Raw genomic sequence first — 115,343 nt, forward strand, 5'->3', positions numbered from 1 at the left:
GTCGTATGCAGCGCTTGGGCGGCGGCACCCGCCCGCTGGTGGTGGTCGATTACGCCCACACCCCGGACGCGCTGGAAAAAGTGCTCGACGCCCTGCGCCCACACGCGAAAGGCGAACTGACCTGCCTGTTCGGCTGCGGCGGTGACCGTGATCGCGGCAAGCGTCCGCTGATGGCCGAAATGGTCGAGCGTCTGGCCGACAAGGTGCTGGTCACCGACGACAACCCGCGCACCGAAGACCCAGCCCGCATTTTCGACGACATCCGCGCCGGTTTCAGCGCGGTGGACACGGTCGAATTCGTGGCCGGTCGTGGTCAGGCCATCGCACAAATCATCGCCCAGGCCGACGCCGCCGACGTCATCGTGCTGGCGGGCAAGGGCCACGAGGATTACCAGGAAATCGATGACCAGCGTCATCCGTTTTCCGATCTTGAAGAAGCCGCCAAGGCACTGGACGCATGGGGGGCTGCACATGCTTAAGCCACTTTCGTTCAGCGAACTGCTCCTGCCGCTCGACGCCCGACGTGTCGGCGACGACGTGAGCTTCAACGGCGTGAGCATCGACAGCCGTGCCATCGAGCCGGGCCAACTGTTCGTTGCGCTGACCGGTCCGCGCTTCGATGGCCATGATTATCTCGATCAGGTCGCCGCCAAAGGCGCAGTCGGCGCGTTGGTCGAACATGAAATTCCAGGCAGTGCGTTGCCGCAACTGATCGTCCGCGACACCCGTCAGGCGCTGGCGCAGTTGGGGGCGATGAATCGCAACGCTTTTGTCGACAAGCCAGTGGCCGCGATCACCGGCTCCAGTGGCAAGACCACGGTCAAGGAAATGCTCTCAAGCATCCTGCGCACGCGTGGCCCGGTGCTGGCGACCAAGGGCAACCTGAACAATGAATTGGGTGTACCGCTGACGTTGCTGGCACTGGCGCCAGAGTTCGACGCCGCCGTGATCGAGCTGGGCGCGAATCATGTGGGCGAAATCGCGCTGACTGTCAGCCTGACCAAACCGCATGTCTCGGTGTTGACCAACGCCGGGACTGCTCACGTTGGTGAGTTCGGCGGCCCTGACAAGATCGTCGAAGCCAAAGGCGAGATCATCGAAGGGCTGAACAGTCGCGGCACCGCCGTGCTGAACCGGGATGACAAAGCCTTCGGCATCTGGGTCGCCCGTGCGGGTGAGCGCCAGGTGTTGAGCTTCTCGATACACAACCGCGACGCTGATTTCTATGCCAGCGACCTCGGCATCGACGCCCGTGGCTGCCCGACCTTCACTTTGCACAGCCCAAGCGGCTCGGCACAGGTACAGCTGAATCTGCTCGGCGCGCACAACGTGGCCAACGCGCTGGCAGCGGCGGCAGCGGCGCATGCCTTGGGCGTTTCGCTGCCTGGCATCGTCACCGGTCTCAATAACGTCCAGCCGGTCAAGGGCCGCACCGTCGCGCAACTGGCGACCAACGGTATGCGCGTGATCGACGACACCTACAACGCCAATCCGACCTCGGTTGCAGCGGCCACCGACATCCTCACCACGTTCCCGGGCCGCAAGGTGCTGGTGCTGGGTGACATCGGTGAGCTGGGCGACTGGGCGGAGCAGGGCCACCGTGACGTCGGCGCTTACGCGGCCGGCAAGGTCGACGCGCTGTATGCCGTCGGTCCGCTGATGGCCCATGCCGTGAAGGCTTTCGGGCAGGATGCCCGCCATTTTGCAAGTCAGGCTGACCTGATCGCGGCGCTGGGCGCCGAGCAAGACACGAACACCACCCTTTTGATCAAAGGTTCCCGCAGTGCCGCGATGGAAAACGTCGTCGCCGCGCTGTGTGGCAACAGTCTGGAGAAACATTAATGCTGCTGCTGCTGGCCGAGTATCTGCAACAGTTCTACAAAGGCTTCGCGGTCTTCCAGTACCTGACCCTGCGCGGGATTCTTGGCGTGCTCACTGCACTGTCACTTTCGCTGTGCCTCGGTCCATGGATGATCCGTGCCCTGCAGAACAAACAGATCGGTCAATCCGTCCGCAACGACGGTCCCCAATCTCACCTCTCCAAGTCTGGCACCCCGACCATGGGTGGCGCGCTGATTCTGTCCGCCATCGGCATCGCGACGCTGCTGTGGGCCGATCTGACCAACCGCTACGTGTGGGTGGTGTTGATCGTGACGCTGCTGTTCGGCGGCATCGGCTGGGTCGATGACTACCGCAAGGTGATCGAGAAGAACTCGAAAGGCCTGCCAAGCCGCTGGAAATACTTCTGGCAATCCGTGTTTGGCCTCGGCGCGGCGATCTTCCTTTATATGACTGCGCAATCGCCGGTCGAAACCACGCTGCTGATCCCGATGCTGAAGGACTTCAGCATTCCGCTGGGCATCGGCTTCGTGGTCCTGACCTACTTTGTGATCGTCGGCTCCAGCAACGCGGTCAACCTGACCGACGGCCTCGACGGTCTGGCCATCATGCCAACGGTCATGGTCGGCGGCGCGCTGGGCATCTTCTGCTACTTGTCGGGTAACGTGAAATTCGCGGAATACCTGCTGATCCCTTATGTGCCGGGCGCGGGCGAGCTGATCGTGTTCTGCGGCGCGCTGATCGGTGCGGGCTTGGGTTTCCTCTGGTTCAACACCTACCCGGCACAAGTCTTCATGGGCGACGTCGGCGCGCTGGCGCTGGGCGCGGCCCTGGGCACCATCGCTGTGATCGTTCGTCAGGAAATCGTGCTGTTCATCATGGGCGGTGTGTTCGTGATGGAAACCCTGTCAGTGGTCATTCAGGTCGCATCCTTTAAATTGACCGGCCGCCGCGTTTTCCGCATGGCGCCCATCCATCACCACTTTGAACTCAAGGGCTGGCCCGAGCCGCGCGTGATCGTCCGTTTCTGGATCATCACCGTGATTCTCGTGTTGATCGGCCTTGCCACGTTGAAACTGAGGTAAGCAGAGTGTCACTGATCGCTTCTTCTCACTTCCGCATTGTTGTCGGTCTCGGCAAGAGCGGCATGTCCCTGGTTCGCTTCCTGGCGAACCGGGGCGTGGCGTTTGCCGTCGCCGATACGCGGGAGAATCCTCCGGAGCTGGCGACCCTGCGTCGCGACTATCCGCAGGTTGAAGTGCGCTGTGGCGAGTTGGATGTCGAATTCCTCTGCCGCGCCGACGAGTTGTACGTGAGCCCCGGGCTGGCGCTGGCGACCCCTGCGTTGCAGCAGGCGGCAGCCCGTGGCGTGAAACTGTCCGGTGACATCGAACTGTTCGCGCGTAACGCGAAAGCCCCCATCGTCGCCATCAGCGGCTCCAACGCGAAAAGCACCGTGACCACGCTGGTCGGTGAAATGGCGGCGGCGGCAGGCAAGCGTGTGGCGGTCGGCGGCAACCTCGGCACACCCGCGCTGGACCTGCTCAGCGACGACGTCGAGTTGTACGTTCTTGAGCTGTCGAGTTTCCAGCTGGAAACCACCGATCACCTCGGCGCCGAAGTCGCCACCGTGCTGAACATCAGCGAAGACCACATGGACCGTTACAGCGGCCTGCCTGCCTACCACTTGGCCAAGCACCGGATTTTCCGGGGCGCGCGGCAAGTCGTGGTGAACCGTCAGGACGCGCTCTCGCGACCATTGATCGGCGAAGGGGTGCCGTGCTGGACCTTTGGTCTGAACAAACCTGACATCAATGGCTTCGGTCTGCGAGAAGAGAACGGCGAAAAGTACCTGACTTTCCAGTTCGAGAACCTGATGCCGGTCAGCGAGCTGAAAATCCGCGGTGCGCACAATCAGGCGAACGCGCTGTCGGCTCTGGCCCTCGGCCATGCCGCTGGTTTGCCATTCGAGCCAATGCTTCAGGCCCTGCGCAGTTTCGGTGGCCTGGTGCACCGTTGTCAGTGGCTGCGTGAACGTCAGGGCGTCAGCTATTACGACGACTCCAAAGCCACCAACGTCGGCGCCGCTCTGGCCGCCATCGAAGGATTGGGCGAAGACATTCCCGGCAAGCTGATCTTGATCGCAGGCGGCGAAGGGAAGGGGGCGGACTTCTCCGGACTGAAAGCCCCGGTGGCCGCTCATTGCCGCGCCGTTGTCCTGATTGGACGCGACGCTGAACTGATCGCCTCCGCGCTGGGCGACTCGGTGCCTCTGCTACGCATTAAAACTTTGGAAGAAGCTGTGCAACGTGCTGCCGAATGGGCTCAGGAAGGGGACGCCGTGCTGCTGGCCCCTGCCTGCGCAAGCTTTGACATGTTCAAGAACTTTGAAGTCCGCGGACAGATGTTCGCCCAGGCCGTGAGGGACTTGTCATGATCTTTGGCGTGATCAAGCCTTACCCGTCGCCGATCATCAGCGGTCGTGGTGTAGACGTCGATTTCCCGATGCTCGCTGGCTGCCTTGCGCTGCTGGGCCTGGGCCTGGTGATGATCACTTCCGCGTCGTCGGAAGTGGCCGCCGTGCAGTCGGGCAACGCGTTGTACATGATGACCCGTCACCTGATTTATCTGGTGCTGGGCCTCGGCGCCTGCGTCGCCACCATGATGATTCCGGTCGCGACCTGGCAACGCCTTGGCTGGCTCATGCTGATCGGCGCCTTCGGCCTGCTGATCATGGTGATCGTGCCCGGGATTGGGCGTGAGGTGAACGGTTCGATGCGTTGGATCGGTTTCGGCATGTTCAACGTGCAGCCGTCGGAAATCGCCAAAGTGTTCGTGGTGATTTTCCTCGCCGGTTACCTAATTCGTCGTCAGACAGAAGTGCGCGAAAGCTGGATGGGCTTCTTCAAGCCGTTCATCGTGTTGCTGCCGATGGCGGGCCTGCTGCTGATGGAGCCTGACTTCGGTGCCACCGTCGTGATGATGGGGGCGGCAGCGGCGATGCTGTTCTTGGGCGGCGTCGGCCTGTTCCGTTTCAGTCTGATGGTGGCGTTGGCCGTTGGCGCGGTGTTCGTGCTGGTGCAAGCGCAGCCTTATCGGATGGCGCGTCTGATCACCTTTACCGACCCGTGGTCGGATCAATTCGGTTCCGGCTACCAACTGACTCAGGCGCTCATCGCCTTCGGTCGCGGCGAGTGGTTTGGCGTTGGTCTGGGCAACAGCGTGCAGAAGCAGTTTTATCTGCCGGAAGCGCACACCGACTTCGTGTTCTCGGTGTTGGCCGAAGAGCTGGGCGTCGTGGGGTCGCTGGCCACCGTGGCGCTGTTTATGTTCGTGAGCATTCGTGCGATGTACATCGGCATGTGGGCCGAGCGCGCCAAGCAGTTCTTCGCCGCTTACACCGCCTACGGCCTGGCGTTCCTGTGGATTGGTCAGTTCCTGATCAACATCGGCGTGAACGTCGGCCTGCTGCCGACCAAGGGGCTGACCCTGCCATTCCTCAGTTACGGCGGCAGCTCGTTGATCATCTGCTGCGCGAGTCTGGGCCTGTTGCTGCGCATCGAGTGGGAATCGCGCAACAACATGGGCAGCGAAGAAGCCGAATTCAGTGAGAGCGATTTCGCCGAGGAGCCAAACCATGGCCGTCGGTAATGTCTTGATCATGGCAGGTGGCACCGGCGGGCACGTGTTCCCGGCGCTGGCCTGCGCACGCGAATTCCAGGCTCGTGGCTACACCGTGCACTGGCTCGGTACGCCGCGCGGCATCGAAAACGAACTGGTGCCTGCGGCCGGTCTCCAACTGCACCTGATCAATGTCACCGGTTTGCGGGGCAAGGGCCGTCTGTCGTTGCTCAAGGCGCCGTTCATGCTGATCAAGGCGTTGTTGCAGGCGCGCAAAGTGGTGCGTGAATTGAAGCCTGTTTGCGTCGTCGGTTTCGGGGGTTACGTGACGGGCCCCGGTGGTCTCGCCGCGAAACTCGCGGGTGTGCCGTTGATCATTCACGAGCAAAACGCCGTGGCCGGAACCGCCAACCGCAGCCTGGCCTCGTTCGCCGCTCGCGTGTGTGAAGCGTTCCCGCAGACGTTCGCAGCCTCGGCCAAGCGTCGCACCACCGGCAACCCGGTGCGTGCCGAGCTGTTTTTCGAAACACCGCGTCAGGCGCTGGCCGGACGCAAACCCCGGTTGCTGGTGCTGGGCGGAAGCCTCGGCGCCGAGCCACTGAACAAGCTGTTGCCAGAAGCGCTGGCTCAAGTGCCAGCGGAACTGCGGCCTGAAGTGTTCCATCAGGCGGGCAAGAAACACGATGAAATCACCGCCGAGCGTTATCGCGCAGCGGGTGTCGAGGCGCAGGTCGCCCCGTTCATTAAAGACATGGCTCAAGCCTATGGCTGGGCGGATCTGGTGGTTTGCCGCGCGGGTGCGCTGACCATCAGTGAACTGGCGGCCGCTGGCCTGCCGTCGTTGCTGGTGCCGCTGCCCCATGCGATCGACGACCACCAGTCGCGTAACGCCGACTATCTGGCCCGTGAAGGCGCTGCCTTCGTGATGCCACAAAGAACAACTGGCGCGGCCGAGATGGCCGCTCGCCTGACAGAGGTTTTGATGCAACCCGAACAATTGAAGCGCATGGCTACCACGGCTCGCCAACTGGCCAAGCCGGATGCCACCAACACTGTCGTCGATGTCTGCCTGGAGGTGGCCCATGGTTGAGAACCAACGCGCCATGCCACAACCGGAAATGCGCCGCATCCGTCGCATCCATTTCGTCGGCATCGGCGGTGTGGGCATGTGCGGGATCGCCGAGGTGTTGCTGAACCTGGGTTACGAAGTCTCTGGTTCCGACCTCAAGGCCTCCCCGGTGACCGAGCGCCTCGAATCGTTCGGCGCGCACATCTTTATTGGCCACCGCGCTGAAAACTCGGCAGCGGCAGACGTGCTGGTCGTGTCCAGTGCCGTCAACACCTCCAACCCGGAAGTGGCGACAGCCCTTGAGCGACGTATCCCTGTGGTGCCTCGCGCGGAAATGCTGGCTGAGCTGATGCGCTATCGCCACGGCATCGCGGTCGCCGGCACCCACGGCAAAACCACCACCACCAGCCTGATCGCTTCGGTGTTCGCGGCCGGTGGTCTCGACCCGACTTTCGTGATCGGTGGCCGACTGAACGCAGCGGGCACCAACGCCCAGCTCGGCACCAGCCGCTACCTGATCGCCGAGGCCGACGAGAGCGACGCCAGCTTCCTGCACCTGCAGCCGCTGGTGGCCGTGGTCACCAACATCGACGCCGACCACATGGCGACCTACGAGGGCGACTTCAACAAACTGAAGAAAACCTTCGTCGAGTTCCTGCACAACCTGCCGTTCTACGGCCTGGCTGTGGTCTGCACCGATGACCCCGTCGTGCGCGACATCCTGCCGGCGGTGAAGCGCCCGGTCATGACCTATGGCTTCAACGAAGAAGCTGACGTGCGCGCGATCAACGTGCGTCAGGAAGGCATGCGCACCCACTTCACCGTTCTGCGCCGCGACCGCGAGCCGCTGGACGTGTCGGTGAACATGCCGGGCAACCACAACGTTCTCAACTCGCTGGCGACCATCGCCATCGCGACGGACGAAGGCATCACTGACGAAGCCATCGTTCAGGGCCTGTCTGGCTTCCAGGGCGTGGGCCGTCGCTTCCAGGTCTACGGCGAACTGCCCGTGGAAGGTGGCAACGTGATGCTGGTGGACGACTATGGTCACCACCCGCGTGAAGTCGCTGCCGTCATCAATGCCGTGCGCGGTGGCTGGCCGGATCGTCGTCTGGTCATGGTTTACCAGCCGCACCGTTACAGCCGTACTCGCGATCTGTACGACGATTTCGTGCAGGTGCTCAATGACGCCAACGTCCTGCTGCTGATGGAAGTCTACCCGGCGGGCGAAGAGCCGATTCCGGGCGCGGACAGCCGTCAACTGGCCCACAGCATTCGTCAGCGTGGCCAGTTGGACCCGATCTACATCGAGCGGGGCGTTGAGCTGGCCCCGCTGGTCAAGCCGCTGCTGCGCGCGGGCGACATCCTGCTGTGCCAGGGCGCCGGTGACATTGGCGGACTCGCACCGCAATTGCTCAAGAGCCCGCTGTTTGCGGGCGCCATCGTGGCCTCAACCGAAGGTAAGCTGAAATGACAGCCGCCGCGCCCGTCTCCCTGCTCTCGACCCTTGAGCCAAAAAGCTTCGGCCGCGTTGCCGTGCTTTTTGGCGGCAAGAGTGCGGAGCGGGAGGTTTCCCTCAAATCCGGCAACGCAGTGCTTGAAGCGCTGCTGAGTGCGGGCGTCGATGCCTTCGGGATCGATGTGGGCGACGATTTCCTTCAGCGACTGGCCAGCGAGACCATCGACCGCGCGTTCATCGTGCTGCACGGTCGCGGCGGCGAAGACGGCACCATGCAGGGCCTGCTCGAATGCCTGGAGATCCCGTACACCGGCAGCGGCGTGCTGGCGTCTGCACTGGCGATGGATAAGCTGCGCACTAAGCAGGTCTGGCAGAGCCTGGGCCTGCCGACCCCGCGTCACGCGGTGCTGGCGAGCGAATCCGGCTGTATTTCTGCGGCGACGGAACTGGGCTTTCCTTTGATCGTCAAACCCGCTCATGAAGGCTCCAGTATCGGTATGGCCAAGGTGACCCGCGTCGACGAATTGATCGCCGCCTGGAATGCCGCCAGTACCTACGATTCAAACGTGTTGGTCGAACAATGGATTCAAGGTCCAGAGTTCACTGTCGCGACGCTGCGTGGGCAAGTCTTGCCCCCGATCGGCCTGGGCACTCCCCACACTTTTTACGACTACGACGCCAAGTACCTGGCTTCCGATACCCAGTACCGGATTCCGTGCGGCCTCGATGCAAACAAAGAACAGGAACTCAAGGCGCTGACCGCACGTGCCTGCGAAGCCGTGGGTGTTGCCGGATGGGCACGCACCGACGTCATGCAGGACGCCAATGGCGAGTTCTGGCTGCTGGAAGTCAACACCGTGCCCGGCATGACCGATCACAGCCTGGTCCCCATGGCAGCGAATGCCGCAGGGCTCGATTTTAAACAGTTGGTGTTGGCGATTCTGGCCGACAGTGTCCAGGTGCGGGGGTAAGTCATGCTCGGCGCAACGGTACGTCATCAGCAATCCACTCCTGGCCGCAAGCCGGTGCCTCGCGGTGCCAGCCGGATGGTGGCCAAGGAGCCTCTGTCGGCGCGCATGCCGAAACCGAATTTCGGTTTCCTGCGCGGCCTGATGTGGCCCGTCCTGCTGGTGGTGCTGGGTTTTGGCACTTACGAAGCCGCGCAGCGTCTATTGCCGTACGCCGACCGGCCGATCTCGCGGATCAACGTTCAGGGCGACCTGAGCTACATCAGCCAGCAAGCCGTTCAGCAGCGCATCGCGCCTTACGTGGCCACCAGTTTTTTCAACATCGACCTGGCCGGGATGCGTACCGAGCTGGAACAGATGCCCTGGATCGCCCACGCCGAAGTGCGTCGTGTGTGGCCGGATCAGGTGGTGATTCGCCTCGAAGAACAATTGCCGGTTGCGCGCTGGGGCGATTCGGCCCTGCTGAACAACCAGGGCCAGGCGTTCACCCCGCGTGAGCTGGCCAATTATGAACACCTTCCGCAGTTGTTCGGGCCTCAACGGGCTCAACAGCAGGTGATGCAGCAGTACCAGGTGCTGAGCCAGATGTTGCGCCCGCTGGGCTTCTCCATCGCTCGCCTGGAATTGCGCGAACGAGGCAGTTGGTTCCTGACCACCGGCGCAGGCAATGCAGGTCCCGGCCTGGAACTGCTGCTGGGACGAGGCAACCTGGTTGAGAAGATGCGCCGCTTTATCGCCATCTACGAAAAAACGCTGAAAGAACAGATCACGAACATTGCGCGAGTAGACCTGCGTTACAACAACGGCCTGGCCGTTGGGTGGCGTGAGCAGGCGCCAGCGCCAACGACGGACAAACCCGCCGTCGCGAAGAATTGATAAGAGGCAGGACCCATGGCAAACGTGCAAAGCGGCAAAATGATCGTCGGATTGGATATCGGCACCTCCAAGGTGGTGGCGCTGGTAGGCGAAGTCGCGGCTGATGGCACGCTGGAAATCGTCGGTATCGGCACCCACCCTTCACGCGGCCTGAAGAAGGGCGTGGTGGTGAACATCGAGTCGACCGTGCAGTCGATTCAGCGCGCGGTGGAAGAAGCGCAGCTGATGGCGGGCTGCCGCATTCACTCGGCGTTCGTCGGTGTCGCGGGCAACCACATTCGCAGCCTGAATTCCCACGGTATCGTGGCGATTCGCGACCGCGAAGTGAGTTCGGCTGACCTGGAGCGCGTCCTTGACGCCGCTCAGGCGGTGGCGATCCCGGCGGACCAGCGCGTCCTGCACACCCTGCCGCAGGATTACGTGATCGATAACCAGGAAGGCGTTCGTGAGCCGCTGGGCATGTCGGGCGTACGTCTGGAAGCCAAAGTGCACGTCGTGACCTGCGCCGTGAACGCCGCTCAGAACATTGAGAAGTGCGTGCGTCGTTGCGGCCTGGAAGTCGACGACATCATCCTTGAGCAGTTGGCCTCGGCGTACTCGGTGCTGACCGACGACGAGAAAGAGCTGGGCGTGTGCCTGGTGGACATCGGTGGCGGCACCACCGACATCGCGATCTTCACCGAAGGCGCGATCCGTCACACTGCTGTGATCCCGATTGCGGGCGATCAAGTCACCAACGACATCGCCATGGCCCTGCGCACCCCGACGCAGTACGCCGAAGAGATCAAGATCCGTTACGCCTGCGCCCTGGCCAAACTGGCCGGCGCTGGTGAAACCATCAAAGTGCCGAGCGTGGGCGACCGTCCACCTCGCGAACTCTCCCGTCAGGCGCTGGCCGAAGTGGTCGAGCCTCGCTACGACGAGCTGTTCACCCTGATTCAGGCCGAACTGCGCCGCAGTGGCTACGAAGACCTGATTCCGGCCGGCATCGTGCTGACCGGTGGTACCTCGAAAATGGAAGGCGCGGTCGAACTGGCCGAGGAAATCTTCCACATGCCGGTGCGCCTCGGCGTGCCGCACAGCATCAAGGGTCTGGCGGACGTCGTTCGCAACCCGATTTACTCCACCGGTGTTGGCTTGCTGCTGTACGGACTGCAAAAGCAGTCCGACGGGATCTCGCTGTCAGGCCTTTCCAATTCCGGTAGCAGTTATAGCGATGAACCTAAGGCACCCGTGTTTGAGCGTCTCAAGCGCTGGGTCCAGGGGAATTTCTAAGATTTAAAAAGTGGTAGGCAGGCAACAGGCGACATAAAACTAGAGAACTGAAGGAGAGGGAACATGTTCGAGCTCGTAGACAACATCCCACAAAGCCCGGTAATTAAAGTTATCGGCGTTGGTGGCGGCGGCGGCAACGCGGTCAATCACATGGTCAAGAGCAACATCGAAGGCGTCGAGTTCATCTGCGCCAACACCGATGCTCAAGCACTGAAGAACATTGGCGCACGTACCATTCTGCAACTGGGTACCGGTGTGACCAAGGGCCTGGGTGCAGGTGCCAATCCTGAAGTCGGTCGTCAGGCGGCACTGGAAGATCGTGAGCGCATTGCGGAAGTTCTGCAGGGCACCAACATGGTCTTCATCACCACCGGCATGGGTGGCGGTACCGGTACCGGTGCAGCCCCGATCATCGCCGAAGTGGCCAAGGAAATGGGCATTCTGACCGTTGCGGTCGTGACCCGTCCGTTCCCGTTCGAAGGCCGCAAGCGCATGCAGATCGCCGATGAAGGCATCCGCGCGCTGTCCGAAAGCGTCGACTCGTTGATCACCATTCCCAACGAGAAGCTGCTGACCATCCTGGGTAAAGACGCAAGCCTGCTGTCGGCTTTCGCCAAGGCAGACGATGTACTGGCCGGTGCCGTTCGCGGTATCTCCGACATCATCAAGCGTCCAGGCATGATCAACGTCGACTTCGCCGACGTACGCACCGTGATGTCCGAAATGGGCATGGCGATGATGGGCACTGGCGCTGCCAGCGGTCCGAACCGTGCGCGTGAAGCCACCGAAGCCGCAATCCGCAACCCGCTGCTCGAAGACGTGAACCTGCAGGGTGCCCGCGGCATTCTGGTCAACATCACCGCCGGTCCTGACCTGTCTCTGGGTGAGTACTCCGACGTGGGTAGCATCATCGAAGCGTTCGCCTCCGAGCACGCCATGGTCAAGGTCGGTACCGTTATCGATCCGGACATGCGCGACGAGCTGCACGTGACCGTGGTTGCCACAGGCCTGGGTGCAAAAATCGAGAAGCCTGTGAAGGTCATCGACAACACCATGCAGACCGCTCAAGCCGCACCTGTGCAGCAACAAGCCGTCCGCCAGGAGCAGCCGTCGGTGAATTACCGCGATCTGGACCGTCCTACCGTGATGCGCAATCAGGCTCACGCAGGCGCCACTGCTGCGGCAAAAATGAATCCGCAAGACGATCTGGATTACCTGGACATTCCAGCGTTCCTGCGTCGTCAGGCTGATTGATGAGTTCTATCAGGGGTATAAGGGTGATTGGTGTTCAGCAAAGGCGAGGTCTGCTATCATCGCCAGCCTTTGTTGATACTAATTCGCGATATGCGCTGAAGCGGCCAATGCCATGATTAAACAACGCACCCTGAAGAATATTATCCGTGCCACAGGTATCGGCCTGCACTCGGGGGAAAAGGTTTACCTGACCCTCAAACCTGCACCTGTGAACGCTGGCATTGTGTTTTTCCGTACCGACCTCGAGCCGGTTGTCCAGATCAACGCACACGCGCTGAATGTGGGCGACACCACGCTTTCCACAACGCTGTTCAATGGCGACGTGAAGGTCGATACGGTTGAGCACTTGCTGTCGGCCATGGCCGGCCTCGGCATCGATAACGCCTACGTTGAACTCTCTGCCTCCGAAGTTCCAATCATGGACGGCAGCGCAGGTCCCTTCGTATTCCTGATCCAGTCAGCTGGCCTGGAAGAACAGGACGCACCGAAGAAATTCATACGCATTCTGAAAGAAGTCTGCGTAGAGGAAGACGGCAAATACGCCAAGTTCGTGCCGTTCGAAGGTTTCAAGGTGAGCTTCGAAATCGATTTCGATCACCCGTACCTGAAGAACCGGACACAGACGGCGAGCGTCGACTTTTCCAGCACTTCGTTCGTAAAAGAAGTGAGCCGTGCGCGTACCTTCGGTTTCATGAAAGACATCGAGTACCTGCGCAAACACAACCTTGCACTGGGCGGGAGCGTTGAAAACGCGATCGTCGTGGACAAGGACGGCGTGTTGAACGAAGACGGCCTGCGGTATGAGGACGAGTTCGTCAAACACAAGATCCTGGATGCCATCGGTGACCTGTATCTGCTGGGCAACAGTTTGATCGGCGAGTACCAGGGCTTCAAATCTGGCCACGGTCTGAACAATCGTCTGCTGCGTGCGTTGATCGCACAGGAAGACGCTTGGGAAGTGGTGACCTTTGCTGATGCCAGTACCGCACCGATCTCGTACATGCGCCCTGTAGCGGCGGTGTAACAGTCTCTTCTTCTCAGTTTTAATATTTAAGGCCACCTGATCAGGTGGCCTTTTTTTATGGCTTTTTTGGGACCGTCAGGTCCGGGGCCATCAAACCGAATCTTTAGGTCGGGCATGCGCCGCCAATCGTTCGAGCGCCGCTTTCAGTTTCGGATCGCTGATTCCCTCAGCCGTTTCATTGATCGCATCGGCGGCGGCCACCGACAAATCCCGTGAAGGCCCGACCGGTGCCCGATGGATCGTCGCGGGCTGCACTTTCAACTGCAATCGCGTGAGGTTGGCGAATTCCTTGAAGACCACCAATTGCCGTTGCAGCCGCTTCTGTTGATACCGCAACCGCGTCGCCCAGTGGCCGTCGGTGACCACCAGCAGCAGTGTTCCTTCTCGCCACGACGCCACATGACAATGCTCGCGCGCAGCGGGTTGCAACTGGCTTTCCAGCAAACGCTGCAAATGGGCCAATCGCTGGGCATGATTGAAAATGGCTTTGAGCGGCCTGGCTTCGCGCAAAAGCACAGCCGGAGCGCGAGCCTGCAAGGGACGAAAGGCCATGAAAGTCGCCTGTGGTTACAAGTCCGTGATGTTATCAGAAAGCAGTCGCTGGCCCTGTAAGTGCCGATCACACCCTTATTCTATTGGCCGATTCGTGAAGAAACATTAATCAAACTTCTGCCCCGCACGGGTTGAAGTCCGAAGAAATGCCCCTATTGTACTTCTGCCCCGTAACATTGCTGTGCCAGCATCGTGGAATAACGCCACTTTCCTCACCACCATTTCCGGGTAGAATGCTCGTTCGCATGCGGCCATGAGGGCTGCACGGGCGACTCACGGGGCCGCCCTCCATCCCTATGTGTGGAAGATCCTGTCGATATGTTTGCACCTTTGTTAAAAAAACTTTTCGGAAGCAAAAACGAGCGCGAAGTGAAGCGCCTGCTCAAGACGGTCCAGTCCGTTAACAGCTTCGAAGAGCAAATGGTGGCCCTTTCGGACGAGCAACTGCGCGCCAAGACCGAAGAATTCAAGGCCCGCTTCGCCAAAGGTGAGACCCTCGATAAGCTCCTGCCTGAAGCCTTCGCGGTCTGCCGCGAAGCCGGTAAACGCGTCATGGGGATGCGTCACTTCGACGTTCAATTGCTCGGCGGCATGACGCTGCACGAAGGCATGATCGCCGAGATGCGTACCGGTGAAGGTAAAACCCTGGTGGCGACACTGGCGGTGTACCTCAATGCGCTGTCCAGCAAGGGCGTGCACGTTGTCACCGTCAACGACTACCTGGCCCGTCGGGACGCCAACTGGATGCGTCCGTTGTACGAATTCCTCGGTCTGACCGTAGGTGTCGTGACGCCTTTCCAGCCGCCTGAAGAAAAGCGTGCTGCGTATGGCTCCGATATCACCTACGGCACCAACAACGAATTCGGCTTCGACTACCTGCGCGACAACATGGCGTTCAGCCTGGAAGACAAATTCCAGCGCGAGCTGAATTTCGCCGTGATCGACGAAGTGGACTCGATCCTCATCGACGAAGCCCGTACCCCGCTGATCATCTCCGGCCAGGCCGAAGACAGCTCCAAGCTCTACACCGAAATCAACAAGCTGATCCCTAAACTCGAACAACACATCGAGGAAGTGGAAGGCGTGGTGACCAAGCAGGGCCACTACACCATCGACGAGAAATCCCGTCAGGTGGAGTTGAACGAGTCCGGTCACCAGTTCATCGAAGAAATGCTCACCGAAGTCGGCCTGCTGGCTGAAGGCGAGAGCCTGTACTCGGCGCACAACCTGGGCCTGCTGACCCACGTTTACGCCGGTCTGCGTGCGCACAAACTGTTCCATCGCAACGTCGAATACATCGTTCAGGACGGCGGCATTCTGCTGGTCGACGAACACACCGGTCGTACCATGCCGGGTCGTCGTCTGTCGGAAGGTCTGCACCAGGCCATCGAAGCCAAAGAACACCTGAACATTCAGGCCGAAAGCCAGACCCTGGCCTCGACCACGTTCCAGAACTACTTCCGTCTGTACAACAAACTGTCCGGCATGACCGGTACAGCCGACACCGAAGCGTTCGAATTCCACCAGATCTACGCCCTGGCCGTGATGGTCATTCCGCCGAACAAGCCGTTGGCGCGTAAAGACTTCAATGACCTGGTGTATCTGACCGCCGAGGAGAAATACCAGGCGATCATCACCGACATCAAGGCCTGTCTGGCCGAACAGCGTCCGGTGCTGGTAGGTACAGCGACCATCGAAACTTCTGAGCACATGTCCAACCTGCTCAAGAAAGAAGGCATCGATCACAAGGTTCTGAACGCCAAGTTCCACGAAAAAGAAGCAGAAATTATCGCGCAGGCCGGTCGTCCGGGTGCCCTGACCATCGCCACCAACATGGCCGGCCGTGGTACCGACATCCTGTTGGGCGGTAACTGGGAAGTTGAAGTCGCCAGCCTGGAAGACCCGACCCCTGAGCAAGTCGCGCAGATCAAGGCCGACTGGCAGAAGCGCCATCAGCAAGTGATTCAGGCGGGCGGTCTGCACGTGATCGCGTCCGAGCGTCATGAATCCCGTCGTATCGATAACCAGCTACGCGGTCGCGCCGGTCGTCAGGGTGACACCGGTTCGAGCCGTTTCTACCTGTCGCTGGAAGACAGCCTGATGCGCATCTTCGCCTCTGACCGGGTGAAGAACTTCATGAAGGCGCTGGGCATGCAGTCCGGTGAGGCGATCGAGCACCGCATGGTGACTAACGCCATCGAGAAGGCCCAACGCAAGGTCGAAGGCCGTAACTTCGACATTCGTAAGCAACTGCTCGAATTCGACGACGTTTCCAACGAACAACGTAAAGTGATCTACCACATGCGCAACAGCCTGCTGGCTGCGGTGAACATTGGTGACACCATTGCCGAGTTCCGCGAAGAAGTCCTCGACGCCACCATCAGCGCACACATTCCGCCGCAATCCCTGCCAGAGCAGTGGGACGTCGCCGGTCTGGAAGCCGCGCTGAACAGCGATTTCGGCGTGAAACTGCCGATTCAGCAGTGGCTGGACGAAGACGATCACCTGCACGAAGAAAACCTGCGTCCGAAACTGCTGGAAGCCATCATGTCGGCTTACACCGAGAAGGAAGACCAGGCGAGCGCCGAAGCCCTGCGCACCTTCGAGAAGCAGATTCTGCTGCGCGTACTGGACGATCTGTGGAAAGACCACCTGTCGACCATGGACCACCTGCGTCATGGTATCCACCTGCGCGGCTACGCTCAGAAGAACCCGAAACAGGAATACAAGCGCGAGTCCTTCACTCTGTTCCAGGAACTGCTCGATTCGATCAAGCGCGACACCATTCGTGTGCTGTCTCACGTCCAGGTTCGCCGCGAAGACCCGGCCGAGGAGGAGGCGCGCCTGCGTCGCGAAGCCGAAGAACTGGCTCAGCGCATGCAATTCCAGCACGCCGAAGCACCGGGTCTGGATCAGCCAATCGCACTGGTGGGCGAAGAGGGTGACGACGTCGCTGTCGCCGCTGCCGCGCTGTCGCCGGTTCGCAATGACCAGAAATTGGGTCGCAACGAGCTGTGCTGGTGCGGTTCAGGCAAGAAATTCAAGCATTGCCATGGCCAGATCAATTAACGGCTGACGCTTGCTTTGACGCAACACCACGCCGCGACCGGCTCAGCCGTCGCGGCGTTTTTCAATCGATTGCGCCGCGCCGGAACACCGGGGGCGGCATGACTACTTTTCAAGGAGCGCATTTCATGGCTGTTGGTCTTGGTCCTCTGCCGACGTTGCACCCGGTTCCCGGTTTCGAACTGGGCATTTCCTCTGCCGGTATCAAGCGCCCGGGGCGCAAAGACATCGTGGTCATGCGCTGCGCCGAAGGCTCCAGCGTGGCAGGCGTCTTCACCCTGAACGCGTTTTGCGCCGCGCCGGTGATTCTGTCCAAGCAACGTGTGGGCGGCGCCGTGCGCTACCTGCTGACCAACACCGGCAACGCCAATGCGGGCACCGGTGAGCCGGGCCTGCGCGCTGCCGAGCGCACCACCGCCAAGCTGGCCGAGATCAGTGGCGTCGATGCCAGCGCCGTGCTGCCGTTCTCGACCGGCGTGATCGGTGAGCCGCTGCCTGTTGAGAAAATCGAAGGCGCACTGCAAGCCGCGCTGGATGACCTGTCTGTGGATAACTGGGCGGCTGCGGCCACCGGCATCATGACCACCGACACCCTGCCAAAAGGCGCCAGCCGCCAGTTCCAGATCGACGGCGTGACCGTCACCGTGACCGGCATCAGCAAGGGCGCGGGCATGATTCGTCCGAACATGGCGACCATGCTGGGTTACATCGCCACCGACGCCAAAGTGTCGCAAAGCGTGCTGCAGGACCTGGTCCGTGACGGCGCGAACAAGTCCTTCAACCGCATCACCATTGACGGCGACACCTCGACCAACGACTGCTGCATGCTGATCGCCACCGGTCAGGCCAACCTGCCCGAAGTCACCGAAGCCAAAGGCCCGCTGTTCGAAGCCCTGAAAAAGGCCGTGTTCGACGTCTGCATGGACGTCGCTCAGGCGATCGTGCGTGACGGCGAAGGCGCGACCAAGTTCGTGACTGTCGAAGTCAATGGCGGCGGCAACCATCAAGAGTGCCTGGACGTCGGCTACACCGTCGCCCACTCGCCGTTGATTAAGACCGCGCTGTTCGCCTCCGACCCGAACTGGGGCCGCATCCTGGCCGCCGTGGGCCGTGCGGGTGTGCCGAATCTGGACGTTAGCAAGATTGACGTGTACCTCAGCGGCGTGTGCATCGCCAGCCAGGGCGCTCGTGCCACGACCTACACCGAAGAGCAGGGCTCGGCGGTGATGGCCGAGGAGGAAATCACCATCCGCATCGAGCTGGGCCGTGGTGATTGCAGCGAAACCATCTGGACCACTGACCTGTCCCACGAATACGTGAAGATCAACGCGGAATACCGCACCTGATTGAGTGAATCGCGTCGTACGCAGTTTTTCTGTACGACGCTGTTCTCACCCTGTGGGAGCGAATTCATTCGCGAATGATGTATCAGGCGCCAGAGATGTATCGGTTGTTAAGGCGTTTCGCGAATGAATTCGCTCCCACAGTGATTCGTGTGCGCATTTGGCAGAAGTGCCCGGCTCACGTCCGCACCGTCAGGTTTTAGAGGAAGCTTTAACGTGAAACGCATCCATGTAGCCGCCGCGGTCATTCGCGGCACCGACGGCAAGATTCTCATTGCCCGGCGCGCTGACAAGCAGCATCAGGGCGGCTTATGGGAGTTTCCCGGTGGCAAGGTCGAGCCTGACGAAACCGTCGAAGCGGCTTTGTCTCGTGAGTTGAAAGAAGAACTGGGCATCGTGGTCGCCAAGGCGCGGCCACTGATCAAGATCAAACACGACTACCCGGACAAACAGGTGTTGCTGGATGTCTGGGAAGTCTCGTCGTTCACGGGCGAGCCCCACGGCGCCGAAGGCCAGCCATTGGCCTGGGTGTCGAATCGGGAGCTGGCCAGTTACGAATTCCCTGCCGCGAATCAGCCGATCGTCGCTGCCGCCCGGTTGCCAGGCGAATACCTGATCACGCCGGACGCACTGGAAACGCCCCAACTGCTGAAAGGCATGCAAAAGGCGATTGCAGACGGCATCAAGCTGATTCAACTGCGCGCCCCGAACGGTTACGACCCCAAATACCGCGATGTCGCGGTGGACGCGGTCGGGCTGTGCGCGGGCAAGGCGCAGTTGATGCTCAAAGGCCCGCTAGAGTGGCTGGGCGACTTTCCAGCCGCAGGTTGGCATCTGACCAGCGAACAACTGCGTAAATACGCCAGCAAGGGCCGCCCGTTCCCGGAAGAGCGCTGGTTGGCGGCGTCGTGCCACAACGCTGAAGAGCTGTCCCTGGCCGAACAGATGGGCGTGGATTTCGTCACCCTGTCGCCTGTGCAGCCCACGCAAACCCACCCCGATGCCCAGCCTTTGGGTTGGGAACAGGCGCGGGCCTTGATCGAGGGGTTCAGCAAACCGGTTTATCTGCTGGGCGGCGTTGGCCCTGCGGAGCGTCAGCAGGCGTGGGAAAACGGCGCGCAGGGCGTGGCGGGGATTCGCGCGTTTTGGCCGAAAGGGTTTGAGTGAGCCTAATCGTTGGACTGCGTAAACATCCCAGCCTGACCCGTTCCTTGTAGGAGCCGGCTTGCTGGCGAATGGGGTGTGTCAGTCAACGTATCTGTCACTGACCTGACGCCTTCGCCAGCAAGCCGGCTCCTACAGAGGATCGCGTTCATCCGGGCGAAGGTAACTCAGTCGGGCTTTTTGGCCGGCTGCCACAAAATCTCCGCCACCCCCTGACGTTTCGCGATGATCCGTGCCGCGACGAAGAGCAAATCCGACAACCGATTGATGTACGCCAATCCCACCCCGGCCAGCGGTTCGACAGCGTTCAAGTGCTGACAACGGCGCTCGGCACTGCGGGCCAGGCTTCTGCACACATGGGCCTGAGCGATCAACGCGGAACCGCCCGGCAGAATGAAATTTTCCAGCGGCCCCACTTCCTCGTTCCACTGATCGATCGCTGTTTCCAGCCGCTCGACCTCCGCCGCATTCAACGCCTGGTATTCCGGCATCGCTAGCTCGCCCCCAAGGTCAAACAAACGGTGCTGACACGGGGCCAATACGTCGATGATGCCCTGCATCTCAGGTACCGCAGGGACGACACCTTCAAGGCTCGCCAGCAACAGGCCGAGTTGGCTGTTCAACGTGTCGACCTCGCCAATGGCTTCAACGCGCGGGTGATCCTTTGGCACCCGACGGCCGTCGCCCAGGCCGGTTTCGCCCTTGTCGCCGGTGCGTGTGTAAATCTTCGACAAGCGAAATCCCATGGTCTTACTCCCGGTCGTTCTGACCAATGATCTGTGGGGCGGGCACGTTCATCGGGTTGCCCACCAGCGGCAGGCGCAGCGTGAAACAGGTGCCCTGGCCGAGCGTGGAGTGCACCTCCATCTGGCCCTTGTGATTGTTGGTAATGATGAAGTACGACACCGAGAGGCCCAGCCCTGTGCCCTGACCGACTTCCTTCGTGGTGAAGAACGGCTCGAAGATGCGCTTGCGCACGCTCTCCGGCATGCCGACGCCATTGTCTTCCACCTGAATCTCCGCCCACGGCGGGTTCAGGCGGGTGCGCAAAATGATGCGGCCGGGCTCGGTTTCGTGTTCACGCTGATGGATGGCCTGCGCGGCGTTCTTCAGCAGGTTAAGCAGCACCTGTTCCAGCTCGTTGGCAGTGCCCGGAACGGGGCCGAGGTTGGTGTCGAACTGACGCAGAATGTTCTGGCCCTTGAAGTCGAAACCGATGGTCAGGTCGAAGTCGTTGCTGGCGATTTCCACGGCCTGATCGATCAGCGCAGGCAGGTCGCACGGCGCCATTTGCCTATTGCTGCGACGGCTGAAGCTCAGCATGTGGCTGACGATCTTGGCCGCCCGGGCCCCGGCCTGCTGAATCCCGTCCAGCAACTGCGGTACTTCCCGCGCGCTGAGGTACTGATTCACCGTGGCCAGTTCGATGCCTTCCTGCTCGGCCTGTTGCAGATTCTTCGGCAGCTCGGGGGAGAGGCGCCGGCGAATGTTCTGCACGTTGTGCATGATCGCGCCGAGGGGGTTGTTGATCTCATGGGCCATGCCTGCGGCCAGACCGCCCACCGAGAGCATTTTCTCGGACTGCACCATCATGTCTTCCAGCGACAGACGCTGGGTGATGTCGTCGATCCGGATCACCGCGCCGCGCCCGGCGCCCCCGGTCAGCGGGTAGAACGTCAGCGCGAAGTGCCGGGTGAGATCACCTTTGACCCACGTGACGCGCTCGATCTTGGTCACGGTGTGGCGCTCGACGGTCTGTTTGATCTGCGGCAAAAACGCTTTCATCGGGGGGAAAGCGAGAAAAATCGGCTGGTTGAGGGCCTCATCCAACGGCGTGCCGGAGAGGGCGCCCGCTTCCTGATTCCATTGCGTGACGTAGAGCTGTTCGTCCAGTGCAATGAGCGCTGACGGCATAGAGTCGATAATGCTGTTCAGGTAATTCTGAAAGCCGGTGAGCTTTTTCTCGATTTTGCTGCGAACCTGGACTTCCAGTTCCAGCTTGCGGTTGGTGTGGCGGGTTTCTTCGGCCAGCCCTTGCGCTTGATCGTAGGCTTCCTGAGAGTCATCGCGCGCGCGCTTGAGCTGCTGTTCCCGAGCCTCCATGCGCGACAGCATGGTGTTGAACGCTTCAGCCAGCGAGCCAATTTCATCCTGATTGCCGGGCCCGGCGCGCAAGGCGTAGTTCTCTTCGCGGGTGACGCGGCGCGAGAGTTCTTCGAGTTGATAGATCGGCTCGGTGATGAAACGGCGAATCTGCCGCGCCACGCCCGCCCACAGCAAGATGCTGAAAATTAGAATGCCCAGGCTGGCCGTCAAGGTGCCGGTGTAGAACGCGGTCGGCAGCTCGCTGCTCGCCACCAGTAGCAAATGACCCGGCGACTGGCCCTGTTTGGGGATCGGGATCACCTGGGTGTTGCGAAACTCGGTGATGCGCCAGCTTTCGAGGTTGCGGTAGTGGTCAGGTAGACGCAGTTTGTCGCCCTGTTGCACTTGCGAGAGGCGGGTGCCCGAGCTGTCGTACACCGCTGCAGCGCGCAACGGGCCGTAGTTTTTCAGCTCCTTGAGCAACGCCTGAGCGTTGTAGGGGGAGGAGAGCGCCTGTTCCGACAGGCTGGGGTTGCTGATCAATCGACCAATCGTCTGAAGGGCCTGGGGTGCCATCGCCTCTTGAGAGATGTAATAGGCCGCACTGATGAACGTCAGGTTGGCGACCAGCAGAACGGTGGTCAGCAAGACCAGCAGGGCCGCCAGGAGCTTCTGGCCGACCGGCAGGTTTTCGAGGCGCTGGCGCAATGGCATGGGGCAGGGTCACTGACAGATGAGGAACAGGCAGGTTAGCGCTGTTCAGGGCAGGAGCAAACCCGCAGCGCAAACTATGGACGAACCTGTGGGAGCGAATTCATTCGCGAAGGGGAGGTACAGGCGATACCTCTCAGGTGCCTGACAGATTTTCGCGAATGAATTCGCTCCCACAGGTCGGGCTCAGTCGCCGGGCAGACCTCTGGACGCCAAATGCCGTACCAGTCGCTGGCGAAGGGCGTTCAACCGGGGAGCGTCTATGCCGTGCTGCATCGCAGCGTTGAACGCGTATCCCAGCAAATAACTGATCTCAGTCCGCCGACCCTGCGCGACATCCTGATACATCGACGAATAATTGGCCGCGGTGGCGGTAATCACGCGATTCACTTCGTCATGCAGTCCCACGGCCGCTTGCGACTGACCGCAGCGCTGCAACACCACGACCATCTCGTCACACAGCCCCTTCACCTCGTCGGCGTGATGCTGCAACTCACCGTTCCGGCAGTCATACAAAACGGTCAACGGATTGATGGCGCAATTGAGCGCCAACTTGCGCCACAGCCGCGGGAGGATATCCGGGGTCCATTCGCCCGGAATCCCGGCGTGCGCGAGTGTTGCCAGCCAGTCAGGCGCGCCACTTGAGCGACCATCGCCGAGCCAGTTGAAACCTTGCCCGGCGAATACCACGCTGAAGTCTTCATCACAAAAGGCACCTTCGGTGCTGGAGATGAAGATGCAGCGCGCATTCGGCAGCAGATCGGCCACTGCTTGCTGACTGCCCAGACCGTTTTGCAGCAACAGCACGTCGGCGCCAGGCGCGAGTCGGGCGGCAATACTGGCCACTGCGCGTTCGGCATCGTAGGCCTTGCACGCCACCAACAGACGGTGAATGGGCTCCGGGTCGCTCAGTGTTTGCGCGGGCACCTCAAACCGCTGGCGCTGGCCGTGTTCGCTCAGTGTCAGGCCACCTTTGGCCTGATAGGCCTCCAGACGCGCTGCATCCCGAAGGATCACACGCACCGGCTGCCCAGCGCGAAACAGTCGGGAGGCCCACAAGCTGCCGAGGCTGCCTGCGCCGAGGATGTGCCAGGGGATCGAATTCACAGCACTCTCATCGGGCATAAGCGACCGCTTGGGGTGAACGTTGAGCGAAACCTTGTGGGCGCGAATTCATTCGCGAATGGCCGGTACATCCGATGGGTAGGTGTCGGATGTGACGCCGTCTCGCGAATGAATTCGCTCCTACAGGAGGATTGTGTTTGGCCTGTGACGGAGTGGTGCACCCGCGACGGGTCTCTGCTGGACGAAGCTTCACATCGCGGGCGCGGCAATGTCGAAGAGGGAAAAACCGAAACGACATCGCAAGCTCGCATGAAGGTGGGAAAAGTCTCGTTATAATGACCGGGCTTTCATACCGTCAAGTCAGGCGTGCTCCTTCAACATGTCGAGCCGCGCCGTATCAATTGGAGAATCTACATGCCCTCGTTCGACGTAGTGTCCGAACTGGATAAGCACGAAGTCACGAATGCCGTCGATGGCGCGATCAAGGAATTGGATCGTCGTTTCGACCTCAAAGGCAAAGGCAGTTTCGAGTTCAAGGAAAAGGAACTCACCGTGAACCTGACCGCCGAGGCCGAGTTTCAACTGGAGGCGATGATCCAGATCCTCAAACTGTCCCTCGTCAAGCGCAAGATCGACGTGCAGTGCCTGGAAGTGAAGGATGCCTACGCGTCCGGCAAGCTGATGAAACAGGAAGCCACCCTCAAGGAAGGCATCGACAAAGAGTTGGCGAAGAAAATCGTCGCTCACATCAAGGACGCCAAACTCAAGGTGCAAGCCGCCATTCAGGGCGAGCAGGTGCGTGTGACCGGCAAGAAACGAGACGATCTGCAGGAAGCCATTGCGGCCCTGCGCGGTCACGAATTCGGCATGCCGCTGCAATTCAACAACTTCCGCGACTGATCCTCTCCCACTGCATTTTCGGACGACGCAGGAACCTGAAAGGGTTGTGCGCGTCCGATTGCAGGTCACGTGAAGCGACGGTGCGACTAGGTGTCGTCGTTTCAGTCTTTCGTTTCACGCCCACAAGGAGCAATCAATGGATCTGGATTTGAACGGCCAGGTGGATCATCTGGTCAAGGCTTCCCAAGCCTGGATTCCCATGGTCATGCAGTACGGCAGCCGTGTGCTGCTGGCCGTCGTCGTGTTGCTGGTGGGGTGGTGGCTGATCAACAGGCTCACCTCCAAGGTCGGCGCGCTGCTGGCGCTGCGTCATGTGGACCTGGCGTTGCAGGGCTTCATCAGCAGCCTGGGCAACATCATTCTGAAGGTCCTGCTGATCGTCAGCGTCGCCTCGATGATCGGGGTCGAAACCACCTCGTTCGTGGCCGCTATCGGTGCCGCCGGTCTGGCCATCGGCCTGGCGCTACAAGGCAGCCTGGCGAATTTCGCGGGCGGGGTGCTGATTCTGCTGTTCCGTCCGTTCCGCATCGGCGACTGGATCGAAGCGCAGGGTGTCGCGGGTACGGTGGACAGCATTCAGATCTTCCACACGATCATTCGCACCGGCGATAACAAGACGGTGATCCTGCCCAACGGCAACCTGTCCAACGGCATCATCACCAACACCAACCGTCAGCCGACCCGCAAGATCACTTTCGACGTGGGCATCGACTACGAAGCCGACCTCAAGCAGGCGCTGGGTGTGTTGATGGAAATGGCCGACGACCCTCGCGTGTTGCAAGACCCGGCACCCCAGGCGGTCGTCGCCGCATTGGGTGACAGCTCGATCACGGTGTCGCTGCGGGTCTGGACCAAGACCGGCGACTTCGGTGAAGTGTCGAACCGCTTCAACGCCGAGATTCGCGACCGTCTGCGTGCGGCCAACATCGACATCCCGTTCCCGCAGCGGGTGATTCGTGTGGTGCAAGACCAGCAGCAGGAAGCGACCGTTCAGCGTTGATACCCAGCGCTGAAAGACAAAAGCCCCGACGCGTGAGCGATCGGGGCTTTTTGTTGGGTGGCAGACACCGATGATCCCTGTAGGAGCCGGCTTGCTGGCGAATGCGGCGGGTCAGTCACCCAGGATGTTTCTGAACTGACGCATTCGCCAGCATGCCGGCTCCTACAGGTCCGCGTCAGGACCCTTTGGTCATGGCCGTTCGGGCGCTGGCACTTCGGCAGGCTTGTCGTCTTCCGCCGACTTTTCCTTGCGCAGCTCCTGCGCCCAATGCAGGGCAATCATGAACAGGGTCGGGACGCCCATCACCGCGGTGGCGAGGAAGAAATTGTGATAGCCCAGCTTCTCGACCATCACCCCGGAATAGCCGCCGATCAAACGCGGCAACAAGAGCATGATCGAGCTAAGCAGGGCGTACTGGGTGGCCGAGAACTTGAGGTTGGTCAGGCTCGACAAGTACGCCACGAATGCAGAGGTCGCCAGGCCCGAGCTGAAGTTGTCCAGCGAGATCGTGACGATCAGCATCTTCAGGTTCGGGCCCATGTCGGCCAGCATCAGGAACAGCAGGTTGGTCGCCGCTGACGTCGCACCGCCGATGAACAGGATCGGCAAGATGCCGAAGCGCACGATGGCCAGACCGCCAAACGCCGCGCCCACCAGCGTCATCACCAGACCGAAAATCTTGCTGACGCTGGCAATCTGATCCTTGGTGAAGCCTTGGTCGATGTAGAACACGTTGGCCATGACGCCCATCACCGTGTCGGACATGCGATAGGTGGCGATCAGGCCAAGCAGCAGGAAGGCCTGCCAGCGATAACGCAGGATGAAGTCGTTGATCGGCGTGAGCACCGGCGCCAGGCCGCGACGGCCCATCGACGACAGGCACGCGACAGTGAGCAGGGTGTAGAGGATGGCGCGCAGGAACGCGCGGTCTTCCATCAACAGGCTCTTCCACGTGGCGTCCTTGAACAGCACGCTGGCGAAATCGGTGTTGTACAGCTGGGTGAACATCGCCGGGACGGACACCAGCAGGATGATCAGCACGAACACCGAGGCCAGTTGATGCGCAAAGCCGTAGCGAGCCGCTGACAGCTGCGTGCGCAGCGGAACGGCGGGTTCGCGCATGATCAGCGAGGTGATGAGCGCAGGCAGCATCAGCAGGCCAAACAGCACGTAAGTGCCGGTCCAGGCCGAATGTTTGTACGCAAAGCCGGTGGAGCCGAAACCTTCCGCGAAATACAGCGCACCCGCAGTCGCCAGCAGAGCAGCGACGCGATAGCCCGCCATGTAACTGGCGGCCAGCGTGGCTTGCTGGCTTTCGGAGGCGATTTCGAGACGATAGGCGTCAATGGCGATGTCCTGGGTCGCGGACGAAAACGCCACGAGCACGGCAATCGCGATCAGCCAGGAGAGATGCTGCTGCGGGTCACAGAAACCCATGCCGATCAGGCCCAGGGTCACCAGCGTCTGAGAGAGCACCAGCCAGGAGCGTCGGCGGCCCAGTTTGCCCAGTAATGGCAGGCGCCATTGATCGAGCAGCGGCGACCACACCCATTTAAAGGCATACGCCAGGCCAATCAGGCTCGCGTAGCCAATGGTTTCACGGGCGACACCGGCTTCACGCAGCCAGACCGAGAGGGTGGAGAACACCAGCATGTAGGGCATGCCCGCTGCGAAGCCGAGCAACAACAGCACGAATGTCGAGGGACTGGCATAGACGGCGAGCGCGGCGCGCCAGGTTTTGCGGGGCATGGGCTGGAATCTGCCTCAGTTTACGTAAACAAAGCGCGCACTCTAACCGTTGTGCTCTGTCGGACGCCAGCCATGACGCTCCATATCCACACGATTGTTACGGATGGTCACGCCTTCCGCCCGCAAACGCGCCCGCTGCTCTTCGCCGGACACCGTTCCCGCCATCAAACTGAGCTTTCCGCCTGCGCCGACAACGCGATGCCAGGGCAGGGTGCTGCCGTCTGGTAGCTGGCTCAAGGTTCGCCCCACGAAACGTGCCGCTCGTCCTAAACCCGCCAGATCGCCCAACTGGCCGTAACTCACAACCTTGCCTTCCGGTACTTGATGCAAGGTGAGGTAGAGCGCCGTCCGCCGGGCCTCTAAAGAAGTCATGCCGGTGGGGTCTGCCGAGAGGGAGGAGTGTTCGTTCACGTATTCGTTCCTGTTTAAAGGGCCAGTGGGAATTTTCGTAAAGGAACTCAGGAAATTTCCTACGGTCAGTGATACCTGTGCCGGCGGTCCACGGATTGCCTCGATGTTGTCCCGAGGGATAATGCCCGATTTTCCGCCAACCAGAGCCCTGTCGTTGCTTATGTTGTCCAGAACCCTGTTGTGCCTAGCCATTACCAGCGCTTCCACCCCTTTGCTCGCCGATACCGTCTGGTTGAAGAACGGTGACAAGCTGACCGGGACCATCAAGGTCTTCGACGGCGGGAAGCTGCTGCTCAATACCAAATATGCAGGCGATATTCCGCTGGACTGGAAAGAAGTCAAGACGCTGGAAAGCGATCAGCATCTGCTGGTGAAGCAGGACGCGTATACCGGCGAGATTTCCAAGTCGCTGCATGCCGCCGACGATGGCAAGGTCACGTTGGCCAACGGCGATGCGCCGAAGACCGTGGACCTCGCGAGCATCCAGCAGATCATGAAGCCCAAGCCGGTGGTGACGGATCTGGTGTGGAAGGGCAACATTGATGCGGCCCTCGACTTCCAGCGCGCGGACAAGGACACCGACGACTACAACATCGACTTCAAGACCACCGCGAGTCATGGCCGCTGGCGTCATAACGCCAAAGGCGAGTACAACCGCGAAACCCAGGACGAACTCACCACGACCAACAACTGGAGTGCCGAGTACTCCCTCGACCGCTTTATCACAGACAAATGGTTCTGGGACGGTCGTGTGACCTACAAACACGACGGCATCGAGGATTTGCGCAGTCAGCGCACCGTCGGTACAGGTCCGGGTTACCAGTTCTGGGATGACGAACTCGGTGCGTTCAAGGTCGGCACGCTGCTTAACCGCACGGATTACGAATATTCAAACGGCGAGAAAGACAATTTCTACTCGATCTCCGGGACGTGGGACTACAACCGCTACCTGATCGGCAAGAAAGTCGAGTTCTTCACCAACGGCGAAGTCGGCAAACCCATCAGCGGCGTTGCGGACTACAGCCTCGATACCGAAGTGGGCCTGCGCTACAAGGTCACCGAGTGGGCGTCGCTCAACGTCAAGGCCGAGAAGAACATCATCAGCGGCTCCGACGATGGTGACCTGGACAAGACCCGGTATACCGCCGGTTTCGGTGTGGCCTGGTAACCGCTTCTTTATATAGCTGACCATTCCGGATTGTTGCCGGGCTCGATTTCTGTGGGAGCGAATTCATTCGCGAAAATTATTCAGGCGATAAAGGTACGTCGTCTGTACCGCCCTATCGCGAATGAATTCGCTCCCACAGAGCATGTTCCACCCGTCATGCCTGAAAAATTTACGCAAAAACCCCGCAAAATCGTCACGTCTCCTCAATCTGGCACCCTTCAGCGATAACGATTATCGTGTGGCTCATCCGCTGCGCATCCTTGCGCGCCCTCTGTGTTTTGATTTCAGGAGCCCCACCATGAGCACCAAAGCCAACCGGCAAGCCCGAGCATTGTTGCTGAAGGAATATCGCGGCGTGCTCTCGACACATTCCAAGTCGATGCCCGGTTACCCGTTTGGCTCCGTGGTGCCGTACTGCCTGGACGACCAGGGTCGCCCGCTGATCCTGATCAGTCGCATCGCTCAGCACACCCACAACCTGCAACTCGATCCCAAGTGCTCGATGATCGTGGGCGAGCGCGAAGCCGAAGACGTGCAGTCCGTGGGCCGCGTGACAGTCATGGCCGAAGGGCAGAAACTCACCGACGAAGCCGCCATCGACGCCGCCGCCCAGCGCTATTACCGCTATTTTCCCGAGTCGGAAAGCTACCACCGCGCCCACGATTTCGATTTCTGGGTGCTGAACCCTGTGCGCTATCGCTACATCGGCGGCTTTGGCGCGATTCACTGGCTGGACGACGTCGCGCTGGCCAACCCGTTCGCAGGTGCGGCAGAAACCAGCATGGTCGAACACATGAACGACGACCACACCAAGGCCATCGCCCATTACGTCGAGCTGGCCGGGTTGCCCCAAACCGAACCGGCAGTTCTGGTGGGCATCGACAGCGAAGGCATGCACCTGCGCATCGGGCAGAGCCTGTACTGGTTGCCGTTCGCTGAACCTTGTAATACGCCGACACAAGTCCGCCAAGCCTTGGTTCAGCTGGCTCACGCTGAAAAATGGCCGACCGTTGAAGCCGTAGGAGCTTGAATTAACGACTTTGCGACTTCACCTAGTGTCTACTGGAAGCCTACTTCCGTTGAGGAAACTATTTGATGCGCGCTTTTCTACTGCTTTTATTGCTTTTTCCGGTGCTTGAGCTGTTCGTGCTGGTGAAAGTCGGGATGTCGATCGGCTTTTTGTCGACCTTCCTGCTGGTGGTTGCCGGGTCCATGCTCGGGATTTTCGTGGTACGGGTCGCGGGCTTCGCGACGGCCATGAGGGCTCGTGAAAGTCTGGCGCGGGGCGAATTGCCCGCGCAGCAGATGATGGACGGTCTGATGATGACGGTCGGCGGCGGCCTGCTGGTTCTGCCCGGTTTTATCAGTGACGTGCTGGGGCTTATCTGCCTGATGCCGTTTACCCGTCGGCTGCTGGTGAGCAAGGTGCGCCAGCGTGCCGAAGCTTCGGCCAGCCGTCAGCGTGCGTTCGCCGACGATTTGCGTTCAGCGGGTTCGACGCACCCGGGCGCTGGCCGTCCGGGCGCCCGACAACCTGAGGTGATCGAAGGAGAGGTCATCGAAGGCGAGTACGAGCCCGTCGATAAAAAGTGATTTCGTTCTACACCGCCACGGCACCTTCGGGTGCCGTTTGCGTTTTCGTGACCGCGTTCGGCTTAAAAAATTTCTCGAGTGAGCCTTGTAATCAGCTTGCTCGCCCTTATGTATGGGTCACCGCAAGGTTTCTGGCGCATTTCGTCAGACCGTATTCTGCGGTTCGCCTGCGAACCGCAACCGGCAAGCCCGGATGCTTTAACCACCCGGTGCCAACATCGGGCGTTCAAAAACCATAATTAGGAGATCGACAATGAAGCTTCGTCCTCTGCATGACCGCGTCGTAATCCGTCGCAGCGAAGAAGAAACCAAGACTGCTGGCGGTATCGTTCTGCCGGGTTCGGCTGCCGAGAAACCAAACCGTGGCGAAATCATCGCCGTCGGTGCTGGCCGCGTCCTGGACAACGGTGAAGTACGTGCGCTGGCCGTGAAAGTGGGTGACAAAGTGGTGTTCGGCCCTTACTCCGGCAGCAACACTGTGAAAGTAGACGGCGAAGACCTGCTGGTGATGAGCGAGAACGAAATTCTCGCGGTCGTCGAAGGCTGAGTTGATACCCCGCATTTCCCGTTACTACAAAGTATTTAAGGAATAACGATCATGGCTGCTAAAGAAGTTAAATTCGGCGACGCTGGCCGTAAAAAGATGCTGGCTGGTGTAAACGTCCTGGCCGACGCCGTCAAAGCGACCCTGGGCCCGAAAGGCCGTAACGTCATTATCGAGAAAAGCTTCGGCGCTCCGCTGATCACCAAAGACGGTGTATCGGTCGCCAAAGAAATCGAACTGAAAGACCGTTTCGAAAACATGGGCGCGCAGCTGGTCAAAGACGTTGCCTCCCGTGCGAACGACGACGCTGGCGACGGCACCACCACCGCAACCGTTCTGGCTCAAGCCATCGTCAACGAAGGCCTGAAAGCCGTCGCTGCCGGCATGAACCCGATGGACCTGAAGCGCGGCATCGACAAGGCGACCATCGCCATCGTTGCTGAGCTGAAGAAACTGTCCAAGCCTTGCACCGACACCAAAGCCATCGCTCAGGTCGGCACTATCTCGGCCAACTCCGACAACTCCATCGGCGACATCATTGCCGAAGCCATGGAAAAAGTGACCAAAGACGGCGTTATCACCGTTGAAGAAGGCACAGGTCTGGAAAACGAGCTGTCCGTCGTCGAAGGTATGCAGTTCGACCGCGGCTACCTGTCCCCGTACTTCATCAACAAGCCGGACACCATGGTGGCCGAGCTGGACAGCCCGCTGTTGCTGCTGGTCGACAAAAAGATCTCCAACATCCGCGAAATGCTGCCAGTCCTGGAAGCCGTTGCAAAAGCTGGCCGTCCACTGCTGATCGTTGCCGAAGACGTTGAAGGCGAAGCCCTGGCGACGCTGGTTGTGAACAACATGCGTGGCATCGTCAAAGTCGCTGCCGTCAAGGCACCAGGCTTCGGCGACCGTCGCAAGGCCATGCTGCAGGACATCGCTGTCCTGACTGGCGGCACCGTGATTTCCGAAGAAATCGGCCTGAGCCTGGAAACCACTACCCTGGAACACCTGGGTAATGCCAAGCGCGTCGTGTTGAACAAAGAAAACACCACCATCATCGACGGTGCTGGCGTTCGTACCGACATCGACGGCCGTATCGCTCAGATCCGCCAGCAGATCGGCGACACTTCTTCGGACTACGACAAAGAGAAACTGCAAGAGCGTCTGGCCAAGCTGTCGGGCGGCGTTGCAGTGATCAAGGTCGGCGCTGGTTCCGAAGTTGAAATGAAAGAGAAGAAAGCCCGCGTTGAAGACGCCCTGCACGCAACCCGCGCAGCCGTCGAAGAAGGCGTGGTGCCTGGCGGTGGTGTTGCGCTGGTTCGTTCGCTGCAAGCGATCTCCGAGCTGCGCGGCGACAACGCTGATCAGAACGTCGGTATCGCGCTGCTGCGTCGCGCTGTTGAAGCGCCACTGCGTCAGATCGTTGCCAACTCCGGCGACGAGCCAAGCGTTGTGGTCGACAAGGTCAAGCAGGGTTCGGGTAACTTCGGTTACAACGCTGCTTCCGGCGAATATGGCGACATGATCGAAATGGGTATCCTGGACCCGGCCAAAGTGACTCGCTCTGCTCTGCAAGCGGCGTCCTCGATTGCCAGTCTGATGATCACCACCGAAGCGATGATCGCTGACGTGGCAGAAGACAAACCAGCTGGCGGCGGCATGCCAGACATGGGCGGCATGGGTGGCATGGGCGGCATGATGTAAGCCAGCCTTACCCGGATGCACAAAAACCCCGCTTCGGCGGGGTTTTTTATGAGCGGGTTTCGGGGATTGGGAGTTGGCTCAGCTAACCCGACATCTACCCAGAAACCGTCGCCCCTTCGACCACTTTCTCTTTCTTGCCCATCGGTCGGTACAACACCGCGTAATAGGCCCCCAGGCAAATCAACCAGCAGAACACTGCCGTCCAGATGTTATGGGAAAAGAAGTGGGCGCCCTGCAGCATCCGCCCCACTGAGAACACCGTTCCCAATCCAAAGGCGAAGATCAAACCCGCCTTGGCCAGACGCGGCTTGCGATCACGGAAAACGAAGAACAGCGCGAACAGCGTGAAGCCTGTCGCAGCGTGACCACCGGGCCAGCAACGGCCTGGCTTATCGGTAGGAGGGCGAGGGCTGAGCAGCTCGCTGTAAGTTTCCTGACCACCGAACTCCGTCAGGCTCCATGGGCATTGCACTGAGGTCACCACCTTGACGGGGGTGACGAAGCTGGTCGACAACGCCATCGACAGCACCATGCAGCCCAGCTCCCGTTTCCAGGGCTTCAGCCGTCCCACGAAGAACGACGCGATAAACCCCACGAACGACAGCACCCCCAGCGCGATCACCACTTGCTTGGCGCGGTCATGCAGGACGTTTTCCAGAAAATAGCTGTGCTTGCCAATGAACCCGCCCGTGGCCGGGTCGTACGCCAGCTTGGCAATGTCCATGTCCAGGGATGTCAGCTCCAGCAACAGCAAGGCAATGGCGGTCACCGCCGGAATGCCGAGATAAACCCACAGGTTGATCGGGCGCGAGGCGGGCCGTTCGAAGACTTCAGACATGGTGAATCCCGTGTGATGGCAAGGAATAAACGAGGGTGGACCGAAAGCGTTTGGGAGTCTGTGCGCTGGCCTGTCGCCGAGCTGTGAATCGGGAGTGAAAAAAACGTTATGTGCAGTGGCGCTGGCCCTTGAGCGAACTTGGCCTTAAGCTGCCGCCAACTCTGACCCATTACTCAAATATTTCGATACCGTCCGGGTCATGCCGACAACCGCATATGGAGACATGCACCCATGAGAATTCTGCTGGTTGAAGACAACCGCGACATCCTCGCCAACCTGGCGGACTATCTGGGCCTGAAGGGCTACACCGTCGATTGCGCGCAAGACGGGCTGTCCGGGCTGCACCTCGCTGCAACCGAGCACTACGACCTGATTGTGCTGGACATCATGCTGCCGGGCATCGACGGCTATACCCTATGCAAACGCCTGCGCGAGGATGCCCGCCGCGACACACCGGTGATCATGCTCACGGCCCGCGATCAGCTCGACGACCGTCTTCAGGGCTTCCGCTCCGGCGCCGACGATTACCTGCTCAAGCCGTTCGCGCTCTCGGAACTGGCTGCACGCATCGAAGCCGTATTGCGCCGGGCGCAGGGCGGTGGTCGCCGGACCTTGCAGGTCGCTGACCTGATCTACGACCTCGACACCCTTGAAGTGACCCGCGAAGGCCGGATGCTCAAACTCAACCCGGTCGGGCTGAAATTGCTGGCCGTGCTGATGCAGAAAAGCCCTCACGTGCTGCGACGCGAAGTCCTTGAAGAAGCGTTGTGGGGCGATGATTGCCCGGACAGCGACAGTTTGCGCAGCCACGTTCACCAATTGCGCCAAGTGATCGACAAACCGTTCGACAAGCCGCTGCTGCAAACGGTGCATGGCGTCGGTTATCGCTTGGCCGAGGGCCGCGATGGAGTTTAAGCAGAGCCTTGCCCAGCGGATCATCATCGCCTTTGCGCTGATGAGCGCGCTGGTGGCCGGCTCGTTCGCCATGGGCATTGTCGCGACGGTGCACCTGGTTGAAGAAAAGCTGATTTCGGCAGGCTTGGGCGGTGACCTGACGCGCCTGTTGTTGATGGACAGCGTCGAGGACTGGAGCCACCGGCCCGAGCCCGATCAGCTGTTCTATTTCAGCGGCGGTCCGGGAGATTTCGAGCTGCCCAAGGACCTGCGCCACCTGGAGCCCGGTTTTCACGAGGTGTTCCGAGGTCCGCTGTCGTATCACGCGATGGTCGAAGTGGTCGACGGCCGCCATTACGTACTGCTGCAAGACCAAAGCGACTTCGAAGAGCGCGAGCGCGTGCTGTTCGCCGTGGTGCTGGTGGGCTTCGTACTGGCACTGGCGTTAGCGATTTTCCTCGGCTGGGTATTGGCGCGTCGGGTGATGGCGCCGGTCGTGAGGTTGGCGCGTCAGGTGCGTCATCGCGATCAACTGCTGGGCCTTGCCCCGCCGCTGGCCCCCGATTACGCCGCCGACGAAGTCGGTGAACTGGCCGTGGCCTTCGACGCGACATTGGGGCGTCTGCGCGATGCCTTGACCCGCGAGCGGATGTTCACCAGCGACGTCAGCCATGAATTGCGCACGCCGCTGATGGTGCTCGCCAGTTCCTGCGAACTGCTGCTTGAAAATCCGGCCCTCGATCAACGCGCCCGTGCGCAGGTCGAGCGGGTGGGGCGCGCGTGCGAAGAAATGCGCGACCTGGTCCAGACCTTCCTCATGCTGGCCCGCACACAGCGCGACGACGCTGGCATGAATCCCCAGCTGTCGCTGCAGGGTGCCGCGCAACAACTGCTGACGCTATGGCGTGAGCCGATTGAGGCGAAGGGGTTGCTGCTGGAGTATCACCCCGAGGCCGCCTCGCAGACGCCTCATAACGCGACGTTTCTGTATGCGGTCATGGGTAACCTCCTGCGCAACGCATTGCATTACACCGACCATGGGTTCATTCGTCTGACGTTGTTGCCCAACGGCTTCACGGTAGAGGATTCCGGCGTCGGTATTCCCGAGGAAAAACGCGAGGCCATGTTCCAGCCGTTCGTGCGCGGAAGCGAAAAGCGCGGTGAAGGGCTGGGGCTCGGTTTGTCACTGGTGCAGCGCATCTGCGAGAACCAGGGCTGGACCGTCAGCCTCGATACGATGGAGCCGAACGGCTGCCGTTTCAGCGTCGATTTCGGCAAGGCGAAAGGCTGATCGCGTGAGATGAATAATTGCTAAGCAATGTATAGACAATGTAAATGTTGCTGCGATTTGGCGAGTTATGGCCCTATGCTAGCCCATCTTCTGGAAAAACCTCGTAACATTTGCGCACAGAAAGGCACGTTTTTTTCACATCATGGTGACCTGACGATGACGTAAATCCACTTAATTTTGGCTGCATCACCTTACGGAGATACAGCCATGAGCAAGCGGATCGAGTTAGATTTCTCGCGCAAATACGACGACGCACACGCCAGAAAATATTTGCACAAACATCGGGACGGATTAGCGCGGCGGTTGTCAGATCGTCGCGACAAGCAGCTGGCAAGGCATGCGCTGGCCCTCGCGGGCGAACCGGGTCTTGTGCTGGACCTTCCCTGTGGCGCCGGTCGTTTCTGGCCCGTGCTGGCTGAAAAAGCCAATCGCGTGATCATCGGCGCCGACAATTCGGCCTCGATGGTGAAGACGGCATGCGAGTCGCAACCGGCCGACGTGGTGAAACGGGTACGACCCTTGCAGACATCTGCATTCGCCATCGACATGCCAGATAACGCCGTCGACAGCATTTTTTGCATGCGTCTGATGCATCACATCGGCAAGGCCGAAGACAGAGCGGTGTTGTTGAAAGAGTTTCACCGCGTGACCCGCGACAGCGTGATCATTTCACTCTGGGTGGACGGCAATTTCAAAGCCTGGAAGCGCAAGCGTGCAGAAAGTACCCGCCAGCAGGAGGGCTACCAGAACCGCTTCGTGTTACCGGCAGCCACAGTGGAAGCCGAATTCGAGAAGGCAGGATTTCGCGTTCAGGAACGCTTGGATTTCCTGCCGTTGTACGCCATGTGGCGTGTGTATCTATTACGTAAGAGGTAACAGGATGGCCGTGGATTTTGCAGCAGAGTTGACCCTTCCCGCCAAGGACCGTTTCGCCTATTTCTGGAATACCAAAGGTGACTGGGTGGAAGAACCCAATGTCCGCCGTGGTGGTGAAAGTGGCGTGCAACGCGTCGTTTCGGAGAACGGTCGGCTGCTGTACGTCAAACGGCAAGTCGGTCACATCTACCGCAGTTGGCTGCATCCGTTCGGTCGTCCGACGGTGTTGCGCGAGCGGGACGCGCTGGAAGGGCTGCGACAATTGAACGTCAGCGTTCCGCGCATGGTGTTCTGTGGCGCCGAACGTGACGAGAACAACGAATGGCGTGCGCTGTTGGTGACGGCGTCGCTGGACGGGTTCGACGAGTTCGAGAACTGGCTCAAGGCCGGTGGGCGCGAGCAGTACGGCGAGGCTGTTTACGAGCAGATGCTCAAGGAACTGGCCGTCAATCTGGCGCGCATGCATAAAGGGCGCTGGCAACACAGCTGCATCTATATCAAGCACGTTTTCGTGCGTGTGGTGGGCGAGGGCGCCAATGCCAGACCCGAAGTCGCGCTGATCGATCTGGAGAAGTGCCGTCAGCGTCTAACCGCCTACGGCGCCGCACAACACGACATGAAACAACTGCGTCGCCATTCGTCGTTTGCATCAGCGGATTGGAGCAAGCTCGTCTACTTTTACGAGACGGCGTTTGGCAGCCCCATCAAAGGTTTAGATCGATGAAGTTAGAACTGGCGCGAGGTTTGTTTTTGGTCGGGGCGTTGGGCATCACGTCCATCGCCATGGCTGCCTGGGAGCAACCCAAGGCCCAGATTCTGAGCGCGGTACACGGTGAGGGGCGCTGCCCTTTGCCGCGGGTGGCGAAGGCCGCTTTGCCCGTACGCCCGGATCACGATCTGCTGTTGCTGATGTTCGGTTTGGCACAAGGGACGGGGCCGCAGCATTGAAATCACCCTCTGACTGAAAAGCCCCGATCATTCGGGGCTTTTTTTCTGCTTTGGCTGTTTACGCGGGTGCCTTCGCGTCCTCCTTCCCCGCCAGCACCGTATAGACACACGGCAGCACAAACAGGGTGAACAACGTTCCCACCGACATCCCCGTCGCGATGACCAGGCCGATGTCAAAACGGCTCACCGCACCGGCACCGGTTGCGAGGATCAGCGGCACCATGCCGAACACCATCGCCGCGGTCGTCATCAACACCGGACGCAAACGAATCGCCGCTGCCTCCTCTACGGCCTCGCGCGCGTTTAACCCCTTGTCACGCCGCAATTGGTTGGCGAATTCCACGATCAGAATCCCGTGTTTGCTGATCAAACCGATCAGCGTCACCAGCCCGACCTGCGTATAGATGTTCAGTGTCGAGATCCCGAGGAACAACGGAATCAGCGCCCCACAGATCGACAGCGGCACCGTCACCAGAATCACCAGCGGGTCGCGGAAGCTCTCGAACTGCGCCGCCAGCACCAGGAAGATGATCGCCAGTGCCAGCCCGAACGTCACCCACAGCGCGTTGCCTTCCTGCACGAACTGCCGCGATGCCCCGGCGTAGTCATAGGCAAAACCGGCCGGGGCTTCTTCGCTGGCGATCTGCCGGACCGTCTCGATGGCTTCCCCCATGCTCACCAGCGGGAAACCCGAGATGATCGCTGAGTTGAGCTGCTGGAACTGGTTGAGCTGACGCGGTCGTGCGCGGTCGCTGACGGTGATCAACGTCGACAGCGGCAGCATCGTCCCTTCGGCGTTTTTCACATAGTAGTTGGACAGCCATTGCGGGTTGTCGCGATAGGCCCGCTCTACTTGAGCGATAACCTTGTAGCTACGGCCATCGATAGTGAAACGGTTGATTTCCGCCTCGCCCAGCAACGTCGCCAGGCTGCCGCCCAAATCCTGCATCGACACGCCCATCTGCGCGGCCTTGGCGCGGTCGATGTCGACCACCACTTCCGGCTTGTCGAAGGCCAGATCAAGGTCCAGAAACGCGAACTTGCCGGACTCGGTCGCCCGTTTCTTGATCCGGTTCACGACCTCAAGCAAGGCGGCGTAATCGTTGGGCGTGTTGATCACGAACTGAAACGGCAGCCCCTCACCGGTGCCCGGCAGCGATGGCAGGTTGAAGCCGAAAATCTGCAACCCGGTGATGCCTTCGAGCTTCGCCTGCACTTCGGGCAACAGCTGCATTTGCGTGCGGCTGCGTTCGTCCCACGGCTTGAGCAGAAAACCGCCGACGCCGGTTTGCACGCCATTGAAACCGTTGATCTGGAACGACGAGTAATACTCCGGGAACGCCTTGAAGATGCTGATGAACTGGTCGGTGTACTTGTTCATGTAATCAAGGTTGGTCGGCTGGGGCGACGTCGCCATCATGAAAATGATGCCCTGATCTTCGTCCGGCGCCAGTTGCGACTGGCTGAACTTGAGGAAGACCGGGATCAGGCACAGCACCAGCACCGCGAAGACGATCACCACTGGCCGGGTGTTCAACGTGCCGTGCAGCACCCGCTGATAACGCACTTTCAGGCCGTCGAAAATCTGATCGAGCTTGTGGGCGAGGCCGCTGGGGTTTTCGTCGTGGCGCAACAGCACGGCGCACATCATCGGCGAGAGCGTCAGCGCGACCACGCCGGAAATCACCACCGCGCCCGCGAGGGTCAGCGCGAACTCCTTGAACAGCGCCCCGGTCAGCCCCTCCAGAAAGCCGATCGGCGCGTACACCGCCGCCAGGGTGATGGTCATCGAGACCACCGGCATGGCGATTTCTCTAGCGCCTTCGAGCGCAGCGTTGAGCGGCGTTTTGCCTTCTTCGATGTGGCGATGGATGTTCTCCACCACCACGATGGCGTCGTCCACCACCAAGCCAATCGCCAGCACCATGGCCAGCAACGTCAGCAGGTTGATCGAGTAACCCATCATCTGCATGAAGAACAGCACGCCGATCATTGACAGCGGAATCGTCACCACCGGGATCAGCACCGAACGCAAAGCCCCGAGGAACAGGAACACCACGACGATGACGATCAAGACCGCTTCGATCAGGGTTTTCACCACCTCATGGATCGAGGCCTGAATGAACAGCGTGGCGTCGTAGGCAATGGAGGCTTTCAGGCTCGGCGGCAGCTGGCTTTCCAGTTCCGGCATGATCCGCCGGACTTCCTTGATCACGTCCAGCGGGTTGGAGCTGGGCGTGCCCTTGATGCCGATATAGACCGACGGTGTGCCGTCGAACGAGCTGACGGTGTCGTAGTTTTCCGCACCCATTTCCACCCGGGCCACGTCACCCAGCAGCACGCGGCTGTCGCCCACGGTCTTGAGCGGGATGGCCGCGAAGGTTTCCGGGGATTTCAGGTCGGTGGTGGCGTTGACGCTGGTGACCACGTATTCGCCTTTCACTTCGCCCGCCGCCGAGAGGAAGTTGTATTTGCGCACGGCGTCGGTGACGTCGTTGGCTGTGAGGCCGAAGCCCGCGAGCTTGACGGGGTCCAGCCACAAGCGCATGGCGAACACCTGATTGCCGAGGATCTCTGCCTGCGCCATGCCCGGCAGGGTCGCGAGCTTCGGCTGGATGACCCGCGACAGGTAATCCGTGATCTGCGGGTTGTTCAGCTCCGCGCTGTAGAAACTGATGTACATCAGCGCCGAGGCGTCGGCCGCCTCCTTGGTCAGCACCGGGTCTTCGGCGTCCTGGGGCAGCTTGTTTTTCACCTCGTTGGCCTTGGCGAGCAGCTCGGTGTAGAGGCGGTCGCTGTTGGAGCCGATGCGCGCGTAGATGGAAATCACCGAGAAGTTCTGACGACTGACCGAGGTCATGTAGTCGATGCCTTCCGCGCTCGCCAGACTTTGCTGCAGCGGTTGTGTGATGTAGCCCTGAATGGTTTCGGCGTTGGCACCGGGGTAAGCCGTGGTCACGGTGATCAAGGCGTTTTCCATCTGCGGGTACTGGCGGATGGTCAGTTTGCTGAACGCCTGGAACCCCAGCAGCACGATCAGCAGGCTGATCACGCTGGCGAGGACGGGGCGACGGATGAACGGGTCTGTAAATGCCATGCAAGCTCCTTCGACGATCAACCAGGGTCAGTCAACCTTGGGTTGGCCGCTCTGTTCGACGGGGGCTGCCGGATCGGCACTGATGGCGACGCTCGCGCCGTTGTCCAGTTTCAGCTGGCCACCGGTCACCACTTGCTCGCCCGTTTTCAAACCCTTGCGGATGATTACCAGGCCACCGCGCCGCTCGCCGGTTTCGACGAAGCGCCGCTCCACGGCCAGTTGCTGCTCGCCTTTGGTGGTCTTCTCCGGTTGCCCGTCGGCGTTCTTTTTCGGGACGATGACGAACACCGAGTTGCCGTACAGCGTGTAAGTGATGGTGCTTTCCGGCACGACCAACTCCCGGGTGTCCTGGCCGAGCATCACTTGCAGATTGGCGAACATGCCGGGCAGCAGTTTGCTGTCAGGGTTGGGCAGGGTCGCGCGGACCTGCACATTGCGCGTGGCGTCTTCCACTTTGGGGTTGATGGCGCTGAGGCTGGCGTTGAACGTGCTGCCGGGATAGGCCCCGACGCTGACCTGCACCTGCTGTCCGAGGGCCAGTTTTGGCAGGACCTGCTCGGGCACGAAGAAATCGACGTAGAGGCTGCTCAAGTCCTGCAACGTGGCAATGACGGTGCCGCTGGCGAGGTAGTCGCCGACGTCCACCTGGCGAATGCCGATGGTGCCGCTGAACGGCGCGAGAATGCGTTTCTTGGCCAGCGACGCGTTGAGCTGCGCAACGGTGGCGGCGGCTTTTTTCTGGGTGGCGGCGAGCTTGTCGAAATCGCCTTTGGAGATCGCCGCATCGCCCACCAGCTTGCTGCCGCGCCCGTAATCTAACTGGGCCAGCCCGAGGTCGGCTTCGGCGGTGCCCAGCAGAGCTTTTTCCACGTCGCTGTCGAGTTGCAGCAACGGTTGACCGGCCTTGACCTTTTGCCCGGATTCGAACTGCAACGCCTTGACCGTGCCCGCCACTTCGAGGCTAAGGTTCACGCCCTGCAAGGCTTTGAGGCTGCCGATGGCGGGCAGGCGATTCTGCCACGCCTGCTCGGTCACGACGGCGACCGCCACGTTGATCGGAGGTTTTGGGGCGGTAAATTGCTGGATCTGTTTGTAGACCGAAAACGCCTTGTACCCGCCCAGGGCCAGGACCACGATCAACACCATTCCCAGCATGATCAACATGCGGCGACGCAACATATTCCACTTCCTTGGAAAAACAGATGAAACAGGCGAGCACGTTAGTCGTGTCTCGGTTTTGTTGCCAGGGTGGTTGGCTTGAGACTCTTACTTTGATGCCCTTCGGGCCTATTCGCCACCAAGGCGGCTCCTACATTTGCTGCAACGTGCCATGGCCTGACAGTTCCCATTGTTCGCCTGTGTGCCCGCCTTGATATCGCGTCGAACACCCGAGGCGGACAATGGGATCTTCCAGACTGTGGCACGTTGCAAAAAATGTAGGACCCGCCTTGGTGGCGAAAAAGCCCGGAGGGCGTCCATGTAGGGCCCTCAAGTCAACCCAGCCCAACGCCCCCATCACACCAAATGCAAATGGTTGTCCCACAGCCCCGCTGGCAGCTCCAACGGCTGGGGCACCAGTGTGCTCTGACGGCAATCATAGAACCGGCAACGCCCTTGGCCGGACGTGACGACAAACCCGTCCTTCACCGCCCCGACCCCAGCGCAATCGGGAAGCGGTGCATCGAGCTTCACGGTGCCGTTGTCCAGGTCCCATATGAAGAAACGATTGCCACGCGGCGCCGTTAAGGCTACGAGACGCAAATCGTTGTGGATTGCCACGCTGGCCGTGTAATGCGCCATGGCTTGCAGCTGTTGATCAGCCACCGGAAACGCCTGAAACGGCTGCCCCGGTCGTTTGATTGCCAGCAGTTCTGCGGATTCGTGAGAGGGCCCCATGAACTGTTGACCCGCCACAATCGTGCCGTCGGTGGCAATCGCCATGTGCCGCACGCTGTTCATCTGCTGCGACAAGGTTTCCTTGCTCAAGAGCGTGCCGTCCCGTTTCATCAGCACAAGGCTCGGCTCCATGGCATCAAGGTTCATCTCGACGCGGCTTTCCGCTTCGGTGCGAATCCCGCCGTTGGCGACCGCCAGCGTTTCGCCGTCGGGCATCCATGAGACCTGATGCGGCCCGATGCCGTGGGTGGCGATTTCGCCCGCGTGTTCCAGACGCTCGCCAACGAACCGATAGACCCCCAACACACCGCGCCCCGGATCGGTGGTGTCGTTTTCGGTGGCGTACAGCCAGTCGCCGCTTTTGTGGACGACGGCGTGGCCGTAGAAGTGTCGGTTCGGTCGGGACGTGAGGGTCTGCAACAGACGTCCGTCGCGCAGGTCGATCAAATAACTTTCGGTGCCGGGACGTCGGGCAACGAACAGCGCGATGGGCAGCTCAGGGTGATTGATGATGTCGTGGCAACGCTGGGCGACGTGGGTGGCGAACACCTGCGTGCCGTCCACGCGATAGCCCACGGCATAGTGCTGGCCGTTTGCATCGTCACGGGCAGAAAGCAGCAGCGGGCTTTCCCCCTTTTTCTTGAACAGCGTCCAGCCGCCCAGCGTGCAGGCGCTGAGCACAAGGCTGCCGAGGGCAAGGGCCTGTCGTCGCAACATATCAGTCACCATCGTTGGCGTTGAAACCCAGTTGAATGCCCAACGCCTTGGCCAGCTCGCCTTCGTGCAGGCGATGAACCACGTTGAGACTGTCGTAGAACGCGTTCAACTGCTGACGGCCTTGCTCGGAGGCCAGTAGGTCTGCAAGCGGCGGCTTCAGGGCGGCCAGCTGTTTGCGGCTCTCGGCATATGCCGCATCGATCTTGTCGGCCAATGGCTTTTGATCGGCAGTCAGCAGGCCACGCAGGCCTTTGTTGTCCACGCCCGCCCACACGGTTTCGGCGCTCGCCAGGCTCGCTTGCAGGCTGCTCAGCGACGCCTTGCTGCGCCAGGCCTCGGCCTGGAACGGCTGTGGCACACCCTTGGATTGACGACCCAGCGGCGTGCCGAGTTTCTTCTTCAAGGTGTCAAGGGCCGTGACCTGCACGCGCAGTAATTCGGCAATGGCTTCATGAGAGTCGGCGTAGCGCTGATTCGGAAACTTGCTCAACTGCGCGAGCATGCCGTCGGTGCTGTTCCAGCTGTTGAGGATGTCTTCGGCCAGCGACTTCTGGCGTTCGCCAATGGCAGTGAGCAGCGGGCAGTAACGGGCTTTCTGTTCGGCGGTCGCCATGTCGATCTCAGCGTCGAACAAAATGTATTCGTAGGCCGAAAGGCCTTGAACCACGACGCTGGATTTGGACAGGGCGTCGGCACTGATCTGCGGCTGCGCGGTGACCAGTTGCTCGACCTGACGCCCGACCAGGTTCTTCTTGTCTGGCCAGAACTGGACTTGCCACGAACGGTTACCTTCGGCGAGCGGCCCGATCAGTAGTGGCTGCAATTCAGCCCAGGCTTTTTGCGCGTGAAGGAAGTCGGCGCGGGCGGTGTCCAGGTCGGATTTGCCTTCGCAGAACGCCAGCGCGCTCACGGCCAGTTGCCGGTCGGCATCGACCCAACGGCTGTAGGTCGGCAGGATCACTTGCTTGGCGATGGCGGCGGACGTCACGGCCTGTGGGTCCGATGGCGTGCAGGCACCCAGCGCGAGCGCGGCGAGGCTGGTGAACAACAGCTTGGGACGGAACATGTCCGGCTCCTTATCGTTTGAAAATTGCGTTTATAAAGAATTCAGGAACGCCAGCAGCGCAGCGCGCTGTTCGGCGTCGAAGGCCAGCACGTGACGCTGCGCGGGTAAGGCTTCGCCGCCATGCCACAGCACTGCTTCCATCAGATCGCGGGCGCGCCCGTCGTGGAGAAATTGCGTATGGCCGCTGACGGTCTGAGTCAGACCGATGCCCCACAGGGGCGGCGTTCGCCACTGCTGGCCGGTGGCCTGAAATTCACTGAGGTTGTCGGCCAGTCCTTCGCCCATGTCGTGCAGCAAGAGGTCGGTGTAGGGGCGAATCACTTGATTGGCCAGCTCGGGTTCGGCCGCATCGGCAGCGGTGGTGAACTGCGGCGTGTGGCATTGCTGACACCCGGCCTTGAAGAACAGGTTCTTGCCTTGCAACACCTGCGCATCGCCGACGTCGCGACGGGCCGGGACTCCCAGGTTGCGGGCGTAGAAGGTGATCAGCCGCAAAATGTTGTCGCTGACTTCCGGTTCGCCGTTCGGGCCTTCACCACTCGGAGCTTCCCGGCAGGCGGTTTGCGAAGGGGTGCAGTCGTCAGCAGGTTTCAGGTGGGACGTCAGGCCCATGTCCCCGGCCAGCGCGTGGGCGTTCTGTTGATTGACGGTGGGCTGTGCGGCCTTCCAGCCGAAACGCCCCAATACGGGCTTTTGCTGCGCGTCGTCCCACACCCAGTTGGGCGTGCCGGTAATGCCGGTCCCGTGTTTGTCATCGGGGTTGGCGTTGGCCAGGATCGCCGCGTCGGGAATGGCTTCGAGCAGACCCAGTCCGATCATCGGCGGCGCGATGCGTGCGGACGCGCGGGTTTGAGGGTGCATCGGCCCGTAACCGAGTTGGGTGATTCGCAGCGTCGGGCGACGCAGGTGAGCGGGGGTGCCGTCGCGAAAATGCACGGTCATCGAGTCGTATTCGACGCGCACCTTGGCCTCGGGGGTGACGCCGGGTATCGCCATGTCTTGCAGTTGTGTGCCGTAGACCGGCTCGGGCGTCAGGCCCAGCCGTTTGATGTGTTCGGCATAGGCGGGCGCGTCGGGAATCGACAGGCGCACCAGCATCGACACGGCGTTATCAGCGCCCGGCTCGGGCGGATGACCGCGGCCGTCCTTGATGTGGCAGTTCTGGCAGGCGTTGGTGTTGAACAGCGGCCCGAGGCCGTCCCGCGCGGTGGTTGTCGCTGGCGCGATGACCCACGGGTTGCGAAAGAAACTGTTACCGACGCTGAAATCCAGGCGTCGGCTGGGGGAGAGATTGGCGGAAGGCAGCGAAAACGCGTTGCGGTCGCTCTTGTTGACGGTGGTCGCGCCACCGGACAACGCTTCACCGGGTTCCGCAGACGTGAAACGCGGGGCGTCATCGCACCCGCCAAGGGCCCAGGCCATCAGCAGGAAAAACGAAAAACGGAACCGCGCAGTCATACAGATCCTGCAAAAGGGGTGGAAATCGGGGCGAGCAAGCTTACCAGCCCCGTCTGTGAGGAATAAGAGGGATTAGCGTTTGTAAGCGCCTCTCGAAACGTGTTGTAACCAATTTGCTGGCAGAGCGGGTGTCTGACCAGACGGCCTCGTCAGAAGCCTGAAATATCCAGTGAAGGGTTCTCCACCAGAAGCTGCATCATGCGTTTTTCACCTTCGATCACTTTGAAACATCGGTAGTCGCCGATGCTGTCGAGTTGGCGTTCTCGTTCGCGAATCGCCAGCTCCTTGGCACGTTCATACCCGTAGTGTTCGACCCTGAACGACTTGGTCACGCTGCTGCCGTTGCGCAAGGTGGTGCGGGCGACCCAATAGGCGATCCCGGTGTAGCAGCGGTAATGCACACCGGGATAGCCGCTGGTGTTGGTGGCGATGATGCGTTGGCGGATGTCGCGGCTGAGCTTGGGCAGGTACGTGAGCAGCAATTCGTCCCGACAGGCGTCAGCCGCCTTGCGGGCCTCTTCACGGCCGCCATAGCGTGAGAATGAGAAAAGTCGGTTGAGGGTCTTGCCATCGCGATAGATCGTCACTTTCCAGGCACGGGGCCCTTTGATGCCGACCAGCAAATGGATTCCGTAGTTGTTGGTTTTGAGCTTGCTGACGCGGCGCCTTTTATTGTTTCTCTTGGGCACTGTCTGTCTCCTCCTGGATGGGATGGGGTCAAGGAAGTGCGCATGATCGGTGGCGAATTCGGGGTGTTCAATCCGACAATTAATGAACAGGAAAAGACCTACAAAACTTACAGATCGGTCCTCAGAAGCCCTTTATTTGCTGGGGTTTTACGCTTTTTATGACGCACAAAAAAAGGCCAATCCGAGGGAGGATTGGCCTTCATTTGACGTTCATGCAGACGCGCTCCGAAGAGCGCTTCTTTTGCGTCGATCAGAACTCGTGATCGGCGTTGTCAGGGTTCAGATCGGTGATGCCCAGCTTGCCTGCGGCCTGTTCGATGGCGCCGGTCTGCTTGACCAGTGCCGCGATGGCATCACGCACGACCTGATTGCCCGCAGTATTGCCTGCGGCGATCAACTGATCGAAATGCTCGCCCTTGTTGGCGTGGTCGACGATCACTTGCAGCTTGGCCTGGGTGTCGTCCAGATCGGCGCGCAGCGTGGTGTCGGTTGCAGCATCGGCTTTTCCGACCAGCGACGACAGGCTAGGACCGCTGACCTTGCTGCCGTCCACGCGGGTGTATTCGCCCAGATAAACATTGCGAATACCCAGGCCGTTGTAGAAGTGCGAGTGGTGGGTGTTGTCGCTGAAGCAGTCGTGCTCGTCTTCGCTGGAGTTGGCTTCCAGTGCGACCTTCATGCGCTCACCTGCCAGCTCGCCCAAGGACAGGCTGCCCATGCCGAACAGCATCTTGCGCAGCCCGCTTTCGCCCGATTCGGCTTCCAGCGTGGCGCGGTAGTTGTCGGCGACGCTTGGCTTCCAGTTGCCGACCATCTCTTCCAGATCGCTCACCAGCAGGTCGGTGGCGGCCTTCAGGTAGGCGCGACGACGGTCGTTATGACCGCCCGTGCCGCCGTTGCCTTCGATGTAATCGCTGGCGGGACGCTCACCGGCGCCAGGGCCGTTGCCGTGCAGGTCCTGGCCCCAGAGCAGGAATTCAATGGCGTGATAACCCGTGGCAACGTTGGCCTCGGCGCCGCCCAGTTCGTTCAGGCTGGCCAGTTTTTCAGGTGTGATTTCAGTGACGTCGACTTTGTCCTCGCCAACCTGAATCGAGGTATTGGCGATGATATTCGCCGTCGCGCCAGGGTTGCCCAAGGCATGCTGGTAGTCCTTGGCAACGTAGTCGATCAGGCCTTCGTCCAGCGGCCAGGCGTTCACCTGACCTTCCCAGTCGTCGATGATGGTGTTGCCGAAGCGGAACACTTCGGTCTGCATGTAAGGCACACGCGCTGCAAGCCACGCGTCGCGAGCGGCTTTCAGGGTCTGGTCGTTCGGGGAGGCAAGGAAGGCGTCGACGGCAGTGCTCAGTTTCTTCGCAGTGGATTCGGCGTCGCTGAACGCGGCAAATACGATGTTCGCGTAGTTGGCCACCACGGCCTTGGCCGCGGCATCGCTGGTCTGCGCGGGCGCAGCAGCCGGTTGGGCAGCAGGCGCTGGGGCGGCAGCGGCGGGTGCGGGAGTCGGAGCGGCGGCAGCGGGCTTGTCCTTGCCTTGGTCACAACCAGCCAAAGCGATAGCGATGGCCAGCAGACTGGCGGTTGCCAGGGGCGTACGAATCATGACGGAATCCTGCGTCGAGAGGTGTGTGAACGGTGGCGAGCGCCAGAAAATCCGCGCAATGATGCGAAAGATTTGCATTCGGTGTAAAGGCAAAATGCCCAGAGCCGACGGAGGAGATATTTCAAGCTGTTACAGAATTTGAGCCCAACGCTGTAGCCGCATGGATTGCCAGCGGCGACGATCTTGAGGGGCTCACCGCCGGCAAGCCTGACTCAGACAGCGTGTGGGTGGTTAGAGCACGCCCATATGGGTGCGATGCGCTTGCTTCAGATACGACAGCAACTCACGGGCAGGCAACGGCTTGCTGTAGAAATAGCCCTGACCTTCGTGGCAGCCCTCGGAAATGATGTAAGCCTCTTGCTCGGTGGTTTCCACGCCTTCGGCGATGACCTGCATGCCGAGGCTTTTGCCGAGCTGGATAATGGCGCGCACGATGGTCGCGTCGTCATCGTCGTCGATCAGGTCCTGAACGAAGCTCTTGTCGATCTTGATCTTGTCCAGCGGCAAGCTCTTGAGGTAACTCAGGGACGAATAGCCGGTGCCGAAGTCATCAATGGCGATCAGCGCGCCAGAGCGGCGGAGGCTGAGCAGGTGTTGGGCAGCGGTGCTGATGTCTTCCATCAGGCCGGTTTCGGTGACTTCCAGCTCAAGACTGCGCGGCGGCAGGCGGTAGATCTGTAGCAGATTGTTGACCACGCGCGGCAGTTCGGAGTGATGCAGTTGAACGGTGGACAGGTTGACCGCCATGCGCAGGTCGGTGAAGCCTTGATCGTGCCATTCGCGCAGTTGTTTACAGGCTTGGTCCAGCACCCATTCGCCGATGGCAATGATGGTGCCGTTCTGCTCGGCCAGCGGGATGAACTGGTCGGGCGGCACGAAGCCATGCTCGGGATGCGTCCAGCGAATCAGTGCTTCCACGCCCACCACCCGTTGATCGCGGTAGCTGATCTGCGGCTGGTAGACAAGGTGAAACTGATTGCGGACCAAGGCTTCGCGCAGGTCTTTTTCCAGTTCGCGGCGGCGACGCATTTCGCTGTCGACGCTGGCGATGTAGAACTGGTAACGGTTGCGCGATCGGGTCTTGGCCAGGGTCATGGTCTGTTCGGCTTTCTGCAGCAGCTTCTCGGTGCTGTCGCCATCTTCCGGGAACAGGGTGATGCCGATGGTGGCGCGCAGGCGGATTTCTTCCCCGTCCACGGAAAACGGCGCCTCCAGGTCATCGAGGATGTTCTGTGCCAGTTCGGCGGCTTCGTAGGGCTGCTCGATGTCGGCTTGAACCAGCGCGAACTGGTCGCCCCCCAGCCGTGCCAGCGCGCCAAGGCGGCCGCTGTGGCTGCGCAGACGGTCCGCCAGTGCCAGCAGCAGTTGGTCGCCGGCCTGATAGCTGAATTGTTCGTTGATGCCTTTGAAATCGTCCAGACCGACACACAGCACGGCGACACGATGCTGCACCTTCCCGGCGTCGATCAGGATTTTGTCCAGCTGCTGCTGCAATTGCTGGCGATTGGGGAGGCCGGTCAGAAAATCGTATTGCGCCATGCGCAGCAGGCTGGATTCCGCTTCGTGACGCAGATGGGTATTGCGTTCAATGGAGGCCAGCAACTCGTTGGCGGTATTGACCCAAATCCCCAGCTCGTTTTTCTCGTGGCCCTTGAGCAGCGGCAACTGGTGCTCACTGGGGCGATCGGGATTGATGCTGGTCAGGTGTTCGATGATGCGCGACAGCGGTTTGGTCAGCAGCCAGTGATAGACGAGATACAGCACGAGGCCCATGGCCAGCGCTCGCAGCACGCCAGAGATGAAAATGATCATCGAATTGATCAGAAAGCCTTCGCCGTAAGTCGCGGTGTCCAGCGTGATACGCAGGTCGCCGTAGTATTCGCTGTACGGGCTGCGGCCGACCAATTGGGTGGTGAAGCTGCGTTCCTGGCCGAGAATCGGGTCGGTCAGCCAGCGCGTGGGAGAGGGTTTGAGGTCGCGGGTTTTTTCCGCGAGCAGCGTCTCGTTGGGATGACCAATGGACGCCATGCGCACGGCCTTGTCCTGGAACAGGCCTTCAATGACCTGCATGCCCATTTCCCGGTCCAGGCTATAGACAGCCTGAGTCGACGGGTCCCGGAACATGTCGAGAATCCGCTCGGCGTCAGTGGCAACCGCCTGACGCGTTTTGTAGGCGTCGTACACGATCTGCGCGCAGCTGAGCACAACGCCCACGACCAGCGCCGACAACAACACCACACGCAGCAGCTTCACCGACAAGCTGTTTTTGAGTTCCAGCTTCAAATGGGCATTCCTTCATCCATGCTGGGCGACTGCTTGCAAGCATTGGCAATGCAGACCTTCGGGTCAAGGTCTTGATACACCTCTGACCTGTTTCATTTGGATAACGATTCACATGCAGGCAAGTAAGGCTATCAACACTGTGTCGGTAAACAGGAGGCGGAACTTGAGCCTCGCTTCGTCGATTTCCGGCGGAAACTGATATTAGTCCGCTATCGTTTTCTGACAATACATAAAGGATGAACAGAAGGCGAAAAAAAACCCGGACAGGCCGGGTTTTTCTTCAAAGCAGCGTTCGATGCCGTAATCAGGCAGTGAAAGCCTTGCCTTCGAACTGCTCAGCGACGAACTTCCAGTTCACCAGGTTCCAGAACGCCTCGACGTATTTTGGACGCAGGTTACGGTAGTCGATGTAGTAAGCGTGTTCCCACACGTCGCAGGTCAGCAGCGGGGTGTCGCCGCTGGTCAGCGGGTTACCGGCGCCGATGGTGCTGGCCAGTGCCAGGGAACCGTCAGCCTTCTTCACCAGCCAGCCCCAGCCGGAGCCGAAGGTGCCAATGGAGGTCTTGCTGAATTCTTCTTTGAACTTGTCGAACGAGCCGAACGCAGCGTTGATGGCATCAGCCAGCGCGCCGGTCGGTTGGCCGCCAGCGTTAGGCGCCAGGCAGTTCCAGTAGAAGGTGTGGTTCCAGACTTGGGCTGCGTTGTTGAAGATGCCGCCCGAAGAAGATTTGACGATTTCTTCCAGCGTCTTGCCTTCGAACTCGGTGCCTGGGACCAGGTTGTTCAGGTTCACGACATAGGTGTTGTGGTGTTTGTCGTGGTGATATTCCAGCGTTTCCTTGGAGATGTGCGGTGCCAGAGCATCGTGTGCGTACGGCAGCGGCGGCAATTCGAAAGCCATGGTAATTCTCCTAATCAGGTCAGGTTGCGGTTAGCGCAAGGCCGATCACGGACGGCCAGACAAAATACGCCGGCGAGTTTTTACTCTTTGCGGCGTAGGGGCTGGATCATAGCACCGGCCCCGGCCCATAACCACGCAACAACTGTGTGGGATAGAGGTTCCCATGGAATCGGCTGGAAGCGGATCTGTGGCAAGGTTCGCGTCTTGATGCTGGCCGAAGGCCGTGGGAGTTGGCTTGCCTACGATCTGTTGCGAAGCAACAGCAACATCCGACAGCTCGGTTGTGTCAGGCACACCGCATGTACAGATTCTGCTGCCGCTTCGCGCCAGATCGTAGGCAAGCCAACTCCCACGGCCGTTGGCCAGAATCAGCGGCTGCAGGCGGCTATGGGGCGGTATCACGCGGTTCTGATTAACTGCACCGCCACGCTGAACATCATCACCGCAACCATCAAGTCAAGCAGTCGCCAGGTGGCAGGCCGGGCCAGCCAGGGGGCGAGCCAGGCGGCGCCGATGGCGAGGGTCGAGAACCACAGCAGCGACGCGCTGGCGGCGCCGGCCACGTAGGCGCTCGGTTCGGTCTGTTGCGCGCCGAGGGAGCCGATCAGCAACACGGTGTCGAGGTAGACGTGGGGATTGAGCAGCGTCACCGCGAGCGCTGTCAGCAATACGGCGCGACGTGAGCGCTGACCGTTGGCGTCGCCTTCCTTCAAGCTCTGGGGCGACAGCGCGCGACGCAAGGCCTTGGCGCCATACCACAGCAGAAACACCACGCCGCCCCAGCGCGCCACGGCCAGCAACGTCGGGTTATGAGCCAGCACGTTCGCAAGCCCGAAGACCCCGGCCGCCACCAGCACCACATCACACACGATGCACAGCACGGCCACGGACAGGTGATGCTCGCGACGCAGACTCTGCGCCAGCACATACGCATTCTGGGTGCCGATCGCCATGATCAGGCCGAACGCGACCAGCAGTCCGTTGAGGTAGCTTTGCCACATGATGAGGTGCTCCGAGATGGCGGTGATGCGAAGAAGATGTGGCGATTGTCGGCGCTGAGGCTGTATAAGAAAAACCAATAATCCTGATCACTCATTAGGAAAAGTGATGTTCGATTACAAGTTGCTTTCCGCGTTGGCGGCCGTCGTCGAGCAGGCCGGGTTCGAAAGGGCGGCGCAGGTATTGGGGTTGTCGCAATCGGCGGTCTCCCAGCGGATCAAACTCCTGGAGGCGCGTGTGGGGCAGCCAGTGTTGGTGCGGGCCACGCCCCCGACACCCACCGAAATCGGTCGGCGCTTGCTCAACCATGTGCAGCAGGTGCGCTTGCTGGAGCGCGACTTGCAGACCTTGGTCCCGGCACTGGACGAAGGCGGCGCCCCCGAACGTCTGCGCATCGCGCTCAATGCTGACAGCTTGGCAACCTGGTGGGCGCAGGCCGTGGGGGATTTTTGCAGCGAGCATCATCTGCTGACTGAACTGGTGGTTGAAGATCAGGAAGTGGGCCTCAAACGCATGCGCGCCGGGGAAGTGGCAGCGTGTCTGTGCGGCAGCGAGCGGCCGGTGGCCGGGGCACGCAGCTTGCTGTTGGGCGCCATGCGCTATCGTGCGTTGGCCAGCCCCGCGTTCATTGCCCGGCATTTTCCGAACGGCGTGACCCCGCAGGGGGTGGCGCAGACCCCGGCGCTGGTGTTCGGGCCAGACGATTTCCTGCAACACCGGTATCTGGAATCGCTGGGCGTCGAGGGCGGTTTTCAGCACCACCTTTGCCCGTCGTCAGAGGGTTTCATGCGCATGACCGAGGCCGGAATGGGCTGGGGGCTGGTGCCGGAATTGCAGGTGCGTGAGCAACTTGCCAGCGGAAAACTGGTGGAATTGTTGAGGGATCGCTGCATCGATGTGCCGTTGTACTGGCATCATTGGCGCAATGGCGGGCAATTGCTGACGCAGCTGACCGATCACCTCGCAAAAAAAGCCGGGCAATGGTTAGTGCCGCTGGCAGCGGACTGAGCGTCACTGCCGGTGTTGAATAAGCGGGACCTACAATTGACCGTCCGACGCCATCACGGCGGCGCTCGGTGCGAAATGTATAGATGAGATGGAGCGGTAAATGAAGATTCTGGTCACCGGCGCGAGCGGCTTCATCGGCGGACGCTTTGCGCGTTTTGCGCTGGAGCAGGGGTTGAGCGTTCGGGTCAACGGCCGTCGTGCGCAAGGCGTCGAGCACCTGGTACGTCGGGGTGCCGAGTTCATTCAGGGCGACCTGAACGACCCGGAGCTGGTGCAGGCTTTGTGTGACGACGTCGAAGCCGTGGTGCATTGCGCCGGAGCGGTGGGCAACTGGGGGCGTCGTCAGGACTTCCATCAGGGCAACGTGCAAGTCACTGAAAACGTGGTCGAGGCCTGCCTCAAACAGCACGTGCGGCGTCTGGTGCACCTGTCATCGCCTTCTATCTATTTCGACGGCCATTCGCACCTGAACATCCGCGAGGAGCAGGTGCCCAAGCGTTTCCACAATCATTACGCGGCCACCAAATACTTGGCCGAGCAGAAAGTATTCGGCGCCGAAGAGTTCGGCCTCGAAGTGATCGCGCTGCGGCCCCGTTTCGTCACGGGGGCGGGCGACACCAGCATCTTCCCGCGCCTGATGCAGATGCAGCGCAAGAAGCGCCTGTCGATCATCGGCAACGGGCTGAACAAGGTCGACTTCACCAGCATCCAGAACCTCAACGAAGCCCTGCTCAGCAGTCTGCTGGCGACGGGGTCGGCGCTGGGCAAGGCCTACAACATCAGTAATGGCACGCCGATTCCGATCTGGGACGTGGTCAATTACGTGATGCGCCAGATGGAGTTGCCGCCTGTCACCCGCTATCGCTCGTACGGCCTGGCGTACAGCGCCGCTGCGATCAACGAGGCTGCGTGTCTGCTCTGGCCCGGCCGACCTGAACCGACGCTGTCGAGAATCGGAATGCAGGTGATGAGTCGAGATTTCACGCTTGATATCAGCCGCGCCCAGTATTATCTGGATTACCAGCCCAAGGTCAGCGTCTGGACCGCGCTGGACGAGTTCTGTGGCTGGTGGAAGGCCCAACACGGCGCCGAGCTGTAAAACACCCGGCGATTCGGGTGGTCCTAACGTTCGGCGGAGCGAATCCGCCCTTCAAGATTCAACGGATTTCAAAGGGAAACGCATGCGCAAAGATCCGTATGACGACGTCGATGACGTCCCAAGCCTCAGCGCCAAAGATGATGACGACGATTTTATTCCGACCACGGCGGGCGCTCGCGAGCGCACCACGGTGTATTCGCGCACCACGCCGGTGGTGAAGGTGAAAGCGCCGGGTACAGGCGCGTTGTGGGCGTTGATCGGCGCGCTGTTCATCGCGTTCTGCGGCCTGGGCTGGTGGAGTTTTCAGCAGGTCTCGTTGATGGAACAGCAACTGGTCGCCACGCAAGAAAGCTTCGCGCGGATCAGTGAGGAAGCGGCGGGGCGTCTGCAGGACATTTCCGGCAAGGTTGTAGCCACTGAATCGGTTGCCAACAGCGGCGGTGAAGCGCTGAAAGCTGAAATCAAGGCGCTGCAGGATCAACTCGCCGAGCAGAGCAAACAGCAGCAGGGCGCGGCCGGGGTGCAGGGCGGTCTGGACAAGCGTCTGGAAACCATCGCCACGCAAGCGACGCAGCAGCAGGCCACGAACCAGCAATTGCAGGATCAGCTCAAGGCCGTGATCACGGAGTTGGCGGCACTAAAAGCCGCGATGCCGGATGGCAAGTCGGCGCAGGCCGATCAGGATCGTCTGGATTCGCAGCTCAAAAGCTTGAGCGCGGACGTGGCAAATCTGAAGAAGAGCAACAACAGTCAGACCATCGAGCGTCTGGAGCAGGACATGATTGTGCTCAAGAGCGAGCAGGACAACCGTCCGGCGCAGGCGGCGTCTTCAGGGGCGAGCACCCAGGAATTCGATGCGTTCCGTGGGCAGATGACCCGCAACCTGAACACGTTGCAAAGCCAGATTCAGACGTTGTCGCAGCAGATCAATTCGCGGGCTCAGTAGCGTGTTGGCTTGGGACCGTCACGCTGATGCCCTTCGGGCCTATTCGCCACCAAGGCGGCTCCCACATGTGTTGCAACGTGCCACGGCCTGAAAGTTCTCATTGTCCGCCTTGGGATCGTGTCGGATATACAAGGCGTACAACGGGGTCCTTCAGAATGCGGCACGTTGCAACCGATGTGGGAGCCGCCTTGGTGGCGAATAAGCCCGCAGGGCATCAGAGTATCGATCCAAAGCCCTAAGACCCTGAAGCCTTACAACGCCGGATAGTCGATATAACCCACCGGCCCTTTGGCGTAGAACGTCTCTGGATGCGGCTCGTTCAGCGGCGCATCCGTCGCCAGGCGCGCAGGCAGGTCAGGGTTGGCGATGAACGGCACGCCGAATGCGACAGCGTCGGCCTTGCCACTTTCCAGCCATTCGTTGGCGCTGTCTTTGGTGAATTTCTCGTTGGCGATGAACACCCCGCCAAACGCTTGTTTCAGGCGCGGCGACAGGCTGTCGTCGAGTTCGCGTTCGCGGGCACACAGGAAGGCGATCCCGCGTTTGCCGAGCTCCGTCGCGACGTAGGTGAAGGTCTCGGTCAGGTTGTCGTCGCCCATGTCGTGCAGGTCGGCGCGTGGCGAGAGGTGCATGCCTACGCGGCCAGCGCCCCAGACTTCCACGACGGCGTCAGTCACTTCCAGCATCAGGCGTGCACGATTTTCTACGGAACCGCCATAAATGTCGGTGCGCTGATTAGTGCTGGTCTGCAGGAACTGGTCGAGCAGGTAACCGTTGGCGCCGTGGATTTCCACGCCGTCAAAACCGGCAGCCTTGGCGTTCTCTGCGCCCACGCGGTAGGCCTCGACGACGTCTTCGATCTCAGCCAGTTCCAGCGCACGTGGCGTCGGGTAGTCGGCCAGTGGGCGAACCAGGCTGACGTGGCCTTTCTGTTGAACGGCGCTCGGTGCGACCGGCGCTTCACCGTTCAGGTAGATCGGGTGGGAAACACGGCCCACGTGCCACAGTTGCAACACGATCTTGCCGCCCGCCGCGTGAACGGCCTTGGTGATGTTGCTCCAGCCACGGACCTGATCGTTGGACCAGATGCCCGGTGTGTCGGGGTAACCGACGCCCATTGCGGTGACCGAGGTGGCTTCGGTGATGATCAGACCAGCCGAGGCGCGCTGCACGTAATACTCGGCCATCATCGCGTTGGGCACGCGGCCTTCGTCGGCGCGGCAGCGGGTCAGCGGGGCCATGACGATGCGGTTGTTCAGATCGAGTTCGCCGATCTTGATCGGGTCAAAAATCGTGGTCATCGGAAGGTATCCTCAGTGAAGTCTGTAAAGGTTGAATCCGCAGTCTTTTAACGCATGTCGCTGAAGCGCTGACTCTAGAGGCTCAGTTCGCCACAGCAGCCAGCTCGGCATCGCCGCGCTGACGGAAATTGATCAGAGTCACCACCAGGGCCAGCACCGCCAGGGCGCCAGCGGCCAAGGGCACGCTGGTGAGGCCAAAACCGTGGGCGATGACACTGCCGCCGACCCAGGCGCCCAAGGCGTTGCCGACGTTGAAAGCGCCGATGTTCAGGGTGGAGACCAGATTTGGAGCGTCCTTGCCGAAGGTCACGACGTTGATCTGCAACGCAGGCACGGCGGCAAAACAGGCGACGGCCCACAAGAACAGCGTCACTTCCGCCGGGATCAGCGCAACAGCGGTCCAGCTCAGGACAGTCGAGACCACGGCCATGGTGATGAACACGCCGATCAGCGTGGCGGCCAAACGACGATCCGCCAGCTTGCCGCCGATGATGTTGCCGAGGGTCAGGCCCAGGCCGACCAGCATGAGTGTCCAGGTCACGCCATGTGGCGATACCCCGGTGATTTCACCCAGCAACGGTGCGACGTAAGTAAACAGGGCAAATACGGACGCAGCGAACAAAGCGGTCATGCTCAGCGAAAGCCAGATACCGGCGCCCTTGAGCACTGCCAGTTCGGCACGCATGTCGAGTTTTTCTTCGTCACGTTTGGCGGGCAGGAAGCGGATCAGGCCGATGAACGCGATCACGCCGATCACGGTCACCGCGTAGAACGTCGAGCGCCAACCCGCCTGTTGACCCAGTGCCGTACCGAGCGGCACACCCAGCACGTTGGCCAGGGTCAGGCCGGTGAACATCAAGGCGACGGCGGAAGCGCGGCGATTGGCGGGCACCAGACCGGCAGCGACCACGGAGCCGATGCCGAAGAACGCACCGTGACACAGAGCAGTCACGACGCGGGCGAACATCAGCACGTTGTAATCAGTGGCGACGGCGCAGAGCAGGTTGCCGATGATGAAGATGCCCATGAGGATCACCAGCGCCGCTTTGCGTGGTAACCGCGAAGTGGCCATCGCCATGAACGGCGCGCCGATGGCGACACCCAATGCGTAACCCGTGACGAGCCAGCCCGCCCCGGGAATGCTTACGCCCAAGTCAGCGGCGACGTCGGGCAACAGGCCCATGATGACGAACTCGGTCGTCCCGATGGCAAAGGCGCTCAAGGCCAGAATAAGTAGCGAAAGAGGCACGGGGCGTCTCCTGAAAGTGTTCAGAGCTGACGCGTCAGCTCCTGCAAAAACGCCTGAATGGCGTCTTCGTTACGTTTGAAAAAATGCCACTGACCGTGCTTTTTGCTGGTGATCAGCCCGGCACGTTGCAGCGTCGCCAAATGGGCAGAAACGGTCGATTGCGAAAGGCCTGCGCGCTGGTCGATCTGACCGGCACAGACGCCGCCGTCGAAGGTGTGTTGCTGATCCGGAAAGCAGGCTTCAGGGTCTTTCAACCAGGAAAGAATCTGACGCCGCACCGGGTGCGACAGGGCTTTTATGATGTCGTCGAGGTTGATAGGCATGTCGTTCTCAATCCGCGTGTAGCGGTATATCGCGATGGGGCGAACTTTATATCTGTGCATCGCGATATACAAATATGAAAGGGTGCTAAGGAGCGTGTGAATCGGTATATCGGGTTATAACGATATGGAGTTTATGCTTTATCTCGCGACTGCTCTAACGGGTTACGGTCCTGGCAAAAGCAGGCGCACCGCAGTGCATCTGTGGTAGCGAATTCATTCGCGAAAATCGTTCAGTCGCTGAGATTACTTGTCCGCACCGACCCTTTCGCGAATAAATTCGCTCCCACATGGAGATCGCCGTTATAGCTGGGGGCGTGCAGCTGCTTTAGGGATCGTGTTTATGTCTGATACATTCTTCCCATGAATTACCTCGCACACCTCCATCTCGGCGGTCAGACGCCTGCGCAACTGCTCGGCAGCCTGTACGGCGATTTCGTCAAAGGACTGTTGCCGGGACGGTTTCCTGCGGACATCGAAGACGCCATCCGACTGCATCGACGCATCGATGTGTTCACCGACGGCCATCCCGTGATCAAACAGGCGATGGGGCGATTCCCGGCGGAGCGCAGGCGTTACGCGGGGATTGTGCTGGACGTGTTTTTCGATCACTGCCTGGCGCGGGATTGGGCGCAGTATTCGGACGTGCCGCTGCCTGTCTTCACTGACAAGGTGTACCGGGTGCTGGCCGATCAGCCGAACTTGCCTGAGCGCCTCGCCTACATCGCTCCGCGCATGGCGGCGCAGGACTGGCTCGGTTCGTACGTGGACTTCGAGGTGGTAGGCGATGCGCTGGCCGGGATTGCCCGACGCCTGTCACGCCCCGAGGGACTGGCCGGCGCCATGCAGGAACTGCAGGCGCTTTATCGGCCGTTGAGCGACGATTTCCGTGCTTTCTACCCCGAGCTGCAAGGGTTCGCTCAGGCCGCTCTGGCAGCAGGGCGTGCCTCGGCGGGCTTGGCAACATCGCCGGACTGAGTCGCTTCGCCAAACAGTGCCGTCTGCACCGCTTGCTGAGCTTCAAACGCCAGTGCTGCGCGTTCCTTGCCTTGAGACTCAATCGGCGTCAGCAACTGGATGTGTACGTCGCTGACTTCGTTGGCGAACAGGCGACGCAGGTGCGACAGCAGGTCGTCATCGCCAATGAATGGCGCGATCTGATCCGTCTTGCCATCACGCAGGTACTGAATCGCGACCGGTTGAATCGCCACGCCAGTCTCGATTGCACTCGACAGCAAGCGACCGTGGAATGTGCGCAGGCTGCGACCATCGGTGGTGGTGCCCTCGGGGAAGATCACCAGCGAATGATTGCCCTGCAGGTGTTGGCCCATTTGCTTCTGGATCAACTTGCTGTCGCCCGACCCGCGACGAATGAACAGCGTGCCCGCTTTCAGCGCCAGCCAACCCGCCACGGGCCAGGTGCGCACTTCAGCCTTGGACAAAAACGACAACGGGGCGAGTTGGCCCAGCAGGGCAATGTCGGTCCACGACACATGGTTGCAGACCCACAGCGTCGGCTGGCCCGGCAAATGGCCGCTGACCTTGACGCGGAACGGCAGGGCACCGGTCAGGCGCGCCATGAACCAACTGGTCCAGCGCTGACGACGGGCCATGGAGTTGCCGATGCGCAGGCGTTCCATCAGGGCGAAGGTGCCCGCGATAGTCAGGCCCAGCGCGATGACCCCGAGCACGCGGATGACTCGCGCATGACTGCGCAGCGTGCTCATCACACGGCTGCCTTGAAGTGGCGAGCGTAGCGCGGGCACAGCTCGTCGCGCTTGAGCAGGATGAACACGTCGGCGACCTGGAAATCCTCGTCCCAGCACGGCTCGCCGCAGATTTTCGCACCCAGGCGCATGTAGGCCTTGAGCAGCGGCGGCATTTCGCAGATCACGTTGTTTGGAAGGTCGAGGTTCGGCAGCGGATTTTTTGGCTCTGCACGCAGATGCTCGGTGCTCAGATAACGCTCGCGCAGGCGCTGCATGATGGCGTGGGCCTGAATGCCGCCGTCTTGCATCGGAATGCTCGCGCAGCCCATCAGGTAGCTGTAGCCGCCTTCGTTGAGGACTTCGGCCAGCTCGCTCCACAGCACGGCGATGGTGCCGCCGTTACGGTAGGCCGGATCAACGCAGGTGCGACCCAGTTCGAGGATCGGGCCTTGCAGATGGCCGAGGCCGTGGAGGCTGAATTCTTCTTCGCTGTAGAACCGGCCCAGGGTGTTGGCAGCCTTGTGGTCCAGCAGGCGCGTGGTGGCGACAAGGCGACCGCTGTTGAGGTCGCGCACACCGATGTGCATGCAATGTACGTCGTAATCGTCGATGTCGAGGCCCAGTTCAGCGCCCTTGAGTTTGGCGTTGAATTCGCCGCTGAACACACTGAAGCGCAACGCCTGTGCTTCCTGCATGGCGTCTGGCCCGATCAGGCGTTCGGCCTGCAGGCGACGGTCGGAGGAGGTGTCTCGAATGCTGGCAATCTGAGTCATGTGGCGTCTCCGTGGGCCAGCCTTGGTCCAGGCCGGTCGACTGATGATTCGAAGCATTGCTGTACGAATGCAGGCTAGGGAGGGCCGATGTCATGACTATTAAGCTTTGGTGATGGTTGCGTGACAGGGTTCGAGACGCATGGAGAAGGGCTGGCTGCACGCACGATCATCTGTGGGAGCGAATTCATTCGCGAAAGATTTCACAGGCGACGCAAATGTGTCGCCTGCGCTAGCGGCTCGCGAATGAATTCGCTCCCACAGGAAGATTGCGTGCCGCTGCTGATGCCGCGGCGGTCGCGTCGCTACGGGAATACCCTGCGCTGTCATCATTGCCTGCTAGGGTTTTGAGCATCCTGCATTCGAGACCCGTTCATGCGCCGTCTGCTGTTCACGCTTTTCCTTTTTCTGATCGCCTGCCAGACCGCTGCCGAAACGTGGCCTGATGAGCAATGGCCCGCGCACCCCTTGGCCCCAAGCGCGGCGCTCAATGATCTTGAGGCGTATGCCTTCCCGCCCCGCGACGAGCAAACGCGCAAGGGCATTCGCACCGACGCGTTGTTGATCATTCGCAACGGCGAGGTGGTCTACGAGCGCTATGCGGGCGTCACCAAGGCCGAGACGCCACACCTGACCTGGTCAATCAGCAAGAGCATTCTCGCGACGGTGCTCGGTGTGGCGTTCGGTGAAAACCGCTTCACGCTCAGCGATCCAGTCGCTAGGTTTTACCCGCCGTTCAACACTCACCCGGACATCAAGATTCAGGACCTGCTGCACTGGGCCTCGGGCCTGGACTGGCAGGAGGATTACGAATACGCGCCGCTCAACTCGTCAGTGGTCGCGATGCTCTACACCCGTGGTTGCGGCGATATGGCGCGTTTCACCGCCGAGCATGATGTCGCCAGCGCCCCCGGCACGTCCTATCGCTATTCAAGCGGCGACAGCATCGTTCTGGCCGCAGCGCTGAAAGGCATGGTCGGCGACGCCGCTTACCCGGATTATCCCTGGACCGCGCTGTTCGACCCCTTGGGCATTAACAGTGCCGTCTGGGAAACCGACGCCACTGGCACCTTCGTCGGCTCGTCTTACGCTTACATGACGGCCCGCGATCTGGCGCGCATCGGCCTGCTGATGCAGCAAGGGGGTCGTTGGCAGAATCGTCAGTTGCTGCCCAAGGCATGGGTCGATTTCAACCTCACGCCGTTCGCTTCACAGACGGCCACTCACGAAGCCCCCGGCGGCCATTGGTGGTTGAACAAAACAGCAGGCGGCCAACCTGGCCCCTGGCCCGACGCGCCGCCCGACACCTTCGCCGGGCTCGGGCATTGGGGACAGGCGCTGTACGTGATCCCAAGCGCTGGCCTCGTGATCGTGCGTTACGCCGACGACCGCGACGGCAGTTACGACCACGATGAGCTACTCAAACGGGCCCTGAAAGCCGTCACCGGGGAGGGCGTCCAATGAGCGCGCGTAAAGGCTTACTTCGGCGTCGCCCGTTCAGCAGTGCCGCCATCCTGATCCTGCTGTTTTTGCTGGCCATGATCTGGCCCTGGCGCGTTCAGTTAGAGGCGTTCCCCACCATCATCAGCGCCTACACCGCCAAGGAATATTGTTCGTGCCGGTATGTGATGAACTACCCCGCGGACTATTGTCAGGGCTACGTGAAACAGTGGCTGCCGAGCACGCTGACCGAAAGCCTGAATGACAAGCGCATCACCGCCACCGGCATGGGGCGTGAGAGCCGCGCGCAGTGGCAGGGTGTGCGGCAGGGGTGCCGGCTTGCTTCTGAAGTGCATTGATATCCAGCTTCCAAAGTTCATCATTTCAGGTGTTGTAACGCTTCGCTTTTTGCGTAGTGAAATGACGGGGGAAGCGGATTTCAGGTTTGAATAATGTGTTTGTGAGCAGGTGTATTTCGTCAGGCGTAGACATTGCCAGTATTTTGGTTCGATCTTCTTTGGGAAGCTGACGCGCCTGCAAAATGATCGACAATGCCAACGCGTCCTTCGCTTGGGTTCCCGCGAACATGTGAGCAGGCCGTAATCTGGCAAGATCTCTGTTCTCAAGAATGAACTCTCCGAACTCGCTTAACTCAAGTGGGAAGGCAGAACGCGTCTCTGGTTCAAGCTGATCAACCAGGACCATGTGTGAAGATTTGAAGTCTTCATCAAAAGGAACACGGAAAACGGTCTTACCATACTGATTTTTCCGCTCTATCAAGTTTTGGCCTGTTTCTAACGCAAAGAATACATAACCAAAATTTTGGAACTCGGTTAAGTCTTTATCGAAAGAGTGTCCGGTAACCGGTATGTCATTTGCTTCGAGCCAGCTGCGAGATCTCAACGTCAAACGCTGTTGTTGATCCAGAATGTCAGGGTTGTCAGTGGCATGAGTTAAGTGGAATTCGGTCGTTTGGTATCCCTGATAGAATTGCTTTTCATCGTCGGTCAGGGTTTTTAATGATCTCCTTAGGTTGCTGATGTTTTTTTTCATCAGACCTTCTAATGATTCAGGAGCGCGCCCTGCGTTACGCTCCCTGAAACCTGTGAAAAAAGTGCCCTCGTCATACATAGTACGAGCTTCTCTAAACGCATTATTCTTGTAGCTCTTCATTCTTATCGCATGAGTAATAATCCGGGCGGCCTGATCGGGCGTCATGCCTTCACCACCCGTGAGATCCATTCTGTTGATCGGGTTATTCATCACGAACGCAAACTGATTCAATCCATCAGCGGTGCCCTTGGGATCGGGGTTTATCCACCGGCTCAACCATGGCGCGTAATACCTGAGCCCGTAGTAGTACAGTCCTGTCGCATCGCGTTCTTTACCGGAATACCTGACAGTCTTGTATTTGGCTTCGATTGCGTTGCGCGCAACCCAGTAGGCTGTGCCGCCAAAGGAGTAGTAATTTTCCTGACTGAGCAACGCACTTGCGTGATCGAGTTCGAGTGTCGATGAATTCAAAACGTCAGCGATACTGAAACGAATCTGATCGTTAGCAATGCCCTCAGGTTTTCCTGCTCGCCAGTGCAGCACTCGCACGTGGCTATGTCCCACCTGGATTGAAGCGATATGCAGCAGCTCTCCACCGGGTTCGCTGCGGATCTCCAGGCCCGGCAGATAACGCACTTCGGCGATCAGCCTTCTGTTTTTTGCCAAGGTGTGACGAATTTTGCGGCAGCGCAGAGCACTACCGCTGTAAACATACACTTCATCGTCTTCGCTGCCGTCCTGATGCTGCACCGCTGTCACACGCGTCAGCTGATTGTCGGGGTTCCAACTCAATAATTGCCTGCGCATCAAGCGTTGAAGATTGCCGTTGGCATCAAACCCTTTTTCAAAATCTGCGTCGCTGTCATCTGCTGAAAGACTGCGATTGCTGTTCGGAGCGATCAGCATGTTTCGAGTGAAAGAGTGCGCGCCGACGTGGCGCATCTGCAGCAGGTTGCCACCCTCGTCGTACCGAAACGTCTGGGTGTAGTTGCTCAGTTGCTCTGGATTGAGCGGTAGACTGCCCAAGTCTGGCAAGGCAGGGCCGTGGCTAGCTCCATTCGAGACTTCACGCCCAGTCGCCCCTATGAGTTGGTACAGACTGTCATAGGTGTAACGGCTCACCGGCTCGGTTTTCTGATTGGCGAAGAAGCGTACTGGCTGAGCTCTATCCTCGATTTCGATAGCGTTTCCTACAGGGTCAAATTGATAGTTCAAATCCTGTAGCACGGCTGCGTCGCTTCTTTGAGTGCGAATCCTCACCCTTCGTCCAGTCTCGGGTTCGTACACATGGAGCGTCTTTACACCATTGCCCAAACGCTCGATTTCAATCTGGTCTTCTGCGTTATACCTCGCCTCCGCGAGCACTGATTGAACGCTATCCCGTCCTGCCAATTGCAAGCGGATTTCTTTGGGCAAGCCGCAGATAGTCTGCGAATACCAGCGCTGATTGCCGACGGCATCTGTCTGGCCGGTAATAGAGGAGGTGGCATCGAATCGTGTCGAGGTGACAAACGCCTCAACGGGCTCATGCAGCGCATCGCGCTGGGTCATATCCGCGGGCCAATCCGGCGCGTGCAGTTCACTCAGAAATTGCCGTCTCTCGACCATCGTGTCTGCGCCCAGGCTGTACTCAACAAAGGTCGAGGTGCCTGCCGAATCGTCGTGGCGAACCAACTGGCCGCAGAGGTTACCCCGCGACGATTCATGGGAGGCATCGCCGTAAGTGAGGCGCTCAACAATTTTCGATTCAGACTCGCTGGAATGTGCGGTGATTTGAATAAGGCGAAGGCACTCATCATGATCGGTTCGGTGATAGCTGCCGCGTGCATCCCAGCTTTCAAGGGTTTGCGCGTCTGCACCTGGCAGGTGCAGGCGCCAGCCCGCGTCTGTGCTGGTGTCGAGGATGCAAGTGCCTGCGAGCGTGTGGGTGAATGTTGAGTGGGGGGGCAGCGCGTTTGCCCATAACCGAGGGTCCCAATCTGCGCCCGGGTGTCCGGAGAGGTTCCACATGTGACGGGTCACGCGTTCATCGGCGATGCCAGCCCCTTCACTCCGGCAGTAAGAAATGTCTCGCACCAGGAGCGCACGTGGATCGCTTACGCGCAGGTTCGGCGTTCGAGTATCGATGTTCATGATCCAACGTCCCTGTCAGTCTTGATCCTTTGAGTATAGGGGGCCTGACTCCGAAACCAGTGACGCCGACGGAAGGTTCGTCAAGCCAGGGCGGGCAACAATCGTCTTGCATGCACCCGATTCAGAACATCCCCGTTTGCCTGCGGTCAGACAGCCGGATAAGGTTGCTTCAATCGCGCCGCTGGAGTTCTCATGCCCACTTTCCCCCGCCTGCTGCTGGCCTCGCTCGCCGTTCTGGCGCTGCCTGCGCAGGCGAATTGGTATCTGGATAACGAGTCGTCGCGACTGTCGTTCATTTCCACCAAAAATGCTGATATCTCCGAGGTTCACCGTTTCCTCAACCTTCATGGGAAGGTCGACACCAAGGGTGTGGCCGAGCTTGAGGTCGAGCTGGATTCTGTCAGCACCGGCATTCCTCTGCGCGATGAGCGACTGCGCAAGCAGCTCTTCGACATCAAGCAATTTCCCGAGGCGACTGTCACGGCGCAACTGGACATGCGACCCATCAACGCCCTTGCACCCGGCGCGCAGCTCGAACTTCGCCTGCCGTTGAGGGTGCAGTTGCACGGCCAATCGCAACGCTACAGCGCGCAATTGCTGGCGACCCGGCTGGATGAGCGACGCTTTCAGGTGGTGACGCTTGAGCCTCTGGTGTTGCACGCCGAGGACTTCGGCTTCCTGCCGGGCCTCGACGCATTGCGCAGCGTCGCGAATCTTTCCGCCATCAGCTTCTCGGTGCCCGTCGGCGCCGTGCTGATCTTCACGGCGCGCTGAGCATGAGAGGCGCGATCTTTCCGTGGCGTGAAGACAACCGGTTCAACTTGATGATCGACGGCCCCGCGTTCTTCCCCCGCATGATCACGGCCATCGAAAACGCTCAGCAGCAAGTAGAGCTGGAGCTGTATCTGGTGGAAGCGGGCGCCTGCGCCGAAGCGGTGGTGCAGGCGCTGGTGAATGCCGCGAAACGTGGCGTCATTGTGCGCTGCCTGTTCGATGACTTCGGGTCGCTGGCGTTTACCCTCAGCCTGCGCACGCGCCTGACCGAAGCGGGCGTGATCCTGCGTTTCTACAACCGCGTGCATTGGCGGCGCGGCATTCGCAATTTTTACCGCGACCACCGCAAACTGCTGCTGGTAGACAAGGCACTCGCGGTGGTCGGCGGCACCGGGGTCACTGACGAGTTCTGGCGCCCCGATCAAGACGCCAGCGAATGGCACGAAGTCATGGTGGAAATTCGTGGCCCGATGGTGCTGGATTGGCAAGCGCTGTTCGACCGCCAGTTCCACGCGAATCCTCGCCGCCGCGCGTGGCGACCGGCTGAAAACTTCGGCCTGCCGCGCTTGCCTAAAGCCCCTGTCAGCGGAGAGGGGCTGGGCCGTGTGGCGTACGCTGATTCACGGCAACACCGCGACATTTTGCAATCGCTGATCCGTTCGCTGAACACCAGCAGAAAGCGTATATGGCTGGCGACCCCATATTTTCTGCCCACCTGGAAAGTCCGCCGCGCCTTGCGCCGAGCAGCCTCCCGAGGCGTTGACGTGCGCTTACTGCTCACCGGGCCGCGCACCGATCACCCGTCGGTACGCTACGCCGGGCACCGCTACTACCCCCGTCTGCTCAAGGCCGGGGTAAAAATCTTCGAATACCAGCCGTGCTTCCTGCACTTGAAAATGGTGCTGGTGGATGACTGGGTCAGCATCGGTTCGTGCAACTTCGACCACTGGAATTTGCGTTTCAATCTGGAAGCGAACCTTGAGGCGATGGACCCGACGCTGACGCGGGCCGTGCAGGAGAGTTTCGAGCGGGACTTTCTGGTGAGTAATGAAGTGAGCCTTGAGGACTGGCAGCGCCGACCGCTGTGGCGGCGAGTCCAGCAGCGGTTGTGGGGTTGGGTCGATCGGCTGGTGGTGAATGCGCTGGATCGTCGGGGTTAATTGGCTCTCACACGGGCTAAACATTCACCTGCGATGAAAAGACAGGAAGTTCCCGATGGGCCTGGCGGGTCTGGAGGCTCTTGAGTTGATCTTCAGTGTATTAACTCGCATCACGTGCGCGCCGCTGTCATCAATGACCCCGAGCGTTGATGAGTCTCCGCCGTCCAGATTCCAGGATGACGCTGCCGCAAGCCCTGGTCCACCGTTAACTGGACTGTCATTCAATGCGTCAAGGCGAGTCATGACGGTGGTCCATTCGAGCATGGTAAAGCCCGGTTCGTCGGCTTTACGTGCGTAGGAACCTCGACCGGGATTCAGAGCCATTGCCAGCCGTGTTTTTGCCGTGTCCCCTGCCGCCAGGCTGATTCCTGAGCGGGCATTGGGATCGCTGGCATGACCCAACGCGCCAACATGTGATGTCTCGGCGCTGTATTGGTTTCGCTCAAGATCACTGTCCTGCCTTGTGAAGCGAGGTCTCCTGTTCATTGTCAACTTGGGGGCTACATGAATAAACGACCCATCTTGCAGCGTCAGCTTTGTATAACTGTCGGCATAGCTCGGGGGAATCGGTATGGATGCCTTGTCTCGGCCGTCAATGAGGTTCTCGCCTACCGAGGCGTAGTCAGCAATGCCTTGATTGGGCGCGGGGCTTCCCATGTTGAAGTAGCTGCCATTTATATAGGCGGTCGGCATGGAGCCGCTGGCATTGGCAATCTCCGCACTTGAGGCTGAGCTCAGGCGTATTGATGCATCACCGCCAGAAACCTTGCCCTGCAGACTACTGTCCAGAGCAAGATAAAAAATTTGTCGGGGGGCTTTCGCTTGACGGTCGAGAGCAATGCCCACACGGTCAAAGACTGAGCTGTCGCCTTTGATCGAAACACTGATGACGCCTTGGGTGGGGGTCTGGACTTTGACAGGAGACAGAAACCTTCTGACGTGGCTCTGGATGAGAGTGGCGGCCTGATTGGGGTCCACTCCGTTCATTCCCTGTGCGTCGAGCTTGCGAACCGGTGTGTTGCTGACGAAGCAGTATCGGTTCAAGTGATCGACACTGCCTGCCGGATCGGTGTTTAACCATCGCATCAACCACGGCGCGTAGTACCTGAATCCGTAGTAATACAGCCCGGTTGCATCGCGCTCTTTGCCTGAGTAGCGAATGGTTTTGTATTTAGCGTCCACCGCATTTCTCGCCGCCCACCAGGATGTGCCGCCGAATGGGTAGTAGCTTTCCTGGCTGATCAAGTCGCCAGTGTCATCCAGTTCCAGTGTGCTAGAACCCAAGTGATCGGTCAGCGAGTGGCGCACTTGATCGTTCTCAATCTCCTCGGGTTTTTTAGCTTGCCAGTGCAAAATCCGCACGCTGTGACTGCCTGCCTGAACCGTGCAGACGTTCAGTGTTTCGCCAGTCGACGCCGTGCGGATCTCAAGCGCCGGCAGATAGCGCACCTCGTACAGCAGCGTTCTCGTGGCGGCCTGGGAGTTACGAGTCTTGCGACAGCGCTGCCCGTTGCCGTCGTACACGTAATATTCGTCATCGTTCTTGCGGTCGTTGCGCTTGACGGTGTTGATCTGGCTGAGTTGATTGCGCACGTCCCAGTACAAATCCTGCCCCCGAATGAGCTGTTGCAGATTGCCGTTGGCATCGAAGCCCTTGTCAAAATCCGGATCGACATCGCCTTCAGGCAGGCTTCGATTGCTGTCTGGGGCGACAAGCATTGTTCGAGTAAATGACTGCGCGCCGACATGGCGCATTTCCCGCAGATTACCCCCTGCGTCGTAGTCGTAACGCTGGGTGTAGTTGCTCAATTGGTTGGGGTCTTGAGGCACGGATTGAAGCGCTGGCAGGGTAGGCCCGTGGCTGGCACCTGTAGCAACTTCGCGGCCAGTAGCTTCGATCAATTGGTACAGCGTGTCGTATTGATAGAGGCTGACGGGATCAATGCGTTGGTTGGCGAAAAAACGAGTGGCCTGAGCGGCGTCCTCGATTTCGACGACGTTGCCCACCGGGTCGTAGCGGTAGTTCAGGTCTTGCAAGACTGTGCCGTCGGCTCGTGAAGAGAAAGTGCGTGTCAGCCGCCCGCTTTTCGCCTCGTAGGTTTTTTCGCTGATGACGCCGTTGCCCATACGCTCGCTTTCCACTTGGCCATTCGGGTTGTAGCTCAGGTCGCTGATCAGTGCCTGAAAGCTTTCTGCATTGCCCACCCGAAGCCCTGTTTCGCGAATCTGCCCATCGTAGGAGTGAGCGTATCGGGTGCGGTTGCTGGCGGCATCTATTTGAAGGATGAGCGTTGCAGTTGCGTCGAAAACAGCAGTGGTCGTGTACCCGGCGCCGGACTCAAGCAGTGCTTCCCTTGAAGACAGTTCCAGTGGCCAGTCAGGTTGTTCGACTGTCTGCAAAAACCTTCGATTCTCGATTAGCACACCCCCCGCCAGCCCGAAGTCTTGAGCACACCACGTCCCAGCCGGGTCGTCGTGGCGAATCAGTCGCCCGCATTGATTACGCAAAGCGAAACCGTCCGAAGCATCGCCATAGGTATAGCGTTCGACTACGCCCGCCGTTGCGCCGATCAGCTTTTCGGTGATGGAAGCAGGCCGCAGGCAGTTGTCGTAATCCGTCCGGGTGAAACTTTCCCGGCCATCCCAACGCTCGACCGATTGCCCGTCAGCGCCCGCCAGCATCAGCCGCCACCCAGCATCGACGCTTTCATCGAGCAGCGTTTGACCTGATAACGAGGGAATCTTTCTGCTGTTAGCCGTTGCAGCCATTGCCCACAGGCGAGGATCCCAGTCTGCGACGGGGTGACCGGCCAGATTCCACGTGTGACAGGCGACGCGCTCATTGGCGGTGCCAGCCTCTTCGCATCGGCAGTAAGAGACGTTTCGCACAATGAGCGTACGTGGATCGCATACGCCTAGGCTTGGCGTTCGAGTATGGAGGTTCATGATCCCAACGTCGTGGCTACTTGGTGAATGAGAGGTATTTAAAGCTGGTGGCTAGTTTTCTAATTTGGTTCTGCGGAGCAGAGGTCGGGATGACATCCTGCTGTTGAGACCCCATCGCGACATCGAGCAGCTCTTGAGTTGATAGACCAAATACGCGGGATTGTGAAACGTAGCTGGGCGCCCCGTCCGACGACAGAAGGACGGAGCCTGATGCTCGAGAGAGCGAACTCTCGGGTGTTGAGACAGGGGTCGAGCCTGGCGTCGAAGTGGGGGTTGAGGCGAAATTGAAGCGTGATCTTACTGGACTAGAGGGCGAAGAAGATGTTGCGCTATCGCTCCTTATCAAAGAGGGACGAGAGGCCGAGCGCTTCAACGAGCCATAGAGCGCAGCCGATGCAACTTCGGTTTGGGCAATGCCGTTGCCGGTTGCCACGCCAATCGCGCCCGCTAGCTGGACGACCGGATTAGGCGAATGCATGGCTATTCCTCCCACTATTTTAAAGGTCGAACTGACCACTTGACGGTTTCGGTCCAATTCTTCCTGAGGTCGGTCGGGACCATTGAATATATCGGATAACGGTCCCATTACCTTGCTCGTCATTTTCTCGCCGACGACGGTATTTAACGTGCCTGAAATGATCTCTCCACCGTGATACATAACGGCACCTGACGGGCGCGATGTATCTGTCCTGACAGCCGCCAGTATATGAGCGTCTCCTGTCACCCGGAAATCCTTACGGCCTTGGGCGCTCAGGTCCTGGATGGCCTCGGGTATCGCTTCACGATACGCTGCGGCGGCTGGAGACAGGTCCGGCCTGCTTCCCCAGTAGTTCCTGATTGGAGCCATACCTCTGGCCTGTATCGGATTAATGATGTCTTTATCCGCTAATCGTTTGTAGGTGTCGTCGGTGAGCGCCGGTCGTATTTTCGGTGATTTCTTTCTCTCGCGCTGGGGCTGGGGCATCCGACCATCGGGATCGTGATATGTGATTGGATTCTGATTCATCGCGGCGAAGGCGTTTAGCCCGGTCAGGTGGCGAGTAGGGTCGGGATTGAGCCATCGCATCAACCACGGTGCGTAATACCTGAACCCGTAGTAATAAAGTCCCGACGCGTCCCGCTCCTTGCCTGAATACCGCACCGTCTTGTACTTCGCTTCTGTTGCACTTCTGACCGCCCACCATGCTGTCCCGCCGAAGGGGTAATAGCCTTCCTGGCTGATCAACCCGCCCTGTTTGTTGAGTTCCAGTGTGCTTGAATCCAGATGATCGTTGAGGTTGTAACGCACCTGATCGTTCTCGATGCCGTCGGGTTTGTTGGCAACCCAGTGCAGTGTATGAACAAGGTTGTGCGCGATAGGTGTCGTGCAGACGTGCAGGATTTCTCCATTGGGTTGCGTGCGGATTTCGAGACCAGGCAGGTAACGGGTTTCGGCAATCAATGTACGGTTTTTGGCTCGTGTGCTGCGTACCTTGCGACAGCGCTGGTCGTTACCGTCGTAGACATATGTTTCGTCGTCATCGGCGGCGGCGTCACGTTTTACGCCGGTGACCTGCGCCAACTGATTGCGTAGATCCCATTCGAGTCCTTGGCCCCGCTGCAGATGCAGCAGATTGCCGTTGGCATCGAATCCGCTGCAAAAATCCGCATCCAATTCATCCATTGCCAAACTGCGATTGCTGTTGGGGTCGACCTGCATACGGCGAGTAAAGGGCTGCGCGCCGACATGGCGCATTTCCAGCAGGTTCCCACCTGCGTCATAGTCGTAGCTCTGGGTGTAGTTGCTCAGTTGATTGGCGTCTTGCGGCAGGTTTCGAAGCGCTGGCAATGCTGGACCATGGCTGGCACCGGTGGCGACCTCACGGCCGCTGGCTTCGATCAACTGATACAGCGTGTCGTAGCGATAGCGGCTGACAGGGTCGATGCGTTGGTTGGCGAAAAAACGAGTGAGTTGGGCGGCGTCCTCGATTTCAACGATGTTGCCCACCGGGTCGTAGCGGTAATTCAAATCCTGCAAGACTGTGCTGTCGGCTCTTGAAGAGAAGATGCGTGTCAGTCGTCCGGTTTCAGCTTCGTAGGCTTCTTCACTGATGACGCCGTTGCCCATACGCTCGCTTTCCAGTTGGCCATTCGGGTTGTAGCGAGGGTCGCTGATGAGCGTCTGAGCATGCTGCGCGCTGGCCAGTTTCAGGCGTGTCTCCCGTAGGAACCCGCCGACGGTTTTGCGGTGCTCAGTGCGATTGCCGACCGCATCGGTCTGAAAGATGAGCGCTGCGGTGGCGTCGAAAACGGCCGTGGTGGTGTGCCCGACGCCAGGCTCTAACACGGCGTCGCGTTGGCCTGAATCAAGGGGCCAGTCAGGTGGTTCGTCCGTCTGCAAAAACCTTCGATTCTCGGTTAGCACACCACCCACTAACCCGAACTCGTGCGCGCACCAAGTGCCTGCAGGGTCGTCGTGGCGAATCATCCGGCCGCATTGATTATGTTCAGCGGATAACGCAGAAGCATCGCCATAGGTAAACCGCTCAACCACGTTCGGATGCGCATCGATCAATGTTTCAGTCACCGAAACCGGCCGTAGGCATTCGTCGTAATCAATCCGGCTGTAGCTTCCCCGACCATCCCAACGCTCGACCGATTGCCCGTCGGCGCCAGACAGCTCCAACCGCCAGCCCGCGTCAACGCTCTCATCGAGCAGGGCCCGACCCGATAAGGAAGGCGTTTTTCTGCTATTCGCGGTTGCAGCCATTTCCCACAAACGAGGGTCCCAATCGGCCACCGAGCGTCCGGCCTCATCCCACGCATGACGCGTCACACGAGCCTGAGCCTCATCAATCTGATCGATTCGATGCCAAGCCACTTCACGAGCCAACAATCCGCGAGGCTCGATGGCGTGCAAGTGGGGACTAAAGGAATGGAGACCCATGCTCATGACGTCCTTGTCGGCTGATCATTCAAGGTTAGAAGCCGTTTGACCGGGCGAGCGGGACTCGCGACCAATGGCGCGCCGGTCATACATCTGCCGGATGTGTCACGCCTGCGCTGTAGTACTAGGCTGTTACCCGGAACTTGAGCGCTGCGCGAATACTCGACGGCATAAAATAGAAGGAGATTGATCATGGCTGCGAAGAAAATCCTCATGCTGGTCGGCGATTACGTCGAAGACTACGAAGTGATGGTGCCGTTTCAGGCGCTGCAGATGGTCGGTCACACCGTCCACGCCGTCTGTCCCGGCAAGAAGAAGGGTGACGTGATCCGCACGGCGATTCATGACTTCGAAGGCGATCAGACCTACAGCGAAAAGCGCGGACATAACTTCGGGCTGAACTTCGACTTCGACAGCGTGAAATCCGCCGACTACGACGCGCTGCTGGTGCCTGGCGGGCGTTCCCCGGAATACCTGCGGCTTAACCAGAGGGTGCTTGAGTTGGTGCGCGAGTTTGGGCGCGACAACAAGCCCATCGCTGCGGTCTGCCATGGTCCGCAATTGCTGGCCGAAACCGGGGTGTTGAAGGGCAAGTCGTTGAGTGCCTATCCCGCGTGTGCGCCCGAGGTCAGGCTGGCGGGGGGCGAGTATGTCGAGATAGGGATGGACGAAGCGCACACAGACGGCAATCTGGTAACCGGTCCCGCCTGGCCTGCGCATCCGGCGTGGCTGGCGGCGTTTTTAAAGGTCCTCGGCACCCAAATCATTTTGTAAGACGGAGGTTTTGACCATGTGCGAACTCTACGTTAAAGCTGATCCGATCCTCTACGAGTCCCGCTCGCGCTCGCTGCGCATTTGTGGCGTGGTAACGACGCTTCGGCTGGAAAATCAGTTCTGGGACATCCTCGCCGAGATTGCCGGGCATGACGGCATCACCACCAATCAACTGATCAGCAAATTGTATGAAGAGGTCATGGATTATCGCGGTGAAGTGGTGAATTTCGCATCGTTCCTGCGGGTCAGTTGCATGCGCTACCTCAGCCAGCATCGAGCGTTGGTCACACCCTTGAGCCTGGTGCGCAACAACGCTTCGGCAGGGGAAGCCCTGCCGCTCAGCGGGTAAAAACGCATCCCCACGAGCGTCATTCGCGATAAGCCTCATCGCGATAAGTTCTAATTCGTACACCCCATGCGACCTAATCTTACGAACAGTCATGGCACCGCGCGATCCACTCGCGCGATGCCAGCGTTCAAGGATCGAAGGGAGCATGATCATGGCCGATCAGGAGCAACAAGTCGGTATCTCCGCGCCCTCGCTGCCCAAGGGTGGCGGGGCGATTCAGAGCATCGGCAAGGGCTGGGGCGCGGTAGGGGCTACAGGCTCGGCGTCGCTGGAAATCCCGCTGCCAATCACGCCCGGACGCGGCTATGCACCAGCGCTCGGCCTGAGCTATCAGAGTTCGGTGGGCAATGGCCTGTTCGGTCTGGGATGGGGGCTGAACGTGGGGGCGATTGCCCGACGGGCGAGCAAGGGCGTGCCGCTGTACACCGATGAGGATGTGATGCTGGGCCCCGATGGCGGAGTCCTGCTGGCTGAGCGTGATGCACAAGGCGCACTCATTGAAACAACCGTCAGCGACTATGGCGGCCTCACACTGGATCAGCCCTACAAGGTCGTTCGCTACTTCGCGCGTGCCGAAGGCGTCTTTGCTCGCATCGAGCATTGGCGCCATGAGAGTGACCCCGCAGGCTTCTGGCTGATCCACGGCGCAGATGGAAGCCTGGCAATGTTTGGTCGTCAACCGGCCTCCCGCCTGCGCGACCCCGATGACCCGAACCGCGTGGCTGAGTGGTTGCTCGAAGAAACGGTCAACCCCATCGGCGAGCACGTGCTGTACGAGTACAAGGCCGAGGATATGCAAGGGCTTGTGGCCGATACGACGCCCAGCCCCGGGCGCAACTTCAGCGCCCAGCGTTATCTCTGGCGGGCGCGCTATGGCAACTTCAAGGCGCATCCCCATCTGTATTTGTGGGCTCCTCAGCAGTTGGCCGGACTGCAATGGCACTTCGAGCTGATCTTTGACTATGGCGAGCGCACGTTCGCCAATGATCAACTGGCTTATGACGGCGACAAACCCTGGGAAGGGCGCGCAGATTTTCACTCATCGTTTGGCTACGGCTTTGAGCTGGGTCACCTGCGCTTCGTGCACCACGTCATCATGTTTCACTACTTCCCCGCTGAGCTCGATCCCGATAAGCCGACCCTGATCAGCGCGCTGAAACTCAACTACGAGGACCTTCAGCAGGGGGGCAAAGTACTCAGCTCGGTGGAAAGCCTGGCGTGGGGGGAGCGCATCCAGCCCGCGCTCAGCCGTCGGCCGCCTGTGGTGTTTACCTATCAGGATTTTGACGTAGCGCAGGGGGCATTCAAGCCGTTCGAGTCCATGCCTGGCCTGGATGATGGCCAGCCGTATCAGTGGGTGGATCTATACGGTGAGGGGTTGTCCGGGGTGCTGTATCGCTCGGACAAGGGCTGGATGTATCGCGAGCCCGTACGTGACGTCGAAGCCGATGACCCTGACGCCGTGAAGTACGGCCCTTGGCAGTTGTTGCCGGGTAATCCTGCCGCTGATTCGCAGACCGCCGTTCGCCAGTCACTCGCTGACATGACCGGGGATGGCCGTCTCGACTGGATCGTGGCGCAGCCAGGCATCGCGGGTTTCTTTACCTTGAATCCAGAACGAAGCTGGACCCGATTCACGCCGTTTTCCGCCTTCCCGCCGGAGTTCTTCCATCCCAAAGGGCAGTTGGCGGATCTGGTCGGGGACGGGCTGTCTGATCTGGCGCTGATTGGTCCTCGCAGCGTGCGCTTGTACGCCAGTCGGCGTGATGACGGCTTCGCTAAAGGGCATGACATCGCCCATGACACCGAGGGTGATTCGCTGCCGACGCTCAGCAACAGTTCGTCCGAGCTGGTCGCTTTCTGTGACATTTTCGGCAGCGGTCAGCAACACCTTGTGCGCATTCGTCACAATGAGGTGCGTGCCTGGGCGAACTTGGGCAGAGGGCGATTTGGCAAAGGGCAGCTGTTCGCGGCACTGCCGTTTTCGTGGGATGAATTTGACGCCGGGCGCGTTCGTCTGGCGGACATGGACGGGTCCGGTGCGGTTGATCTGGTGTATCTGAAGTCTGATGGCTTTCAGTTGTTCATGAACCGCTCAGGCAACCACCTGGCCGAACCGGTCACACACCCTTGGCCGGACGGGATTCGCTATGACCAGCTCTGCCAGGTGAACATCGCCGATTTGCAGGCGTTGGGCTGTTCGAGCCTGGTGCTGACCGTTCCGCACATGAAGACCACGCACTGGCGCTTCGACCATCCGCCGGTCAAACCGTATCTGTTGTACAGCACTCGTAACGGTATGGGCGCGTCGGGTTCCATCGACTATCGCAGCTCCGCGCAGGAGTGGCTGGATGAGAAAGTCGAATTGCAGGAGGCCGGACTGGCAGTGGAGTCGGGCGTGCCGTTCGCGCTGCACGTGGTCACCCGACAGACTCAGCTCGATGAAGTGACGGGCAATCAGCTGACTCAGCACTTCAAGTTTCGTCAGGGCTATTACGATGGTCACGAGCGCGAGTTTCGCGGCTTCGGGCTGGTGTGTCAGACCGACAGCGAGGCGCCACACGCCACTCAGAAAGAACAAGGCTTCACGGCCCCCGTGCTGACCAAAACCTGGTATCACAGCGGGCGACATCCGGCGAACAAAATCATTGGATGTGACGAGAGCGACCCAGATGCCGTGGTGTTGGGCAACGATCTGCTGACCACCTTTGCCAATGGCGACGATCAGCTTATCGTTTCACCCACCGACGATGATTTGCGCGAGATGGCCCGCTCACTGGCGGGGGCTGTGCTGAGGGTTGAAGTCTTTGGCCTGGAGGCAGAAACGCCCAATGGCGTGCCGTATTCGGTGCAATCGTCGCGTTATCTGGTGCGCCAGCTGGCGCCGGTCAGCACACATCAGCCCTATGCGCGGCAGTTGTCGTTGCAACTGGAGTCGATCGGTTATCAGTACGAGGGCCACGCGGACGATCCTATGTGCCAGCGCGCCATTAACCTGACCTGGGACGAGTACGGTGTGCTGACCCACGGCGTCAGCGTCAATTACGCTCGGCGCAAGTCGGCAGGCGATACACCGCCGTTCGACGACGAGCACCAGCAGCGCTGGTGGAAGGCCGCGCACGATGACGCTCAGCAGAACTTCTATCTGACGGAAGCTCGGGCCCGGCCGATTCATCTGGACGCAGCACAGAGCTGGCGGCTGGGCTTGCCCTATCTGAGCCGAAGCAATGCGATGGTGGCTGAGCGCGCGACGGTCAGCCCTGAAGACATCAGCTATGAGGCTTTCAAGGCGCCGCAAGGCTGGTTTGCGTCGCTGCCTCGCACGCTGGTGGCGCTCAGCAAGCAGCGTTACGTCAATGCGGGGGAGGGCGAGGCGACCTTTGAGGCGTTGACCGATGCCGTGGAGCTGGCCGAGCTGGATGACCACGCGCTGACGGCGTACGACCGGGTGATGACGCCTGAGGAGCTGACCGCGAAGTTGATCGAACTCGGTTACCACCGCATGACGTGCATGCTGCCCGAAGAGCCGGAACGCACCTTGTGGTCGGTCAAGCGGGGGTTCAACACCTATGCGGGCGCTGAACAGTTCTATCGGGTGGAGACATTCAGGCCGACGGCGAGCCATGGATGGAGCACCGTTGAATACGATGACTACAACCTGATGGTGAGGTCGGTGACTGCACCCGATGGTTGCACCACGTCGGCAACTTACAGTTATCGCAACATGCAACCGGTCAAGATCGTCGACCCCAATCGCAATTCTCAGGAAGCGCTGTATGACGGTTTTGGAGTCCTGCGCATGACCAGTTTCTATGGCACGGAGCTGGGCAAGGAGGTCGGTTTCCAGCCGCTGGTCGATGCTGTGATGGAGGAAGAAAAACCGGTGGACGCGATCGCCTCTCCCTCAACAATCGACTTCGCCACCGTTCATTACTACGACGCGTTCAGTTGGGTCGATCACAAGGCGCCGGTCCATAGCCTGGCCATGCAGTGGGACCGCTATCCCGATGACCCTGAGCGGCAATTGCGCAAGAGCCTGGCCTCTGTCGATGGATTCGGCAGAACGTTGCAAACCCGCCAATTGGTCGAGCCGGGCAAAGCGTACGAGGTCATCGACGGGCGATTGAACGTGGGTGAAGACGGCAAATTGATCGAAATCGAAGCCGACCCTCGCTGGCGCGTCAGCGAGCGCGTCGAATACAACAACAAGGGACTGGCGGTGCGGGTCTACCGTCCTTATTTCACCAATACCGAAGGCTACGTGGATGACGGCTCTGCCCGGGAGCACTGGTATCACGACGAGCAGTTCTACGATCCGCTGGGACGCCCGACTGTCACCATGACCGCCAAGGGATGGATGCGGCGGATCACCTACGAGGGCTGGTACACCATCAACGAGGATGAGAACGACACGGCCGAAGAGGTCAACGTGCGCAGGGCAGAGCAGGGGCTACCGCTGCTGGACGACGGCTCGCCTCGCAAGCGGAAGAATCCGTTTCAGCGGTGAGCCGTCCAGAAACCAAAAAGCCCGGCACACCGGCCGGGCTTTTCGTGACTGCCAGCGGAGCGCTTACTGCACTTCGACTGCCAGGCTCTCACTGATCTTTTTCTGCCAGATGGCAGGACCCGTGATGTGAACCGACTCGCCTTTGCTGTCAACCGCGACAGTGACCGGCATGTCTTTGACGTCGAACTCGTAGATCGCTTCCATGCCCAGTTCCGGGAAGGCCAGGACCTGGGATTTCTTGATCGCCTGAGCGACGAGGTAAGCAGCACCGCCGACGGCCATCAAGTAAACGGCTTTGTTGTCCTTGATCGCGTCGATGGCGGTCGGGCCGCGCTCGGATTTGCCGATCATGCCCAACAGGCCAGTTTGCTCAAGGATCTGACGGGTGAACTTGTCCATACGGGTGGCGGTGGTAGGACCGGCTGGGCCGACCACTTCGTCACCGACCGGATCGACCGGGCCGACGTAATAGATGAAGCGCCCTTTCAGGTCTACCGGCAGGGTTTCGCCCTTGTTCAGCATCTCGACCATGCGCTTGTGCGCCGCGTCGCGACCGGTGAGCATCTTGCCGTTGAGCAGGACGGTTTCGCCCGGCTTCCAGCTCTGCACGTCTTCCGGGGTCAGGGTGTCGAGGTTGACGCGACGAGCCGACGGGCCGGCTTCCCAGACGATTTCCGGGTAGGCGTCCAGCGGTGGCGCTTCCAGCGAAGCAGGGCCGGAACCATCGAGCACGAAGTGGGCATGACGGGTGGCGGCGCAGTTCGGGATCATGCAGACCGGCAGCGACGCTGCGTGGGTCGGATAATCCATGATCTTGACGTCGAGCACGGTGGTCAGACCGCCGAGGCCCTGGGCACCGATGCCCAGTTGGTTGACCTTCTCGAACAGCTCCAGACGCATTTCTTCCAGGCGGTTCGACGGGCCACGAGCCTTCAGCTCGTGGATGTCGATGGAGTCCATCAGGACTTCCTTGGCCATGACCGCCGCTTTCTCGGCGGTACCGCCGATGCCGATGCCGAGCATGCCAGGCGGGCACCAGCCAGCGCCCATGGTCGGCACGGTTTTCAGTACCCAGTCGACGATCGAATCGGACGGGTTGAGCATCGCCATCTTCGATTTGTTTTCCGAGCCGCCGCCTTTGGCCGCCACGTCCACTTCCACGGTGTTACCCGGAACGATGGAGTAATGGATGACCGCCGGGGTATTGTCCTTGGTGTTTTTACGAGCGCCCGCCGGGTCGGCGAGGATCGAAGCGCGCAGGACGTTTTCTGGCAGGTTATAGGCCTGACGCACGCCCTGGTTGATCATGTCGTCCAGGCTCATGGTGGCGCCATCCCAGCGCACGTCCATGCCCACACGAACGAATACGGTCACGATGCCGGTGTCCTGGCAGATCGGACGGTGGCCGGTGGCGCACATGCGCGAGTTGATGAGGATCTGAGCCATGGAGTCGCGCGCGGCAGGCGATTCTTCGCGCAGGTAGGCCTCGTGCATGGCCTGGATGAAATCGACGGGGTGGTAATAGGAGATGAACTGCAGCGCGTCGGCGACGCTCTGAATCAGGTCATCCTGCTTGATCACGGTCATGGGTGTTCTCCTCGAATCAGGCGGGAACATTTATAGGGCGGTTTGCGCAAACAGGCACGGACCTGCGTGCAAACGGCCATCGGCTCGGCTACCGCTCAGGCGCAGCGGCAGGAAAAAGGCGCGGCAGTATACCGCGTGGCACTCGGCGCGACACCCTGCCGCAGCGTAAACGTTAGTCGTGAAGGGCAGGGGGCGCTGAACGGTCATGGAGGGGAGCAACCCTGAGATCACTACCCTCGGCTCGCTGCGTGATTGCAAAAACGATGACTAAACCGGCTTATAGAGCTGAAAAGAGGCGAGTTCATACTCGACGCCATGGGCGAAGTAGTGAGGTCCGTGCACCCCTGTCAATCCTTTCAAATGGGGAATCAGTTGAAGTGCAAGCGGCGTTCTGACGCCTTCTTTCGTCACGAAGTTCGCTGACTGCTTCATCCACTCGACGGTGCCGACATAAATATTCTCATGAAACCCCACCACGGGCCTGCGCAGGACGTTGGCGACTTCTTGTGCCGCACCGCTGGAGCCTCCCTGACAGGCAAGCAGTACGAACGGCCTGTTCGGGTCCATGTTGACCAGGTGTGGGGCGATGTCCGTTTTCGCGACATTGGCGGCGGTGTCATACAGACCTTTTGAGTTCATCAGGTAGCCTTCGGGAGAACCGTGGGTTTCGAACCCCGTGAATTTGTCTCCCCACAACTGTTTGTGAAATGAGACATCGTGGCTTCCAAGCCTGCGTTCGAAGAGGATAGAACTGTCGCGTCGCTGCATCGCTTGTTTCGCAGCGATCTTGGCGCTGGCGTGCCCTATGGCGGTCAGTGCACTGGCGGCGATGCCAGTGCCCAGCGATACCCAGCCCAGTATGTTGGCCGCGCGCTTGTCGCCTCCGGTCATTTCAATGCCCAGGGCAGCGGCGCCGGTGCCCACCGAGGCCACGTTCAGAATGCCCGCGCTGATGATCATCACCGCGCTTGGCGTCAGCGCTTTCAAGCCAAACATTGCGATAGGTGTGATGAGCGCCGAAGCCGCGCCCAGGCTGGCAATGGTGCCTGCGATTCCAACCGCCAGCCCCACCCCTGCGAGCGCATAGTTCACCCAGCTGTGCCCGTCCGGGTCGATGCGGTTGACGGGATCCCCTGCGCAATAGACATAAGGGTTGATGCCGCCTCGGCCAAACGGGCTCTCGCTGTCAGGACTGAGAAAGCACATCAGTACCGGGTCGTAAGGTCGGTAGTCCCCCAGTATCTGCCAATGCGTGACCGGCTCGACGCGCTGGCCGGTAAAACCGATCGGCAGGTGCTCGGCGTTTTCACGTTCTGTTCCGTAGGCGCTGTACTGACGCGTGCGGGTCGTCGTATCGGCTTCAAGGCGGACGCTGCCTTGTGCATCGGCCCCCAGCAATGTCGTTTGACGGACCTTATCGGTCATGGTGTGGATGGCAAACACGCCTTGCTCACCCGAATAAAATTGCAGGCTGTCGGTTCCTGTTCGTTCATGCGTTACCTCTTCCCCACTGAAGAAGCTGCGACTCAGCGTGTCGTCTATACGACGATCCGTGAGGTGACCGCTGGCGGTGTAGCCGTACTCGCAGTGATGGCTTTCGTGGTCGACCCTCGTCAAGCGACCTTGGGCATTCCAGCGCATGCTGCGGCCCAGACTGTCGCCGATCACCCGGCCACACTCGTCGTAGGTCAGCACCACTTCGCTCGGCCATGTGGGATGGCTGTGGGTGACTTTCGTCACGCGAACCGGGTCGTCGCTGGCATAGCTGAACAGCGTCTCGTTGGTACTGCCGTCGACGAAGGTAGTGAGCACACGCTCATGCCCGTTAAGCGCGTTATAGGTAAAGCGCTGTTCGACAATGGGGTTGCCGAACGGGTCTTCAGGAGCGATGTCGGCGTCGGCGGTGTACAGCACCAAGCGCCTGCGAAGATCGTACGCGAAGGTTTCCTCGCCCTCTTGCTCGCCATCGCTCCAGTGCCGCGAGGTGATCTGATCGAGCGCTGAATACCCGAGCGTTTGCTTCAGGGTTCGAGTGGCATGATCGCCGTCAGCGTCCTGCGTCGTGGCGATGAAGGTGCGGGTGTGCTCGCGACCTATGCTGTCGTAGGTGAGCACCGTGCTCAGCGTGCTTCCCCTGTCCTGGTCCTCCACATCAATGTGAGTCAGGCGCGACAACGGGTCATAACGATAACGGCTCATCAGATGGCCAACGTGAACTTCTTCAACCCGACCTTGGTCGTCCAGACGACGTCGGTGCCGAGTGCCTTGGACATCGTCAAAACCCTGCAACAGTCGGTTCAGCGAGTAATGCCAAGTGGTGACGTGTTCTTCATCTTCGACCGCCCATATGTCCTGACTGGGTTGGCCCGATGCTTTGAATTCGAAGGACTCATCGCCCAACGCCCCGCTGGCTGATTGGGGCATCCCCAACGGGTGATAGCCGAGAAACTGAGCAACTTCGCCTTCGGCACTGACACTGAGCAACTGATTGTTCAATGCAGACTCGTAGGTGAATTCGATGCGCTTGCCGTCGGCCAGGGTGTTGGCCGAAGGAGGGAGCTGCCCTGCGCGATAGTGAAAGTTCGTGATGTGCCCGCCGACATCGACTGAGAGATGCCGGCCCAGGCCGTCGAAGGTCTGCCGACCTATCATCATGGGTGTATTCATGGTTTCCAATCCGTGGAAAAGGGTTTCATGGCGCCGCTCGACGAGCTGCAGCTGCCGTCGGGTGAGTGGGACGGAAGGCAGCCGCAGCATCAACTCGTCCTACAAAGCAGCGGTTATCGTTCCGTCAGGGTGAAAAATCTTTGCTCCCGCTTCTCTGAATGAAGTCTTCCAGGCCTTGAAAGGATTGCCCGTCGCTCGCAAACGTTCGAGGTAGGGCACTGCTTCCAGCGGAGCATTGGCCACATTGCCTCCGAGCTGAAGGTTGGCGAAACCTTTGACGAACGTCTTTTCAGTGAACCCTTTGACGGGGCGCCCCAGCTCCTTGGCAATCTCCAGTGCTGCTCCGTTCTTGCCGCCCCAGCACGACAGCAGTACGAAGGTTTCGTCCGCTGGATAATTCAGCGCTTTCAGCCTTGGCGCGATGAAATCCCTGGCAATGTCCGCTGCCCTTGCGACCTTGCCATCAGGCCCCATCAACAGCGCGCGGAATGGGTCCCCATGGGTAAGCAATGCCGCTTGGTTCGTTCCTCGGTAGGTTTCGATGAATCCCACGTCCACGGCCCGGGATGTGCCCTGATAGATCACTTCGCTGTTGCCGAGCCGACCGGGTTTGGGGGACCAGTTGGTTTTAAGGTCCATCGCCCGTTGCTGCGCGCCCGCATTTCGCAAACTGTGCATCTTCAGGCCTATCCCTGCGCCAGCCAGACCGGTGACCAGCGAGATGCCCCCCAGAATCCCTGCCGCCGATCCCCCATGCCCACTGATTTCCAGCGCGAGGCTCGCGACGCCGGTGGTGAGGGACACGACATCCAGTGTCGCAGCGGCAAGGCAGGCGATCTGCGCAGTCGACAGCGTCGAGGTCGCGCTGAATAACGCACCCGCAATCGGCAGCGCTGCCTGAAGACCGGGAATGAGTGCTATCGCCGAGAGGGCAAGACCCGCCCCCGCCAGTGCATAACTCACCCAGCTGTGTCCGTCGGGATCGACACGATTGACCGGATCGCCGGCACAGTAGGCATAGGGGTTGATCCCACCCGCACCGAAGGGGCTTTCGCTGTCCGGCGCCAGGAAACACATCAGCACAGGATCGTAAGGGCGGTGCCCGCCGGGGATGTACCAGCCCGTCAGCGGCTCGCGTCGTTCTCCCGCAAAACCGAACGGCACTTGCGCTGCATCCAGGGCTTGAGCACCATGCGCGGTGTACCCCAGGGTTCGAATGGCACTGTCGGCTTCCATACGCACGGTGCCCTGACCGTCGGTGCCGAGAAGGGTGGTCTTGCGCATTCCTTCGGTGACCTTGTTCACCGCGAACAACGAGTGGTCGTCGCCGATGAGCTGCAGGCTGTCTTCACCCGTCTGTTCATGCGTGAGCTGGTCGGCGCTGAAGAAGCTGCGGGTCAACGTGTCGTCAAGCTGCCGGTCGACCAGTCGCCCTCGGGGATCGTAACGATAGGCGCAGGTGCTGCCTTCGTGGCTCACTTCAGTCAAGCGGCCCTGGGTGTCCCATTTCATGCTGCGACCCAGGCTGTCGCCAATGACCCGGCCACATTCGTCATACGTCAGCGTGACCGAGGACGGCCAGGATTCATGAGTGTGCGTGACGCTCACCACTTTCGTCGGATCACCGTCGGCGTAGCTGAAGACGGCTTCATCCTGGGTGTCGTCGGCAAACGTGTTGAGCACCGTTTCGTAGCCATTCAGCGCATTGAAGGTGAAGACCTGCTCGACAATCCGGTTGCCGTAGGGATCTTGGGGGGCCGCTTGCGCATTGGCGGTGTAATGCACCAGCCGGTCACGGTTATCGTATTCGAACGTTTCTTCCCCGACGTGCTCGCCGTCGTTCCACGTGCGCGAGATGACTTGGTCCCGTGCCGAATAGCCCAGCGTCTGAGTCACGGCACGAGGTGCACCGTCTTCAGCGTCAGGGTCGGGGGTGATGGCGAACGTCCGGGTGCGTTCCCGTCCGAGCGTGTCGTAAGTGATGGAAGTGGTCAGGGTGCGCGCGGTGTCAGGGTCCGACACCTCGACACTGATCAGACGAGAGAGTCCGTCGTAGGCGTAGCGCGTTTCGATGCTGCCCACCCGGGTGAACTGCACACGACCGGCCTCATCGAATTCGCGTCGATGAGCGATGCCCTGCGCGTCGTCAAAACCTTGCAGCAGACCCGCGACTGAATATTTCCAGTGGGTGGTGTGGGTGGTGTCGTCGATGACCCACTCATCGCTCAAGGCTTGCCCTGACGGGGTGTAAGCGAACGACTGAACGCCCCGTTCTCCGCTGGCGCTGGCGAGTTGGCCGATGTCTGCCTGATACGCCATCTGCACGGGCGTTTCATCCTGCCCCAGAACGCTCAGCAGTTGATGATTGAGGTTTTTTTCGTAGGTGAAGGCGATTTCCCGGCCGTCGGCCAGAGTGTTGCCCGACGGGGCAAGCTGTTCATTGATGTAACGAAAGCGTGTGGTATGCCCCCCGACCTCTACGGTGAGCTGACGGCCCAGGCCGTCGAAGGTCTGCCGACCTATGATGATGGGTGTGTTCATGGTTTCCGATCCTTGGAAGAACGAGGTCGATGCGGGTGGCACCTCCCCGACTGAACGTAAAGGGATGTCGATTCCGCTCACGCCTCCGACGCGGTCACGGCAACGGACTCTGGATGGTTATCATCGCTGTGCTGCGCGTAGGTCCAGTTGACGACCGTACCGTCCGGCAGTGTTTGCTCAAGGGGGCGACCGTAGAAGTCGAGGCGTTGGAGGGTGAGACGGTCGTCTTCACCTTCGATCTGAAGGCAAGTCTCGAACACTCTGTCCAGTCCGTCCCGAGCCCACCGGGTGGTGCGGATCAGTGTATCGTCCGTGTCATACAGCTGTTCCTGAATCACGCTGCCCGCGGCGTTGAACACGCTGACCTTGCTTGGCCCCTTTGTGTCGCCATTTGCCTGCCACTGTTTGACGGTCAGTTTCGCCGGATTATGTTCGGTGTGCGTTTGCACACCATCGGGTGTCGTGACGCAGCGTATCTGGCCCCAGTCGTCGTACTCGGTCGTCGTGGTGAGAGGCAGCGCGGTCACGGAGGCGGGATCGTTTTCATCGCGTAGCCAGTCGGTGTGGGTTTCGCTGGTCACTCGGCCCTCGACGTCAAACACCGTGCGTACGATCTCCCGAAATTCGCCCGGCGCATGGTCGAGGTCTTCCAGTTCGACCCGAACGGTGCGGCCTTCGCCATCGAGCCATTGGCGGCGGCGTTGGCCGGTGGCATGGGTGTGTTCGATCATGACCGGTTTTTCGGCACCGGTTCGTGCGGCCAATGCGACCTTGTCACCGACGTGATAAGTGGTGGTACGCGTGGCTTTATAGCGGCTGTCGTCGGCGGTAACCGCCAGTGTGACGCGCCCCAGTTCGTCGTACTCATAACGGCTCAGCACGCCCGCCAGGGAGCGGTCCCGGGTCATTTGGCCAGTCGTCAGGGAGCGCGCGCTGTCCTGGCTCTGGCGCACGGTTTCTGTACCTTCGAAGCCTGTGATGCTGACATGTGTGCTCAGTTCGTCGCCGGTCAGTTCGTAGCGGTAGTGGGTTGTGGTGGCTTTGTCGTTGAGTGTCGTCACGGTGCGTTTCAGTCGCGCGTAACCATCGCCTTCCGAGACGTAGGTCTGCACGGTGGTTTCCATCAGCCGGGCAAGGGTCTCGTCACGGGTGTGCTCGCTTTCCACCAGCACGAGAGCCGGTTCGCCTTCGATCAGCGAATTCAGCGAGGTGTACGTGTAGGCCGTGGAGACTTCGCTCGCGCCGCCATGACCTCCATCTTCGAGTGGTGCGGGTTTTACGGTTTTCTTCTTGAGGTACCGGACCATGCCCAATGCATTGGCTGGGCAACCCTCAGCGCCTTCGGCCGGATAATACTCGCTGTGCTCTTCGACGCCTGAGGGTGAGCGAGTCAACACCAGATTGCCGGATTCGTCGTAGCGGTATTCAGTCGTTTCGCTGCGTTGCGCGCCGCGTTCATCGGTAAACGTGACGGTCTGTGCGTGGGGGAGCTGGCACCAGGCAGGTTGGTCTTCCCAGCTTTTATCCGGTTCGATGCCGAAGGTGGTTTGCGTGTGGACTTCGCACTGCCCTCGCTTGACGACTTCCGAGGTCAGCAGGTGGAAACGGTTCCAGGTGCGGGTGATGGTCGAGAGGGTTCTGCCTTCTGGATCGGTCTGGGTTTCCACCACCTCGTAATCGTAATCCTGTTCGACCTCGTAGAGGTTGTCGCGGCCTTGTTGCCAGTCGAATGCCTGATCGCTGCCATAACCCAGATAGTTATGCGCGCTGGACCACTCATAACTGCGGGTCAGCTCGGTATCGGGGTTCCCGGCTGAGTGTTTCCACTCGGCGACACGAGGCAGAACGGCAAAAGGCGCGCCCTCTGGAAGCTGATGACCGAACTCTCCCGTGGCCCAGGTCACGGCGTCCGAGGCGCCCAACGGGCTGGTGAGTGCTGTAGGGAGCAGCAGGTGGTTCTGCTCGTCCAGGGCGTGATGCTCGTATTCGATGCCAAACGGCACCTCGATGCCTGGCAGATACACATCGCTCAGCGTGTCGTTGGCCAGTTGCAGACGCAGGCTCCGGGCTTCGGACTCCGGCACGATGAAGCGCACCTCACCCTCGTCACTTTCGACCTGCAGCAAGGTGCGGGACTCGTCACGGATGCGGTCGAGGATGAAGTCTTCGTTGGCGAACGCCGACCACTCCACGAACAGGCTGCGACCTTCGGGGCTGCGGATTTCGCTGACCAGAAAGCGCGAGCTGTCCTGTTGCTGTGTCAGGAATTCGGTTTGACCGGTTTTATGATCGATCCGAAAAACGCTCTCGCTTTCACAGGTCACGACCATGGACTTGATCTTGGCATCGAGCAGCACCAGCTCGCTGCCGGTAGAGAGGTCGGATCTTTCCATGTCAATGGCGAAACGCTCGCCTGATGAAAGGCTCAACGTGGGCGCATCCTGATGGAGGTTGATTTCGCTCAGGTCCAGAGACCAGCCAAATCCATAGCCCCGATTGCGGGTGGAACCCAGCACACCGAAGGACAGGGTGGGCGACAAGGCAGGGCCGGCGAGATGATTGGCGGGGATCAACGGCAGTTTAAACGCCAATGTGAATTGACCGGTGCGAGCATCGACACCGGTTTTGATAAAGTCCATGAAATTCGTGGCTTGGGTGTGCAGTGTGTCTAGAGACATATTCTGGTCACTCTGAAGTCGGCTTGAAAGTTGGGGGCGTGCGTGCTCCGCAACAGGAGAAGCACGCACGCGTTCCTGAACTTAAAAATGATCAGATCACAATGAAGTCAATGAGATTTCCATTGCTTGCCTGGGTCATTTCGATGGTGTGTTCATTGCCATACTGATCAAGAAGGCCCCACCGGGACGTCGCGTTTTGCGCGCCACTTAGTGTCGCGGGGCCAAAGGTCATGATTCGGATAAAGACCATGCTGCCGGGGCGCCGGTGTACGGAGAGGTCAGTCGTGGGGGCCTTGAATTTTCTGCGGTCGCTGACCTCGAAAGCCAAGTGGGTATAACTTCTGGGTTCACCGTCAGCGAACCAGCCGTTATCTTGTATCGTTTCCTGATAGTAAGGGTTGCCTGATCCAGGGCCATAAGGTATTGACGCGACCAGTCGCAGATTGCGGCCTTTGAGATACAGCTGATAGACGTCATAGTCCCAGCTGGTGGCATTGACGGTGTGTTCGTAATTGTTTTCATCCTCAAATGCAAAATCATCGCGGTTCAGCCGCAGAGGTGTCAGGGTCTCCAGGGTGACGGACGAGTTGAACTTGCTGGTATGGCTGACGTATTGCGTTTCGTCATCCTTACTGATCGAGGCATAGACTACGTCCAGAGAACCCCCGGATCGGGTCGATGAAACGTAGAATCTGCGACGTCGTGAGTTGGCTTCAAGCAATGCACTTGGGGCCAGCCCGGTGTCTGCATAATATTCAAAGCGTTTGTCACGCTCGGTAGACATCTGCAGTTCGCCGCTCAGTTCCTGATACTGGCCATCGTCATCGAGTGTGACCAGGCGAATGCTGTCCAGTTGCTCTTCAGAGATGATCACGCCAGCTTTGGGGGTGAGGCTCACGGACACTTCAAGTTGATGGCGTCCATTGCCAAAGACCTTGTTCGAGTTCGAGCTGACTTTGACGTCGAATCGGGTAATCCAATGGGTATCGTTTGCAGGGTTCATTTTTAACCTTCCTTGGTTATTGAAGACGACTGCTGAGCAGTCAGTGTGAGCGGTGAGAAATGACACAGGCGCTCATGGAATTCTTGCGCCCAGCGTGTGTCATGCTTGTGAGAGATGAAACGCGCTGAATGCGATGAAGCTGGGCTTAATTCGTGACTGTAAAGTCAAGCAGGTTGCCGCCGCCTGTTTGAGTCATATCGATTTGATAGTGATTGCCGTATTGATCGAGCAAGCCCCAACGGCTGCCGCTATTCCTAAAGGAGATCGGGCGGTCTTCACCGATCAACTTAAGCCGTACAAAATTCATGGTGCCTGCAGTTTTGTTGACGGTAATGCTGGCGCCTTTGTAGGTCAGGTTGATTTCAGGCCCGACTGCTATAGCAACGTGGTAGTAGGTTTTGTAGCGGCGCCGGTGCGCATGAATGGGCCCGGAGAAAGAGGGGGGCGGTGTGACATCGATACTTTTACCGTAATAAGCCTGGCCACTGGCGACGCCGTAGGCAATGGAGTCGACGATTTTGTACTGCCGATCCTTGAATCTCAGGTGGTAAATGTCCAAGTCGACGGCAACGTTACCTTGGGTCACATTGAGCGTGTCGTCGCCCCAGAACGTGAAATCCTCGCGTGTCAGCCGTGGACGCGCGACCGTTTCAATGAGCACTTCGGAGTTGAACCGGCTGGTGCCCGTGACGTAGTGAGTCTCGTCGTCCTTGCTGATGCGCGCATAAAGGGTGTCATGTGTGCCAGCGGGGCGAGTCGATGACACGTAGATTTTTCTGCGAAACGTGCCCGACTCAAGCTCCAGCTTCCTGAAAGATCTACTGCCTGGGAAGTATTCGAATCGCTCGTCACGTTCATTGGAAGCGCTCAACTCGCCTTCGAGTTCCTTGTAGTGACCGTCATCGTCCAAAATGACCAGCCGGATACTGTTCAGTTGCTCCTCAGTGACTTCCTGCCCCGCTTTGGGCGTGACGCTGACCGAGATCTGCAGTTGCTGAAAGCCATTGTTGAACACTTTGTTCGAGCTGTTGGTAATACGAACTTTGAAACCAGTGAGCCAGTTTGTGTCGTTTGCTGGAGTCATGCTGTCAACCATCCATGGTTGGTGAGGTGACTACAGAATAGGCAGGGAGGCGCCTGCTCAGTGATATACATATTTATATCGGGGTGCAGGCTTCATTACCGGATATTTCATATGCGCCCTGCGCAGGCTGCGACCCTTTTTTGTGCTCCGGCGCACGCCGCACATTGCTCTGACGGCTAAATGCCATCAACATCCACACCGGACACATTGGCGAACGTCCCCGTTTCCTCTACATTGGAAGCCTTGCCAGACGATTGAGATGCCTGCCGTTTTCCACGGCAGGCACGACCGGCCAGCGGTGCGCCGCAGATTGACCTTGCCGGACAGGACGACCTTCACCCCATGATGAACCAACCTCATATAGACGGATCTATCCAGCGCCTGCGGTTCAAGCGGTTTGCATTGGCCGCAGGCACGTATGTGTTGCTGATCGCGCTGGTCTGGGTGGCGTATTGCGCGGGTTACTACGAGGCCAATTTCTTCAGCCTTTGGCTTGCCACGGTCCTGGTGCTGCTGTCACAGGGCGTCATGAGCCTGGTATTTTTCGGCGAGTACAACAAACGCTTCAAAGACCCCAGCCTGACCGAGTTCCAAGTGCTGATGGGGTTGGGCTGGCAAACCTTTCTGTTGGCGCATCTCGGCCCGGCCCGGGGCACGTTTCTGGTGCTTTACGTACTGGTGCTGCTATTCGGCCTGTTTCATCTCCCGCCGAAGGTCTTCACTCGTTGCGCCGTCCTTGCCTTGACGGGCTTCATCGGGCTCAACCTGTGGGACGCCTTTCAGGATGACCTGGCCGATCCAGGCCTGGCGGCCTTGCAAGCCTGTGCGTTGTTCATCGTGCTGGCGTGGCTGTGCCTGTATGCGCGTTTCGTGCAGAGTTCGCGGCAACGCATGCATCAACACCGCATCACCTTGCAGGCCCACCAAGAGACCTTGCGCGGGATGATGTTTCAGCTGGAAGAGCTGGCATCCACCGATGAACTGACCAATTTGTTCAATCGGCGTCACTTTCTGCGTCTGGCCACACGAGAGCTGGAAACGATGGACGGTTCGTACACGGAAGGGTTGGCCTTGATCGACATGGATCATTTCAAGCGGGTCAACGATGTGTTGGGCCATGCCGCAGGCGACCGGGTGTTGCAGGTGTTCGCGGCTACCGCGACGGAATGCCTGCGCGCAGATGACATTCTGGCCCGCTACGGTGGCGAAGAGTTCGTGTTGTTGATCCCCCGCTGCACTCGGACCCAGTTGGTCGAATGCTGTGAGCGCGTACGTTTGGCGTTCGAACAGGTGGTCATTCCCGAGTTGCCAGGACTGGAACTGAGCCTCTCGGTCGGCATGACCCTCGTCGAGCGCGATGATGATATGGACAGCGCCTTGCAGCGTGCCGATCAGGCGCTCTATCGCGCCAAGCATCAGGGTCGAAACCGTTGCCATGGCGCATGGGAATCTGTTGATGCCTGATCTGCGTGCGGGAGATCGACAGTGGTCGGTCGCCTCGGGGAGCAATTTGCTCGACTCGCTGAATCAGGCAGGGCTGTCCGTTCCTTACAGCTGTCGGGCGGGCAGTTGCCACGCCTGTATCGTGCGCTGTGTCCGGGGTGAGCCACACGATGCGCTGCCTGAGGCGCTTGACGCCCGCAAGCGCGAGCAGGGCTGGCGCCTGGCGTGTCAGTGTCGGGTCGTGGACGATCTGGACGTTGAAATCTTCGACCCGAAACGCGACGGTTCACCGGCTCGGGTCAGCGGGGTGGACTGGTTAAGCCCCTCGGTCTTGCGCCTTCGCCTTGAACCCGAGCGGCCCTTGCGCTATCGCGCCGGGCAGCATCTGGTGCTGTGGACCGCGAGCGGCATTGCGCGCCCTTATTCGCTGGCGAGCGTGCCGGGAGACGCCGCTGCGCTGGAGTTTCATATCGATTGCAGCAAACCCGGCGCTTTCGCTGACGTTGCTCGCACCCTGATGCCGGGCGACGTCATCCGACTGGGCGAACTGCGGGGTGGGGCCTTGCACTACGACCCTGACTGGCAAGCACGGCCGCTCTGGCTATTTGCTGCCGGGACCGGGTTGGGGCCTTTGTGGGGGATTTTGCGCGAAGCGTTGAACGCCGGGCATCAAGGGCCGATTCGGGTCATGCACGTGGCGCGTGAGCATTACCTGGCCAAACCCCTTCAAGCACTGACGGCTATGCACGCGCAATTGCAGCTGGAGTGGGTCGAGGTCGAGCAGTTTCAGGCGGCGTTGTCCGGGTTGCGCGTCACCTCGCGTCAGACCATCGCCCTGGTGTGCGGATCGCCCGCGAGCGTGGAGGGCTTTTCGAAACGCCTGTTCATCGCCGGGGTGCCAAGGGGGCAGGTATTCGCGGATATGTTTTTGGAGAAAGTGTGATCGATTGAGTGCCATGCAAGGGGTGCAGCGACCTACTGTCATTTCTGACAGTAGAAAGCTTCCGGCCGACGGTGTATCAGACAGATCGAGGGCTGTTTTTCAGGCCTATACCGGACGGATGCGTCAGCACCATGACCAAGGAGGTCTGTATGCCGAACTCTTCTGTACACACGCATACTCCGCGTTTAACGGTTCAAGACCCACGTGGGGCCGTTGTCAGGACGATCGAATGGTGTCGAGCGGCGTCCGACGACGGGGGTGAAATACGTCCTGCTCGCCAGCGCTTCGATGCCGCAGGGCGTCATGTTGCCAGTCAGGACTCACGACTGGGACAGGCCTCGGGCATCATCGAGAATCGGGTCGATCACCTTAGCTTGTCCGGGGCCGGATTGGCCTCGCGCAGTGTCGACTCCGGCTCGCAGATCAATCTCCCCGGTTCAGCCGGTGAACCCTGCATTCGCTGGGACGGGCGGGGGAATGTGCGTCATACCCTCTTTGATGAGCTGCTCAGGCCTGTGGTTGTCAGTGAGCAATCACCTGAAGGGATTAGGCGAGTGGTTGAGCGCATGACCTACGGCGGTGCTGATGAACATGGGCAGAACGGTTGTGGGTGTCTGACCCGCCATGACGACATGGCAGGCAGTTTGTCGGTGTCGGACTATGGCCTCACCGGAAAAACCATCGTCGAGCAATGGCGATTTCTGGCGGAGCTGGACGACCCCGACTGGCCGCAGGAGATCACATCCAGAGATGCGTTGCTTGAACCTCAAGCTGCGATCACCCGTCGGCTCGACAACGCATTGGCCGAGCAACTGCAATTGACAGATGCGCGACTGAACACTCAACGCTTTGCGCATGGGGTCGATGGCCATGTCCGCGAAGCCTGGTTGCAGGTGCCAGGTGCTGAACCTCGATTTGTCGTGAGCCAGGTGGGTATCAACGCATTGGGTCAGATAGAGCGTGAAACCGCAGGAAACGGGATCGTGACGTCTACGGCTTACTGCCCTCGCGATGGTCGCTTATTGCGGCTTGAGTCTGCACTGCCTGGCAAGCCTGCAATTCAGCATCTGAGCTATCAGTACGATCCGCTCGGCAATGTGACGGCCATTGAGGATCTTGCGCAATCGACGGCGTTCTTCCGTAATCAGCAGATCGATCACACAAACACCTATGTGTATGACTCGTTGTCTCAACTGATTGAGGCCACGGGCTTTGAGTCGGTTCGATCCGAAAGCTGGCAGGGGATGACAGCGTCCTACAGGGTGCAGCCAGACCCAGGGCAACTGGCCAACTACCGCGAACAGTACGCTTACGACGCAGCGGGCAATCTGCAGACGTTGACTCACGTCGGTGGCCATTCATTTACGCGGCGCACTGTCACCTCGTTATCGAGCAACCGCAGCTTGCAGGTTCAGGACGACTGGGTGCCGGGGGAGCCGGACATCGCTGAAGGCTTCGATAGCAACGGCAATCAACTTGAACTGCTGCGCGGGCAGCGTCTGGAATGGGGGGCGCGCAACCAGCTACGGCAGGTGACGCCTGTGACAAGGGAGTCTGCTGCTGACGATTGCGAGCTTTACCACTACAACAGCGCAGGGCAGCGAGTACGCAAAGTCCAGCTGTCACAAGGTGCACGTCATCTGCGCACGCGAGAAGTGCGTTATCTGCCGGAACTGGAACTGCACGTTGATTCGGTGGGCGACAAGGCGTGGCATCGCGTACACCTTCAAGTTGGCAGAACCACCCTGTGTTGGGAACAGTGGGAGCGGGGCACACCCGATGGCGTTCACGAGACCGCTGCTCGTTACTCCCTGAGCGACCATTTGAACTCGGCAACGCTGGAGCTTGATGACGCCGGCGTGTTGATCAGCCAGGAAAGTTACTACCCCTATGGCGTGACGGCTTGGTGGGTTCAGGCCAATGCAAAGGGCTACAGCTTCAAGTCCCTTCGCTTTGCAGGCAAGGAGAGAGACGCTACCGGCCTCTACTATTACGGCATGCGCTACTACGCACCGTGGCTGGCGCGATGGATCAACCCCGACCCCGGTGGCGATGTCGACGGACTGAACCGTTATCGGTTCGTCAGGAATAACCCGGTCACGATGACCGATCCGGATGGGCGGGTGCCGAGGGTGGCGTTGCTCTACGGGTTTCACGGCGTACGCCAGGCGCTCTCTCCAACAGTGCGAAACGTTCTACCCGGCATGAGCGAGCTCAATCTGATCATGATCGACAGCCTGAATAACGCCATTGGTATTACCGGCGGGGATTTCTGGGACGATTTTCCGCGCACGATGGATCGGCTAAGAACCGGAGCTGCGGTAGAACGCAAGACTGTCAGAGCCTTCCTGGCGGAGGAACGCGATACTTTCACGGGTACAAGTGCCCAGGCTGAGGGCCTTCTTAATAGCTGGAGCCGTTTTCTGGCAGATCATCAACACGAGGTAGATGTCGCAAAGAAACTCAAAAGTTATGAAACTCCGGATAAGCAACCAAAGATCATGGGGTTTTGGAGGAAAAATCTTGCTGGTGAAAAGGGTTGGGAGGACAGCGACACGCCCACTTATTTTGGGCTGCTGACGGAGTCTCCTGAGGAGGTCGACCGGACTCGATCGCAGTCGCCAGCCGCTAGAAAAACGGCACTGGCCAGACTTACCTGGATCTTTCGGAACACCTCAAAGTTGGGGCTTGAGTGGGTTGCGAGTGATTATGAGGGCAAACCCGAAGAAGTTTTTTTTCTGGAGCTTCTTGAAAAGTCTGATGTTCCTCAGACCCAGTGGGAGGACATGACCGAGCAGCATTACACGCGTCAGTCATATAAAAGCGCAGAGCCCAATACGACGGCCTATGAACCCATAACATTTTCTGAGAGGCGTCACGTAGACCGTAAACCTAAAGTTTTGTCCAATACTCGGCTACTCAAGCGACACGACTTAAGGTTGTGAACGGGCACCGGAGAGCCGTGCAATCACGCCAACCCTCGTGCCAAAGAAAAGCCCCACGTGCATCACACAGGTAGGGCTTTTTCATGGCAGCGGCGTCTTACACGATCGGGTCACCAACGTGCAGGATCTTCATGCCATTGGTGCCACCGATGGTGTGGTAGCTGTCACCCTTGGTCAGGATGACCCAGTCGCCTTGCTCGACCAGACCGCGCTTGACCAGTTCATCCACAGCCGATTGGCTGACCTGACCCGCTGGCAAAGAAGCCGGGTCGAACGGAATGGTATAAACGCCACGGAACATGGCGGCGCGAGCCTGGGTGCCACGGTGCGGGGAGAACGCGTAGATCGGCACCGACGAGCGGATGCGCGACATGATCAGCGGGGTGTAGCCGCTTTCGGTCAACGCGATGATCGCTTTCACGCCCGGGAAGTGGTTGGCGGTGTACATGGCCGCCAGCGCGATGCTCTCGTCGCAACGGGTGAACGAGTGACCGATGCGGTGGCTGGAGGTCTTGCCGGTCGGATGACGTTCGGCACCGACGCAGATGCGCGCCATGGCCTCGACGGCTTCGACAGGGTAGGAACCGGCAGCACTTTCGGCAGACAGCATCACGGCGTCGGTGTAGTCGAGCACGGCGTTGGCCACGTCGGACACTTCGGCGCGGGTCGGCATCGGGCTGGAAATCATCGATTCCATCATCTGCGTGGCCACGATCACCGCTTTGTTGTGGCGACGTGCGTGCAGGATGATTTTCTTCTGGATGCCCACCAGTTCGGCGTCGCCGATTTCAACGCCGAGGTCGCCACGGGCCACCATGACGGCGTCACTGGCGCGGATCAAGGCGTCGAGGGTTTCGTCATCGGCCACGGCTTCGGCGCGTTCGATCTTCGCCACCAGCCAGGCGGTACCGCCCGACTCGTCACGTAGCTTGCGGGCGTATTCCATGTCAGCGGCGTCGCGCGGGAAGGAAACGGCCAGGTAGTCCAGGTCCATTTCAGCGGCGAGCTTGATGTCTTGCTTGTCTTTTTCGGTCAGCGCCGGTGCGGTCAGGCCACCACCGCGACGGTTGATGCCTTTATGGTCCGACAGCGGGCCACCGATGGTCACGGTGCAGTGCAGGGCGTCGGCGGTTTGCGTGTCGACACGCATGACCACGCGTCCGTCGTCGAGCAGCAGTTCGTCACCTACGCCGCAGTCCTTGACCAGATCGGGGTAGTCGATACCCACGACTTCCTGGTTGCCGTCCGTCAGAGGATGGCTGGTGGAGAAGGTGAATTTGTCACCAACTTTCAGCTCGATCTTCTTGTTGGCGAATTTGGCGATACGAATTTTCGGGCCTTGCAAATCCCCAAGCAACGCAACGAAGCGGCCGTTCTTGGCGGCGATGTCACGAATCAGCTTCGCGCGAGCCTTGTGCTCGTCGGGCGTGCCGTGGGAGAAGTTGAGGCGGGCAACGTCCAGGCCCGCAAGAATCAGCTTCTCGATGACTTCTGGCGAATTACTGGCTGGGCCTAGTGTGGCTACGATTTTGGTGCGGCGAACGGACATGCACAAACTCCTTAAATGAAGCGCAGCGGAAGGCTACTACTGTATTGCGCTGTAGTCATTGTTCCTTTGCACTACGTGTTGTCTCTTCAATGTGCGATTGGCCCAGTCTCTACAGGCCGTCGGCGAGCAAATCGCACTTGAAGAAATTCTGTGAGGCGCCGATACAATGCTGAGCACAGGAGACTCTCATGCGAATCGTGATGATATTAGTGGCGCTGGCGGCCTTGAGCGGTTGTACGCGCTGGGCGATGAACAGCCATTTGAACAATGCCAACCGTGCGTACGCCCAGGGCGATTGTGACGCGGTGATGTACAACCTGTCGAAAGTAGACCGCGAAAGCCGCGCCCGTCGCTACGTGCAGCCGGAAGTGTCCATGCTGCGCGGACAGTGCCTTGAACGCCAGAAAATGTACGTCGATGCCATTCAAACGTACCAGTTCATCCTGACCCAGTATCCCTATAGTGAATACGCGTTTCGGGCCAAAGCGCGGATTGATACGTTGCACCAGTTGGGTCATGACAACATGGCGCCTGCCGCCATACCGAGACCTGCTTCACTGTAATTACACCCGCTTGGATAGACGGTCTTCTTTTTGGGTGGCCTTTGCCAAAGCTTCAGCTAGTCTGGAATCGGTAGGGACCTAAAGATTTCATCACAGGAGTGGCGAAGGGCACTCTGATATTCGAACGCGTTGATCACCTGAACCCGGTGGTTAGCACGAAATCGAATAATCGGATCAGTGACTTCGGTTATGGCTGGTGAGTCAGATGACGTCCCTGTTGTAATGAACAGGTGGGTTCGAGCGTTTCGTCGTCTGTGCCGTTCACGTGCGACCGGACCCCTTTGCTTTAGCAAGGCCATGCTCAATGGTCATTCGAGGACCTTTGTCCAATGCTCAACGAAAGACGAATCGAGCGTCACCAGCTCCCGTATTACCTTCAGGTATTCAATCGGTATACCGATAAGCCGCTGGGTTGCCTGGGAAACGTTTCAGAACAAGGCCTGATGTTGATCAGCGATCTTCCTATTCTGGTGGGCGCGGACTTCCAGTTGCGCCTGAAAGTGCCGGACGGGAAGAACGGGCTGTACAACATCGACATCAACGCCAGTTGCTTGTGGTGTCAGGAAGATGAAACGCCGGGTGTCTACGACTCGGGCTTCAAGCTTCAGGCTGCGCCTCCCGAGTATTACGACCTGATTCAGGCGTTGCAGCGTTATTTCAGCTTTTACCCGCTGGAGGCGTCCGCCTGACCAAGGCGCGCTTATAACGTACCTGCCTTCTTCCAGCTTAAATAGCGACTCACCAATTGCGGCCCCAATTCGCCGGGCCGCACATCCAGCACAGGAATACCATGGGCGGTCAAACGCTCATGCAAGCTCGCGCGTGCGTTGAGAAACTCCACCGTGCCGCAGTAATCGAGGGCCTGTTGCCAGGTCTGCACGGGGGCGTGTCGTTGTTCGTCCAGCACGTTTTCCCGAAGGCTGGCGATCAGCACCCGGTGATGGCGGCTGAGCTGTTTGACGGCGCCGAGCAACGCTTCGTCGTCCTCATCCCGCAGGTTGGTCACCAAAACGACCAGGGCGCGACGCTTTTGCCGGATCAGTAACTGTCGGACGGCGGCGCTGTAGTCGGCAGGCCGCTGGGTGCTGTTGAGATCGTAAACGTGGTTCAGTAACACATTGAGCTGCGCCGCGCCCTTGACCGGTGACAGATGCCGATTCGCGTCAGCGGCGAAGGTCGAGACTCCGACGGCATCACCTTGTCGAAGCGCGACGTAACCCAGCAACAGGCAGGCGTTGAGGGCATGGTCGAAATGCGTCAACTCGCCGTCCTGGCTGCGCATTCGGCGTCCGCAATCGAGCAGGAAGACAATCTGCTGGTCGCGCTCGTCCTGGTACTCCCTGGCGATCGGCGTGCGTTGGCGCGCCGTGGCTTTCCAGTCGATCTGCCTCAGGCTGTCGCCCTCTCGAAACTCGCGCAGTTGATTGAATTCGAGCCCCAACCCCCGACGCTGGCGCTGACGAATACCGATCTGACTGAGCCAGTTGTCCACTGCCAGCAACTGGCCGTTGTGCAGCCGGGCAAAATCCGGGTAGACCCTGGCGGCATTGCTGACAGGCAGATAGCGTCGCGACAGCCAAAGGCGCAGCGGGCTACGTAGCTGAACTTCGATGCGTTCGAAGGCGAAGTGTCCGCGGCTGGTGGGACGAAGGCGGTAGGTCAATTGGGCTTTGCGCTGCGGGCGCAGAACGATGTCTTGAGGCAGATATTCAGTTTCGTACTGGTTGCCTGGCCCTTGAGGGCCGTGGTCGAACAGGGTCAGTGGCACGCTGCGCAGAAAGTCATGTTCGAGTTCCACGCGGACCTCGCTCCAACGTCCCAGCGCCAGACTGCCCGGTACGTGGCGTTGCAGGCGAGGCGAGGGGAGCCGCCAGAGCCAGAAGGCGTCCAGCGCGATCAACACACCCATCACGCAAAACACTGCCCAGAACAGCCCGTCGAACTTGGCGACGGGTCCGCGCCCCAACGCCTGAAACACTCCCAGCAGCAAAGCGACGGCGGCCAGGATGGCCAGCCACCACAACAGGCGTGTCGAGGGCTTGAGCAGTTGTTTCATTGGCGCGGCGCCGCCACCTGATCCAGCAACTGTTTGAGCACTTGATCCACCGAGAGACCTTCGATGTCCAGTTCCGGCGACAGCCTGACCCGATGGCGCAAGACAGCCAGCGCGCAGCCTTTGATGTCATCGGGAATCACGAATTCACCGCCGCGCAGCAAGGCCCGGGCCCGACCGCCGCGAACCAGTGCAATCGACGCTCGCGGGCCTGCGCCCAAGGTCAAACCCGGCCACGTCCGGGTAGCTCGTGCCAGGCGTACGGCGTAATCCAGCACGTGTTCGTCGACGGGCAAATCGCTGGCAATGCGTTGCAGCGCCTGAACGTCCTTGGCCTGCATCAAGGTTCGAAGGGGCTGAACGTCGAGCATGTCCGAGCGGGTGGAACGCGTGACCTGGCGCACCATGTCCAGCTCCTGCTCGGCCTGGGGGTAGTCCATGCGCAGCTTGAGCATGAACCGGTCAAGCTCGGCTTCGGGCAGCGGGTAGGTGCCTTCCTGTTCGATAGGGTTTTGTGTCGCCAGCACCATGAACGGCTGCGGCACAGGCAGGGCGCGACCTTCGAGGGTCACCTGCCGCTCCTGCATGGCTTCCAGCAACGCGGCCTGGGTCTTGGCGGGGGCGCGGTTGATCTCGTCCGCCAGCAGCAGGTTAGTGAAGAGCGGCCCTTTGCGGAGCTTGAACTGCTCGGTCTGCATATCGTAAACGGCATGGCCGGTGACATCGCTGGGCATCAGGTCGGGGGTGAACTGAATGCGGGCGAACTCGCCACCGAAGCAGCGGGCAAGGGCGCGAACGAGTAAGGTCTTCCCAAGACCGGGAACGCCTTCGAGCAACACGTGGCCGCCGCCGATCAACGCCGTGAGGACGTCATCGATGACCGCATTCTGGCCGATCACGGCTTTCTGCAGTTCATGCCGGACTGCCTGGGCAAGATGGATGGCACGCTGTCGCTGCTGCGCCGGATGGCTGGCGGGAGGTAACTGCGCGTCGGTGGTTTTCGCCTCCCCGTGTTCCAGAGTGGCGGCGGGTTCGGCATGTTCCGGAACGGTGTCTACGCTGCTCGACGGCGGTGTCGGATGATCGCTCATAAGGCATTCCTGAGGGTTTGCAGGTAGGCAACCTGACGGGTGAATTCGGGGCTCGACAGACGCTCTTCAAGGCGCGGACGCAGGGCTTGACCGATGGCACTGGTGGGCTGTCGGGTGATGCGTGCCAGCCATTGCCATTGTTCGGTCACCGGCAGCGCTTCGAAGCCGGGATGACGTTGTCGGGCGCGGCGCAGGATGTCCTGCTGCAAGGCACGTAGCAACGCATGTTGTCCCTTGCGCCGCAGAATGAAGTCGGCGCTGGCGCGTAAATGCTCGCCGAGTTGACGTCGGGCACGAGAAGGTTCTGGCAGCAACGGCCCTTGCCGCATGCCGCTGTGCCACAGCCCGGCACCGATGCACAGGGCCAGCGCGAAGAGCGCCTGGGGGAAGTACTTCCACAACAGGCCGAAGACGTCTTCATGATCGGTGCGCAGCAGCAGGGTCACGGCGCTGTCCTGGCTCAAATACCACATCAGCCAGGCGTTGTCGTATTTACCAATGGCGCGGGTTTTCCACAGGTCGGCGTCGGTGAGGACCGTGATCAGGCCACTGCCGTAGACCATCTGCAGCATGTGCGTGGCATCGGCACTGTTGGCCCATGACTGTGCATGATCCTGAGGATCGTCCAGATGGAAGGCCGGGTCGAAGCTCATGTAGGCCGGTTCATTTTCGTTTTGTACGTAAAGCCGGGTCAGTTCTGGCCACGGCGTGTCCGGCGCCTTGATGTCAGGCGTGGTCAGCGGAATGATCGGCTTGATCTGCTCACGTTCGCGCCGTCGATCCTGCTCGCGCACATCGCGGGTCATGAACTGGCGGATCTGCAGCTGGTCGAGCAGCAGGTCGCCGCTTCGGCCCTTCTTCTCATCCCATAACTGTTCGGCGACGAACAGCAGCCGCCCTCCCGCCCGCACCCAGGTCAGCAGGCGCGTCACTTCAGCAGGTGTCATCTTTTCGCGGGTGTCCAGCAGCATCAGGGTCTGTGGCTTCTCCTTGATGTCGGGAAGCGTGGTGAGCGCCTGGGTGACGTTGACGGTGAGCCCGCGCTGACGCAGAAACGTTTCGGCGGCGAGATAAGGGTTGGCCCGCACTTCAGGCGATGGCCCTTGGTCGACGACTTCTTCGTAGTGTTCAAGTTGCTTGAACAGCGGCACGCCGGCGCCGACGAGGCCAAGCACCACCACGGCGATGACAAGCAGCCACGTGCCACGGCTCATGATGGGACCCCGTGCGCGAACAGTCGCCGCCAGTCTTCACAGAGCGTCTTCTGCACATCGCCCGGAGGAAGTTGATGGCCGTAGGCGAGGTTCTGCCAGTGGCGTGTCAGTTCATGGCTAAAGGCGTGCAGCGGCGGCTGATTCAGTGCCGTGACGCGTTCCAGCACCTGACTTTCCGTGTCGGCGTTTTTCAGCGGCAATTGATAGTCGTTGATCAATCGGCTCAGCAGCGCGCGATACAACAGGCTCAGGGCTTCGCGGGGGGATTGCGCCCAGAGTTTTTCCGCTGCCGCTGCAACATCGTTCGGCAGGCTTTCTGCGTTCACTTGCAGGCCAAAGAGTTGCCGGGGCGCGTCACGTCGAGGGCGCAGGACGGGTTTGCCCTTGCTGACAAAGGTGCCGAACCATGCCCGATAACGCCAAACGACCCACGCGACGATCAGCGCGACCAATGTCCACAACAGCACCTGAAACACCGTCGACAGGGTTTTACCGATGTTGAGCAGATTCATCACCAGCTTCACCAGCCATGGCGGGGTATCGCCATTTTTGCCAGTTTTTGTGCCGTGCTTTTGATCGGCCAGACGCCAGCCCGACCCCGCCTTCGGATTCTTGAAGGGCGGATTGTCCAGCACCGCTTTGATCGCGGCTTGCGACGCTTCGCTGGTCAGTGGTTGATTCAGGAGTCGCGGCGTGCCAGGTGCTGCGACCTGTTCTTCCGTCTGGGGCAGATCCAATGGCGGCAAAGGACAGCTGTAACCTGATTCGTCAACGGGTTCGGCGGCCATTGCGGGGGAGGGTGAAAAACCGAAGACCAGAGAGACGCCCACCAACAGCACGTAGGCGCTGCCGATCACCCGTTGCCGCAAGCGGCGGAATGCCAGTTCGATGTCCCAGGATTCCAGTGTCGTCCGACGGTTGAGGTAGAGGGTAAAGCCGCATGACACGTAAATCGGGCCCCACAGCACCAGGACCAAGGCATAGAAACCATTGGTCAAATGTTCCAGCCAGTTCCAGTTGCCCTCAATGTCCAGCAGGCTGCGCCACGACCAGTCCAGTTCGACCTGCTGCGGGATGAGTGCATAGAACAGCAGCATCAGACCTATCCAGAAGCACATTTCGAGTGTGCTGCCCAAGGAGGTCAGGCAGCGGACGACACGCAGATTTTTCTCGCCCAGCACCGCGATGCGTTGTGCTCGCTGAAGACCGTCCAGTCCTTCCAGTTGCTGCACCGGTAGATTGATGCTGCGACTGAGGCTGAATCGCCGCCAGGTGAGGCTGGCAAGCAGTTGGGGTTTAAGCGCGCGCGGCCAGGCTTTCAGCGCCTCTTTAAGGGTGGGCGGGGTGCCGAACAGCGCTTGTGACAGGATCAGCAGCGGCAGTCGTTCGTACGCGGGCTTCAACCACCAGAACAGCAGGACAGCGATGGAAGGGTAATCCCAGAGCAGGGCTGTCAGCAGCGCGAAAAGTGGCAGCGTGACGATCGCCCAACTGGTCATCAGCAAACGCCGATGCTCACGTGCCAACAGCACGCCGAGGTCGACGGCTTCCCAGGGGTTGCGCGGGCGTATGGCGACGCGGGCTTCAGTCAGGCGCATGGGCGGTGCGTCCGGCGAAGATCAGGTAAGCGGAAACCAGCGCCCACAGCACAGCGCCCACCAGGTATTTGGTCGTGGGCTGAGGCCATGTCATAGACGACCAGTACGCCTCTATAAAGGCGGCAATGAGCAAGAACAGCATGACGCCCCCGATCAGGCGCACGCTGGTTTTGGCCGCCACTCGCAAGGCTTCGCCTCGACGCAGCGGCCCGGGCGCCAGCAACGCCCAGCCGAGCTTCAACCCGGCGGCACCTGCCAGCGCGATGGCGGTCAGCTCGAAGGCGCCGTGACCCACGACGAACGGCCAGAAGGTCTCGCCAAAGCCCACATCAGTGAGGTGTCCCGCGACCGCGCCGATCATCAGGCCGTTGAAGAACAGGAAAAACAGGCTGCCCAGTCCGAACAGCAAACCGCTGGCGAAGGTCTGAAACGCGATGCCGATGTTGTGCATGATGTAGTAGCCGAACATCAGCCAGTCGGTGCTCGATGCACGTTCCGCCGCCTGGCCGATACGCCGCGCTGCCGGGTCGTACATGCTTTCCATTTCCCCGACTTGAGCGGGGCTGACCACGCTGTAGATCAGGTCCGGCCAGGTGTAGACCAGCACACCCATGAGGATCAGGCTGCCGAAGAAAAGGGCGCCCGCCAAGGCGACCAGCCGCCACTCCGAACGCACCAGACGAGGGAAGTCCGCCAGCACGAAGCTCAGCAGCTGCGCGGCGAACTGGCTGCGATGGCGGTACAGCTGTTGGTGCCCGCGCATCGCCAATTGCTGCAAAGGGTCGATCAGGTAGCTGCTGTAGCCACGCTCCTGAGCCAGCGCCAGTTGCTGACAGATTTGCCGGTACGCTTCGGCGAAACCGTCGCCCGCTTCGTTCTTGCGCCGACTGCGTTCCAGCGCATCCAGACGTTCCGCGAAACGTTGCCAGTCACCCTGATGGCGTTGTTCGAACTGGCTCTGTTTCATGCCGAACCCGCCAGACCGCGAGCGATGCCGTTCACTTGGGTCACGGCGTGTTCGGGCGGGAGGTGCGTGGGCATTTGCAGGACGGGAACGAGTATCGCCGCCAATTCCTGGCCGCGAGCAGGGGAGAGGTCATGCTGTCGTTCAGCAAAGGACAGCACCGCCCGCTGTTCTTCAAGTGTCAGGATCAAGGGCGCAGCGACGGCGGGAACGTCGGGCAGTGAGGGACGGGAAATCGACGCGTCGCGGTAAATCACCAGCGTACCTGCCGCCAGATCACCGAGCCGTTTGAAGAGGGGGTGCTGAAGGCAGGCGAACGCGCCTACGCTGTAGCCGAAGGGCAGCATGTCGACGAATCGCAACAGATTGCGCAGCAGTGAAGCAGACCAACCGACCGGCGTGCCGTCATCGTGGACCACGCGCAGCCCCATGAGCTGTTTGCCAGGCGTGCGGCCTTGGTGCAGGACTTCGAACAGCACCATGTACCACCAATTGATGAGAAACAGCGCCAGCACGAACAGCCCGGTGCCGAACTCCCCGAAGGCGTCGAGCAAGAAAAACAGCCCCACCAGCAGGACGCCGCGAATCAGCAGGTCAAACGCGAACGCAAGTGACCGCGACAGCAGCCCAGCCGGTCTCAACACCAGGTCGATGCCTTCCGGGGTTTCGAGGCGGATGCGGGTGTCCAGTGGAGCAGGCTGCGCAGCATTCCTTGGCCAAGCGTGCGAAGAGGACATTGTCGGTGGGGGTACGCCAGAAAATAAAGCCTGATGCTAGCCAGCACGGCAGTCCTAAGCAACCGGATGATTCGGAAGCATCGTGTGGGAAATGTCTTTAAACACTTCTGACCGGCCTTAGGGTGGGCAGGGCGTGGAAGTCGATCTGGTAGACTTCGCCGGTCTTCTGCTCAGGATCAGCCCGTGACTTCCAGCATTTTCTGGTACGACTACGAAACCACCGGCATCAATCCGCGCAACGACCGGCCGCTCCAGGTGGCGGGAGTTCGCACGGACGATCAACTCAACGAGATATCCGAGCCGGTCAATCTTTACTGTCAGCCCAGCGATGACATCCTTCCACACCCGGCTGCGTGTCTGGTCACGGGCATCACGCCGGCGCGGCTGGCGGAAAAGGGTTTGTGTGAGGCCGACTTCATGACCCGCGTGCATGCCGAACTGTCGCTGCCCGGTACGTGCGGTGCTGGCTATAACACTCTGCGGTTCGACGACGAGATGACGCGCTACAGCCTGTACCGTAACTTTTTTGACCCATACGGTCGGGAGTGGCAGGGGGGCAATAGCCGTTGGGATCTGATCGATGTCGTGCGCACGGCTTATGCGTTGCGTCCGGAGGGCATTGTCTGGCCGGAAGAGGAAGGACGCGTCACGCTCAAACTTGAACGGCTGACCGCTGCAAATGGTATCGACCACGGGCAGGCTCACGACGCGCTTTCCGATGTTCGTGCCACCCTTGCACTGGCGCGGCTTATCCGTGACAAGCAACCCAAGCTTTACGACTATCTTTTTCAGTTGCGCAGTAAACACAAGGTGCAGGAGCAGATTCGTTTGCTGCAACCGCTGGTGCATATATCGGGGCGTTTCTCGGCGGCGCGTAGTTACCTGGGTGTAGTGCTCCCTTTGGCGTGGCACCCCACCAATCGCAACGCGCTGATTGTCTGTGACCTGTTTCACGATCACCGCCCGTTACTGGACGAAGACGCACAGACCCTGCGTCAGCGTTTATATACCCGTCGCGAGGATTTACTGGAGGGGCAATTTCCGGTTCCCCTTAAACTACTGCATATAAACAAATGCCCGGTAGTCGCGCCATTGAGTGTCTTGCGTGAAGAAGACCGTCAGCGCCTGCACATCGATCTGAGCGTCTACAAAGAGCGCGTTCATCAGCTGAACGGAGGTCAGGCGATCTGGGTGGAAAAGTTGAAAGAGGTTTATGCCAGTGATGATTTCGCTGTCAGCGAAGACCCGGAACAACAGTTATATGATGGATTTATTAACGACAGGGATCGCCGTCTTTGTGAACAGGTTCGCATGGCAGAGCCCCAACAACTAGCGAGCGACCCGTGGCCCTTCGATGATCCGCGACTTCCCGAGTTGTTATTTCGCTACCGGGCTCGCAACTTTGCTGAAACCCTGACGGTCACCGAACAGCAGCGCTGGCTGGGGTTTTGCCAGGAGCGTCTCGTCGATCCCCAGGCAGGGGCGCCCAATACCCTGAAAGCCTTTACCAAGGCGTTGATAGAGCTGTCGTTGAAAGCATCGCCGGAGCAGCTCAAGGTGCTGTCCGAGTGGCAGGATTATTCGATACAACTCAAGCACCGCCTGGGAATCTGAGTGCGCGGTTGAGATAAAAAACCTGCCATAAAAAACGCCAGCTTTCGCTGGCGTTTTTGGGTCGCACATCACTGCACAACGGCTGTTGCAATACGCGAGCTATTAGCCCAGCAGAGTTGCCCAGCTTTCAACCTCGTCACCGCCCCACTTGGCTTTCCACTCTTTCAGCGTCTTGTGGTTGCCACCTTTGGTTTCGATGATTTCGCCGTTATGCGGGTTCTTGTATTGCTTGACCTTGCGCGCACGCTTGGTGCCGGTAGTTTTGACTGCGGCGCCGCCACGTGGGGCTTTCAACTTGGAATCTGGATCCAGCAACGCGATGATGTCGCGCAGTGATTTTTGATATTCGCCCATCAGGGTGCGCAGTTTGCCTTCGAACTCAAGTTCCTTTTGCAGTTTGTCGTCCTGTTGCAGATTTTGCAGACGAGCTTGCAGTTCTTTGATGGCTTCTTCTGTTGCGCGGTATTCGTTGATCAGGGACATGAGGGCTACCTGTGTGGTGATGGGCAGGGTGTAATGACGCAATAATAGTCACAGTATTTGCGCAAGTAAACATTTAAGAAATGTTTTATCTGTCGCATTTTGAAATAGCCCACTCACATGCAGGCGACCATCAAACAAGTGTCGTGGACAGGTAGCGTAAAATACCGGGGCTATTTAGTAGGTTTATTGACGCCGAGTTTCGTGTCGGGCTGTGCAGCGCAGGAACAGCTACCCATTACCGCTGATCGGCATGGGTTTCGGGGGCTGTGAAATCAGTGCAAGGAGGCTGCTGCACAGCGGGCGGGTAATCGCTAGAATAGCCGCCTTTGCGAAGTTCTGGAGTTTCCCCTCATGCGCACTTTTCGTCTGGTGATTGCTTGCCCGGACCGTGTCGGTATCGTTGCCAAAGTCAGTAACTTTCTGGCGACCTACAACGGCTGGATTACTGAAGCGAGTCATCACTCTGACAACCTCAGCGGCTGGTTTTTCATGCGCCATGAAATCCGTGCCGATACCTTGCCGTTCGATCTGGAAGGATTCCGTGAAGCGTTCACGCCTATCGCCGAAGAATTTGGCATGGACTGGCGCATCACCGATTCGGATCAAAAGAAGCGCGTCGTACTCATGGCGAGCCGTGAATCCCATTGCCTGGCCGACCTGCTGCACCGTTGGCACAGCGACGAACTGGACTGCGAGATCGCCTGCGTGATCTCCAACCATCAGGACCTGCGCAGCATGGTCGAGTGGCACGACATCCCTTATTACCACGTGCCAGTGGACCCAAAAGACAAGGAGCCAGCGTTCGCCGAAGTTTCGCGTCTGGTCAAACAGCACGACGCCGATGTCGTGGTCCTGGCGCGCTACATGCAGATTCTGCCGCCGCAACTGTGCCGCGAGTATGCGCATCAGGTGATCAACATTCATCACAGCTTCCTGCCATCGTTCGTGGGCGCCAAGCCTTATCACCAGGCATCGCTGCGCGGTGTGAAGCTGATCGGTGCGACGTGCCACTATGTGACCGAAGAGCTGGACGCGGGCCCGATCATCGAGCAGGACGTCGTGCGTGTCACCCACCGCGACAGCATCGAGAACATGGTGCGTTTCGGCCGTGACGTGGAAAAGATGGTGTTGGCGCGTGGCTTGCGCGCTCACCTGGAAGACCGCGTGTTGGTGCACGACAACAAGACTGTGGTGTTTGACTAAACTCGAACGGCGCTACTCTTTGAGGGAGCGAAATCATTCGCGAGGGGTCTGCCAGGGCGATACATCTCTATCGTCTGGAAGATTTTTCGCGATGAATTCGCCCCCACAGAATCCATCCCCCGAACCCTGAAGGGTTGCTGCAATGGTCAATCCACTCGACAAAGCCACCTCCAAAGCCCCACCGACGCTTGGCGAAGGCTGCCTCAGTCGCTATGACCCCGACGCCTTGTCGCCTGATGACGGCACCGAGTTCGAGGGTGCTGAGCAACTCTGGGAGCAGGTCAAGCCCGACGCCGAAGACGAATCAAGGCGTCTTGATCCGCAATAGTTTCATGAGCAACGGCTTGCCGACCATCAGCAAGAAAACCGGACCGCCTGCGACGAGATAAAAGTAATAGGTCACGATTCGCCAGATCAGAATCGCCGCGGCTGCGGTCGATTTTCCCACCATGGGCGCTAACAACGCCGCTGACGTTAATTCCGCCGCCCCGGCGCCACCCGGCGAGAGGCTGAATTGCCCCGCGCTCAACGACAGCATCTGGACCAGAAACGTCCAGGCCCAGTCGATGTCCACGCCGAGCCCGAGCAACGCCAGGTACAGCACGCTATAGCGCAACCCCCAATGCACGCACGTCAGCAGGAATACCTTGAACAGCACGCGATGGGGCATCTTCCAGGTTTCGGCCAGCGCGTCGCGAAAATGCAGGAGCTTGCGGGCCCAACGGATGCGCGAAGCGTTCTTGCGTTTGAGGCGCTTGAGCAATCTGCCGTTGAACAAAATGATCCGGCGGTGATATCGGGCGAATCCTGCACAGACACACAGCCCGGCCCCTATCAGCAGGGCGCTGGCGATGAGCATCCATTCCAGGTTTTCACTGAGTTTGTGGAACACCGCATAGATGAGGATGCCGATCAGGGCGAGCAGAAAAAACACCAGGTCATTGAGCTGGTCGGTGGCAAAGGCTGCCGTACTTTTGGCCGGACCAATGCCGCAGCGTGACAGCAACGCTACGAGGGTGAGCGGTGCGCCGCTGCCACCCGGCGTGGCGCTGTAGGCGAATTCGGTGGCCATGACCACGCCCAGACTCTTGCGCATCCCCAACCCGTTTGCGCTCTCGCCGAGCAACAAACGTAAGCGCATGGTGTTCGCGCACCAACCCACCAGCACCATGCCGAACATCGCCAGAAATAGCGGAAGCGGGAAGTTGCGCAGGCGATGGAACATGTCCATGCCGCCCATGAACAACGGAATCAGCAGGGCGAGGACCAGCACCGCTGCCAGCCAAAAAAGTCGCTTCACGCGCAGAACCTGCTGGGGCGTCGCACAAAATGGCTGCGCAAAAGGGATAGCCACAGAGCGCGCGCCTTGGCGTCGGGTCGGGCTGCATTGAGCATCTTGGGCGTATCCTCCATTTTTCGTCCTAGATTGACCGCTCGCACAGGCGGGTGTTCGGTGAGCACCGATGGCCTCGTTGGGTGAACTAGAGTGAAGGGGCCGACTCGGGTTGGCAATCTTCGATGCAGAAGAGTCGAGTGCGTCGCCTCGGTTTCTCTGCACACAAACAATGCGATCTCTGGGTGAAGACATGCCGGATTCTCAAGACATTCTTATCGGCGCCGGTCTGGACGGTCAGCCCATTGGGCAGGCGTTGCGTCTGGCTAACCGTCATGGGCTGGTGGCGGGCGCGACAGGCACCGGGAAGACCGTGACGTTGCAGCGCTTGGCAGAAGCGTTCAGTGATGCGGGCGTGGCCGTGTTCGCGGCCGATATCAAAGGCGACCTTTGCGGCCTGGGGGCAGCGGGCAATCCTCAGGGCAAGATCGCCGAACGCATCGCCGGTATGCCGTGGTTGAACCACTCACCTCAGGCATACCCTGTCACGCTGTGGGATGTACAGGGGCAGTCGGGTCATCCTCTGCGCACGACGCTGTCGGAAATGGGCCCACTGCTGCTCGGAAGTCTGCTTGAGCTGACTGACAGCCAGCAATCGGCCCTGTACGCAGCGTTCAAGGTGGCTGACAGAGAGGGCTTGTTGCTCCTGGATATCAAAGACCTCAAGGCGCTGCTCAATTACCTGCGTGAACAACCGGCAGCGCTGGGCGAAGACAGTGCGTTGATGACCACCGGCTCCAGCCAGGCGCTGTTGCGTCGGTTGGCCGTGCTGGAACAACAGGGTGCCGAAGCTTTGTTTGGCGAGCCCGCTTTGCAATTGGAAGACATCCTGCAGCCAGCAAGTGATGGGCGAGGGCGCATTCATTTGTTGGACGCCAGCCGTTTGGTGCACGAAGCGCCAAAGGTGTACGCGACGTTTCTGTTATGGCTGCTGGCCGAATTGTTCGAGCAACTTCCGGAACGTGGCGATGCCGATAAGCCTTTGCTGGCCCTGTTTTTCGACGAGGCGCACTTGTTGTTCGCGGACACGCCCAAAGCCTTGCAAGACCGACTTGAGCAGGTGGTGCGGTTAATTCGCTCCAAAGGGGTGGGCGTGTATTTCGTCACGCAGTCGCCGGGGGATCTGCCGGACACCATCCTGGCGCAGCTCGGTTTGCGCATTCAGCACGGCCTTCGAGCATTCACCAGCAAGGAGCAGAAATCCCTCAAGGCGGTGGCTGACGGGTTTCGACCCAATCCCGAGTTCGACGCGTTGACGGTGCTCACTGAACTGGGCATTGGCGAAGCGTTGGTCGGGACGTTGCAGGAAAAAGGCACGCCGGAGATCGTCAGACGGGTCCTGGTGGCGCCGCCGCAATCGAGAATCGGCCCGTTGACCGAGTCGGAGCGGGCAGGGCTGATCGCTCAGTCGCCGCTGGCCGGACGCTATGACAAGCCAGTGGATCGCGAGTCTGCCTATGAGATGTTACTGGCCCGCAAGGGGCCTGCGGTCGATCCGGCGCATCCCGCTGCGACCGAGGAAAAGTCGGAAGGCGGATTTGCGGATATGGCGGGCGGGTTTCTGGGGGGATTGGCGGGGCAGGCGGTCAAGAGCGCGATGCGACAGGCCGCGAATCAGATCGGCCGGGAGTTGGTGCGCGGCTTGATGGGGTCGTTGCTGGGTGGAAGCAAGAAACGGCGTTAAGCCTTTAGGTCACTGCGGAAAACGAAATGCCCACTGTGGGAGTGGGCATTTTCATTTCTATCAAGTCCTGGTCACGCCAGCGCCTTGGACGCTAGCCAGAACAGGCCCGCCGACAGCGCGACGGTGGCGGGCAGAGTCAGCACCCAGGCCAGCAGAATGTTGCGAACGGTGCCACCTTGCAGGCCGCTCTTGTTCGCCACCATGGTCCCGGCCACACCGGACGACAGAATGTGCGTAGTCGAGACGGGCAGACTGAACACGTTGGCCAGGGCAATGGCGCTGGCGGTGGTGATCTGAGCTGACATGCCTTGGGCGTAAGTCATGCCCTGTTTGCCGATCTTCTCACCGATGGTCAGTACCACGCGTTTCCAGCCCACCATGGTGCCGATACCCAACGCCAGTGCCACAGCCAGAATCACCCAGAACGGGGCGTATTCCGTGGTGGTGGTCAGGTCCTTGCGCAGTTTTTCCAGATCGGATTTTTCACGGGCGTCGAGCGCTGGAAGTTTGCCGACCTTGCGCGCGGTGTCGTCAAGGCACAGCAGATAACGGCGGACTTCGATGCGGTGCTCAGGGGCCAGGCTGTGATAGTCGGTCACGCCTTTAAGGGTGTTCAGCAGCGCGTCGATGGTCGGCTCGGTCTGCTCCGGGTTGCAGCTGAAGCGCTCCGGCAGGTCGCCCGAGGTCGACTTGCCCAGTGCCAGGTATTCGCCCAGTGTCGCGTTGTTGCGCTGGTAGAACTGGCTGAGGTGTAAAGTCGCGTCGCGGGTGCGCTCGATCTGATAGGTAGTGGTGCTGAGGTCCAACACGAATTGGGCAGGGACGATACCGATCAGCACTAGCATGATCAGGCCGATGCCTTTCTGGCCGTCGTTGGAGCCGTGCACGAAGCTCACAGCCATGGCCGAAATCACCAATACCAGACGGTTCCAGAAGGGCGGATGCTTTTTGTCATCGACAGTGCGGCGCTGTTCGGGCGTCTTGTGCATTTTCGATAACGGACGCCACGCTTTCAGACCGATCAGCACCAAGGCTGCGACGATGAAACCCATTAGCGGCGAGAACACCAGCGAGGCGCCAATGTCGATCGCTTTCTGCCAGTTAACGCCTTCGCCCAGCGGGATGTGGTTGATCAGCGCGTTGGCCAGACCCACGCCGAGAATCGAGCCGATCAGCGTGTGGGAACTGGATGCAGGAATACCGAAATACCAGGTTCCGAGGTTCCAGGTAATCGCCGCTGCCAGCAGCGAGAACACCATGGCCAGGCCATGACCGGTGTTGACGTTGATCAGCAACTCGACCGGGAGCAGGTGGACGATGGCATAGGCCACGCCGACACCGCCCAGGAGAACCCCGAGAAAGTTGAATACACCCGAGAAGAACACGGCCAGATGAGGCGGCATGGCCTTCGTGTAAATGACTGTCGCCACCGCGTTGGCGGTGTCGTGAAAGCCATTGATGAACTCGAAGGTGAGGACAAACGCCAGAGCGAGCAGCAGGCTCACAATCACCCAGGCATCCAGTCCGCTGAATAAATCGATCATGGAAGGTTTTCTGACCCGGTATTAAGGGGGCGGGATTATGACAGAAAAAAAACATATCGATAGGCGCGCTGCCAACCGGTAGCAACCTGCAACGAAAATTCTGTCCAGCCACCCCCGTTGACTTCCTGTCAGGAAGCGAGATGCAACGGCACTCGCTACAACCTTGGCCCAAGCGGGGAACGATCCACCGGATGTTCAGGCATCACCTCGTCAAGAAGCGTGCCCGGAGAAGCGGTTCAAGGTTCTTCCTTGAGCTCGCTTTCCATCTTCTGAAGTTCTTGCTTGAACGCCTGATCGAGCAAGCTGGCCCGCTTGCGCCATGGCTTGCGTTCCGGCTCGGGTTGGGCGGCGTAAGTGGTCACTTCGCCACCGTATACATCCTTGTAACGTTGTTCCTGGCGCTCTAGTTCTGCGCGCAGTTCATCTTTGGTCACGTTATTACCTGAGGGTGTCAAGTTAGATTCTGGCGTTAACGCAGTGTCCGGAAGTGTTGAACGTCATGGACTGATCGGTGACGGGCAAACGTTCGCGATCAGCTTTCAACGAAAGTAGTAAGCACTTCCGCCACCTGCGGCTACGCACACCAGAACGAAAAAACTGTCGTAGCGACATTCATTTTTGGGTGGTGCCAGTCGGCTGGCGAATTGACCAGGCTTCTGGCCTGTCTATCGCCGGCGCTGCACTCGGGTAGTGCGAGCGGCGTGTTGATTGGATCCACGCCCGATGGGGCCGCGGACGTCACCCACGCCTTGGCGTTATAGCACGTCAATTGCCGTTACTATCTCCAAGAAGATCACAAGAGTCAACGGTGGGGGGCGCTGTAATTCAATAAGAACGGATAAATACTGTTTTTGTGTACGAAGGTTCTGAAGTTCTTGCCAGCAAATGTATGGGCTAACTTTGTTAAGCATAAGAACGAACGCCTGAGACAGAATTCTGACGACGTAATTCCATGACAATGCGCAGGCGCCGATAAACGCAATTGTATTCGGATGCTTACAATTGAACGCGAGAGGGACAGAGCAAAGATAAAAACGGCCTTGCGGGTAGCAAGGCCGTGCCTGGGACTTCTCAGTGGGTACCTGACCAGTATTTCCAAGAAGCCACATGGTGGCGTGTGAAAGGTATAAGCAACCGGGCCGGTGGTCAATTGCGATTATCGGTCAGTCGTTCGATAATCGCCCAAACCGCCCTTGCCGTTGCACACAAAAGAGGCGAGAGTGGCGCTATAGAAGGCCTGCAAGGCCACGACGAACGGTGTGAAGATGAACGATCAACTGCGCAATTCCTTTGCTTCGCTGGCCCCGCCAATCGTGGCGTCACCGGCCAAGCGGATTCAGGCCTTCACAGGTGATCCGGATTTCATGACCTCGCTGGCCCGTGGGCTGGCGGTGATTCATGCCTTTCAAGAGCGCAAACGCCACCTGACGATAGCCCAGATCAGTCATCGCACCGAGATTCCCCGTGCTGCCGTCAGGCGCTGTTTGCACACGCTGATCAAGTTGGGATACGCAACCACCGATGGCCGAACCTATTCGCTGCTGCCAAAGGTGTTGACCCTGGGTCATGCCTATCTGTCCTCCACGCCGCTGGCTGTCTCTTCGCAGCCGTATCTCGACAAGATGAGCAGCCAGTTGCATGAAGCCTGCAACATGGCGACCCTTGAAGGTGATGACATTCTCTATATCGCGCGTTCGGCGACGACCCAGCGTCTTATCTCCGTGGACTTGGCCGTGGGAGGGCGTCTGCCTGCCTATTGCACCTCAATGGGCAGGATTCTGTTGGCCGCGCTGGACGACGTTTCGCTGCAGGAATACCTCGATCACGCGGACCTTCAGCCCAAGACCAGCCGCACGCTGCACACCCCTGAAGCGTTGCTTGAATGCCTTCAACAAGTGCGTCAGCAAGGCTGGTGCATTGTCGATCAAGAGCTGGAGCAGGGTTTGCGCTCGATTGCGGTGCCTGTCTATGACGCATCCGGTCAAGTGCTGGCAGCGCTTAACGTCAGTACCAGCGCCGGGCGGGTCACCCGCAACGAACTTGAGCAGAAATTCCTTCCCATCATGCTCGATGCCAGCCGGGATCTGAGCACACAGCTGTTTACCTGATCTCGGCACCGCTTTTAACTGTTCGATTATCGAACGGTTAGTCGATTACCGAATTGCCCCTTCTCCATGCTCAGGCATAACCTGACAGTCACTTGCGCGCCTCTCTGCGCGCCGATCATGACGCATGTGGAGAAACCTGATGCGTGACGTATTTATCTGCGACGCGATCCGTACCCCGATTGGCCGTTTCGGCGGCGCAT

General features: G+C 59.7%; 91 protein-coding genes (2 of these 91 cut by a window edge). 49 read left to right on the plus strand and 42 right to left on the minus strand.

Going from position 1 to position 115,343, the window contains the following annotated elements; all coding sequences use genetic code 11:
• The 12 genes from AAEO81_RS06220 to lpxC all read left to right on the plus strand — a co-directional run.
• Nucleotides 1-479, plus strand: partial view of a UDP-N-acetylmuramoyl-L-alanyl-D-glutamate--2,6-diaminopimelate ligase gene (locus tag AAEO81_RS06220; protein WP_341962316.1) — the final stretch only. The gene continues 985 nt to the left of window position 1, outside the view; the window shows 479 of its 1,464 coding nt (coding positions 986-1,464); the start codon falls outside the window, past its left edge; its stop codon occupies nucleotides 477-479.
• Complete coding sequence (murF, locus tag AAEO81_RS06225) at nucleotides 472-1,842, plus strand: UDP-N-acetylmuramoyl-tripeptide--D-alanyl-D-alanine ligase (RefSeq protein WP_341962317.1); 1,371 nt, start codon at nucleotides 472-474, stop codon at nucleotides 1,840-1,842. Before AAEO81_RS06220 ends, murF begins: the two co-directional genes overlap by 8 nt.
• Entirely contained in the window at nucleotides 1,842-2,924 is a 1,083-nt protein-coding gene (mraY, locus tag AAEO81_RS06230; RefSeq protein ID WP_296188429.1) for a phospho-N-acetylmuramoyl-pentapeptide-transferase, read from the plus strand. Before murF ends, mraY begins: the two co-directional genes overlap by 1 nt.
• A 5-nt stretch (nucleotides 2,925-2,929) precedes the next feature.
• Nucleotides 2,930-4,276 carry a UDP-N-acetylmuramoyl-L-alanine--D-glutamate ligase gene (murD, locus tag AAEO81_RS06235; protein ID WP_341962318.1) on the plus strand — a complete coding sequence of 449 codons (1,347 nt, stop codon included), beginning with the start codon at nucleotides 2,930-2,932 and terminating at the stop codon, nucleotides 4,274-4,276.
• Nucleotides 4,276-5,490, plus strand: coding sequence for a putative lipid II flippase FtsW (ftsW, locus tag AAEO81_RS06240; RefSeq protein ID WP_178115742.1), 1,215 nt, complete (start codon nucleotides 4,276-4,278; stop codon nucleotides 5,488-5,490). The genes murD and ftsW overlap by 1 nt, the downstream gene beginning before the upstream one ends.
• Nucleotides 5,477-6,550 (plus strand): undecaprenyldiphospho-muramoylpentapeptide beta-N-acetylglucosaminyltransferase, encoded by a 1,074-nt coding sequence (gene murG, locus AAEO81_RS06245; protein WP_341962320.1) that lies wholly within the window; start codon nucleotides 5,477-5,479, stop codon nucleotides 6,548-6,550. Before ftsW ends, murG begins: the two co-directional genes overlap by 14 nt.
• Nucleotides 6,543-8,003, plus strand: coding sequence for a UDP-N-acetylmuramate--L-alanine ligase (murC, locus tag AAEO81_RS06250; RefSeq protein WP_341962321.1), 1,461 nt, complete (start codon nucleotides 6,543-6,545; stop codon nucleotides 8,001-8,003). The genes murG and murC overlap by 8 nt, the downstream gene beginning before the upstream one ends.
• Entirely contained in the window at nucleotides 8,000-8,959 is a 960-nt protein-coding gene (locus AAEO81_RS06255) for a D-alanine--D-alanine ligase (RefSeq protein WP_341962322.1), read from the plus strand. Before murC ends, AAEO81_RS06255 begins: the two co-directional genes overlap by 4 nt.
• 3 nt (nucleotides 8,960-8,962) lie before the next feature.
• Nucleotides 8,963-9,832 carry a cell division protein FtsQ/DivIB gene (locus tag AAEO81_RS06260; protein ID WP_166596485.1) on the plus strand — a complete coding sequence of 290 codons (870 nt, stop codon included), beginning with the start codon at nucleotides 8,963-8,965 and terminating at the stop codon, nucleotides 9,830-9,832.
• A gap of 15 nt (nucleotides 9,833-9,847) precedes the next feature.
• Nucleotides 9,848-11,107, plus strand: coding sequence for a cell division protein FtsA (gene ftsA / locus AAEO81_RS06265; protein ID WP_166596486.1), 1,260 nt, complete (start codon nucleotides 9,848-9,850; stop codon nucleotides 11,105-11,107).
• 63 nt (nucleotides 11,108-11,170) lie between these two features.
• Nucleotides 11,171-12,361: a cell division protein FtsZ gene (ftsZ, locus tag AAEO81_RS06270; RefSeq protein ID WP_062384185.1), complete on the plus strand. Its 1,191-nt coding sequence runs from the start codon at nucleotides 11,171-11,173 to the stop codon at nucleotides 12,359-12,361.
• 112 nt (nucleotides 12,362-12,473) lie between these two features.
• Nucleotides 12,474-13,385 carry a UDP-3-O-acyl-N-acetylglucosamine deacetylase gene (lpxC, locus tag AAEO81_RS06275; protein ID WP_166596487.1) on the plus strand — a complete coding sequence of 304 codons (912 nt, stop codon included), beginning with the start codon at nucleotides 12,474-12,476 and terminating at the stop codon, nucleotides 13,383-13,385.
• Nucleotides 13,386-13,475: 90 nt separating this feature from the next.
• On the opposite strand, the gene AAEO81_RS06280 is transcribed toward lpxC, so the two are convergent.
• The gene (locus AAEO81_RS06280; RefSeq protein ID WP_166596488.1) at nucleotides 13,476-13,937 is read right to left on the minus strand and encodes a DciA family protein; all 462 of its coding nucleotides are present in this window, start codon (nucleotides 13,935-13,937) and stop codon (nucleotides 13,476-13,478) included.
• A 318-nt stretch (nucleotides 13,938-14,255) separates the two neighbouring features.
• On the opposite strand from AAEO81_RS06280, the gene secA reads away from it, so the two are divergent.
• The 3 genes from secA (at nucleotide 14,256) to AAEO81_RS06295 (ending at nucleotide 19,513) form a co-directional block, all read left to right on the plus strand.
• Nucleotides 14,256-17,006 carry a preprotein translocase subunit SecA gene (secA, locus tag AAEO81_RS06285; protein ID WP_341962323.1) on the plus strand — a complete coding sequence of 917 codons (2,751 nt, stop codon included), beginning with the start codon at nucleotides 14,256-14,258 and terminating at the stop codon, nucleotides 17,004-17,006.
• A gap of 125 nt (nucleotides 17,007-17,131) precedes the next feature.
• Nucleotides 17,132-18,349: a bifunctional glutamate N-acetyltransferase/amino-acid acetyltransferase ArgJ gene (argJ, locus tag AAEO81_RS06290; protein WP_341962324.1), complete on the plus strand. Its 1,218-nt coding sequence runs from the start codon at nucleotides 17,132-17,134 to the stop codon at nucleotides 18,347-18,349.
• 213 nt (nucleotides 18,350-18,562) lie between these two features.
• Nucleotides 18,563-19,513, plus strand: coding sequence for a Nudix family hydrolase (locus AAEO81_RS06295; RefSeq protein ID WP_341962325.1), 951 nt, complete (start codon nucleotides 18,563-18,565; stop codon nucleotides 19,511-19,513).
• A gap of 164 nt (nucleotides 19,514-19,677) precedes the next feature.
• On the opposite strand, the gene AAEO81_RS06300 is transcribed toward AAEO81_RS06295, so the two are convergent.
• The 3 genes from AAEO81_RS06300 to AAEO81_RS06310 all read right to left on the minus strand — a co-directional run bounded on the left by AAEO81_RS06300 (nucleotide 19,678) and on the right by AAEO81_RS06310 (nucleotide 23,404).
• A complete protein-coding gene (locus AAEO81_RS06300; RefSeq protein ID WP_341962326.1) occupies nucleotides 19,678-20,256 on the minus strand; it encodes a cob(I)yrinic acid a,c-diamide adenosyltransferase in 579 nt (192 codons plus the stop codon).
• 4 nt (nucleotides 20,257-20,260) lie between these two features.
• Complete coding sequence (locus AAEO81_RS06305) at nucleotides 20,261-22,309, minus strand: ATP-binding protein (protein ID WP_341962327.1); 2,049 nt, start codon at nucleotides 22,307-22,309, stop codon at nucleotides 20,261-20,263.
• Nucleotides 22,310-22,492: 183 nt separating this feature from the next.
• Nucleotides 22,493-23,404, minus strand: coding sequence for a putative 2-dehydropantoate 2-reductase (locus AAEO81_RS06310; RefSeq protein ID WP_341964477.1), 912 nt, complete (start codon nucleotides 23,402-23,404; stop codon nucleotides 22,493-22,495).
• 381 nt (nucleotides 23,405-23,785) lie between these two features.
• Between AAEO81_RS06310 and AAEO81_RS06315 the strand changes: the two genes are divergently transcribed.
• Both AAEO81_RS06315 and AAEO81_RS06320 read left to right on the plus strand, forming a co-directional pair.
• Entirely contained in the window at nucleotides 23,786-24,271 is a 486-nt protein-coding gene (locus AAEO81_RS06315; protein WP_341962329.1) for a YajQ family cyclic di-GMP-binding protein, read from the plus strand.
• Between the two features lie 142 nt (nucleotides 24,272-24,413).
• Nucleotides 24,414-25,271: a mechanosensitive ion channel family protein gene (locus AAEO81_RS06320; protein ID WP_166596593.1), complete on the plus strand. Its 858-nt coding sequence runs from the start codon at nucleotides 24,414-24,416 to the stop codon at nucleotides 25,269-25,271.
• A 189-nt stretch (nucleotides 25,272-25,460) separates the two neighbouring features.
• Here the strand turns inward: AAEO81_RS06320 and AAEO81_RS06325 are convergent, their stop codons facing one another.
• Entirely contained in the window at nucleotides 25,461-27,020 is a 1,560-nt protein-coding gene (locus AAEO81_RS06325; protein WP_341962331.1) for an AmpG family muropeptide MFS transporter, read from the minus strand.
• A 42-nt stretch (nucleotides 27,021-27,062) separates the two neighbouring features.
• Nucleotides 27,063-27,392, minus strand: a complete 330-nt coding sequence (locus tag AAEO81_RS06330) for an MGMT family protein (RefSeq protein ID WP_166596594.1) — start codon at nucleotides 27,390-27,392, stop codon at nucleotides 27,063-27,065.
• 199 nt (nucleotides 27,393-27,591) lie between these two features.
• Here AAEO81_RS06330 and AAEO81_RS06335 point away from each other — a divergent pair, with 199 nt between their 5' ends.
• From AAEO81_RS06335 to groL, 5 genes are all read left to right on the plus strand, one after another.
• A complete protein-coding gene (locus tag AAEO81_RS06335; RefSeq protein ID WP_166596497.1) occupies nucleotides 27,592-28,599 on the plus strand; it encodes a DUF481 domain-containing protein in 1,008 nt (335 codons plus the stop codon).
• 298 nt (nucleotides 28,600-28,897) lie between these two features.
• The gene (locus tag AAEO81_RS06340) at nucleotides 28,898-29,629 is read left to right on the plus strand and encodes a HugZ family protein (RefSeq protein WP_341962333.1); all 732 of its coding nucleotides are present in this window, start codon (nucleotides 28,898-28,900) and stop codon (nucleotides 29,627-29,629) included.
• A gap of 65 nt (nucleotides 29,630-29,694) precedes the next feature.
• A complete protein-coding gene (locus AAEO81_RS06345) occupies nucleotides 29,695-30,192 on the plus strand; it encodes an FxsA family protein (RefSeq protein WP_341962335.1) in 498 nt (165 codons plus the stop codon).
• Between the two features lie 253 nt (nucleotides 30,193-30,445).
• Nucleotides 30,446-30,739, plus strand: a complete 294-nt coding sequence (locus AAEO81_RS06350; protein ID WP_314574801.1) for a co-chaperone GroES — start codon at nucleotides 30,446-30,448, stop codon at nucleotides 30,737-30,739.
• Nucleotides 30,740-30,790: 51 nt separating this feature from the next.
• Complete coding sequence (gene groL / locus AAEO81_RS06355; protein ID WP_166596500.1) at nucleotides 30,791-32,434, plus strand: chaperonin GroEL; 1,644 nt, start codon at nucleotides 30,791-30,793, stop codon at nucleotides 32,432-32,434.
• Nucleotides 32,435-32,528: 94 nt separating this feature from the next.
• Here the strand turns inward: groL and AAEO81_RS06360 are convergent, their stop codons facing one another.
• Nucleotides 32,529-33,272 carry a phosphatase PAP2 family protein gene (locus AAEO81_RS06360; protein WP_166596501.1) on the minus strand — a complete coding sequence of 248 codons (744 nt, stop codon included), beginning with the start codon at nucleotides 33,270-33,272 and terminating at the stop codon, nucleotides 32,529-32,531.
• A 231-nt stretch (nucleotides 33,273-33,503) separates the two neighbouring features.
• Here AAEO81_RS06360 and colR point away from each other — a divergent pair, with 231 nt between their 5' ends.
• The 5 genes from colR (at nucleotide 33,504) to AAEO81_RS06385 (ending at nucleotide 37,281) form a co-directional block, all read left to right on the plus strand.
• Nucleotides 33,504-34,187: a two-component system response regulator ColR gene (gene colR, locus AAEO81_RS06365; protein WP_166596502.1), complete on the plus strand. Its 684-nt coding sequence runs from the start codon at nucleotides 33,504-33,506 to the stop codon at nucleotides 34,185-34,187.
• Nucleotides 34,177-35,457 carry a HAMP domain-containing sensor histidine kinase gene (locus tag AAEO81_RS06370; RefSeq protein WP_166596503.1) on the plus strand — a complete coding sequence of 427 codons (1,281 nt, stop codon included), beginning with the start codon at nucleotides 34,177-34,179 and terminating at the stop codon, nucleotides 35,455-35,457. Before colR ends, AAEO81_RS06370 begins: the two co-directional genes overlap by 11 nt.
• Nucleotides 35,458-35,664: 207 nt before the next feature.
• Entirely contained in the window at nucleotides 35,665-36,333 is a 669-nt protein-coding gene (locus AAEO81_RS06375; protein WP_341962339.1) for a class I SAM-dependent methyltransferase, read from the plus strand.
• Nucleotides 36,334-36,337: 4 nt separating this feature from the next.
• Nucleotides 36,338-37,057: a lipopolysaccharide kinase InaA family protein gene (locus AAEO81_RS06380; RefSeq protein WP_166596505.1), complete on the plus strand. Its 720-nt coding sequence runs from the start codon at nucleotides 36,338-36,340 to the stop codon at nucleotides 37,055-37,057.
• A complete protein-coding gene (locus AAEO81_RS06385) occupies nucleotides 37,054-37,281 on the plus strand; it encodes a hypothetical protein (protein ID WP_341962341.1) in 228 nt (75 codons plus the stop codon). Before AAEO81_RS06380 ends, AAEO81_RS06385 begins: the two co-directional genes overlap by 4 nt.
• Before the next feature lie 58 nt (nucleotides 37,282-37,339).
• Here the strand turns inward: AAEO81_RS06385 and AAEO81_RS06390 are convergent, their stop codons facing one another.
• The 10 genes from AAEO81_RS06390 to AAEO81_RS06435 all read right to left on the minus strand — a co-directional run bounded on the left by AAEO81_RS06390 (nucleotide 37,340) and on the right by AAEO81_RS06435 (nucleotide 51,992).
• The gene (locus tag AAEO81_RS06390) at nucleotides 37,340-40,378 is read right to left on the minus strand and encodes a multidrug efflux RND transporter permease subunit (protein WP_341962342.1); all 3,039 of its coding nucleotides are present in this window, start codon (nucleotides 40,376-40,378) and stop codon (nucleotides 37,340-37,342) included.
• A gap of 27 nt (nucleotides 40,379-40,405) precedes the next feature.
• On the minus strand, nucleotides 40,406-41,557 hold the full coding sequence (locus tag AAEO81_RS06395) for an efflux RND transporter periplasmic adaptor subunit (RefSeq protein ID WP_341962344.1): 1,152 nt from the start codon (nucleotides 41,555-41,557) through the stop codon (nucleotides 40,406-40,408).
• A 336-nt stretch (nucleotides 41,558-41,893) separates the two neighbouring features.
• A complete protein-coding gene (locus AAEO81_RS06400) occupies nucleotides 41,894-42,991 on the minus strand; it encodes a DUF1513 domain-containing protein (protein WP_341962346.1) in 1,098 nt (365 codons plus the stop codon).
• 1 nt (nucleotide 42,992) lies between these two features.
• Nucleotides 42,993-44,057 carry an imelysin family protein gene (locus AAEO81_RS06405; RefSeq protein WP_341962348.1) on the minus strand — a complete coding sequence of 355 codons (1,065 nt, stop codon included), beginning with the start codon at nucleotides 44,055-44,057 and terminating at the stop codon, nucleotides 42,993-42,995.
• A 30-nt stretch (nucleotides 44,058-44,087) separates the two neighbouring features.
• Entirely contained in the window at nucleotides 44,088-45,515 is a 1,428-nt protein-coding gene (locus AAEO81_RS06410) for a di-heme oxidoredictase family protein (protein WP_341962350.1), read from the minus strand.
• A 149-nt stretch (nucleotides 45,516-45,664) separates the two neighbouring features.
• A complete protein-coding gene (locus AAEO81_RS06415; RefSeq protein ID WP_166596512.1) occupies nucleotides 45,665-46,204 on the minus strand; it encodes an AP2/ERF family transcription factor in 540 nt (179 codons plus the stop codon).
• A 250-nt stretch (nucleotides 46,205-46,454) separates the two neighbouring features.
• Nucleotides 46,455-47,807: an imelysin family protein gene (locus AAEO81_RS06420; RefSeq protein ID WP_341962353.1), complete on the minus strand. Its 1,353-nt coding sequence runs from the start codon at nucleotides 47,805-47,807 to the stop codon at nucleotides 46,455-46,457.
• Between the two features lie 231 nt (nucleotides 47,808-48,038).
• The gene (locus AAEO81_RS06425) at nucleotides 48,039-50,090 is read right to left on the minus strand and encodes an EAL domain-containing protein (RefSeq protein ID WP_341962355.1); all 2,052 of its coding nucleotides are present in this window, start codon (nucleotides 50,088-50,090) and stop codon (nucleotides 48,039-48,041) included.
• 304 nt (nucleotides 50,091-50,394) lie between these two features.
• Nucleotides 50,395-50,991 carry a Fe-Mn family superoxide dismutase gene (locus AAEO81_RS06430; RefSeq protein ID WP_062384041.1) on the minus strand — a complete coding sequence of 199 codons (597 nt, stop codon included), beginning with the start codon at nucleotides 50,989-50,991 and terminating at the stop codon, nucleotides 50,395-50,397.
• Nucleotides 50,992-51,389: 398 nt separating this feature from the next.
• Nucleotides 51,390-51,992 carry a LysE/ArgO family amino acid transporter gene (locus AAEO81_RS06435; protein ID WP_341962358.1) on the minus strand — a complete coding sequence of 201 codons (603 nt, stop codon included), beginning with the start codon at nucleotides 51,990-51,992 and terminating at the stop codon, nucleotides 51,390-51,392.
• Nucleotides 51,993-52,098: 106 nt separating this feature from the next.
• Between AAEO81_RS06435 and AAEO81_RS06440 the strand changes: the two genes are divergently transcribed.
• The 3 genes from AAEO81_RS06440 to AAEO81_RS06450 all read left to right on the plus strand — a co-directional run bounded on the left by AAEO81_RS06440 (nucleotide 52,099) and on the right by AAEO81_RS06450 (nucleotide 55,043).
• The gene (locus AAEO81_RS06440) at nucleotides 52,099-52,998 is read left to right on the plus strand and encodes a LysR family transcriptional regulator ArgP (protein WP_341962359.1); all 900 of its coding nucleotides are present in this window, start codon (nucleotides 52,099-52,101) and stop codon (nucleotides 52,996-52,998) included.
• A gap of 100 nt (nucleotides 52,999-53,098) precedes the next feature.
• Nucleotides 53,099-54,097, plus strand: a complete 999-nt coding sequence (locus tag AAEO81_RS06445; RefSeq protein ID WP_341962360.1) for an NAD(P)-dependent oxidoreductase — start codon at nucleotides 53,099-53,101, stop codon at nucleotides 54,095-54,097.
• Nucleotides 54,098-54,179: 82 nt separating this feature from the next.
• Nucleotides 54,180-55,043 carry an ATPase gene (locus tag AAEO81_RS06450; RefSeq protein WP_341962361.1) on the plus strand — a complete coding sequence of 288 codons (864 nt, stop codon included), beginning with the start codon at nucleotides 54,180-54,182 and terminating at the stop codon, nucleotides 55,041-55,043.
• A gap of 251 nt (nucleotides 55,044-55,294) precedes the next feature.
• On the opposite strand, the gene AAEO81_RS06455 is transcribed toward AAEO81_RS06450, so the two are convergent.
• From AAEO81_RS06455 to AAEO81_RS06465, 3 genes are all read right to left on the minus strand, one after another.
• On the minus strand, nucleotides 55,295-56,344 hold the full coding sequence (locus AAEO81_RS06455; RefSeq protein WP_341962362.1) for an alkene reductase: 1,050 nt from the start codon (nucleotides 56,342-56,344) through the stop codon (nucleotides 55,295-55,297).
• Between the two features lie 82 nt (nucleotides 56,345-56,426).
• Nucleotides 56,427-57,593, minus strand: a complete 1,167-nt coding sequence (locus tag AAEO81_RS06460; RefSeq protein ID WP_341962363.1) for an MFS transporter — start codon at nucleotides 57,591-57,593, stop codon at nucleotides 56,427-56,429.
• Nucleotides 57,594-57,613: 20 nt separating this feature from the next.
• Nucleotides 57,614-57,916 (minus strand): helix-turn-helix transcriptional regulator, encoded by a 303-nt coding sequence (locus AAEO81_RS06465; RefSeq protein ID WP_341962364.1) that lies wholly within the window; start codon nucleotides 57,914-57,916, stop codon nucleotides 57,614-57,616.
• A 360-nt stretch (nucleotides 57,917-58,276) separates the two neighbouring features.
• Here AAEO81_RS06465 and AAEO81_RS06470 point away from each other — a divergent pair, with 360 nt between their 5' ends.
• The gene (locus AAEO81_RS06470) at nucleotides 58,277-58,891 is read left to right on the plus strand and encodes an ACP phosphodiesterase (protein ID WP_341962366.1); all 615 of its coding nucleotides are present in this window, start codon (nucleotides 58,277-58,279) and stop codon (nucleotides 58,889-58,891) included.
• On the opposite strand, the gene AAEO81_RS06475 is transcribed toward AAEO81_RS06470, so the two are convergent.
• Complete coding sequence (locus AAEO81_RS06475) at nucleotides 58,834-59,640, minus strand: lysophospholipid acyltransferase family protein (RefSeq protein ID WP_341962367.1); 807 nt, start codon at nucleotides 59,638-59,640, stop codon at nucleotides 58,834-58,836. The two genes, AAEO81_RS06470 and AAEO81_RS06475, sit on opposite strands and share 58 nt — an antisense overlap.
• Nucleotides 59,640-60,395 carry an L-ornithine N(alpha)-acyltransferase gene (olsB, locus tag AAEO81_RS06480; RefSeq protein ID WP_341962368.1) on the minus strand — a complete coding sequence of 252 codons (756 nt, stop codon included), beginning with the start codon at nucleotides 60,393-60,395 and terminating at the stop codon, nucleotides 59,640-59,642. Before olsB ends, AAEO81_RS06475 begins: the two co-directional genes overlap by 1 nt.
• A gap of 372 nt (nucleotides 60,396-60,767) precedes the next feature.
• Between olsB and AAEO81_RS06485 the strand changes: the two genes are divergently transcribed.
• Both AAEO81_RS06485 and AAEO81_RS06490 read left to right on the plus strand, forming a co-directional pair.
• Nucleotides 60,768-61,856, plus strand: a complete 1,089-nt coding sequence (locus AAEO81_RS06485) for a serine hydrolase (RefSeq protein WP_341962369.1) — start codon at nucleotides 60,768-60,770, stop codon at nucleotides 61,854-61,856.
• On the plus strand, nucleotides 61,853-62,191 hold the full coding sequence (locus tag AAEO81_RS06490) for an amidase (protein ID WP_341962370.1): 339 nt from the start codon (nucleotides 61,853-61,855) through the stop codon (nucleotides 62,189-62,191). The genes AAEO81_RS06485 and AAEO81_RS06490 overlap by 4 nt, the downstream gene beginning before the upstream one ends.
• A 25-nt stretch (nucleotides 62,192-62,216) precedes the next feature.
• On the opposite strand, the gene AAEO81_RS06495 is transcribed toward AAEO81_RS06490, so the two are convergent.
• Nucleotides 62,217-65,018, minus strand: a complete 2,802-nt coding sequence (locus AAEO81_RS06495) for an RHS repeat-associated core domain-containing protein (RefSeq protein WP_341962372.1) — start codon at nucleotides 65,016-65,018, stop codon at nucleotides 62,217-62,219.
• A 192-nt stretch (nucleotides 65,019-65,210) separates the two neighbouring features.
• Here AAEO81_RS06495 and AAEO81_RS06500 point away from each other — a divergent pair, with 192 nt between their 5' ends.
• Nucleotides 65,211-65,792 (plus strand): YceI family protein, encoded by a 582-nt coding sequence (locus AAEO81_RS06500; RefSeq protein WP_341962373.1) that lies wholly within the window; start codon nucleotides 65,211-65,213, stop codon nucleotides 65,790-65,792.
• 2 nt (nucleotides 65,793-65,794) lie between these two features.
• The gene (locus AAEO81_RS06505) at nucleotides 65,795-66,952 is read left to right on the plus strand and encodes a phosphatidylserine/phosphatidylglycerophosphate/cardiolipin synthase family protein (RefSeq protein ID WP_341962374.1); all 1,158 of its coding nucleotides are present in this window, start codon (nucleotides 65,795-65,797) and stop codon (nucleotides 66,950-66,952) included.
• A 24-nt stretch (nucleotides 66,953-66,976) separates the two neighbouring features.
• Here the strand turns inward: AAEO81_RS06505 and AAEO81_RS06510 are convergent, their stop codons facing one another.
• Together AAEO81_RS06510 and AAEO81_RS06515 are read right to left on the minus strand one after the other, a co-directional pair.
• Nucleotides 66,977-69,898: an RHS repeat-associated core domain-containing protein gene (locus AAEO81_RS06510; protein WP_341962375.1), complete on the minus strand. Its 2,922-nt coding sequence runs from the start codon at nucleotides 69,896-69,898 to the stop codon at nucleotides 66,977-66,979.
• 16 nt (nucleotides 69,899-69,914) lie between these two features.
• Nucleotides 69,915-72,824 (minus strand): RHS repeat-associated core domain-containing protein, encoded by a 2,910-nt coding sequence (locus tag AAEO81_RS06515; RefSeq protein WP_341962376.1) that lies wholly within the window; start codon nucleotides 72,822-72,824, stop codon nucleotides 69,915-69,917.
• A 189-nt stretch (nucleotides 72,825-73,013) separates the two neighbouring features.
• On the opposite strand from AAEO81_RS06515, the gene AAEO81_RS06520 reads away from it, so the two are divergent.
• The 3 genes from AAEO81_RS06520 to AAEO81_RS06530 all read left to right on the plus strand — a co-directional run bounded on the left by AAEO81_RS06520 (nucleotide 73,014) and on the right by AAEO81_RS06530 (nucleotide 78,454).
• Nucleotides 73,014-73,598, plus strand: coding sequence for a DJ-1/PfpI family protein (locus AAEO81_RS06520; RefSeq protein WP_341964478.1), 585 nt, complete (start codon nucleotides 73,014-73,016; stop codon nucleotides 73,596-73,598).
• A gap of 16 nt (nucleotides 73,599-73,614) precedes the next feature.
• Nucleotides 73,615-73,947, plus strand: coding sequence for a ribbon-helix-helix domain-containing protein (locus AAEO81_RS06525; RefSeq protein ID WP_166596532.1), 333 nt, complete (start codon nucleotides 73,615-73,617; stop codon nucleotides 73,945-73,947).
• Nucleotides 73,948-74,092: 145 nt separating this feature from the next.
• Nucleotides 74,093-78,454, plus strand: coding sequence for a SpvB/TcaC N-terminal domain-containing protein (locus AAEO81_RS06530; RefSeq protein ID WP_341962377.1), 4,362 nt, complete (start codon nucleotides 74,093-74,095; stop codon nucleotides 78,452-78,454).
• Between the two features lie 63 nt (nucleotides 78,455-78,517).
• Here AAEO81_RS06530 and AAEO81_RS06535 read toward each other — a convergent pair whose 3' ends face one another.
• From AAEO81_RS06535 to AAEO81_RS06560, 6 genes are all read right to left on the minus strand, one after another.
• Nucleotides 78,518-80,041 carry a fumarate hydratase gene (locus tag AAEO81_RS06535; RefSeq protein WP_166596534.1) on the minus strand — a complete coding sequence of 508 codons (1,524 nt, stop codon included), beginning with the start codon at nucleotides 80,039-80,041 and terminating at the stop codon, nucleotides 78,518-78,520.
• A gap of 267 nt (nucleotides 80,042-80,308) precedes the next feature.
• The gene (locus AAEO81_RS06540) at nucleotides 80,309-82,708 is read right to left on the minus strand and encodes an RHS repeat-associated core domain-containing protein (RefSeq protein ID WP_341962379.1); all 2,400 of its coding nucleotides are present in this window, start codon (nucleotides 82,706-82,708) and stop codon (nucleotides 80,309-80,311) included.
• A 99-nt stretch (nucleotides 82,709-82,807) separates the two neighbouring features.
• Complete coding sequence (locus AAEO81_RS06545; RefSeq protein ID WP_341962380.1) at nucleotides 82,808-85,249, minus strand: RHS repeat-associated core domain-containing protein; 2,442 nt, start codon at nucleotides 85,247-85,249, stop codon at nucleotides 82,808-82,810.
• Nucleotides 85,250-85,326: 77 nt separating this feature from the next.
• Nucleotides 85,327-87,888 (minus strand): hypothetical protein, encoded by a 2,562-nt coding sequence (locus AAEO81_RS06550; RefSeq protein WP_341962381.1) that lies wholly within the window; start codon nucleotides 87,886-87,888, stop codon nucleotides 85,327-85,329.
• A gap of 130 nt (nucleotides 87,889-88,018) precedes the next feature.
• On the minus strand, nucleotides 88,019-88,930 hold the full coding sequence (locus AAEO81_RS06555) for a hypothetical protein (protein WP_341962383.1): 912 nt from the start codon (nucleotides 88,928-88,930) through the stop codon (nucleotides 88,019-88,021).
• Nucleotides 88,931-89,075: 145 nt separating this feature from the next.
• Nucleotides 89,076-90,014 (minus strand): hypothetical protein, encoded by a 939-nt coding sequence (locus AAEO81_RS06560; protein WP_341962385.1) that lies wholly within the window; start codon nucleotides 90,012-90,014, stop codon nucleotides 89,076-89,078.
• Between the two features lie 342 nt (nucleotides 90,015-90,356).
• Between AAEO81_RS06560 and AAEO81_RS06565 the strand changes: the two genes are divergently transcribed.
• From AAEO81_RS06565 to AAEO81_RS06575, 3 genes are all read left to right on the plus strand, one after another.
• Nucleotides 90,357-91,478, plus strand: coding sequence for a GGDEF domain-containing protein (locus AAEO81_RS06565; protein ID WP_166596540.1), 1,122 nt, complete (start codon nucleotides 90,357-90,359; stop codon nucleotides 91,476-91,478).
• A complete protein-coding gene (locus AAEO81_RS06570) occupies nucleotides 91,471-92,400 on the plus strand; it encodes an iron-sulfur-binding ferredoxin reductase (RefSeq protein WP_341962387.1) in 930 nt (309 codons plus the stop codon). Before AAEO81_RS06565 ends, AAEO81_RS06570 begins: the two co-directional genes overlap by 8 nt.
• A 149-nt stretch (nucleotides 92,401-92,549) precedes the next feature.
• Entirely contained in the window at nucleotides 92,550-95,345 is a 2,796-nt protein-coding gene (locus tag AAEO81_RS06575; protein ID WP_341962389.1) for an RHS repeat-associated core domain-containing protein, read from the plus strand.
• A 97-nt stretch (nucleotides 95,346-95,442) separates the two neighbouring features.
• On the opposite strand, the gene pyk is transcribed toward AAEO81_RS06575, so the two are convergent.
• On the minus strand, nucleotides 95,443-96,894 hold the full coding sequence (gene pyk, locus AAEO81_RS06580) for a pyruvate kinase (protein ID WP_341962390.1): 1,452 nt from the start codon (nucleotides 96,892-96,894) through the stop codon (nucleotides 95,443-95,445).
• A gap of 188 nt (nucleotides 96,895-97,082) precedes the next feature.
• Between pyk and AAEO81_RS06585 the strand changes: the two genes are divergently transcribed.
• Both AAEO81_RS06585 and AAEO81_RS06590 read left to right on the plus strand, forming a co-directional pair.
• Nucleotides 97,083-97,457, plus strand: coding sequence for a tetratricopeptide repeat protein (locus tag AAEO81_RS06585; protein ID WP_166596543.1), 375 nt, complete (start codon nucleotides 97,083-97,085; stop codon nucleotides 97,455-97,457).
• 329 nt (nucleotides 97,458-97,786) lie between these two features.
• Nucleotides 97,787-98,146 carry a PilZ domain-containing protein gene (locus tag AAEO81_RS06590; RefSeq protein ID WP_166596544.1) on the plus strand — a complete coding sequence of 120 codons (360 nt, stop codon included), beginning with the start codon at nucleotides 97,787-97,789 and terminating at the stop codon, nucleotides 98,144-98,146.
• A gap of 11 nt (nucleotides 98,147-98,157) precedes the next feature.
• Here AAEO81_RS06590 and AAEO81_RS06595 read toward each other — a convergent pair whose 3' ends face one another.
• The 6 genes from AAEO81_RS06595 to AAEO81_RS06620 are packed head-to-tail and all read right to left on the minus strand — an operon-like array spanning nucleotide 98,158 to nucleotide 105,114.
• A complete protein-coding gene (locus tag AAEO81_RS06595; protein ID WP_341962391.1) occupies nucleotides 98,158-99,513 on the minus strand; it encodes a DUF58 domain-containing protein in 1,356 nt (451 codons plus the stop codon).
• Entirely contained in the window at nucleotides 99,510-100,601 is a 1,092-nt protein-coding gene (locus AAEO81_RS06600; protein ID WP_256665291.1) for a MoxR family ATPase, read from the minus strand. The genes AAEO81_RS06595 and AAEO81_RS06600 overlap by 4 nt, the downstream gene beginning before the upstream one ends.
• Nucleotides 100,598-101,815 (minus strand): DUF4350 domain-containing protein, encoded by a 1,218-nt coding sequence (locus AAEO81_RS06605; RefSeq protein ID WP_341962392.1) that lies wholly within the window; start codon nucleotides 101,813-101,815, stop codon nucleotides 100,598-100,600. The genes AAEO81_RS06600 and AAEO81_RS06605 overlap by 4 nt, the downstream gene beginning before the upstream one ends.
• Nucleotides 101,812-103,413, minus strand: coding sequence for a DUF4129 domain-containing protein (locus AAEO81_RS06610; RefSeq protein WP_341962393.1), 1,602 nt, complete (start codon nucleotides 103,411-103,413; stop codon nucleotides 101,812-101,814). Before AAEO81_RS06610 ends, AAEO81_RS06605 begins: the two co-directional genes overlap by 4 nt.
• Nucleotides 103,400-104,380 (minus strand): stage II sporulation protein M, encoded by a 981-nt coding sequence (locus AAEO81_RS06615; protein ID WP_341962394.1) that lies wholly within the window; start codon nucleotides 104,378-104,380, stop codon nucleotides 103,400-103,402. The genes AAEO81_RS06610 and AAEO81_RS06615 overlap by 14 nt, the downstream gene beginning before the upstream one ends.
• Complete coding sequence (locus tag AAEO81_RS06620) at nucleotides 104,377-105,114, minus strand: RDD family protein (protein ID WP_341962395.1); 738 nt, start codon at nucleotides 105,112-105,114, stop codon at nucleotides 104,377-104,379. Before AAEO81_RS06620 ends, AAEO81_RS06615 begins: the two co-directional genes overlap by 4 nt.
• 183 nt (nucleotides 105,115-105,297) lie before the next feature.
• On the opposite strand from AAEO81_RS06620, the gene sbcB reads away from it, so the two are divergent.
• Nucleotides 105,298-106,728 carry an exodeoxyribonuclease I gene (gene sbcB / locus AAEO81_RS06625; protein ID WP_341962396.1) on the plus strand — a complete coding sequence of 477 codons (1,431 nt, stop codon included), beginning with the start codon at nucleotides 105,298-105,300 and terminating at the stop codon, nucleotides 106,726-106,728.
• A gap of 102 nt (nucleotides 106,729-106,830) precedes the next feature.
• On the opposite strand, the gene mvaT is transcribed toward sbcB, so the two are convergent.
• On the minus strand, nucleotides 106,831-107,211 hold the full coding sequence (mvaT, locus tag AAEO81_RS06630) for a histone-like nucleoid-structuring protein MvaT (RefSeq protein WP_296180015.1): 381 nt from the start codon (nucleotides 107,209-107,211) through the stop codon (nucleotides 106,831-106,833).
• Between the two features lie 351 nt (nucleotides 107,212-107,562).
• On the opposite strand from mvaT, the gene purU reads away from it, so the two are divergent.
• The gene (purU, locus tag AAEO81_RS06635; RefSeq protein WP_166596552.1) at nucleotides 107,563-108,414 is read left to right on the plus strand and encodes a formyltetrahydrofolate deformylase; all 852 of its coding nucleotides are present in this window, start codon (nucleotides 107,563-107,565) and stop codon (nucleotides 108,412-108,414) included.
• A gap of 142 nt (nucleotides 108,415-108,556) precedes the next feature.
• Nucleotides 108,557-108,742, plus strand: a complete 186-nt coding sequence (locus AAEO81_RS06640; protein WP_166596553.1) for a hypothetical protein — start codon at nucleotides 108,557-108,559, stop codon at nucleotides 108,740-108,742.
• Here the strand turns inward: AAEO81_RS06640 and AAEO81_RS06645 are convergent.
• Complete coding sequence (locus AAEO81_RS06645; RefSeq protein ID WP_166596554.1) at nucleotides 108,719-109,714, minus strand: lysylphosphatidylglycerol synthase transmembrane domain-containing protein; 996 nt, start codon at nucleotides 109,712-109,714, stop codon at nucleotides 108,719-108,721. The genes AAEO81_RS06640 and AAEO81_RS06645 overlap by 24 nt on opposite strands.
• A gap of 286 nt (nucleotides 109,715-110,000) precedes the next feature.
• Here AAEO81_RS06645 and AAEO81_RS06650 point away from each other — a divergent pair, with 286 nt between their 5' ends.
• Nucleotides 110,001-111,491, plus strand: a complete 1,491-nt coding sequence (locus AAEO81_RS06650) for a helicase HerA-like domain-containing protein (protein ID WP_341962398.1) — start codon at nucleotides 110,001-110,003, stop codon at nucleotides 111,489-111,491.
• Between the two features lie 71 nt (nucleotides 111,492-111,562).
• On the opposite strand, the gene AAEO81_RS06655 is transcribed toward AAEO81_RS06650, so the two are convergent.
• Nucleotides 111,563-113,035 carry an inorganic phosphate transporter gene (locus tag AAEO81_RS06655; RefSeq protein WP_341962399.1) on the minus strand — a complete coding sequence of 491 codons (1,473 nt, stop codon included), beginning with the start codon at nucleotides 113,033-113,035 and terminating at the stop codon, nucleotides 111,563-111,565.
• Nucleotides 113,036-113,271: 236 nt separating this feature from the next.
• Nucleotides 113,272-113,469: a hypothetical protein gene (locus AAEO81_RS06660; RefSeq protein ID WP_341962400.1), complete on the minus strand. Its 198-nt coding sequence runs from the start codon at nucleotides 113,467-113,469 to the stop codon at nucleotides 113,272-113,274.
• A gap of 831 nt (nucleotides 113,470-114,300) precedes the next feature.
• On the opposite strand from AAEO81_RS06660, the gene pcaR reads away from it, so the two are divergent.
• Together pcaR and pcaF are read left to right on the plus strand one after the other, a co-directional pair.
• The gene (pcaR, locus tag AAEO81_RS06665; RefSeq protein WP_341962401.1) at nucleotides 114,301-115,143 is read left to right on the plus strand and encodes a pca regulon transcriptional regulator PcaR; all 843 of its coding nucleotides are present in this window, start codon (nucleotides 114,301-114,303) and stop codon (nucleotides 115,141-115,143) included.
• 136 nt (nucleotides 115,144-115,279) lie between these two features.
• Nucleotides 115,280-115,343, plus strand: the start of a protein-coding gene (gene pcaF / locus AAEO81_RS06670) for a 3-oxoadipyl-CoA thiolase (RefSeq protein WP_341964479.1). The gene runs 1,139 nt beyond the window's last position; only the first 64 of its 1,203 coding nucleotides appear in the window; it begins with the start codon at nucleotides 115,280-115,282; the stop codon falls past the right edge of the window.

Source organism: Pseudomonas sp. RC10 (assembly GCF_038397775.1).
GTDB lineage: Bacteria > Pseudomonadota > Gammaproteobacteria > Pseudomonadales > Pseudomonadaceae > Aquipseudomonas > Aquipseudomonas bambusae.

Bases quoted from the DNA above. Each gene is read 5' to 3' on its own strand.
- murF (WP_341962317.1), top strand. From the start codon at position 472: ATGCTTAAGCCACTTTCGTTCAGCGAACTGCTCCTGCCGCTCGACGCC.
- mraY (WP_296188429.1), top strand. From the start codon at position 1,842: ATGCTGCTGCTGCTGGCCGAGTATCTGCAACAGTTCTACAAAGGCTTC.
- murG (WP_341962320.1), top strand. From the start codon at position 5,477: ATGGCCGTCGGTAATGTCTTGATCATGGCAGGTGGCACCGGCGGGCAC.
- murC (WP_341962321.1), top strand. From the start codon at position 6,543: ATGGTTGAGAACCAACGCGCCATGCCACAACCGGAAATGCGCCGCATC.
- AAEO81_RS06255 (WP_341962322.1), top strand. From the start codon at position 8,000: ATGACAGCCGCCGCGCCCGTCTCCCTGCTCTCGACCCTTGAGCCAAAA.
- AAEO81_RS06260 (WP_166596485.1), top strand. From the start codon at position 8,963: ATGCTCGGCGCAACGGTACGTCATCAGCAATCCACTCCTGGCCGCAAG.
- ftsA (WP_166596486.1), top strand. From the start codon at position 9,848: ATGGCAAACGTGCAAAGCGGCAAAATGATCGTCGGATTGGATATCGGC.
- ftsZ (WP_062384185.1), top strand. From the start codon at position 11,171: ATGTTCGAGCTCGTAGACAACATCCCACAAAGCCCGGTAATTAAAGTT.
- lpxC (WP_166596487.1), top strand. From the start codon at position 12,474: ATGATTAAACAACGCACCCTGAAGAATATTATCCGTGCCACAGGTATC.
- AAEO81_RS06280 (WP_166596488.1), bottom strand. From the start codon at position 13,937: ATGGCCTTTCGTCCCTTGCAGGCTCGCGCTCCGGCTGTGCTTTTGCGC.
- secA (WP_341962323.1), top strand. From the start codon at position 14,256: ATGTTTGCACCTTTGTTAAAAAAACTTTTCGGAAGCAAAAACGAGCGC.
- argJ (WP_341962324.1), top strand. From the start codon at position 17,132: ATGGCTGTTGGTCTTGGTCCTCTGCCGACGTTGCACCCGGTTCCCGGT.
- AAEO81_RS06300 (WP_341962326.1), bottom strand. From the start codon at position 20,256: ATGGGATTTCGCTTGTCGAAGATTTACACACGCACCGGCGACAAGGGC.
- AAEO81_RS06305 (WP_341962327.1), bottom strand. From the start codon at position 22,309: ATGCCATTGCGCCAGCGCCTCGAAAACCTGCCGGTCGGCCAGAAGCTC.
- AAEO81_RS06315 (WP_341962329.1), top strand. From the start codon at position 23,786: ATGCCCTCGTTCGACGTAGTGTCCGAACTGGATAAGCACGAAGTCACG.
- AAEO81_RS06325 (WP_341962331.1), bottom strand. From the start codon at position 27,020: ATGCCCCGCAAAACCTGGCGCGCCGCGCTCGCCGTCTATGCCAGTCCC.
- AAEO81_RS06330 (WP_166596594.1), bottom strand. From the start codon at position 27,392: ATGACTTCTTTAGAGGCCCGGCGGACGGCGCTCTACCTCACCTTGCAT.
- AAEO81_RS06335 (WP_166596497.1), top strand. From the start codon at position 27,592: ATGTTGTCCAGAACCCTGTTGTGCCTAGCCATTACCAGCGCTTCCACC.
- AAEO81_RS06340 (WP_341962333.1), top strand. From the start codon at position 28,898: ATGAGCACCAAAGCCAACCGGCAAGCCCGAGCATTGTTGCTGAAGGAA.
- AAEO81_RS06345 (WP_341962335.1), top strand. From the start codon at position 29,695: ATGCGCGCTTTTCTACTGCTTTTATTGCTTTTTCCGGTGCTTGAGCTG.
- AAEO81_RS06350 (WP_314574801.1), top strand. From the start codon at position 30,446: ATGAAGCTTCGTCCTCTGCATGACCGCGTCGTAATCCGTCGCAGCGAA.
- groL (WP_166596500.1), top strand. From the start codon at position 30,791: ATGGCTGCTAAAGAAGTTAAATTCGGCGACGCTGGCCGTAAAAAGATG.
- AAEO81_RS06360 (WP_166596501.1), bottom strand. From the start codon at position 33,272: ATGTCTGAAGTCTTCGAACGGCCCGCCTCGCGCCCGATCAACCTGTGG.
- colR (WP_166596502.1), top strand. From the start codon at position 33,504: ATGAGAATTCTGCTGGTTGAAGACAACCGCGACATCCTCGCCAACCTG.
- AAEO81_RS06370 (WP_166596503.1), top strand. From the start codon at position 34,177: ATGGAGTTTAAGCAGAGCCTTGCCCAGCGGATCATCATCGCCTTTGCG.
- AAEO81_RS06375 (WP_341962339.1), top strand. From the start codon at position 35,665: ATGAGCAAGCGGATCGAGTTAGATTTCTCGCGCAAATACGACGACGCA.
- AAEO81_RS06380 (WP_166596505.1), top strand. From the start codon at position 36,338: ATGGCCGTGGATTTTGCAGCAGAGTTGACCCTTCCCGCCAAGGACCGT.
- AAEO81_RS06385 (WP_341962341.1), top strand. From the start codon at position 37,054: ATGAAGTTAGAACTGGCGCGAGGTTTGTTTTTGGTCGGGGCGTTGGGC.
- AAEO81_RS06390 (WP_341962342.1), bottom strand. From the start codon at position 40,378: ATGGCATTTACAGACCCGTTCATCCGTCGCCCCGTCCTCGCCAGCGTG.
- AAEO81_RS06395 (WP_341962344.1), bottom strand. From the start codon at position 41,557: ATGTTGCGTCGCCGCATGTTGATCATGCTGGGAATGGTGTTGATCGTG.
- AAEO81_RS06400 (WP_341962346.1), bottom strand. From the start codon at position 42,991: ATGTTGCGACGACAGGCCCTTGCCCTCGGCAGCCTTGTGCTCAGCGCC.
- AAEO81_RS06405 (WP_341962348.1), bottom strand. From the start codon at position 44,057: ATGTTCCGTCCCAAGCTGTTGTTCACCAGCCTCGCCGCGCTCGCGCTG.
- AAEO81_RS06410 (WP_341962350.1), bottom strand. From the start codon at position 45,515: ATGACTGCGCGGTTCCGTTTTTCGTTTTTCCTGCTGATGGCCTGGGCC.
- AAEO81_RS06420 (WP_341962353.1), bottom strand. From the start codon at position 47,807: ATGATTCGTACGCCCCTGGCAACCGCCAGTCTGCTGGCCATCGCTATC.
- AAEO81_RS06430 (WP_062384041.1), bottom strand. From the start codon at position 50,991: ATGGCTTTCGAATTGCCGCCGCTGCCGTACGCACACGATGCTCTGGCA.
- AAEO81_RS06435 (WP_341962358.1), bottom strand. From the start codon at position 51,992: ATGTGGCAAAGCTACCTCAACGGACTGCTGGTCGCGTTCGGCCTGATC.
- AAEO81_RS06440 (WP_341962359.1), top strand. From the start codon at position 52,099: ATGTTCGATTACAAGTTGCTTTCCGCGTTGGCGGCCGTCGTCGAGCAG.
- AAEO81_RS06445 (WP_341962360.1), top strand. From the start codon at position 53,099: ATGAAGATTCTGGTCACCGGCGCGAGCGGCTTCATCGGCGGACGCTTT.
- AAEO81_RS06450 (WP_341962361.1), top strand. From the start codon at position 54,180: ATGCGCAAAGATCCGTATGACGACGTCGATGACGTCCCAAGCCTCAGC.
- AAEO81_RS06455 (WP_341962362.1), bottom strand. From the start codon at position 56,344: ATGACCACGATTTTTGACCCGATCAAGATCGGCGAACTCGATCTGAAC.
- AAEO81_RS06465 (WP_341962364.1), bottom strand. From the start codon at position 57,916: ATGCCTATCAACCTCGACGACATCATAAAAGCCCTGTCGCACCCGGTG.
- AAEO81_RS06470 (WP_341962366.1), top strand. From the start codon at position 58,277: ATGAATTACCTCGCACACCTCCATCTCGGCGGTCAGACGCCTGCGCAA.
- AAEO81_RS06475 (WP_341962367.1), bottom strand. From the start codon at position 59,640: ATGAGCACGCTGCGCAGTCATGCGCGAGTCATCCGCGTGCTCGGGGTC.
- olsB (WP_341962368.1), bottom strand. From the start codon at position 60,395: ATGACTCAGATTGCCAGCATTCGAGACACCTCCTCCGACCGTCGCCTG.
- AAEO81_RS06485 (WP_341962369.1), top strand. From the start codon at position 60,768: ATGCGCCGTCTGCTGTTCACGCTTTTCCTTTTTCTGATCGCCTGCCAG.
- AAEO81_RS06490 (WP_341962370.1), top strand. From the start codon at position 61,853: ATGAGCGCGCGTAAAGGCTTACTTCGGCGTCGCCCGTTCAGCAGTGCC.
- AAEO81_RS06495 (WP_341962372.1), bottom strand. From the start codon at position 65,018: ATGAACATCGATACTCGAACGCCGAACCTGCGCGTAAGCGATCCACGT.
- AAEO81_RS06500 (WP_341962373.1), top strand. From the start codon at position 65,211: ATGCCCACTTTCCCCCGCCTGCTGCTGGCCTCGCTCGCCGTTCTGGCG.
- AAEO81_RS06505 (WP_341962374.1), top strand. From the start codon at position 65,795: ATGAGAGGCGCGATCTTTCCGTGGCGTGAAGACAACCGGTTCAACTTG.
- AAEO81_RS06510 (WP_341962375.1), bottom strand. From the start codon at position 69,898: ATGAACCTCCATACTCGAACGCCAAGCCTAGGCGTATGCGATCCACGT.
- AAEO81_RS06515 (WP_341962376.1), bottom strand. From the start codon at position 72,824: ATGGGTCTCCATTCCTTTAGTCCCCACTTGCACGCCATCGAGCCTCGC.
- AAEO81_RS06525 (WP_166596532.1), top strand. From the start codon at position 73,615: ATGTGCGAACTCTACGTTAAAGCTGATCCGATCCTCTACGAGTCCCGC.
- AAEO81_RS06530 (WP_341962377.1), top strand. From the start codon at position 74,093: ATGATCATGGCCGATCAGGAGCAACAAGTCGGTATCTCCGCGCCCTCG.
- AAEO81_RS06535 (WP_166596534.1), bottom strand. From the start codon at position 80,041: ATGACCGTGATCAAGCAGGATGACCTGATTCAGAGCGTCGCCGACGCG.
- AAEO81_RS06540 (WP_341962379.1), bottom strand. From the start codon at position 82,708: ATGAATACACCCATGATGATAGGTCGGCAGACCTTCGACGGCCTGGGC.
- AAEO81_RS06545 (WP_341962380.1), bottom strand. From the start codon at position 85,249: ATGAACACACCCATCATCATAGGTCGGCAGACCTTCGACGGCCTGGGC.
- AAEO81_RS06550 (WP_341962381.1), bottom strand. From the start codon at position 87,888: ATGGACTTTATCAAAACCGGTGTCGATGCTCGCACCGGTCAATTCACA.
- AAEO81_RS06555 (WP_341962383.1), bottom strand. From the start codon at position 88,930: ATGAACCCTGCAAACGATACCCATTGGATTACCCGATTCGACGTCAAA.
- AAEO81_RS06560 (WP_341962385.1), bottom strand. From the start codon at position 90,014: ATGACTCCAGCAAACGACACAAACTGGCTCACTGGTTTCAAAGTTCGT.
- AAEO81_RS06565 (WP_166596540.1), top strand. From the start codon at position 90,357: ATGATGAACCAACCTCATATAGACGGATCTATCCAGCGCCTGCGGTTC.
- AAEO81_RS06570 (WP_341962387.1), top strand. From the start codon at position 91,471: ATGCCTGATCTGCGTGCGGGAGATCGACAGTGGTCGGTCGCCTCGGGG.
- AAEO81_RS06575 (WP_341962389.1), top strand. From the start codon at position 92,550: ATGCCGAACTCTTCTGTACACACGCATACTCCGCGTTTAACGGTTCAA.
- pyk (WP_341962390.1), bottom strand. From the start codon at position 96,894: ATGTCCGTTCGCCGCACCAAAATCGTAGCCACACTAGGCCCAGCCAGT.
- AAEO81_RS06585 (WP_166596543.1), top strand. From the start codon at position 97,083: ATGCGAATCGTGATGATATTAGTGGCGCTGGCGGCCTTGAGCGGTTGT.
- AAEO81_RS06590 (WP_166596544.1), top strand. From the start codon at position 97,787: ATGCTCAACGAAAGACGAATCGAGCGTCACCAGCTCCCGTATTACCTT.
- AAEO81_RS06595 (WP_341962391.1), bottom strand. From the start codon at position 99,513: ATGAAACAACTGCTCAAGCCCTCGACACGCCTGTTGTGGTGGCTGGCC.
- AAEO81_RS06600 (WP_256665291.1), bottom strand. From the start codon at position 100,601: ATGAGCGATCATCCGACACCGCCGTCGAGCAGCGTAGACACCGTTCCG.
- AAEO81_RS06605 (WP_341962392.1), bottom strand. From the start codon at position 101,815: ATGAGCCGTGGCACGTGGCTGCTTGTCATCGCCGTGGTGGTGCTTGGC.
- AAEO81_RS06610 (WP_341962393.1), bottom strand. From the start codon at position 103,413: ATGCGCCTGACTGAAGCCCGCGTCGCCATACGCCCGCGCAACCCCTGG.
- AAEO81_RS06615 (WP_341962394.1), bottom strand. From the start codon at position 104,380: ATGAAACAGAGCCAGTTCGAACAACGCCATCAGGGTGACTGGCAACGT.
- AAEO81_RS06620 (WP_341962395.1), bottom strand. From the start codon at position 105,114: ATGTCCTCTTCGCACGCTTGGCCAAGGAATGCTGCGCAGCCTGCTCCA.
- mvaT (WP_296180015.1), bottom strand. From the start codon at position 107,211: ATGTCCCTGATCAACGAATACCGCGCAACAGAAGAAGCCATCAAAGAA.
- purU (WP_166596552.1), top strand. From the start codon at position 107,563: ATGCGCACTTTTCGTCTGGTGATTGCTTGCCCGGACCGTGTCGGTATC.
- AAEO81_RS06640 (WP_166596553.1), top strand. From the start codon at position 108,557: ATGGTCAATCCACTCGACAAAGCCACCTCCAAAGCCCCACCGACGCTT.
- AAEO81_RS06650 (WP_341962398.1), top strand. From the start codon at position 110,001: ATGCCGGATTCTCAAGACATTCTTATCGGCGCCGGTCTGGACGGTCAG.
- AAEO81_RS06655 (WP_341962399.1), bottom strand. From the start codon at position 113,035: ATGATCGATTTATTCAGCGGACTGGATGCCTGGGTGATTGTGAGCCTG.
- pcaR (WP_341962401.1), top strand. From the start codon at position 114,301: ATGAACGATCAACTGCGCAATTCCTTTGCTTCGCTGGCCCCGCCAATC.